This is a genomic window from Streptomyces sp. NPDC037288 (assembly GCF_055603265.1).
Window position 1 is genome coordinate 1 of sequence record NZ_JBVJVY010000021.1, and the last position, 112215, is coordinate 112215.

The 112215-nt window shown below is 71.3% G+C and carries 99 protein-coding genes and 7 pseudogenes (1 of these 106 only partly in view); 47 read left to right on the forward strand and 59 right to left on the reverse strand.

The genetic code is table 11. The features are described from left to right. Positions 1-1853: hypothetical protein (locus tag ACZ7GZ_RS22975; protein WP_471026936.1), on the reverse strand; the 1853-nt coding region annotated here is incomplete at its 3' end. Positions 1854-2064: 211 nt separating this feature from the next. On the opposite strand from ACZ7GZ_RS22975, the gene ACZ7GZ_RS22980 reads away from it, so the two are divergent. From ACZ7GZ_RS22980 to ACZ7GZ_RS22990, 3 genes are all read left to right on the forward strand, one after another. Then, positions 2065-2331, forward strand: a complete 267-nt coding sequence (locus ACZ7GZ_RS22980; protein WP_471026938.1) for a hypothetical protein — start codon at positions 2065-2067, stop codon at positions 2329-2331. 244 nt (positions 2332-2575) lie between these two features. Next, complete coding sequence (locus tag ACZ7GZ_RS22985) at positions 2576-3007, forward strand: type II toxin-antitoxin system Phd/YefM family antitoxin (RefSeq protein WP_471026940.1); 432 nt, start codon at positions 2576-2578, stop codon at positions 3005-3007. A 477-nt stretch (positions 3008-3484) separates the two neighbouring features. Beyond that, positions 3485-3817, forward strand: a complete 333-nt coding sequence (locus tag ACZ7GZ_RS22990; protein WP_471026941.1) for a helix-turn-helix domain-containing protein — start codon at positions 3485-3487, stop codon at positions 3815-3817. A 64-nt stretch (positions 3818-3881) separates the two neighbouring features. On the opposite strand, the gene ACZ7GZ_RS22995 is transcribed toward ACZ7GZ_RS22990, so the two are convergent. Beyond that, positions 3882-4748, reverse strand: coding sequence for a hypothetical protein (locus ACZ7GZ_RS22995; protein WP_471026944.1), 867 nt, complete (start codon positions 4746-4748; stop codon positions 3882-3884). Positions 4749-5609: 861 nt separating this feature from the next. Then, positions 5610-6038 (reverse strand): hypothetical protein, encoded by a 429-nt coding sequence (locus ACZ7GZ_RS23000; RefSeq protein ID WP_471026947.1) that lies wholly within the window; start codon positions 6036-6038, stop codon positions 5610-5612. Positions 6039-6255: 217 nt separating this feature from the next. On the opposite strand from ACZ7GZ_RS23000, the pseudogene ACZ7GZ_RS23005 reads away from it, so the two are divergent. The 3 genes and pseudogenes from ACZ7GZ_RS23005 to ACZ7GZ_RS23015 all read left to right on the forward strand — a co-directional run. Then, a pseudogene (locus ACZ7GZ_RS23005) lies at positions 6256-6546 on the forward strand (class I SAM-dependent DNA methyltransferase); the annotation flags it as partial. 633 nt (positions 6547-7179) lie between these two features. Next, complete coding sequence (locus tag ACZ7GZ_RS23010; RefSeq protein ID WP_471026950.1) at positions 7180-8010, forward strand: DUF8017 domain-containing protein; 831 nt, start codon at positions 7180-7182, stop codon at positions 8008-8010. A 282-nt stretch (positions 8011-8292) separates the two neighbouring features. Continuing rightward, entirely contained in the window at positions 8293-8586 is a 294-nt protein-coding gene (locus ACZ7GZ_RS23015; RefSeq protein ID WP_471026951.1) for a hypothetical protein, read from the forward strand. A 190-nt stretch (positions 8587-8776) separates the two neighbouring features. On the opposite strand, the gene ACZ7GZ_RS23020 is transcribed toward ACZ7GZ_RS23015, so the two are convergent. Next, positions 8777-9487 carry a hypothetical protein gene (locus ACZ7GZ_RS23020; protein ID WP_471026953.1) on the reverse strand — a complete coding sequence of 237 codons (711 nt, stop codon included), beginning with the start codon at positions 9485-9487 and terminating at the stop codon, positions 8777-8779. A 178-nt stretch (positions 9488-9665) separates the two neighbouring features. On the opposite strand from ACZ7GZ_RS23020, the gene ACZ7GZ_RS23025 reads away from it, so the two are divergent. The 3 genes from ACZ7GZ_RS23025 (at position 9666) to ACZ7GZ_RS23035 (ending at position 12528) form a co-directional block, all read left to right on the forward strand. Next, on the forward strand, positions 9666-10418 hold the full coding sequence (locus tag ACZ7GZ_RS23025; protein ID WP_471026954.1) for a serine hydrolase: 753 nt from the start codon (positions 9666-9668) through the stop codon (positions 10416-10418). Between the two features lie 26 nt (positions 10419-10444). Continuing rightward, the gene (locus ACZ7GZ_RS23030) at positions 10445-11431 is read left to right on the forward strand and encodes a hypothetical protein (RefSeq protein WP_471026956.1); all 987 of its coding nucleotides are present in this window, start codon (positions 10445-10447) and stop codon (positions 11429-11431) included. A 131-nt stretch (positions 11432-11562) separates the two neighbouring features. Next, positions 11563-12528, forward strand: a complete 966-nt coding sequence (locus ACZ7GZ_RS23035; protein ID WP_471026958.1) for a LysR family transcriptional regulator — start codon at positions 11563-11565, stop codon at positions 12526-12528. A gap of 25 nt (positions 12529-12553) precedes the next feature. Here ACZ7GZ_RS23035 and ACZ7GZ_RS23040 read toward each other — a convergent pair whose 3' ends face one another. From ACZ7GZ_RS23040 to ACZ7GZ_RS23070, 7 genes are read right to left on the reverse strand one after another with little or no spacing between them, the layout of a single operon-like run. Then, positions 12554-13750 (reverse strand): M6 family metalloprotease domain-containing protein, encoded by a 1197-nt coding sequence (locus tag ACZ7GZ_RS23040; protein WP_471026959.1) that lies wholly within the window; start codon positions 13748-13750, stop codon positions 12554-12556. A gap of 38 nt (positions 13751-13788) precedes the next feature. Then, entirely contained in the window at positions 13789-15069 is a 1281-nt protein-coding gene (locus ACZ7GZ_RS23045) for an alpha/beta fold hydrolase (RefSeq protein ID WP_471026962.1), read from the reverse strand. Beyond that, entirely contained in the window at positions 15066-16076 is a 1011-nt protein-coding gene (locus tag ACZ7GZ_RS23050; protein WP_471026964.1) for an ABC transporter ATP-binding protein, read from the reverse strand. The genes ACZ7GZ_RS23045 and ACZ7GZ_RS23050 overlap by 4 nt, the downstream gene beginning before the upstream one ends. Beyond that, entirely contained in the window at positions 16073-16894 is an 822-nt protein-coding gene (locus ACZ7GZ_RS23055) for an ABC transporter ATP-binding protein (RefSeq protein ID WP_471026965.1), read from the reverse strand. Before ACZ7GZ_RS23055 ends, ACZ7GZ_RS23050 begins: the two co-directional genes overlap by 4 nt. Further along, positions 16891-17883, reverse strand: a complete 993-nt coding sequence (locus tag ACZ7GZ_RS23060) for an ABC transporter permease (protein WP_471026967.1) — start codon at positions 17881-17883, stop codon at positions 16891-16893. The genes ACZ7GZ_RS23055 and ACZ7GZ_RS23060 overlap by 4 nt, the downstream gene beginning before the upstream one ends. Next, positions 17880-18824 carry an ABC transporter permease gene (locus ACZ7GZ_RS23065; protein ID WP_471026969.1) on the reverse strand — a complete coding sequence of 315 codons (945 nt, stop codon included), beginning with the start codon at positions 18822-18824 and terminating at the stop codon, positions 17880-17882. The genes ACZ7GZ_RS23060 and ACZ7GZ_RS23065 overlap by 4 nt, the downstream gene beginning before the upstream one ends. Beyond that, positions 18821-20500, reverse strand: a complete 1680-nt coding sequence (locus ACZ7GZ_RS23070; protein ID WP_471026970.1) for an ABC transporter substrate-binding protein — start codon at positions 20498-20500, stop codon at positions 18821-18823. The genes ACZ7GZ_RS23065 and ACZ7GZ_RS23070 overlap by 4 nt, the downstream gene beginning before the upstream one ends. A gap of 303 nt (positions 20501-20803) precedes the next feature. On the opposite strand from ACZ7GZ_RS23070, the gene ACZ7GZ_RS23075 reads away from it, so the two are divergent. Further along, the gene (locus tag ACZ7GZ_RS23075; protein ID WP_471026972.1) at positions 20804-21805 is read left to right on the forward strand and encodes a hypothetical protein; all 1002 of its coding nucleotides are present in this window, start codon (positions 20804-20806) and stop codon (positions 21803-21805) included. A gap of 147 nt (positions 21806-21952) precedes the next feature. Here ACZ7GZ_RS23075 and ACZ7GZ_RS23080 read toward each other — a convergent pair whose 3' ends face one another. Then, complete coding sequence (locus ACZ7GZ_RS23080) at positions 21953-23176, reverse strand: saccharopine dehydrogenase family protein (RefSeq protein WP_471026974.1); 1224 nt, start codon at positions 23174-23176, stop codon at positions 21953-21955. Positions 23177-23329: 153 nt separating this feature from the next. Between ACZ7GZ_RS23080 and ACZ7GZ_RS23085 the strand changes: the two genes are divergently transcribed. Further along, positions 23330-24034: a TetR/AcrR family transcriptional regulator gene (locus ACZ7GZ_RS23085; protein WP_471026977.1), complete on the forward strand. Its 705-nt coding sequence runs from the start codon at positions 23330-23332 to the stop codon at positions 24032-24034. 65 nt (positions 24035-24099) lie between these two features. Here the strand turns inward: ACZ7GZ_RS23085 and ACZ7GZ_RS23090 are convergent, their stop codons facing one another. Together ACZ7GZ_RS23090 and ACZ7GZ_RS23095 are read right to left on the reverse strand one after the other, a co-directional pair. Further along, a complete protein-coding gene (locus ACZ7GZ_RS23090) occupies positions 24100-24837 on the reverse strand; it encodes a flavodoxin family protein (protein WP_471026980.1) in 738 nt (245 codons plus the stop codon). 178 nt (positions 24838-25015) lie between these two features. Next, a complete protein-coding gene (locus tag ACZ7GZ_RS23095; RefSeq protein WP_471026982.1) occupies positions 25016-25477 on the reverse strand; it encodes an AAA family ATPase in 462 nt (153 codons plus the stop codon). 175 nt (positions 25478-25652) lie between these two features. On the opposite strand from ACZ7GZ_RS23095, the gene ACZ7GZ_RS23100 reads away from it, so the two are divergent. Together ACZ7GZ_RS23100 and ACZ7GZ_RS23105 are read left to right on the forward strand one after the other, a co-directional pair. Further along, positions 25653-26825, forward strand: a complete 1173-nt coding sequence (locus ACZ7GZ_RS23100; protein WP_471026985.1) for a polysaccharide pyruvyl transferase family protein — start codon at positions 25653-25655, stop codon at positions 26823-26825. Between the two features lie 33 nt (positions 26826-26858). Then, positions 26859-28268 (forward strand): FAD-dependent oxidoreductase, encoded by a 1410-nt coding sequence (locus ACZ7GZ_RS23105; protein WP_471026987.1) that lies wholly within the window; start codon positions 26859-26861, stop codon positions 28266-28268. 154 nt (positions 28269-28422) lie between these two features. On the opposite strand, the gene ACZ7GZ_RS23110 is transcribed toward ACZ7GZ_RS23105, so the two are convergent. Continuing rightward, positions 28423-29652 carry a cytochrome P450 family protein gene (locus tag ACZ7GZ_RS23110; RefSeq protein WP_471026988.1) on the reverse strand — a complete coding sequence of 410 codons (1230 nt, stop codon included), beginning with the start codon at positions 29650-29652 and terminating at the stop codon, positions 28423-28425. Between the two features lie 149 nt (positions 29653-29801). Here ACZ7GZ_RS23110 and ACZ7GZ_RS23115 point away from each other — a divergent pair, with 149 nt between their 5' ends. Both ACZ7GZ_RS23115 and ACZ7GZ_RS23120 read left to right on the forward strand, forming a co-directional pair. Beyond that, entirely contained in the window at positions 29802-30404 is a 603-nt protein-coding gene (locus tag ACZ7GZ_RS23115; protein ID WP_471026991.1) for an O-methyltransferase, read from the forward strand. A gap of 254 nt (positions 30405-30658) precedes the next feature. Further along, positions 30659-31705 carry an urea transporter gene (locus tag ACZ7GZ_RS23120; RefSeq protein WP_471026993.1) on the forward strand — a complete coding sequence of 349 codons (1047 nt, stop codon included), beginning with the start codon at positions 30659-30661 and terminating at the stop codon, positions 31703-31705. Between the two features lie 930 nt (positions 31706-32635). Here the strand turns inward: ACZ7GZ_RS23120 and ACZ7GZ_RS23125 are convergent. Next, entirely contained in the window at positions 32636-33964 is a 1329-nt protein-coding gene (locus ACZ7GZ_RS23125) for a phosphatase PAP2 family protein (protein ID WP_471026995.1), read from the reverse strand. Between the two features lie 608 nt (positions 33965-34572). On the opposite strand from ACZ7GZ_RS23125, the gene ACZ7GZ_RS23130 reads away from it, so the two are divergent. After that, complete coding sequence (locus tag ACZ7GZ_RS23130) at positions 34573-35817, forward strand: alpha/beta hydrolase family protein (RefSeq protein WP_471026997.1); 1245 nt, start codon at positions 34573-34575, stop codon at positions 35815-35817. Between the two features lie 442 nt (positions 35818-36259). Here ACZ7GZ_RS23130 and ACZ7GZ_RS23135 read toward each other — a convergent pair whose 3' ends face one another. After that, positions 36260-36418 (reverse strand): hypothetical protein, encoded by a 159-nt coding sequence (locus tag ACZ7GZ_RS23135; RefSeq protein ID WP_471026999.1) that lies wholly within the window; start codon positions 36416-36418, stop codon positions 36260-36262. A 422-nt stretch (positions 36419-36840) separates the two neighbouring features. Between ACZ7GZ_RS23135 and ACZ7GZ_RS23140 the strand changes: the two genes are divergently transcribed. The 3 genes from ACZ7GZ_RS23140 (at position 36841) to ACZ7GZ_RS23150 (ending at position 39951) form a co-directional block, all read left to right on the forward strand. Beyond that, entirely contained in the window at positions 36841-38745 is a 1905-nt protein-coding gene (locus ACZ7GZ_RS23140) for an ArnT family glycosyltransferase (RefSeq protein WP_471027002.1), read from the forward strand. Between the two features lie 214 nt (positions 38746-38959). Further along, a complete protein-coding gene (locus tag ACZ7GZ_RS23145) occupies positions 38960-39427 on the forward strand; it encodes an SRPBCC family protein (protein WP_471027005.1) in 468 nt (155 codons plus the stop codon). Between the two features lie 347 nt (positions 39428-39774). Further along, a complete protein-coding gene (locus ACZ7GZ_RS23150) occupies positions 39775-39951 on the forward strand; it encodes a cold-shock protein (protein WP_363219403.1) in 177 nt (58 codons plus the stop codon). Between the two features lie 229 nt (positions 39952-40180). Here the strand turns inward: ACZ7GZ_RS23150 and ACZ7GZ_RS23155 are convergent, their stop codons facing one another. Together ACZ7GZ_RS23155 and ACZ7GZ_RS23160 are read right to left on the reverse strand one after the other, a co-directional pair. Beyond that, positions 40181-40396 carry a hypothetical protein gene (locus tag ACZ7GZ_RS23155; RefSeq protein WP_471027007.1) on the reverse strand — a complete coding sequence of 72 codons (216 nt, stop codon included), beginning with the start codon at positions 40394-40396 and terminating at the stop codon, positions 40181-40183. Between the two features lie 260 nt (positions 40397-40656). Beyond that, positions 40657-42297, reverse strand: a complete 1641-nt coding sequence (locus ACZ7GZ_RS23160; RefSeq protein WP_471027010.1) for a sigma-70 family RNA polymerase sigma factor — start codon at positions 42295-42297, stop codon at positions 40657-40659. Positions 42298-42644: 347 nt separating this feature from the next. On the opposite strand from ACZ7GZ_RS23160, the gene ACZ7GZ_RS23165 reads away from it, so the two are divergent. The 4 genes from ACZ7GZ_RS23165 (at position 42645) to ACZ7GZ_RS23180 (ending at position 46854) form a co-directional block, all read left to right on the forward strand. After that, a complete protein-coding gene (locus tag ACZ7GZ_RS23165; RefSeq protein ID WP_471027011.1) occupies positions 42645-43082 on the forward strand; it encodes a hypothetical protein in 438 nt (145 codons plus the stop codon). 215 nt (positions 43083-43297) lie between these two features. Continuing rightward, the gene (locus ACZ7GZ_RS23170) at positions 43298-44449 is read left to right on the forward strand and encodes a PP2C family protein-serine/threonine phosphatase (protein WP_471027014.1); all 1152 of its coding nucleotides are present in this window, start codon (positions 43298-43300) and stop codon (positions 44447-44449) included. Between the two features lie 27 nt (positions 44450-44476). Then, positions 44477-45151 (forward strand): phosphate signaling complex protein PhoU, encoded by a 675-nt coding sequence (gene phoU / locus ACZ7GZ_RS23175; RefSeq protein ID WP_471027017.1) that lies wholly within the window; start codon positions 44477-44479, stop codon positions 45149-45151. Positions 45152-45456: 305 nt separating this feature from the next. Next, positions 45457-46854, forward strand: coding sequence for an FAD-binding oxidoreductase (locus ACZ7GZ_RS23180; RefSeq protein WP_471027019.1), 1398 nt, complete (start codon positions 45457-45459; stop codon positions 46852-46854). 17 nt (positions 46855-46871) lie between these two features. Here the strand turns inward: ACZ7GZ_RS23180 and ACZ7GZ_RS23185 are convergent, their stop codons facing one another. After that, complete coding sequence (locus ACZ7GZ_RS23185; RefSeq protein WP_471027020.1) at positions 46872-47096, reverse strand: hypothetical protein; 225 nt, start codon at positions 47094-47096, stop codon at positions 46872-46874. Between the two features lie 123 nt (positions 47097-47219). Here ACZ7GZ_RS23185 and ACZ7GZ_RS23190 point away from each other — a divergent pair, with 123 nt between their 5' ends. Then, positions 47220-49031 carry a DUF885 domain-containing protein gene (locus tag ACZ7GZ_RS23190; protein ID WP_471027022.1) on the forward strand — a complete coding sequence of 604 codons (1812 nt, stop codon included), beginning with the start codon at positions 47220-47222 and terminating at the stop codon, positions 49029-49031. Here the strand turns inward: ACZ7GZ_RS23190 and ACZ7GZ_RS23195 are convergent. Next, entirely contained in the window at positions 48976-50181 is a 1206-nt protein-coding gene (locus ACZ7GZ_RS23195; protein WP_471027023.1) for a winged helix DNA-binding domain-containing protein, read from the reverse strand. The genes ACZ7GZ_RS23190 and ACZ7GZ_RS23195 overlap by 56 nt on opposite strands. 97 nt (positions 50182-50278) lie before the next feature. After that, a complete protein-coding gene (locus ACZ7GZ_RS23200; RefSeq protein ID WP_471027025.1) occupies positions 50279-50998 on the reverse strand; it encodes an NADPH-dependent F420 reductase in 720 nt (239 codons plus the stop codon). Positions 50999-51093: 95 nt separating this feature from the next. On the opposite strand from ACZ7GZ_RS23200, the gene ACZ7GZ_RS23205 reads away from it, so the two are divergent. Next, a complete protein-coding gene (locus ACZ7GZ_RS23205) occupies positions 51094-52056 on the forward strand; it encodes a helix-turn-helix transcriptional regulator (RefSeq protein WP_471027026.1) in 963 nt (320 codons plus the stop codon). A gap of 20 nt (positions 52057-52076) precedes the next feature. Here ACZ7GZ_RS23205 and ACZ7GZ_RS23210 read toward each other — a convergent pair whose 3' ends face one another. Then, positions 52077-52238, reverse strand: a complete 162-nt coding sequence (locus ACZ7GZ_RS23210) for a hypothetical protein (RefSeq protein ID WP_471027027.1) — start codon at positions 52236-52238, stop codon at positions 52077-52079. A gap of 9 nt (positions 52239-52247) precedes the next feature. Between ACZ7GZ_RS23210 and ACZ7GZ_RS23215 the strand changes: the two genes are divergently transcribed. The 5 genes from ACZ7GZ_RS23215 to ACZ7GZ_RS23235 all read left to right on the forward strand — a co-directional run bounded on the left by ACZ7GZ_RS23215 (position 52248) and on the right by ACZ7GZ_RS23235 (position 56312). Next, positions 52248-52643 carry a HAMP domain-containing protein gene (locus tag ACZ7GZ_RS23215; RefSeq protein ID WP_471027028.1) on the forward strand — a complete coding sequence of 132 codons (396 nt, stop codon included), beginning with the start codon at positions 52248-52250 and terminating at the stop codon, positions 52641-52643. Between the two features lie 299 nt (positions 52644-52942). Further along, entirely contained in the window at positions 52943-53611 is a 669-nt protein-coding gene (locus ACZ7GZ_RS23220) for a DedA family protein (RefSeq protein WP_471027030.1), read from the forward strand. Then, entirely contained in the window at positions 53608-54213 is a 606-nt protein-coding gene (locus ACZ7GZ_RS23225) for a phosphatase PAP2 family protein (protein WP_471027031.1), read from the forward strand. Before ACZ7GZ_RS23220 ends, ACZ7GZ_RS23225 begins: the two co-directional genes overlap by 4 nt. A gap of 57 nt (positions 54214-54270) precedes the next feature. Then, positions 54271-54933: a response regulator transcription factor gene (locus tag ACZ7GZ_RS23230; RefSeq protein ID WP_471027032.1), complete on the forward strand. Its 663-nt coding sequence runs from the start codon at positions 54271-54273 to the stop codon at positions 54931-54933. Next, a complete protein-coding gene (locus ACZ7GZ_RS23235) occupies positions 54930-56312 on the forward strand; it encodes a sensor histidine kinase (protein ID WP_471027034.1) in 1383 nt (460 codons plus the stop codon). Before ACZ7GZ_RS23230 ends, ACZ7GZ_RS23235 begins: the two co-directional genes overlap by 4 nt. Here the strand turns inward: ACZ7GZ_RS23235 and ACZ7GZ_RS23240 are convergent. From ACZ7GZ_RS23240 to ACZ7GZ_RS23285, 10 genes are all read right to left on the reverse strand, one after another. Then, the gene (locus ACZ7GZ_RS23240; protein ID WP_471027035.1) at positions 56293-57123 is read right to left on the reverse strand and encodes a COG4705 family protein; all 831 of its coding nucleotides are present in this window, start codon (positions 57121-57123) and stop codon (positions 56293-56295) included. The genes ACZ7GZ_RS23235 and ACZ7GZ_RS23240 overlap by 20 nt on opposite strands. 121 nt (positions 57124-57244) lie before the next feature. Continuing rightward, the gene (locus tag ACZ7GZ_RS23245; protein WP_471027036.1) at positions 57245-57913 is read right to left on the reverse strand and encodes a response regulator; all 669 of its coding nucleotides are present in this window, start codon (positions 57911-57913) and stop codon (positions 57245-57247) included. Further along, a complete protein-coding gene (locus ACZ7GZ_RS23250; RefSeq protein WP_471027037.1) occupies positions 57910-59202 on the reverse strand; it encodes a sensor histidine kinase in 1293 nt (430 codons plus the stop codon). The genes ACZ7GZ_RS23245 and ACZ7GZ_RS23250 overlap by 4 nt, the downstream gene beginning before the upstream one ends. 52 nt (positions 59203-59254) lie before the next feature. Further along, positions 59255-60106 carry an ABC transporter permease gene (locus ACZ7GZ_RS23255; protein ID WP_471027039.1) on the reverse strand — a complete coding sequence of 284 codons (852 nt, stop codon included), beginning with the start codon at positions 60104-60106 and terminating at the stop codon, positions 59255-59257. Beyond that, positions 60103-61041: an ABC transporter ATP-binding protein gene (locus ACZ7GZ_RS23260; RefSeq protein WP_471027040.1), complete on the reverse strand. Its 939-nt coding sequence runs from the start codon at positions 61039-61041 to the stop codon at positions 60103-60105. Before ACZ7GZ_RS23260 ends, ACZ7GZ_RS23255 begins: the two co-directional genes overlap by 4 nt. Positions 61042-61344: 303 nt before the next feature. Next, a complete protein-coding gene (locus tag ACZ7GZ_RS23265; protein WP_471027136.1) occupies positions 61345-61764 on the reverse strand; it encodes a hypothetical protein in 420 nt (139 codons plus the stop codon). 505 nt (positions 61765-62269) lie between these two features. Next, entirely contained in the window at positions 62270-62974 is a 705-nt protein-coding gene (locus ACZ7GZ_RS23270) for a hypothetical protein (protein WP_471027041.1), read from the reverse strand. Positions 62975-63254: 280 nt separating this feature from the next. After that, the gene (locus ACZ7GZ_RS23275) at positions 63255-65135 is read right to left on the reverse strand and encodes a GMC family oxidoreductase (RefSeq protein WP_471027042.1); all 1881 of its coding nucleotides are present in this window, start codon (positions 65133-65135) and stop codon (positions 63255-63257) included. Then, entirely contained in the window at positions 65132-66526 is a 1395-nt protein-coding gene (locus ACZ7GZ_RS23280; protein WP_471027043.1) for a hypothetical protein, read from the reverse strand. Before ACZ7GZ_RS23280 ends, ACZ7GZ_RS23275 begins: the two co-directional genes overlap by 4 nt. Further along, positions 66523-67239 carry a FadR/GntR family transcriptional regulator gene (locus ACZ7GZ_RS23285; protein WP_471027044.1) on the reverse strand — a complete coding sequence of 239 codons (717 nt, stop codon included), beginning with the start codon at positions 67237-67239 and terminating at the stop codon, positions 66523-66525. The genes ACZ7GZ_RS23280 and ACZ7GZ_RS23285 overlap by 4 nt, the downstream gene beginning before the upstream one ends. A gap of 310 nt (positions 67240-67549) precedes the next feature. Between ACZ7GZ_RS23285 and amaB the strand changes: the two genes are divergently transcribed. Both amaB and pyrF read left to right on the forward strand, forming a co-directional pair. Further along, positions 67550-69085, forward strand: coding sequence for an L-piperidine-6-carboxylate dehydrogenase (amaB, locus tag ACZ7GZ_RS23290; RefSeq protein WP_471027045.1), 1536 nt, complete (start codon positions 67550-67552; stop codon positions 69083-69085). 70 nt (positions 69086-69155) lie between these two features. Then, complete coding sequence (pyrF, locus tag ACZ7GZ_RS23295) at positions 69156-69785, forward strand: orotidine-5'-phosphate decarboxylase (protein ID WP_471027137.1); 630 nt, start codon at positions 69156-69158, stop codon at positions 69783-69785. A 30-nt stretch (positions 69786-69815) separates the two neighbouring features. Here the strand turns inward: pyrF and ACZ7GZ_RS23300 are convergent. Then, positions 69816-70428: pseudogene (locus ACZ7GZ_RS23300) on the reverse strand (aldo/keto reductase); the annotation flags it as partial. Between ACZ7GZ_RS23300 and ACZ7GZ_RS23305 the strand changes: the two are divergent. Continuing rightward, a pseudogene (locus tag ACZ7GZ_RS23305) lies at positions 70403-70681 on the forward strand (TetR-like C-terminal domain-containing protein); the annotation flags it as partial. The pseudogenes ACZ7GZ_RS23300 and ACZ7GZ_RS23305 overlap by 26 nt on opposite strands. Positions 70682-70780: 99 nt before the next feature. Here the strand turns inward: ACZ7GZ_RS23305 and ACZ7GZ_RS23310 are convergent. Continuing rightward, the gene (locus ACZ7GZ_RS23310) at positions 70781-71065 is read right to left on the reverse strand and encodes a hypothetical protein (RefSeq protein WP_471027046.1); all 285 of its coding nucleotides are present in this window, start codon (positions 71063-71065) and stop codon (positions 70781-70783) included. Positions 71066-71162: 97 nt separating this feature from the next. Then, entirely contained in the window at positions 71163-72299 is a 1137-nt protein-coding gene (locus ACZ7GZ_RS23315) for a CapA family protein (RefSeq protein WP_471027048.1), read from the reverse strand. A 169-nt stretch (positions 72300-72468) separates the two neighbouring features. Between ACZ7GZ_RS23315 and ACZ7GZ_RS23320 the strand changes: the two genes are divergently transcribed. Both ACZ7GZ_RS23320 and ACZ7GZ_RS23325 read left to right on the forward strand, forming a co-directional pair. Further along, complete coding sequence (locus ACZ7GZ_RS23320) at positions 72469-73284, forward strand: SAM-dependent methyltransferase (RefSeq protein WP_471027049.1); 816 nt, start codon at positions 72469-72471, stop codon at positions 73282-73284. A gap of 131 nt (positions 73285-73415) precedes the next feature. After that, positions 73416-73982: a GNAT family N-acetyltransferase gene (locus ACZ7GZ_RS23325; RefSeq protein ID WP_471027050.1), complete on the forward strand. Its 567-nt coding sequence runs from the start codon at positions 73416-73418 to the stop codon at positions 73980-73982. A gap of 237 nt (positions 73983-74219) precedes the next feature. Here ACZ7GZ_RS23325 and ACZ7GZ_RS23330 read toward each other — a convergent pair. Next, positions 74220-74693 (reverse strand): annotated as a pseudogene (locus ACZ7GZ_RS23330) (recombinase family protein); the annotation flags it as partial. Between ACZ7GZ_RS23330 and ACZ7GZ_RS23335 the strand changes: the two are divergent. The 3 genes from ACZ7GZ_RS23335 (at position 74613) to ACZ7GZ_RS23345 (ending at position 77149) form a co-directional block, all read left to right on the forward strand. Then, positions 74613-75152 carry an ArsR/SmtB family transcription factor gene (locus tag ACZ7GZ_RS23335; protein WP_471027051.1) on the forward strand — a complete coding sequence of 180 codons (540 nt, stop codon included), beginning with the start codon at positions 74613-74615 and terminating at the stop codon, positions 75150-75152. The pseudogene ACZ7GZ_RS23330 and the gene ACZ7GZ_RS23335 sit on opposite strands and share 81 nt — an antisense overlap. Next, positions 75149-76435 carry an MFS transporter gene (locus tag ACZ7GZ_RS23340; protein WP_471027052.1) on the forward strand — a complete coding sequence of 429 codons (1287 nt, stop codon included), beginning with the start codon at positions 75149-75151 and terminating at the stop codon, positions 76433-76435. The genes ACZ7GZ_RS23335 and ACZ7GZ_RS23340 overlap by 4 nt, the downstream gene beginning before the upstream one ends. Positions 76436-76690: 255 nt before the next feature. Next, a complete protein-coding gene (locus ACZ7GZ_RS23345) occupies positions 76691-77149 on the forward strand; it encodes a Crp/Fnr family transcriptional regulator (protein ID WP_471027054.1) in 459 nt (152 codons plus the stop codon). Between the two features lie 155 nt (positions 77150-77304). Here the strand turns inward: ACZ7GZ_RS23345 and ACZ7GZ_RS23350 are convergent, their stop codons facing one another. The 3 genes from ACZ7GZ_RS23350 to ACZ7GZ_RS23360 all read right to left on the reverse strand — a co-directional run bounded on the left by ACZ7GZ_RS23350 (position 77305) and on the right by ACZ7GZ_RS23360 (position 81101). Further along, entirely contained in the window at positions 77305-78006 is a 702-nt protein-coding gene (locus ACZ7GZ_RS23350; protein WP_471027139.1) for a CBS domain-containing protein, read from the reverse strand. A 127-nt stretch (positions 78007-78133) separates the two neighbouring features. Further along, positions 78134-79852, reverse strand: coding sequence for a sensor histidine kinase (locus tag ACZ7GZ_RS23355; RefSeq protein ID WP_471027055.1), 1719 nt, complete (start codon positions 79850-79852; stop codon positions 78134-78136). Positions 79853-80033: 181 nt separating this feature from the next. Beyond that, on the reverse strand, positions 80034-81101 hold the full coding sequence (locus tag ACZ7GZ_RS23360; RefSeq protein WP_471027057.1) for a zinc-dependent alcohol dehydrogenase family protein: 1068 nt from the start codon (positions 81099-81101) through the stop codon (positions 80034-80036). A gap of 252 nt (positions 81102-81353) precedes the next feature. Here ACZ7GZ_RS23360 and ACZ7GZ_RS23365 point away from each other — a divergent pair, with 252 nt between their 5' ends. Beyond that, positions 81354-81749: an STAS domain-containing protein gene (locus ACZ7GZ_RS23365; RefSeq protein WP_471027058.1), complete on the forward strand. Its 396-nt coding sequence runs from the start codon at positions 81354-81356 to the stop codon at positions 81747-81749. Positions 81750-81891: 142 nt separating this feature from the next. Here the strand turns inward: ACZ7GZ_RS23365 and ACZ7GZ_RS23370 are convergent, their stop codons facing one another. Both ACZ7GZ_RS23370 and ACZ7GZ_RS23375 read right to left on the reverse strand, forming a co-directional pair. Next, positions 81892-82791 carry a universal stress protein gene (locus tag ACZ7GZ_RS23370; protein ID WP_471027059.1) on the reverse strand — a complete coding sequence of 300 codons (900 nt, stop codon included), beginning with the start codon at positions 82789-82791 and terminating at the stop codon, positions 81892-81894. A 16-nt stretch (positions 82792-82807) separates the two neighbouring features. Then, a complete protein-coding gene (locus tag ACZ7GZ_RS23375) occupies positions 82808-83713 on the reverse strand; it encodes a universal stress protein (RefSeq protein ID WP_471027061.1) in 906 nt (301 codons plus the stop codon). Positions 83714-83909: 196 nt separating this feature from the next. Between ACZ7GZ_RS23375 and ACZ7GZ_RS23380 the strand changes: the two genes are divergently transcribed. Together ACZ7GZ_RS23380 and ACZ7GZ_RS23385 are read left to right on the forward strand one after the other, a co-directional pair. Next, positions 83910-84584 carry a CBS domain-containing protein gene (locus ACZ7GZ_RS23380; RefSeq protein ID WP_471027063.1) on the forward strand — a complete coding sequence of 225 codons (675 nt, stop codon included), beginning with the start codon at positions 83910-83912 and terminating at the stop codon, positions 84582-84584. A gap of 79 nt (positions 84585-84663) precedes the next feature. After that, positions 84664-85365 (forward strand): response regulator, encoded by a 702-nt coding sequence (locus ACZ7GZ_RS23385; protein WP_471027065.1) that lies wholly within the window; start codon positions 84664-84666, stop codon positions 85363-85365. A 447-nt stretch (positions 85366-85812) separates the two neighbouring features. Here ACZ7GZ_RS23385 and ACZ7GZ_RS23390 read toward each other — a convergent pair whose 3' ends face one another. From ACZ7GZ_RS23390 to ACZ7GZ_RS23420, 7 genes are all read right to left on the reverse strand, one after another. After that, positions 85813-86688, reverse strand: coding sequence for a universal stress protein (locus tag ACZ7GZ_RS23390; RefSeq protein ID WP_471027067.1), 876 nt, complete (start codon positions 86686-86688; stop codon positions 85813-85815). 174 nt (positions 86689-86862) lie between these two features. After that, positions 86863-87732, reverse strand: coding sequence for a winged helix-turn-helix transcriptional regulator (locus tag ACZ7GZ_RS23395; RefSeq protein ID WP_471027068.1), 870 nt, complete (start codon positions 87730-87732; stop codon positions 86863-86865). A 107-nt stretch (positions 87733-87839) separates the two neighbouring features. Next, the gene (locus tag ACZ7GZ_RS23400) at positions 87840-90584 is read right to left on the reverse strand and encodes an alkaline phosphatase family protein (protein WP_471027069.1); all 2745 of its coding nucleotides are present in this window, start codon (positions 90582-90584) and stop codon (positions 87840-87842) included. A gap of 4 nt (positions 90585-90588) precedes the next feature. Next, complete coding sequence (locus tag ACZ7GZ_RS23405) at positions 90589-91950, reverse strand: ABC transporter permease (protein ID WP_471027070.1); 1362 nt, start codon at positions 91948-91950, stop codon at positions 90589-90591. Further along, a complete protein-coding gene (locus tag ACZ7GZ_RS23410) occupies positions 91947-92933 on the reverse strand; it encodes an ABC transporter ATP-binding protein (protein WP_471027071.1) in 987 nt (328 codons plus the stop codon). Before ACZ7GZ_RS23410 ends, ACZ7GZ_RS23405 begins: the two co-directional genes overlap by 4 nt. Before the next feature lie 194 nt (positions 92934-93127). Next, positions 93128-94102 (reverse strand): asparaginase, encoded by a 975-nt coding sequence (locus ACZ7GZ_RS23415; RefSeq protein ID WP_471027073.1) that lies wholly within the window; start codon positions 94100-94102, stop codon positions 93128-93130. Between the two features lie 248 nt (positions 94103-94350). Next, positions 94351-95760, reverse strand: a complete 1410-nt coding sequence (locus ACZ7GZ_RS23420; RefSeq protein WP_471027075.1) for a hypothetical protein — start codon at positions 95758-95760, stop codon at positions 94351-94353. Between the two features lie 280 nt (positions 95761-96040). On the opposite strand from ACZ7GZ_RS23420, the gene ACZ7GZ_RS23425 reads away from it, so the two are divergent. Further along, positions 96041-96949, forward strand: a complete 909-nt coding sequence (locus ACZ7GZ_RS23425) for a TolB-like translocation protein (RefSeq protein ID WP_471027077.1) — start codon at positions 96041-96043, stop codon at positions 96947-96949. A 48-nt stretch (positions 96950-96997) separates the two neighbouring features. Here the strand turns inward: ACZ7GZ_RS23425 and ACZ7GZ_RS23430 are convergent, their stop codons facing one another. The 5 genes from ACZ7GZ_RS23430 to ACZ7GZ_RS23450 form a co-directional block, all read right to left on the reverse strand. Beyond that, complete coding sequence (locus tag ACZ7GZ_RS23430; RefSeq protein ID WP_471027078.1) at positions 96998-97561, reverse strand: hypothetical protein; 564 nt, start codon at positions 97559-97561, stop codon at positions 96998-97000. Positions 97562-97776: 215 nt separating this feature from the next. Then, a complete protein-coding gene (locus ACZ7GZ_RS23435; protein WP_471027080.1) occupies positions 97777-100380 on the reverse strand; it encodes an FUSC family protein in 2604 nt (867 codons plus the stop codon). Positions 100381-100473: 93 nt separating this feature from the next. Then, entirely contained in the window at positions 100474-101331 is an 858-nt protein-coding gene (locus tag ACZ7GZ_RS23440) for a 5-oxoprolinase subunit C family protein (protein WP_471027082.1), read from the reverse strand. Continuing rightward, a complete protein-coding gene (locus tag ACZ7GZ_RS23445; RefSeq protein ID WP_471027084.1) occupies positions 101328-102035 on the reverse strand; it encodes a 5-oxoprolinase subunit B family protein in 708 nt (235 codons plus the stop codon). Before ACZ7GZ_RS23445 ends, ACZ7GZ_RS23440 begins: the two co-directional genes overlap by 4 nt. Continuing rightward, the gene (locus tag ACZ7GZ_RS23450) at positions 102032-102784 is read right to left on the reverse strand and encodes a LamB/YcsF family protein (protein ID WP_471027086.1); all 753 of its coding nucleotides are present in this window, start codon (positions 102782-102784) and stop codon (positions 102032-102034) included. The genes ACZ7GZ_RS23445 and ACZ7GZ_RS23450 overlap by 4 nt, the downstream gene beginning before the upstream one ends. 167 nt (positions 102785-102951) lie before the next feature. Between ACZ7GZ_RS23450 and ACZ7GZ_RS23455 the strand changes: the two genes are divergently transcribed. Genes ACZ7GZ_RS23455 through pcp form a run of 3 tightly spaced genes read left to right on the forward strand, consistent with a single transcriptional unit; the run spans position 102952 to position 105324 of the window. Further along, complete coding sequence (locus ACZ7GZ_RS23455) at positions 102952-103653, forward strand: DUF969 domain-containing protein (RefSeq protein WP_471027088.1); 702 nt, start codon at positions 102952-102954, stop codon at positions 103651-103653. Next, on the forward strand, positions 103650-104624 hold the full coding sequence (locus ACZ7GZ_RS23460) for a DUF979 domain-containing protein (protein WP_471027089.1): 975 nt from the start codon (positions 103650-103652) through the stop codon (positions 104622-104624). The genes ACZ7GZ_RS23455 and ACZ7GZ_RS23460 overlap by 4 nt, the downstream gene beginning before the upstream one ends. Positions 104625-104673: 49 nt before the next feature. Next, complete coding sequence (gene pcp / locus ACZ7GZ_RS23465) at positions 104674-105324, forward strand: pyroglutamyl-peptidase I (RefSeq protein ID WP_471027091.1); 651 nt, start codon at positions 104674-104676, stop codon at positions 105322-105324. A 978-nt stretch (positions 105325-106302) separates the two neighbouring features. Here the strand turns inward: pcp and ACZ7GZ_RS23470 are convergent. The 4 genes and pseudogenes from ACZ7GZ_RS23470 to ACZ7GZ_RS23485 form a co-directional block, all read right to left on the reverse strand. Then, positions 106303-107721, reverse strand: coding sequence for an MFS transporter (locus ACZ7GZ_RS23470; protein WP_471027092.1), 1419 nt, complete (start codon positions 107719-107721; stop codon positions 106303-106305). 330 nt (positions 107722-108051) lie between these two features. Next, positions 108052-108324, reverse strand: a pseudogene (locus tag ACZ7GZ_RS23475) (pirin family protein); the annotation flags it as partial. Positions 108325-108399: 75 nt separating this feature from the next. Further along, positions 108400-109242 (reverse strand): annotated as a pseudogene (locus ACZ7GZ_RS23480) (zinc-binding dehydrogenase); the annotation flags it as partial. 148 nt (positions 109243-109390) lie between these two features. After that, on the reverse strand, positions 109391-110278 hold the full coding sequence (locus tag ACZ7GZ_RS23485) for an MBL fold metallo-hydrolase (RefSeq protein WP_471027093.1): 888 nt from the start codon (positions 110276-110278) through the stop codon (positions 109391-109393). Positions 110279-110495: 217 nt separating this feature from the next. Between ACZ7GZ_RS23485 and ACZ7GZ_RS23490 the strand changes: the two are divergent. Continuing rightward, a pseudogene (locus ACZ7GZ_RS23490) lies at positions 110496-111095 on the forward strand (5-methyltetrahydropteroyltriglutamate--homocysteine S-methyltransferase); the annotation flags it as partial. 125 nt (positions 111096-111220) lie between these two features. Beyond that, positions 111221-111607, forward strand: coding sequence for a DUF2267 domain-containing protein (locus ACZ7GZ_RS23495; RefSeq protein WP_471027095.1), 387 nt, complete (start codon positions 111221-111223; stop codon positions 111605-111607). 60 nt (positions 111608-111667) lie between these two features. Here the strand turns inward: ACZ7GZ_RS23495 and ACZ7GZ_RS23500 are convergent, their stop codons facing one another. After that, positions 111668-112215 carry the 3' portion of a dienelactone hydrolase family protein gene (locus ACZ7GZ_RS23500; RefSeq protein WP_471027096.1) on the reverse strand. The gene runs 142 nt beyond the window's last position, so only the last 548 of its 690 coding nucleotides appear in the window; its start codon lies off the right edge, out of view — the gene reads right to left on this strand; its stop codon occupies positions 111668-111670.

The following is a 112215-nucleotide window of genomic DNA, read 5'->3' on the forward strand; positions in this document are numbered from 1 at the left end:
TGGAAGTGATGAGTCGCATCGATACGTCGAAAGGCCTCAAACTGGCACAGCGACAGAACTCTCATACCGGCATGAGGCATACCTGAACGCCCACTGAGGAAGCGTTTGACCGCCTCCGGGGGGAGTTTGCGCAGTTCCTCGCGGGCGGTCCGGGTCACCTTGCCCGGTGAGCCCAGCTGGGCGTAGAACTCGATGCCGACCGGCGCCAGCCGCTTGTCCCGCAGGAGCAGCTCAAGCAGTTCATCGGCCGCCCCTGGGGACTCCCGGGGCACCAGCTGCCCTGCCACGGCTGCCAGGACCAGGTCGTCCGGGTGCTTCAGCATCCGTTCGATCAGCTCACGGCCTCGATGTGCGGTCCGCAGATAGTCGGCGACCATGTACTCGAAGAACGTCTGGTGGAAGAAGCGGACCGAGGACGTCTCGGGGATGGCCGCGACCAAGCCACGACGCCGGAGTTCGTCCAGGTCGATGTCGATGTCGTCCCATGACTTGTCCGGGAGCAGCTCCTCCAGGTGGTGCCCTTCCCTGCGGACATCCACTTCCAGGGTGTTGGCTGCGAGCATGTACCGGGCCAGCGCTCTTGCCGTGTCCAGCACACTCCGGTCTGCGTACCGGCCTGCGGTGTGGTCCCCTTCCCCGGCCCTTGAGTCGTGGTGCACGCGCCGCCGTCGAAGCTCGTCGAAGAGGGAAGCGACGTCGATTTCCTTGATGGGCGGGTCTGGTGCGTAGATGTCGAACAGCAGCCGCAGGTACAGAGGGTTGTCGCACACTTCCCGCAGCGGAAGGTCCCGGTAGACGGCATCTGTGAGGTCCTCTTCCAGACGCTCTGCGGCGCCCGCCCCGTACAGACGGTCCGGGCAGAACACCCGGCTGTGCCGCCCGATGGCGTCGCTGCGCTCACTGGGGCTGTACCAGCCCAGCATCAGCTGGGGCCGCAGGTAGGCATCTCTGCGCTGGGCCGGCGTCACGCTCGGCTGCGGCGTGGGCGCCTCTGCCGCCTCGGCTGCGGTCTCGTCGCCGTCGAGCGTCTCGAACGGCAACTGCATGGCCTCACCCGGCCGGCAGGAGACCACCACCGAGATCCCGGCCCGCCTTGTTGCCTCCAGCAGTTTCGCCACGAGCTTCTGCCCATCGCTGCTGTGCATCAGCAGGTCGAGCGTGTCAACGAGCAGGACAGGCGTCACATGCGTCGCTTCGCAGAACCGAACCGCTTCGATGATCTCGTCGACGGTCAGCGCCGTGGGCACGCCAGCCGCATCCGTCCGCAGACCGTCGAGAAGATAGGTCGCCTTGATGAACAGCGCTTCCAGGCCGGGCTGTCGGGACAAGGTGCGCTGCAGGCTCCACAGCACGGTGGTCTTGCCGGATCCGGGCTCGCCGGCCACGAGTTGGGCGCAGCGCTCGGGAATGGCGGCGAGAACGATGTCTTCCACGCCTCTGACCACGTGGAGCTCCTCAAGCCGGATTCCCTGCCGGAACCTGGGACCGGGCTCCATCACGATCGCCAGGTCACGCATCGCCTGCTCCGTCAGTCGGCGAAGCCGGCTGAGGGAATCCGCTCCAGGAGCATGCGCCGCCACGCGCAGGCCTTCCAGGTACTGCGGCGTGAGCCTGCGGTACCTGGCCGTCTCCTCTGGCGTCCAGCCCTTGTCCAGCCCTTTGTCCACGATCCTGCGCCGCAGGGCGACAACGACCTTCTCCAGCGCCTCGGCCTTCAGCGGGACGCTCTTGCCTTGGAACCAGTCACCGACGGTGGAGTGTCCCACGCCCGTCTCCTGGCTGATCGCCCGGTACGTGGGCCGGTTCGCCAGCTCAAGCAGGGACGTCAGCGCGGTGACGAAGTCTTCCTGCACGGTACGGAAACCCCCTTTTCTCTTGGCCACCTCTTCCTACCGCACCGCCGCCCCCGTCCGCTCCGGATCCGGCCGGAAAATCCGGGCTCCGCTGTGACCTGCGGATTCGGCTCCCGATACGGGGCGTCCGGCGCCGGACGCCCCCGGAAACGGCCGGATGGGTGTCAGACGCCGCCCGGCGTCCGACACCCGTCATGGAAGGAGCGCCACCGTGCTCGACTTCGCCGTCGCCGCTGCGCCGTCGGCCACCTGCCGCGCGTCACAGCCCATGGATCGGCTTCTGGCCGTGCTGCCGTGGATCGCGATCGTGATCCTGATCAGCGTCGTCACCGGCCTGGCCGTTGCCTGGATGAGCCGCAAGGCCGGCGACAACCGATGGGAGGCAGCGCGGCACGGGCTGACAGCCGCCCTCGCGTCGGTCGGACCACTGCTGGCCGTGGTCACGCTTGTGAGCACCTTGCTGACGACATGCCGCTGAACGCGGTCGATCCGCATGCCAGGAGATCCGTAGCCCTGGGTCGGTCATCGGGTGCTCCCGGGTGACCACCTTGCCACTTCGTGAAACCCGTTGGCGTTCCTGCTCATTGCGAGGAGAACACGGCGTCTGATCACCGACGGCGATGTGGGCGAGCGCACGCTCCACGACCACCGGCCCCGCCGTGCTGCGGCCCGACGCCCAAGGCGCGGTCACGCACTGCCGGATGCGGGTAACGTCGGCGGCTATGGACGTGGAACTGATAGACGGCGAACCCGAGTTCGGGCGCCTGGTCGCCGAGGTCGAGGAGACCGGCGAGCGCGTGCGCCTCAACGCGGACGGTGAGCCGGCGCGAGTGCTGCTGCCGGCGGTCGAGCTGGCCGCACTGGAGTACTGGGCCGCACGTCACAACAAGGGCGCGCGACCGAAGGACGAACCGGCACACGAGTACCCGCCGGGGCCGACGGTGTACGGGCCCTATATCGGCTACCGCCATCCGCACGGGGCGATGACGCTCGTCCGGGGCCGGGTGGTCGTCGCCGAGCTGCGCGACGCCGAAACGGTGGCGTGGCTGGAACAACAGGCGATGTACGGACGTCAGGGATACATGGGCCCAAAGCAGTCGGCGGCGTTCGCCGAGTTCCTCGCCCGTCAGACGCCGGTAGGCGACGAGCACTGAACGGCGAACCGGTCAGGCGACACTTGCCGGGTGAGCGGTAACCGCCGCACCCTCCGCAGCTGCCGCAGGCGCCCACACGGGCGCCTGCGGGACCGACGCGACCGACGCGACCGACTGAGCATCCTCATCCCGAAGGCCCCGCCTTCATCCCCGCCTACTACGGACCGTCAAACAGCCGCTGACCGCCGGAGGCTCATCCATTCCCGGTGACCTCTATACGTCGGCGTCGCCGATCCGCGATCCGCGATCCGCGATCCGCGATCCGCGATCCGCGATCCGCGATCCGGGCGAAACGCCCGTTGACCCGACAGGGTGACTTTGCGTTAGTTCGCGCAAGCGTTGCTGCAGGTCAGAGGCCCGTATGGGGAGCACGGGGAGTACATTTTCCACCAGCCGTGTTTTTAGTCATAGCTAAAGGTGGCATCCTCATGGGGTGGCAACGAGCGTTGCCGCTCATTGAGTTGGGGGTGCTGCACCATGGGCATTTTCGCCCGTGACGAGAGCCGGACGAACTTAGCGGCTTCCCGGATAGCGAGGGAGGCCACGGCCTCCCTGGCCGGCCTGCTGACGGGGCTGGGAAAGACCCGCTCCGACCTGGCGGCAGCGATGGGCGTCAGTCCGGGCCGCGTCAGCCAGATCATGTCCGCTGACGCGAACCTGACGGTCCGGACACTGGCCGCGGTAGCGGAGGCACTGGATGCCGACGTGCAGATCACCTTCCGTCCCCGACCTCAGTCAGCGGACGCCAGTGCCTGCGACAGCACCGACACACAGCCCTACAGAAGCAGCGGGCTGCCCGCCCACCGCTGAGCGTGTGAGCCGACGCCCGGGTCCCAGGCCCAACCCTCCGTGGCGGATCACGGGTGCTGCCTCTTCAGCGGGTCAGCCAGCGGTCGAACCAGCGGCGCTGCGGTGGCAGCGCCGGATGGTGGAAGGCGTCGTTGGACGTCGCTTTCGCCCGCAGGGCCCGGAGCTCTTCGTTCTCGCTCCGTCGGCCGTGCACGTATGCGAAGCGCAGCAGGTGTCCGCACTGCGCGAGAGCGGTGCCGAACGCCTGTCGGCGGGCGATGAGTTCATCATCCGTCGGCTCACGCCCGGCCTGACGGCATGCCTCGTCGAGACGGGTCTGCACGTCCAGCGCCGCATCGAGCGCCTTCTCGACGTCCGCGTAGATGGCGTTGACCGTCTTGGTCTCAGCGGCGAGCGGATGCCGTTCCAGCAGGTACAGCTTGAGATCGTGGACGAACACCCGGAGCTGCGCCGAGGTCTCCACACCGTGAAGGAAGCGGTCCGACCAGGTACAGGCGTCGAGGTGGACACGCTGCACCAGCCGCTCCCGGGCCAAAGCGATACCCAGCGTCATGAACTTGACGTACGGCTGAGCGGTCTCGTCCTGTCTGCGTCGGGGCAGCGCGGTGGCCCCCGTCGCAGCACCCGCGATCACAGGAGGAATCGACGCCGCGTGCGGCAGCAGCACCACCGCGCCGGCCGCCACCGCACCCATCAACGCCAGCACGAGCAGCATCAGACCAGAGGACGCCCAACTGCCCAGCAGCCGTCCTTTGCCCGAGAACTCACGCGCCAGCCCGACCCACGCGATGACCACGCTCACGGCGGCCGGTAACGCGTAATCAGCCAGCCAGGCATGATGCCAACTCATCGACGGCGCCCCCAGGACATTGCACGGACAGGCCGGACCGTCATCAGCGTGCGCAAGCCAAGCAGAGCTCCTTCCCGGCACGTCACACCAGCGCACAGTCCTCTCGCCGCACACCAGACGTCGAGAGCTGCCGCGAGTAGAGCTGATGATGTCAGTCGGCGCGAGACCGCGCCGTTACTTTCAGCAACAATCGGCCAGCGTGTCCGAGCATCGGACCGCGTCAGCCCGGTCGACGGACGGCCGGGCTCCGGCTCCGGATCTTTGCCGAGGACGTCTGTCTGTTGTTACTCGGTCGGGAACTGTCACGGTGAGCCGAGCGTCTGACATGTCGTAGTGGGGACATTGCGCTGTCATAGCCAGTGACTGGTGCCCCTCCCGCCGACCCCGGGCGGTGGCGCTCTGCCATGAGCGCCAACTTGGTCTCTCCCAGAGATGGGAGGGGCTTAGTGAGCGGATGAATAGATGATCAACGACCTTTGTCACGTCCTGCAGTCGGTCCCATGGGACTCGCTGGCTCAGGTGATGGCTCCGATTCTCACGGCATGGCTGCAACGCAAGAATCACTCTGGCGTTCAGATCGTTGAGGTCAGGTGCTCCTCAAAGGACGAGGAGGGTGAGGGCCCATGCCCTCACTGCCGCCGGCACCGATGACACACAGAGTCCCGGGTTCGCCCCCGGGACTCTCTCTTTGTCATCCGCTGCCGGGTGTTCAACCGACAGGTGCGGCGAAGGTGCGGCTGGCATCGCGGGCCGGACACCGAGTTGTACGCCGACGCGGTTCGGCTCTCGTTGAAATGATCTCTTCTGACTTGCAGGTCGTCTTCAAGGTGTGCCAGTTGGTGACCTCGATCACGGGCTGCACATGAAAAGGTGGGCCCCCGGGCGGGGCCCACCTTCGTGGTGCATGACGGTGCCCGCCGTGGCGGTCGGCGCCCCAGCCGCTCAGAGAACGGCGACGGTCGCCTCGCGGGCGTAGCTGAACCCGTCGTTGTCGAAATAGAAGACGGTGACCTTGACCTTGTCTCCCTTGACGAAGTACGAGCCCTGGGCCGGGCGCATGGTCACCTGGGCGATGTGGTCGCCGGCGTCGCAGACCAGCTTGTCCTTCTTGATCGTGCCGGCGGCGTTGCCTTCACGATGGGTGCCCGTGCCGAGCGTCCTGGCGTTGGCGACGAGTTCATGGTCCATGCCCGGATCGCAGGAGTAGGTGACCTTCACCTGTACGTTCGGCTTGTGGAACGACACCTTGTCGATGGTCAGCAGGTTGGCCTTCGCCGCTGCCGAGGGGGCAGCCGCGAGGACACCCGCACCCACCATCAGGGCAGTGGCCGCGGTCCCGGCAAGGCGTCGCCGGATACTGGTCGACTTCATCGATTCTCTTCCTTCCCCCCTGCACGATCACCCTTGGTCTGAAGCGTGGAGAAATCTCCAACTTGGCGGATGACTGCAACAGTTGATCGATTCTGGACCTGAATCCTACGTGATCTTCCGGCACAGTGCAGGTCGTGGCCTGACCGTCGGCGCCGCACGGTCGTGCACCGCGTCTGGCCAGGGTTTCGGCGGATCATGTGACTACTAGGCTGCGACGATGGAACACATAACCGACGTACCCGAGAGCTCCCGGTCTGCCGATCCGGTCCCGGCGAATGACTACGACAGATTCGCCGAGGCTTACTCGGCGGAGAACGAGGACAACCTCGTGAACGCGTACTACGCCCGGCCCGCGATGCTGGCCCTCGCCGGAGAGGTGGCCGGCCGTCGGATCCTGGACGCCGGCTGTGGCTCAGGCCCCCTGTCCGCCGCACTGCGCGACCGCGGTGCGGTCGTCACCGGCATCGACGCCAGCGGCGGGATGCTGGCGCTGGCCAGGCGGCGGCTCGTGTTCTTCGTCGTCGAGGTACCGCCGTCGCCTGCGGGCGCGGGCGACTAGGGGCTGTCCGTCGGCTCCGCGGCGCCGGTCACAGCCGCGGCCATACCGCCCTTGACGATCTTGGACTTGAAGCTCATGAGACCTTTCCCGCCTGCGAGTTGAGGAGCCCCCCAACCTCTCGCCTGTCACGAGATTCGCGCAAAATGATCACGGGATCAACACGCGTAGCTGATTGAGAGATGAACAACCTATACCGGGTCCCAGGCGGCGAGGCGGTTGAGGCTTGCAGTAGCAGAGGCCGGCAACCAGGACGAAGGTCCAAGCATTTGCGGGGACTTCGTTCGCGGCGGTTGGGGACTGAGGCGACAGTAGCCGGGCAGCTTCGACATGGTGCGCTCGACGGCGGCCCAGCGGCACCACCCTCATCGTGCGCCTCCGGGTCTCTCGCCGGAAGCGGCTGCCGTATCGTTACGGCTCATGTGGCCAGGAGAGCAGTCGCCGAGGGACGGACAGAACCCGCAGCAGCCCCCGGTGGGAAGTCAGTCGAACCCGTACCAGCAGCCTGGCCCACCGAACCCTTACCAGCAGCCCGGTCCCGGCCCGTACCAGCCGAACTCCTACCAGCAGCCCCATCCCTGGCAGATGCCCACGCAGCCGGCCGCCGGCGCACCCGTGCCCCCACCGACGGGTGGCGGCCGCAACCGGACCGGACTCGTGGCCGTCATCGCCGCGGCAGCCGTCGTACTTGCCGCCGGCGTCACCGGATTCCTGGTCCTCGGCGGCCACAGGCACGACGAGCCCGGCCCGAAGCCGACCAACGCGACATCACCGTCACAGAGTTCCGCCAACCCACGAGGGCCGGGCACCACAACCGCCACGGTCAAGGGCTGGCAGGTAGTGACGAACCCGACCCAGCACATCGCATTCGATGTCCCGCCCCAATGGGAGATCCAGTCCCCCGGCTGGGTCACCTACGTCTCCAAGGACGGGGACCCGGATGACAAGCCGCTCATTGCGATACGCAATGTCGCGATGCTGCAGAAGAAGTGGTGTTCCTCGGACGACAACCGGGACGGCACACTGGAGAACACCCCACTGGCCCAGGTGGGCACGAGGGGCAACAACGGGTACGGAAGCACGCAGGAGATCGCCGGCTCCGACTCGCAGACCTGGGTGTTCGGAGCGTATGCCCAACCGGACAAGAAGAAGGTGAAGACCGGCACCGTCGAGTCGTTCACCACGAACTCCGGCCTCAAGGGCACTCTGGGCACCGCCTGGTCCGTAGGCACGAAGAAGTCCGAGAAGTGCGCCACGGACGGGAAGGCATGGGTCTTCGGCTTCAAGAACACTGCAGGGGATCTGGTGTCCTGGTCGTTCTTCGGCGCAAAGAACGTGAGCGCCGAGGTACCGGACGCGACCATTCGGAAAATCGCCGCCACGGTACGGCTTTACGACGGCCCGTCGGGCTCCTGATCCCACACAGACCCCGGCGAAGGCGGACCGGTCAGCCCCGCCCAGACGTACGCGCGGACTTCGCTCCTGCATGCGGCCTCCCTGTCGGGCAGACGCCGGTCCGGCCGTACGCTCCGGTCCGATCAGGTGATGCACACGGTGTGCGACACCAGGTCGCTTGCGATGCATGATCACGAAACTCGGCGCGCCGAGGGATGATTTCGGAGATTTCTCACTAATCTCCGTTTGCTGTAAGGAGTCGATGCTTCACTCATCGATCCACCTCGCCTCACCGGAGATGACATGTACAAGCTTCGCAAGGCCGCCGTCCTGGTCGCCGCCCTCAGCAGCGTCGGAGTGCTGACCGCCGGCACCACCCACGCCGCCGGCTGGGGTCGGGGCGACGGCCACGGGGGCAACCGATACAGCGTCCAGCAGAGCACCCAATGCAAGTCCCATGACCTGAACATCGACGTCCTCGGCGCGGTCGGGCTGATCAACGGCCTGCTGGGCAACGGGCTCAACGGCGAGGGCGACGCGGGCAGCCAGAGCACCCACCTCGGCTCGACGATGGGCTGCAACAACAGCGCCTTCTAGACGGGCCTCTGCCGCCACCAGAGGTCGCAGGCGGTCAGCGAACGGCTGACCGCCTGGCCGGACGCACGGGGACGGCAACCTGGCCACCGTCGACTACAACGGCGACTCCCTGACGGGCACCCGTCCGGTGGCTCCGTCCTCGGGCGGTCGCAGAGAATGTCAGGTCGTGCAGGCTGATGATGTCAAGGGGTCAGTTCTGGTTCACCGGCCAGACTGCCGCCGGATCGCAGTGGTCCGGACAAGCCAGCAGGTAGACCTCGTTGCCGAGAAACAGCCAGTAGGTATCGGCGCTGATGCTGTAGGGCTGCTCTGGCCGGCCGGGCCGGATGGCGAACCGCATGTGCTCAGGCACCTGGCAGATGTAGACCAAGTCGGCGCCGCACGAGCACCGGTAGTACTCGGGATCCTGAGCCCAGGACGGCCTACCGCCCACCTTGAACATCGGGGCTCCCAGTCCTCGCGCGTCAGGGGTGTCGGCGAAGGGGTGCAGGGTCAGCGGCAGGGCGCACACGGACGGTTCGAGCTCCGCCGCCGGCGTCGTCGCACTGCGCTGGAGCAGCACGCGCCAGAACGGACGTGGGTAGGGCGGCTGCGCAGCGTCCCAGTACCGTGGGACCAGCCGGCCGTCGGCGGTCTCGGGCTCGGATGCGTCGTTGTGCATGCTGCAGTGGAAGACCAGGAGGTGGTCTCCGCCGAAAGGCTCCAGGTCCGAAGGCAGGTCGAGCTGGAAGAACAAGGCCATTCGAATGCCGCAAAAGCACTCCGGCCACTCCTGGGCGTCGTCGAAGAAGGGCCAGCCGCCCACCGAGTTCCGCATCGGCTGCTCCAGCGGATCGGTTCCGATCTCGATCGCGTAGGCAGGCAGCACCGCCTGGGTCTTCCTCACATCAGGTTCGAGCATCCACTCACCCTAAGGGTGCCCTTCCGCGGGTTGGTGACCGTCCTGCGGCGTGCACCAAGTCGTCACGACGGCAGCCGGCCACCGGCGACGGCCATCCCTGTCACCGCGTATGGACGCTCCAAAAGCCTGCCGTTAACCTGCAATCAGTCATGTCGGGGGCATGCGGGGGGCTGGCTGTATGGACATTGATGGCCGCATCGACTCGTTCATCGGCCACGACCCTTCACGAGCCGTGGTGCTGTCGTCCCTGCGCGGAAGAGATCTCCGCGTTCACCGCAACGCCCACCGGGTGTTCCCTGCCGCCAGCCTGATGAAGGTACCCCTGGCCCTCACCGTGCTGGAGCGCGCGGACGCCTCGCGCGTGGTCAAACGGTCCGACTTGGAGCGCACGGCCTACCCGTCCCTGCTTGAGGTGTTCGATCCTCAGCACGAGTTCACGCTGGCCGAACTGTGTGGTCTGATGCTGGCCACGAGCGACAACCCCGTCGGCGCCTTCCTGACCGAACTGGTCGGCATGGACGCGGTAACGGACACAGCCACACGAGCCGGAGCACAACACACGTACATGCGAGTGGGGTTTACCGACGCCGAGTTGGGACCGAAGGCCAGAGACAGCACCACGACAGCCCATGACATGGCCGCCATCCTGCGCTACGCAACCACTCAACCCCGACTGCACGACATGATCAAGGCCATGCGCAACAGCATGCGCAACTTCCGTCTGCCGCTACGCCTCCCTGACGACCTGCACGTCGCTCACAAGACCGGAAGCCTGCGTGGCCTCGCCCACGACGCCGGCATCCTCTACGGACGCGACAGTGACGTGATCGCCGTGTTCCTCACCGACGACCAGCAGGACACCGCCACCGTGGGCATCCAGATCGGCGACTGCATCGCCGATGTGTGGCATCAGCTCGGCGAAACCGCGTAACCGGGCTCGCGGACGGGAGTCCCCAGATGACCGACCAGCGCAATGTCATCGCAGAAGTCCGGCGCACGGTGCGCATCTACAACCTTCTGATACTCGTCGTGGGAGCGATTGCTCTCGTCATCTCGGTGAACCGCGCCCACGACGACGTGATCGTCAAGTGCCTGGAGGTGATCGGCAGCACCCTCGTCTCGGCAGCCGTGGTCAGCATCATCTTCGGCCAGATCACGATCCGCGACACAACGCTGCAGGTTGATCAGGCCATCGACCACGCTCTGCGTGAAGTCCTCGAACCCATACGGGAAAACCTCTTCGCCGGAGCCCTCGCCCGCTACCGGTGGGACTGTCACCTGGACGGCCTCGCAGTCGACGGATACGCCGTCCAGGCCATGCGCATCTCCTACCAGGTCTCGACCCTGCCCACAGAACTCCGCTTCGTATGTGTCTCGTCACTGTCGGACGAACCCTTCAGCACCCTGGCTGGCGACAACAGATATGTGTTCCGCTGGCAGATCGACGAGGGGCTCGCGCTGACGGACCGAAACTGCTTCCGCGTCGATCACGTCCGCGTCAACGGCCAGGAACTCCCCCAAGAGCCACCGCGCCAGACCGTCCTGCATGGATCTCCCGCGATCGAATACCGATTCCCGCTGTCGGAGCAGCGCCGGCATCACGGTCTCCACTACGTTGAATTCCACGTCGTTGCCCGCAAGTACCTCGGATCCGACCGTGAAATCCGGGTCCAGGCCACCACCTTCAAGCCCATCCTGGATGCGGAGTACCGCCTCACTGTGGGCGAGACCATCGGCTCTCAGATCCTGAACACACAGGTGTCCGGACTGAGCCGACTCGGTGCGAGCGGACTGACCCAGCACGGCCGAACCTACCCCGAGGCGTTCGGTCAGGTCGCCGCCCACGCCATCTTCACCACGCCGCTGCAGACGGGAAGCACCGTCGTGTTCACCGTCGACCGCGGCAACCCGCGCCGGACGAGCCCGAGCGGCGGAGCGACCTGAGTCAGCGAAGTGCGGTCCGGGGATTCGTGGCACTGCACCCATAGCATTTCAGTGGCGTGTGACATTGCATATGGGACTGACCGGTCCCGACCCCCTGCCGGAAGCTCCCCGGGCTCCCTACCATCCGCGCCATGGATCTAGAGGTACGGCACTTGCGAGTGATCTGCGCGATCGCGGAGGCCGGAAGCCTGACCCGTGCCGCCGCGTCGCTGTGCATGACCCAACCGGGGCTCAGCGCCCAGCTGCGGCGTATCGAGGCCATGCTGGGCGGACCGATCTTCGCCCGGGGGCAGGCCGGTGCCGTGCCCACCGCGCTGGGTGAGCTGGTGCTGCCCCGGGCGCGGGCGATCCTGCCGGGCATCGACGGCCTGCTCTCCGACACCGCCCGTGCCGCTCACTGCGGGACGGCCCCCGGCCGTGTCCGCCTCGGATCGGTGGGCGCCCCGTTGCTGGCCGATCTCGTCCTGGCCACAAGGGAGTTGGTTCCCGGATCGGCCGTGACGACCCGATGTCAGTACTCCCCGTCGCCGCTGGTGGACGACCTCTCGGCGGGGCGTCTGGAGGCGGCGGTCCTCGGGGACAGCCCCGGGCATGAGCTCGCGCCGCGCGAGGGAGTCGTGCTGCGCCCGGTGGTCACCGAGCCCGTCTTCGCACTGCTGCCGTCCGCCCATACCCTGGCCGGCCGCGAAGAGGTGGGTCTGGAGGAGCTCATCGCGGAGGACTGGGCCATGCCGCATCCGGACAGTGACCGTACCCGGGAGTACTGGGCGTCCGTCTTCTCCCGGACGGGCCGTCAGCCGCACGCCCCCTACGAGGCGGAAGGCCGGCAGCTGATCGACATCGTCCGGGCGGGCCTGGCCGTCAGTCTCTGTCAGGCCACCTTCATCGAGGTGCCGGGCGTCGCCGTGCGCCCGCTCACCGGTGATCCTCTCTGGTACCGCCACGTGCTCGGCCTGCGCCACGACGGACCGCTGGCCGCACACGGTGACGAGGTCGTGCGCAGGGTGGCCGCGGGGTATCTCGCCACCGGTGCCGCCGCACCGGCCTACGCGCGTTGGCGCCGGCGCCGCCCCGAGACGCTGTGCCTGCCCGGGTGAGCCACCACGCGGTGAAGACCGGCTCTCACTGCAGGGCGACGGAGATCTCGTCGTGCAGGGGGGCGCTGCTGTCGACATCGATCCGGACTCCCGTGGCGGGATCGGTGAAGGTCTGACCGGGGTGGAGTGCCGCCATGTCCAGTGCCCGGCAGCCCGAGGGGGGCGTGGCGCCCGGGTTGCCGTTCACCACCTGGACGGGGCCGTAGCCGGTCTGGGTCGAGGTGTCCACCTTGTAGACGAGCACGCCGGTGGAACAGGCGTGACGGTCCGCGCCGACGGCCCTGCGGGACTCGGCGACGTAGGCGGTGGTCTCGCCGGTAGGGATCACCGCGATCTTCGTCCCGCCGGGGCTTTCGACCGCATTCAGGCGGACGGTGCGGCGTCCGGCCGAGGGGAGGCAGGTGACCTGGCGGTCGTCGATCCAGCCGAGCTTCCATCGCTCCCAGCCGAGGTGCTGCGGGGCGGCCCCGGCGATGTCGCCCATGAGGTCCCAGCCGCCGGCGAAACGGTGGTAGTCCGTGCCGGCGAACGCGTAGAGGTCGGGCAGGCCGAAGGTGTGGCCGGTCTCGTGGTCGGCGACCTTGAAGCCCCAGTGCCACATGTCCTGCCCGAACGTCACCGCCCACTTGAGGCGCTTGCCGTCGGCGGTGACGCCCGCGGTGGTGGGGTCGTACAGGTACGTCGGCGAGAAGCTGATCGCGGCGGCGGACCTGGCCGGGACGAGGTAGACCATGTCGTACCGGGAGAAGTCGGCGTACGGGTCCGCGGCCGCCACCGCCTGCCGGACGTACGCCTCGTGCTGCTCGAAGGTGATCCCGCGCTGGAAGCCGTAGCTGGTGGAGTCCTGCGGCATCCGTATCCACCGGTCCAGCGGGGTGATGCCGAGCGAGGTCCGGCCGTAGGAGTCGTGCTTCATCCAGTCGGCGGCCGGGGCGAGTTGCCGGTAGTAGTCGGAGGTGGGACCGGAGGCCTGGGCGTCGGGGAAGTCGACGAACAGCATGAGCACGTGTTTGGTGCCGAGGGGCCGCTGGAACCGGGTGTAGTCGGTGGCGTGGCCCTCGTCCGTCCAGCCGGTCCTGCCGGGCAGCGCGCAGTCGGCGGCCGGGGCGGTGCTCCGCGCCGGCGCTGCGGTCGCGGCCGGGACGGTGGCTCCGAGCGTCAGGAACGCCGTCGCCGCCGCACCCGCGGCCAGGGCTCTGAGTCTCTGGGGTGATCCGGACATGTCTCCTCGTGTCTGTCGTGGGGACGGGTGCGGGGACGTCAGACCCGTCCGGCGGCCAGGTCCATCAGGCGGGACAGCACGCCTTCGCCGGAGGCGGCCACCCCGTCGTGCTCCCACTCGTTGGTGACCCAGGCGCGCAGCGCGCCGACCGAGCGCGCGGTCGGCAGGGACAGTTCCGTGGGGACGTACATGTCGTCGTGGTAGACCGCTGCGGCCACCGGCACCTGGTTGGCCGCCAGCCGCGACGGCGCGTACAGGGCGGGCCAGTCGGCAGGCTCGGCCAGCATCTGGGCGGCGGCACGGAACGGCCGCAGCCCGGCGATCTCCTCGTACATCCAGGGATAGAACATCTCGCCGGTGAACAGCAGCGGGTCGGCGTCCTCGGCGAACTCGGGGCGGCCGGCGATCGCGCGGGCGGCGGCCCAGTCGGTGGGCTTGCCCCCTTGCGCGAAGCAGGCTTCCTGGAGCACGGCGAAGAGCGGGTTGTCGACGAGTCCGGTCAGGTGCGTCACCTGCTGCAGGAAGGTCGCCGAGAGGTCGCCGTCGGCGCCGACGGCCTCGTCCAGCAGCCAGTGCAGGCGCTCGGCTCCGTCGCCCATCCCGAGCATCAGGCCGAGCGTGCGCAGCCGCCGGACGGTGAGCCGGTCGCCGTCCGGCAGGTGGACCCTTCGGCGGTCGAGCAGGTCGGCGACCCGCCGGACCAGGTCGCGGTCGCCGGGGTAACGGGCGTAGAACGCGGTCACCTTCTCCCTGACCCGGGGATACGTGGCCGCGTAGACGTCGTCGGCGGTGGCGTCCAGGCCGGGCAGACCGCCGGTGATGTAGCAGGCGCGCAGGCCCTCGGGGGCCTGGGAGAGATAGGTGAGGGTGATGAAGCCGCCGTAGCTCTGGCCGAGCGTCTCCCAGGGCTTGTCGCCGCACAGTTGATGCCGGATCAGCTCCGCGTCGGCGACGATCGAGTCCGCGCGGAAGAGGGCGAGGTGGTTGGCCAGCTCACGGGGGTCGGAGAACCGTGCGGCCGACCGGGCCGTGATCGGGGTGCTGCGGCCGGTGCCGCGTTGGTCCAGCAGCAGCACCCGGTGGGTCCTGAGGGCGCGGGCGAGCCACCCGGAGGTGGCGTTCAGCGGCCGGGGCGACTTGCCTCCGGGGCCGCCCTGCAGGAACAGCAGCCAGGGCAGTCGCTCGCCGGCCCGGAGCGGGTCGGAGACTTCCCGGGCGAACACCTGGATCGAGACTCCCGCAGGATCGGTGTGATCGAGCGGTACGGTGAAGTCGTGGTCCGTCACGGCGAGTCCGGGCAGGCGGTAGGCGCGGCTCATGCGGTCCTCTCCTCGGCAGACGGCTCGGAGACCGGCTGGGTCAGCGGTTCCGGGTAGTGGCAGGCGACCTCGTGCCCCGAGGCGATCGGGTGGAGTACGGGCCGCTCGGCGGCGCAGCGGTCGGCCGCCCTCGGGCAACGGGTGCGGAACGGGCAGCCGCTGGGCGGATCGAGCGGACTGGGCAGGTCGCCGCTCAGCACGATCCGCTCACGGGACCGTTCGGCGTCCGGGTCGGGCAGCGGTACGGCGGACAGCAGGGCGTGGGTGTAGGGGTGCGCGGCCTGTCCGTAGAGCGTGTCCCGGTCGGCCGTCTCCACCACCGTGCCCAGGTACATCACGGCGACGCGGGTGCTGATCTGGCGGACCGCGCCGAGGTCGTGTGCGATGAACACATAGGCGAGCCCGTAGTCCTGCCGCAGGTCCTTGAGCAGGTTGAGGATCTGGGCCTGGACCGACACGTCGAGCGCCGAGACCGGCTCGTCGCACACCACCAGTTTCGGCCGCAGCGCCAGTGCCCGGGCGATCCCGACGCGCTGCGCCTGGCCGCCGGAGAACTCGTGCGGATAGCGCGCGGCGTGCTCCGGCCGCAGGCCCACCCGCTCCAGCAGCTGCTCCACGGGTTCGTCGGGGGTCAGCCCCTGGTAGCGGTAGGGGGCCGTCAGGATCTGCCGGACGGTCAGGCGGGGGTTGAGCGAGGAGAACGGATCCTGGAAGATCATCTGCAGGTCGCGCCGTACCGGCCGTATCAACTGCTCGTCCAGCGTGGTCAGGTCCCGTCCGGCCACGGAGACCGTGCCCGAGGTGGGCTCGATGAGCCGGGTCAGCAGCCGGGCGACCGTGGACTTGCCGCAGCCGGACTCGCCGACCAGGCCCAGCGTCTCCCCCGCGTCCACCCGCAGCGACACCCCGTCGACCGCCCTGACGTGTCCGGCGAGCCGCCGGGTCAGGCCGTGCCGTACGGGGAACCGCTTGACGAGGTCGCGCGCTTCGAGCAGGGGCGCGTTCACGCGGTCACCTCCGGTGCCGACAGGGTGGGCAGGCGATCGGGCAACGGCCCGTCGACCCGGGGTACACAGGCGAGCAGGCCCTTGGTGTAGGTGTCGCGCGGCCGGTAGAACACCTCGCGTACCGTGCCCCGCTCGACCGCGCGGCCGCCGTACATCACGACGACCTGGTCGGCCAGTCCCGCGACCACGCCCATGTCGTGGGTGATGAGCATGATGGCGGTGCCGGACCGTTCCCTCAGCTCCCGCAGCAGGTCCAGGATCTGGGCCTGCACGGTCACGTCGAGCGCGGTGGTCGGTTCGTCGGCGATGAGCAGGTCGGGTTCCAGACACAGGGCCATCGCGATCATCACGCGCTGGCGCATGCCGCCGGAGAACTCGTGCGGGTACGCGCGGGCGCGCCGCTCGGGCTCGGGGATGCCGACGCGCTCCAGCATCCGCACGGCGACCCGGCGGCCCTCGCGACGCCCCGCCCGGCGGTGTGCCCGGTAGGCCTCGGCGATCTGGAAGCCCACCGGGTAGTAGGGGTTCAGGCAGGATAGCGGATCCTGGAAGATCATCGCGATCCGGTCTCCGCGCAGCCGGCGCAGCGCCCGCCGGTCCAGACCGGTCAACGGCTCCCCGTCGAAGCGGACTTCGCCCGTGATCCGGGCATCCGGCACCAGGCCCATGATGGCCAGGCTCGTCACGGACTTGCCGCTGCCCGACTCGCCCACCACACCGAGCACCGCCCCGGCGGCCAGGTCCAGGTCGAGTCCGTCCACGGCGCGTACGCCACCCGGGAAGTCCACGGTCAGCTCGCGTACGGTCAGCAGGGTCATCCCACGGCCCTCACTCTCGGGTCCAGGAGCGCGTAGACCAGGTCCACTGCGACGTTGGCGATCACCACGAACCCCGCGGCGAAGAGCGTCACCCCGAGGATCACCGGCTGGTCGGCGCTGTTGATCGCGTCGGCCGCGAGCTTCCCGACGCCGGGCAGACCGAAGACCGACTCGGTGATGAGGGCGCCGCCCAGGAGGGCGCCGAGGTCCATGCCGAAGATCGTCACGATGGGCATCAGCGCCGGTCGCAGCGCGTGCCGGCGCAGTACGGTCGGCTCGGGCAGGCCCTTGGCGCGGGCGGTGCGGACATAGTTCTGGCCGAGGCTGTCGAGCATCTCGCCGCGGGTGATCCGGGCGTAGATACCGGCGTAGAGCATCGCCAGCGTGATCCACGGCATGACCATGGACTGAGCCCAGCCGACCGGGTCCGCGGTGAGCGGGATCGCCTGCGGATAGGGCAGCAGACCGAGCTTGACGACGAGCAGGTACTGCAGCATCAGGGCGGTGAAGTAGACCGGCAGGGAGACGCCGCCGAGCGCGGCCGTCATCGCCGCCCGGTCCCACAGGCTGCCGCGGCGCAGCGCGGAGATCACCCCGGCCGTGACGCCGACGATCAGCCACAGGACCGCCGCGCCGACGGCGATGGAGATGCTGACCGGCAGCCGGTCCGTGAGCATCCGCCACACCGGCTGATCGGTCTGGAAGCTGAATCCCAGGCACGGAGCGGGGCAGTGGACGGCCTGCGCGCCCGTGCCGTAGCCGCGGCCGGCCACGATGCCGACCAGATAGTCACGGAACTGCACGAACACCGAGTGGTTCAGGCCGAGCGTGGTGCGGATCTCGGCGATCCGCTCCGGGCTGCACGCCTTGCCGCAGGCGCCCTGAGCCGGGTCAGCGGGCATCAGATAGAAGATCGAGAAGGTGGCGGCGCAGATCACCAGCAGGATCGCCGCCGTCGCGGCCAGTCTGCGCAGGACATAGACGATCATCGTCGGCGGCTCCGGGGATCGAGCGCGTCCCGTACCGCGTCGCCGAGCACGTTGAAGGCGAGCACCGTGACGAACAGGAAGGCGCCTGGGACGAGGAAGTAGACGGGGTCGGCGGCGTACCAGGGCACCGCGGAGGCGATCATCTGGCCCCATGAGGGGGTCGGCGGGCGCACTCCGATGCCGAGGAAGGACAGGCCCGCCTCGGTGGCGATGTAGCCGGGGATCGACATGGTCGCCACCACGAGGATCGGCCCGCTGAGGTTGGGCAGCACCTCCCGGACCAGCAGTGCGCGCCGGGAGGCGCCCAGCACCCGGGCCGCGGCCACGAACTCGCAGCGGGCCAGCACCATCGCCTGCCCGCGCACGATCCGCCCAACGTAGGGCCACCCGAAGAAGCCGAGGACGACGACCAGCAGCAGCTGCCGGTTCACCCCCGGTGCGGCGGAGATCAGCGCGATCATGAAGATGAGGGCGGGAAAGGACATCAACAGGTCCATCAGCCTGCCGACGACCGTGTCGGTCCAGCCGCCGAAGAACCCGGCGGCCAGCCCGAGCGTCGTGCCGAGCACCACCGACAACGCCGTGGCGAGCAGGGCGATCAGCAGCGAGACCCGGGCCCCGTAGACGACCCGGGCGAGGATGTCCCGGCCGCTGCCGGGCTCGACACCCAGCCAGTGCGCGGCGCTGATCCCGCCGCCGGTGCCACGCGGCAGTCCGCCGAGCGCCGGGTCCACCGCTTCGGAGTGGAACTCGGTCGGGGACGTGCCGGCGGCCCAGGTGATGAGCGGAGCCGCGAGAGCGAGCAGCACCAGGAGAACGACCACCGACAGCGCGACCGTCGCGGCGCGCTGGGCCAGCAGGCGGCGCAGCAGGGACGTCTCGTGCGGTACGACGCGAGGCGGTGCGTCGGCCGGCACCGGGGCCGGGAGCGTGGCGGTCACTTGCGCAGCCCCAGGGAGACCAGATCCAGTCGTCCCACGTAGGCGATGTGCCCGTAGGCACCGGTGACACGAGAACCGATCAGAACGGCCGCCTTGTCCCACAGGAACGGCACGACCGGCGCGTCCCGCATGATTTGCCCGGCCAGTTGGCCATAGGCGGTCGCGGCGGCGGCCGGGTCCTTCATCCTGGCGATCTGGTCGATACGGGCGTCGGCCTTGGCCGAGGTGTACTGGGCGTGGTTGTTGTTGCCCTCGGGGGTGATCAGCCGGCCGTCGAACACGAGAGGCAGGTAGGTGGAGGCACCGGGCCAGTCGGGTGTCCAGCCGTCGATCACCAGGTCGTGTTCCTGGGAGGTGTTGCCCACCGTGCTGTAGAACGCGGACGAGCTGATCGCGTTGATGGTCACCTTGATTCCGGCCTTGGCCAGGGAAGCCTGTACGGCCTCGCCCTGCGCCTGGCCGCCCGCGGTGGCCGGGGTGTCGAGCGTGAGGGCCAGGCCGGAGGCATGGCCCGCCTGAGCGAGCAGCGCCTTGGCCTTGGCCGGATCGCCCTTGCCGCCCGGGCTCGGGAAGGGATCGTCGGAAACGGCGCCGGGCAGTGACGGCGGCAGCAACGTGGTGGCCAGTCGACCGGCGATCGGGCCGCCGCGAGCGGTGCGCAGGGCGTCCTTGTCCAGCGCGTAGGCGATCGCCTGCCGCACCCGGACGTCGTCGAGCGGCTTGTGCCGGGTGTTGATGCTCAGGTAACGCGTGTTGATCGACTCGCCGGTGACCAGTCGCCTGCGCACCGCGGGACTGGCCATCACCGGTCCGACCGATGCGGGGCCGACCGGCTCGAAGGCGACCGCGTCCGCGTCCTGCCCCTGGGCGGCGATGAGCCGCTGGTCGACGACGGCCGGGTCGAGGTTGAGATCGAGCACGATCTTGTCCGGCAGGCCCTTGCGCACCGTGTCGGTGGCCGGACTCCAGTGGGTGTTGCGGACCAGCGTGAGCTGCTTCTTGGGCTCGAAGGTCCCGATCTTGTACGGACCGGAGGAGAAGGGCCTGCTGTCGTAGCGGACACCGGTGTCCTTGTCCTGCGGAACCGGGGCGAAGGCCGGCAGCGAGACCGCGGAACCGAAGTCGGCCACCGGGCGGTTGAGCTTGAAGACGATGGTCCGGTCGTCCGGGGTCCCGATCGAGGTGAGCCCGTGCCTGTCCTTGTAGGGGCCCTTGTAACTCCGGCCTCCTGCAAGCCACATCCGTGCGTACGGCGGCCCTTCGGGGAGTTCGGCGGCGAACGTCCGCTCGACCCCGTACTTGACGTCCCGGCTGGTGACGGGCCGGCCGTCCTCGAACTTCACCCCTGCCTTGAGCGTGAAGGTCCAGGTCCGGGCGCCGTTGCTCGGGCGACCGGTGTCCGTCGCCAGATCCGGCACGATCTTGCCTCCGGCCGGCCCGGGTGCCGCCGCGTACGTCGTCAGCGTCCGGTAGACGAGGCGGCCCACGTCCTCGGAGGAGGTGACGTAGTTGCGGGCCGGGTCGAGGTGCTCCAGGTCGAGGCTGGAGAGCACGTGGAGTGTGCCTCCCTTGCCCGCGGCCCCGCCCCGCCCGTCGTCGCCGGCTCCCCCGCAGCCGGCGACGGTGACGAGTCCGAGGGCGGCAGCCATGACCATCCCGGAACGTCGTGCTCTCACGATGGCTCCCTATGCGATGTGACATTTCACTGGCTGGGTCAAGGTTGTGGGCGACCGGCCCTCGCAGCCAGCTCTCAGTTGCCCAGAACATCGGGTTATGGACGCTGGTCTTGGCGCTGTGGAGCGGACTGTCGGCGGGAGAGGCCTACGAGCGCCCGGCACCGCATCGCGTCTGTGTGACCGCGACGTACGGAACGTGTCACAGGCCCCCTACCGCCAACTGCCGCCGCTTCCCCGGAGCCCCGCCGGGTGGGATGTTTACCGGCCGGAGCGGTCCGCAGCGGGCCGCAGGGAGGGATCAGGGTGGACACCTTGAAGCGCCAACAACACCGCACGGGCAGCGGCAGATCCGCCGGAACGGATCGGAGAACCGGCAGGACCGGCGGAAACGGCGCAACGCGGCGCCGCCGGGCGGCGGTGGCCGCCACGGCGCTCGCCGTGGCCGTACCACTCGCCGTCGGCGCCGCAGGAGACGCGGGGGCGGCGGGTGACCGTCCGATCGTCTTCGCCCGCTACACGGCGGCAGCGCCCACCGAGGACCTGTACGCGGTCTCCCCCGGTGGCGGCACGCCCGTCGGACTCACCCACACCTCCACCGTCAGCGATGTGATGCCCACCTGGTCCCCGGACGGCAAGCGGGTGGCCTTCGTCCGCTACGGATCCGGCGGTGCCGTCGACGGCGTCTGGACGATGAAGACGACGGGCGGCGACCTGAAGGCCGTCCCCGGCACCAAGGGCGCCTCCGACCCGGCCTGGTCCCCGGACGGCAAGCGGATCGCCTACTCCAGACCGGTCGGCACCCAGCGCGAGATCTACGTGTCCGACATCGACGGCACTCCCGCCACCCGACTCACCCACGCCGCGGCGGACGACCTCCATCCGACGTGGTCCCCGGACGGCAGATACCTGGCCTTCAACCGCGCGGACACGGGCGGACACAGCAGGGTGATGCGGATCCGGCTGTCCACCCTGACCCAGACGGCGGTCACCGGGGTCAGCTCCCACGACTGGACGCCCGACTGGTCGCACAGCGACCGTATCGCCTTCAGCCGCGTGGACTCCTCGGGCTTCGCCCACCTCTACGTCGTCCGCCCCGACGGCACGGGACTGCACCGCATCACCGCGGCCCGCCTCAACGACAAGAGCCCGTCATGGTCCCCGGACGGCAGCCGCCTGGTCTTCACCCGGGGCGGTGCTGACGACGCGGACCCCGAACACCTCTACCTGGTACGGGCCGACGGCACCGGACTGACGCAGCTCACCAAGACCGACTCCCATGACCTGGAGGCGGACTGGCGCCCGTAAGGGCCCGTCAGCGGACGGTACCCGCGCCCGGGTCCGGCGAACGCGTCCTGCGGCCAGGCCGCGTTCGTCGCGGGCCAGGTGCCGGCGCTCTGCCGACGACCCGGGGAAGCCGCACCGCCGTTCCTCGCCGACGTACCGACCGGCGGATCACCTCTCGTCGCGCCGTCCCCAGGGAGCACCGTACTCGGTGAGCAGGTCCAGGAAGGGGCGCGGGGGCAGGGCCTCCGGGCCGAGAACGCCCTTGCCGGACCAGTCACCGGTGGACAGCAGTTCCAGCGCGACGACCGGGTTGACGGCCGTCTGCCAGACGACGGCCTGCGCGCCGTACTCGCGCATCGACCACTGGTTGTCGACCACGTGGTACAGGTACACCTCGCGCGGCGCCCCGTCCTTGGTGCCCTTCACCCATGTGCCGGCGCAGGTCTTGCCCGTCATCCGGTCTCCCAGGCCGGCCGGGTCGGGCAGGCACGCGGCGACGACGTCCCGCGGCGAGACCCTGACGGGTCCGTCGTCCCCGGGCACCGTCACACCGGCCGTCGCGTCCAGGCCCAGCTCGTGGAGGGTCTTCAGCTTGGCGATGAAGTCGTCGCCGAGCCCGTACTTGAAGGTGACACGGCGCGCATCCACCCAGCGGGGTATCAGCAGCACCTCCTCGTGTTCGACGTTGACGCACTCCACCGGGCCGATGCCCTCGGGGAAGTCGAAGACCTCGGGCTCGCTGAAGGGGGTGGTGGTGAACCAGCCGCGGTCCTTTTCGTAGACCACCGGAGGGTTGAGACACTCCTCGATGGTCGTCCAGATACTGAAGGAGGGCGCGAAGTCGTAGCCGTCGACCGTCAGACTGGCGCCGTCCCGCACCCCGATCTCCTCGATGTCGTCGAAGAGCTCGTCGGCCGCGTACCGGGCGAAGACGTCGGACAGGCCCGGCTCGACGCCCATGCCGACCAGCGCCAGCCGTCCGGCCTCCTCCCACCGCCCGGCCAGGGCGAACTGTTCGTCGCCGAGCTTGACACCGCACTGCTCGTACGGGCGCGAGCCATGCGGAACGGACAGCGACATCGCCATGTCCAGGTAGTGCACACCGGCCTCCAGAGCCGCTGTGAAGAGCGGCATCACGAACCTGGGGTCGGTGGCGTTGAGCAGCACGTCGCATCGCTCGTCCACGAGGATCCGGAGGACAGCGTCCTGGTCGGAGGCGTCCAGCCGCTGGGCGCTGAAGCGGGTTGCCCGGTCCCCGAGGGCCGCGACCGCGGCCTCGGCACGGGTGAGGTCGTAGTCGGCGACGACCATGTGGGTGAGGAACGCACGGCGAGCGGCGATCCGGGTGACGGCCGTCCCCACACCACCCGCGCCCACGAGAAGTACGCGCATGTCACAGGCCTTTCTTTCCGGCAAGGCGAGGCGCGCTGCGGAGCGCCTCTGGGACGGGGTCGATGCAACGCGACGGCCGGATGTAAGGTCAACCCTGTTGGCGTAAGCCCTCGGACCAGGGGGCCGTGGCCGGCGACGGAGGAGACGACCGACATGGCGAAGCACGTGGTGCCGGAGGCGGCACGTCGGCGGCGGCGGCCCACGCGCGGCGGCACCGTGCTGTCCGAGGAGATCATCGTGCGGACCGCCCTGCGTGTGCTGCGCGAGCACGGCAGCACCGGGCTGACGGCACGCCGCCTGGGCGCGGCGCTCGGCGCCGATCCGAGCACTCTCTACCGCTACTTCGCGGGAATGGACGATCTGGCCCGGGCCATCGGGGACGAGCTGATGGGGCGGGCCCTCGACAGCTGGACGGCCACGGGGGACTGGCGTACGGACCTGCGTGCTCTGGGCCGGGCCATCCACGCCTCCTACCTCGCCCACCCCCAGGCTGCCGTCCTCACCGCCAGCCGGGTCACGGGCAGACCGCGCGAGATCGCGGTGGACGAGACCATCCTCGGCATCCTGCGCGGTGCCGGGCTGCCCGATCCGGTGGCGGTCCGCGTCTACCACGCGTTCATCGACCAGAGCCTCGCCTTCGCCGCGCTCGACGCCGGATCCCTCGCGCTCGCGGACGAGGCCCGTGCGGGAGACGAAGACGTGTGGCAGTCCACTTATGCGCGCCTGCCCGCCGCGTCACACCCCAACATCGCCGCTACGGCCCGGCTGCTCGCCCGGCGTATGCCGCACAGTGCCTATCCGGCCGCACTGGAGATGCTGCTGGAACACACCGCCGCTCAGCTGTCAGGGCCGACGTAGTGACGCTTGCGGCCAGGGCGATGGGCCCCTCCGAAGGGCCACCCCCGACCGGGCCGTGAGACCCGCTACCGGTGCTCGGGGTTCTCGTAGTCGCGGCGGCAGCCGGCGTCCCAGGCGGTGCGCTGGTTGCCGTAGGCGGGGATGCCGCCGAGGTCCTTCAGCGCCCGGGCCAGGTGCAGGAGGTTCCAGGTCATGAAGGTGGTGTTGCGGTTGGTGAAGTCGTTCTCCGGGCCGCCCGAGCCGGGGTCGAGATACGAAGGCCCTGGGCCCGCCTCACCGATCCATCCGGCATCCGCCTGGGGCGGGATCGTGTAGCCCAGGTGCTGCAGGCTGTAGAGGACGTTCATGGCGCAGTGTTTGACGCCGTCCTCGTTGCCGGTGATCAGGCAGCCGCCGACGCGGCCGTAGTAGGCGTACTGGCCGGCGTCGTTGAGGAGGCTGGAGCAGGCGTAGAGGCGTTCGATGATCTGCTTCATCACGGAGCTGTTGTCACCGAGCCAGATGGGTCCGGCCAGCACCAGGATGTCAGCCGACTGAACCTGCTGGTAGAGGTCCGGCCAGGCGTCTGTCTCCCAGCCGTGCTCCCTCATGTCGGGCCACACGCCGGTGGCGATGTCGTGGTCCACGGCACGTACGACGTCGACATGCACTCCCTGTGCGTCCATGATGGCGGTGCTCCGGTCGATCAGGCCCTGGGTGTTGCTCGTCTCGGGCGAGCGTTTCAGGGTGCAGTTGATCACCAGTGCGCGCAGGTCGTCGTACCGGGCCGGCGGCGCGTCGGCGGCAGGCGGCGAAGCGGTCAAAGGGGCCTCCCAGAGTGCTGCAGCCGCGCGGTGCAAAGCGGCGCAGCCGTATCCACATCCACACCCAGCGTGCGCACCGACTGTCGCGGGCGCCATCGCAACGCTTCCGAATGGCCCTCGGGTGTCCACCCAGGGCAGGCACGACCGCTTCAGCCATCCGTCTCACAGGTCTCGTAGCTCACCCACGCACCTCGAAGCCACCGCGGCCGTCGAACCGCACCTCGCGTACCTCGTCGAAGCCGTCCGCCCGGGACGGCTTGCGCAGCCGTTTCAGTGTGGCCAGGACGCCGACGTCCGGGACGCGCTCACCTCCCTCGCGGCCGGCGTTGCGGCGCAGCGAGCCGGCCACGTCCGGAGGGAACCAGTAGGCCGTCACCGTCGCGCCATGGGTGTGGGCCACCTCCAGCAGCGGGGCCCACTCCTGCGGCGACGGATTGGTGTTGTCCACCGCCACCGCCCGCTCGGCCGCCAGGTGCTCCGCCAGCAGCCGCAGCTGCCGCAGCTGCTTGTTCCTGGCACCTCGCGGAAACAGGTCCTTGCTGACCAGCGTGTACCGGTCGGACAGACACTGCGCGTAGAACGTGGACTTCCCGGAAGCCTGCAGCCCGACCAGCACGGCAACATCCACCCCAGTCACCATGGACGCCACGATGTCACGCGACCGGCGGGTCTCCCACGGCGGCCAGGCGCCCGTGACCGCAGAGAGGAACAGTGCTCTGGTACGGAAGCACCGAAATGGGGCACATAGCAGACGGCCTGCCTTCCGGTTCCCGCATCGCGGGAGCACTTCTGGTGAACGTCGTGAGGGAGCGGTCATGGACGGCACAGGCAGCGTCACCGTGGGCGTACTGGGCTCCTACGGGGGCCGGAACGTGGGTGACGAGGCGATCCTCACCGCCCTGCTGGACCGCGTGCGGGCCGGGCGGCCGCAGACGCGCTTCGTGGTCTTCTCCCGCGATCCCGTGCACACCCGCCGCGTCCATCCGGATGTCGAGGTCGTCGGCTGGGAGGGCGTGTGCAGGGAAGGCATCTCCGCGTATCTGGGCCGGCTGAATGTGCTGGTGCTCGGTGGCGGAGGGATCCTTTACGACACCGAGGCGCGTCGATACCTGCGGCTGGCCCGCACGGCCCAGGATCTCGGCGTACCCGTGTTCACCTACGCCGTGGGGGCCGGTCCGCTCACGGACGAGGCGGACTGCGCGTGGGTCCGTCAGGTGCTCTCCGACGCGGTGGAGGTCACCGTGCGGGACGAGGAGTCGAGACTCGTACTCGAAGAGGCCGGACTGGCCCGGCCCGTCTCCGTCACCGCCGACCCGGCGCTGCTGCTCGTCCCCGGCGATCACGGCGGGGAGCTCTTGCGGGCGGAAGCCGTGCCGGACCGGGTGCGCCTGGTGGGGATGAGCGTGCGAGAACCCGGGCGCGCGGCCGAGCATCTCGACGAGGACGGATACCACCAGCTCCTCGCCAGTGTGGGCGATTTCCTCGCCCACCGGCTCGACGCTCACATCGTCTTCGTCTCCATGGAACGCGGCGACATCCGGCACGCGCACGCGGTGGTGTCCCGCATGGCCTCTGCGGACCGCTGTACGGTGCTGCGCGGCGAGTACGCACCGCAGCAGGTCCTCGACATCGTCACACAGCTGGACCTGGCCGTCGGCATGAGGCTGCACTTTCTGATCTTCGCCGCTCTCTCCGGCATTCCCGTGCTGCCCCTCCCCTACGCGGGCAAGGTCTTCGACTTCGCCCAGCAGATCGGCGCGCCGGCCCTGCGCGGTGTGATCAGGGAGACGACAGGGCTGCTGCTGGCGGAAGTCGATCGCCTGTGGGACGAGCGGCCCGCCCGCGCAGCGGACACGGCAGCGCGTACGGCGGCGCTGCGGCTGCGGGCGGCGCAGACCGCCGACCGGCTCCTTGCCTATCTGGACGAGACCGCTTCACACCATGTCATCCGAGACGGCACGCCGGTGCCCGCCTCCACAGCGGGCTGAACCCGACGGCCACCGGTTTCCGAGGGAGTGACCGTGTCCTACCTGATGCCGCCCCGCGTACCCAGGAAGGTGGAGCTTCCGCCGCGTCAGGCCCTGCACGCGGGGTCCACCCAGGTGCTGGTGATCGGCGGCGGGCCGGCCGGCATCGGCGCCGCCCTCGGCGCCGCGAACGCGGGCGCCGAGGTGGTCCTCGTCGAGCGCTACGGGTTCCTCGGCGGCAACGCCACCGCGGCACTGGTGATGCCGCTGATGAGTTTCCACAACGAGGTCAAGCAGGCCGTGGCGGGCGACACGACGCGCCTGCTGCCGCCCGACCACGGCGAGGGCGAGCCGGTCGTCGGCGGTGTGCTGTGGGTACTGCTCGACCAGCTCGTGCGGGCGGGCGCGGCGGTCCGGCCTTCCCTGGAGACCGGTTACACCGTGCCCTTCGATGCGGAGCTGTTCAAGCTGGTGGCCTACGAGCTGCTGGAGAACCATGAGGTCCGTACGCTCCTCCACGCCTTCGCCTCCGACGTCCTCAGCCTGCCCGAGCGCGCCCGTGCGGTGTTCGAGACCAAGTCGGGTCCCCTCGTCATGGACGCCGACGTGATCGTCGACTGCACCGGGGACGGGGACATCGCCGCGGCGGCGGGGGCGGCGTACGAGATCGGCCGGCCCGAGGACGGCTGGACGCAGCCCATGACACTGATGTTCCGCATGGTCCGCTTCGACCACGAGGAGTTCACCGCCTACACCCGCGCCCACCCTGACCAGTGGAGGGGCGTGCACGGGCTGTGGGACCTGGTCCGCGCCGCCACCGACGCCGGGGAACTGGACCTGCATCGTGAGGACATCCTCTTCTTCGCCACCCCGAACGCCGGGGAGGTGGCGGTCAACTCCACCCGCGTCACCGAAGTGCTCGGCACGAGCGTCTGGGACCTCACCCGCGCGGAGTTCACCGCGCACCGGCAGATGGCGCAGATCGCCCGTTTCCTGCGCGACCGTGTACCGGGCTTCGCCGACTCCTACGTCGTCCAGAGCGGTGTCCAGGTGGGCGTCCGTGAAACCCGCCGGATCCTGGGCGAGTATCAGCTGACGGGCGAGGACGTGCTCACGGCCCGCAAGTTCGACGACGCCGTCGCGCGCGGCGCCTACCCGGTGGACATCCACAACCCGAGCGGCCGCGGCACCATGCTCAAGCGGCTGCCGCGCGGCGAGTCCTACGACATCCCCCTGCGCTGCCTCCTCCCCCGCGGCCTGGACCGGATTCTGGTCGCGGGCCGCTGCATCTCCGGCGACCACGTGGCGCACTCCTCCTACCGCGTGATGCCGATCTCCATGGCCACGGGACAGGCGGCGGGCGTCTGCGCGGCCCTGGCGGCAACCCGGGGCCGACCGCCCCGGGACGTCCCGGTCAGCGCCGTCCAGCGCGAACTCCGCTCACAGGGCGCAAGCCTCCGCTGACGCCCGGCCGCCCAGCCGTCCCCTGCCTTCGGCTCGCCTCCGGCCGGCGTGTTCCCCGCGAACGCCGGCCGCGACGGGCCGTCGTCCGGAGCGCCCCTGTCATCTCATCGCGACAGAGCCGAAGTACTCACCCCGGGACACAGGGCCGCACGCTTCAGCCTGCCCAGCCGCCGGGGGTGACGGTGACCGGAAGCCGCACCGGGCCGCGGAGTCCGCCGGGCCGCCAGCTCAGCTCGGCCGGCGGCACGGCCGCGGTCAGGTCCGGAAGGCGCCGCAGTACCGTCCCGATGGCGATCTGGCCCTCCAGCCGGGCCAGTGGCGCACCCAGGCAGTAGTGGATGCCGTGCCCGAAAGCCAGGTGGCCGTTGTCATGCCGGGTGATGTCCAGCCGGTCGGGGTCAGGGAACCGCGCCGGATCACGGTCGGCGATCGCCGAGGCGACCAGCACTGTCGCCCCGCGCGGGACGGTCACGCCCGCGATCTCGACCTCTTCGCGTGCGAACCGGGCGATGCCCGGACTGACCGGGCCGTCGTAGCGGAGGAACTCCTCGATCGCGTCGGGCAGCAGTTCCGGTCGATCCCGCAGCAGGGTCAGCTGGGTGGGGTGGGCGAGAAGCGCGGCGATGCCGCCGCCGATCAGGTTGACCGTGGTGACGTATCCGGCCACCAGCAGCAGGAAGGTCATGGCGATCAGCTCGTCATGGCTCAGCCGCTGTTCCTCGTCGTGGGCGCTGATCAGCTCGCTGAGGAGGTCGTCGCCCGGCCGGGCGCGCTTGGACTCGAGGTGCTTCGTCACGTACGCGCGCATCTGTTGCCACGCCTCGTTGACGACGCCCGGGTCGGGCATCGTCTCCCCGCGCACGAGCATCGCGTCGGTCCACCGCTGGAAGTCGTGCCGGTCGTCCACCGGCACGCCGAGCAGCTCGCTGATGACGGTGACCGGCAGCGGCAGCGCGAAGTCCGCCACGAGTTCGGCCCGGCCGGCCGGGACCACGGCGTCGAGCAGCCCGTCGGTGATCTCCTGGATACGGGGTCGCAGTTCGGCGACCCGGCGTGCGGTGAACGCCTTCGAGACGAGGCGGCGCAGCCGGGTGTGGTCGGGCGGGTCGCAGCGCAACATGTTGCTCGTCATCGATTCGCGCTCGAACTCCGGCAGCTGCTCGATGAGGCGGGGGTCCGAGGCGTCGCGGACATCGCTGCTCAGTCTCGGGTCGGACAGCGCGGCGAGACCGTCCTCATAGCGTGTGACCAGCCAGACCTCCAGGCCGCCTGCGATGACCGCACGCCGGACCGGGCCGTCCTCGCGCAGCCGCCGGTAGAGCGGAAAGGGATCCGCCACGAAGGCCGGGTCGCCATAAGGGAGAAGCACCGGCTGCTGGCTCATCACGCCTCCCGGACACACACCGACCACATGCACGCCTTTACTAACATTTAGGGCCGCATATCCCTATTGTCCGATACCACAGCGGTCATCGCCCTCTTCGGCGACCGCACGCACGCCCGCCGGCCCGCCGGAGAGCGCACACTTCCTCCATGTCACTGCGGGGAACCGACGCCTACCAAGACGACGACAGACTGCCCACGCTGGTCCAGCGGGCCGTGGAGGCGGCACGCGGACACGGATTCGCGTTCTCGTGCAGGCCCGAGCAGGGCCGCTTGCTCCAGGTGCTGGCCGCCGGAGCACCCCACAGCATCGCCGAGACCGGAACAGGCTGCGGCGTCGGCCTTGCCTGGCTGGCCTCCGGCGCACCTGAAGGCACCCGTCTGGTCAGCGCCGAGCGGGACGCGGTACGAGCCCGCATCGCCGCGGAAGTCTTCCGGGACTGCGACCACGTCGAGGTCCTCCACGGCGACTGGCGACGCATCGAAGAGTACGGCCCCCACGACCTGCTCGTACTCGACGGCGGAGGCCAAGCCAAGGGTGACGGCACCGCAGATCCCGCACGCCTGCTCGCCGCGGGCGGCACGGTCGTGATCGACGACTTCACCCCGGCCACGACCTGGCCACCCCTCTTCAACGGCGTGCCCGACCATCCCCGACTGCACTGGCTCGAACACCCCGAACTCCGTGCCGCCGAGCTCCGCCTCGCAGCAGACCTGAGCGTGATCGTCGGCACCCGTCTGCCGAACAGCTGAGACCAGCCGTCACGACCGAACGCGACGGCATTCGACCGAGCCTCTTCCAGCGCGCAGAAATGTCGCATGGCGGAAATACAATGCCGCCTAGCGGAAGAAACGGTTGGGGGTTGGGTATGCGGCGCCACGTGCGGGTGAACGTGCTTGGTCGCGGAGACGCGTCCGGGGAGGGGTGGAGCGGCCGACCGCCGACACGCCCCCGCCGGTGGTCTCCATGGCGCACTGTCGAGTTCGGGGCGTTCGCGCTGCGCGGCGTGGCCCAGGTCGTGTTCCTCGACAGCGCTTGGGCAGGCGCTGTCTTCGGCCTGGCGCTGTGGACGGCGGACTGGCGGTACGGCGCCTACGGTGTGGGTGGCGCGGCCCTTGGCACCGGCGCCGCGCAGTTGTTGGGCGTGGCCCGTGACCGGGTGCGGACGGGGCTGGAAGGCTTCAACTCCTGTCTGACCGCGCTCTGCTTCGCCGTGTTCTTCGATGCGGACAGGCTGTCCACGGTGCTGCTCGCCGCCGCGGCCTGCCTCGTGGTCACCGTCGTCGTGGCGGCCGTGGTCCGGCTGCTGCACGTGTGGGATCTGCCGGCGCTGACCATCCCTTACTGCCTGCTGGCGGGCGCGATCACCCTTGCCGCGCCCGCCTTCCGGCGGGTCTGGCCGCATGGCGAGAGCGTCGCGGCGCTGCCCCGCGCCGCCTCCGGACCCACCGTGCTGCGGCTGAACGACGTCGGGCCGGCGTTCTTCCACAACGTGGCCCAGGTCTTCTTCCTGGATCAGTGGTACGCGGGGGCCCTGCTGCTCGCCGGCCTCTTCCTGGCGAGTCGGGTGGCGGGGTGGGTGGCCTGTTCCGGCAGTGCGGCAGGCATCCTGACGGCCTGGGCGCTCGGGGCGCCGGCCGCACGGATCACCGACGGCACGATGGGCTACAACGCGGTGCTCGTCGCCCTGGCGCTGTGCGGGGTGTTCCTGCCCGCCACCCCGGCGACCCTGTCGTACGCGCTGCTCGGCGCCGCGACCGCCACCACCCTCACACCGGCCCTCGCCCATCTGCTCGCCCCGTCCGGCGGCCACCCGCTCACCTGGCCGTTCGTGCTGACGACCCTCGCCTTCCTGTTGGCCACCCGCTCCTTTCCCCACCTGACCAGCCACCAAGCACCTGCCGCACACCGGACCGAACCGCCGCCCCCATCCGCAGCGGCCGGGCAACGGCCCGCCACCGTCCCCGTGCCGAGGCCGCGCCCTCGCCGGGGACTTCTCCCGTCCTGGGGAACGGACCGCGGAGGCCGTCCGGAGGGATGCTCTCCTCAGTGAGACGGTCGATACGTCCCTCCAGAGGGCCGCAGAGGTACGCGACGGCAAGCCGGACGCCGCCTTCGCACGGCCGCCCCCCTGTCCCGGTGACCACCGAGAGGCCGCCGTCTTCCGCCCAGGGCAGCCGGGGGACGGGGTCCGCCCCCGGTTGAAGTCGCCGACGGGCTGGCTGACAGTGGGAGACATGAGCCGTCACCGGCGCCCTTCCAGGAGGGCCCCGTGGATCGCGGCCGGTGCTGCTGTGCTCGTGCTCGGCGGCCTCGGCGTATGGCTGGCGATGCCGAACGGCGGAACGCCCAGGCCACACCCGACAGCCTCGGGAAACCTGTCCCTGCCGACGCCCAAACCGCCTCAGTCCCAACCGCCCGCACCGGAAACATCCAGCACCGCAGGGCCGACACCGACACCTACACCGACGCGGACACCGACGGCAACGAACCAGCCCCCGGGGACACCGACCAACCAGCCGACGCACCACCCGACGACGGCTCCCCCGTCAGCAGCACCGACGCCGACCGCCCGGACCCCGCAGGCGACACCAGGACCCACCCGGTCCAGCGCGCTCCCGCCCCCGGCACGACCCTCGCGGACCGCCACGTCCCCGGCGCCCACACCCTCGAGGCCCTCGACCCTCACGCCGTCCCCCACCGCCACCCCGACGGCCGGTGGCACTGGCGCGCCGACCACGACGTGGTACACCTCCGCCCCGGCGGTCGCCGCCGCTCAGCGCATGGCCGCCGCCGGGGCGGTCGGGGACCTCGCGTGCTCGTTGGCCGCCGTGGGCCGGCCCGACCCGGGTCTCGTCCCGCAAGGCATCCGCATCGGAATCGGGAATCACGGCAGCTATTGGTGCCTGATCTGGTAGGACCCCGAGGTTGCCGACTGCCCACTGCGGCGGATCGACAGGGGCCCGTAATAAGGCACCATGCCTCAGGCCAGTGCGGGTTGCGGTTCCGGTTGCTGGGCTGTGGGAGCGTTCGTTTCCCACCGTCTGGTGGTCCGCACATAGCCGTAGACCACCGAGGTCATCGCCAGAAGGAGAAGTGGCCCGAACACCCACGGATATCTGGCCATCTCCACCGGAAGGCAGCGGTATGACACCAGGAGCGTGGCGAAGACCGTCGCGCCGTAGCCGACCAGCTGGATCCCCGACCGGTCCCAGCCACGGTCGAACGAACGCAGCGCTGCCTCGACAGTGAACGCGAACACCAGACCGGCGACGAGGTCCACGCCGTAGTGGTAACCGAATCCCAGCGTCGCGGTGAGCGTGGCGACCAGCCAGAAGGTGCCCGCGCAGCGCAGGATCCGCGGGCCCTTGCGGGAGTGGATGAAGATCGTGGTAGCCCACGCCGTGTGCAGGCTGGGCATGCAGTTGCGGGGGGTGATCCCGTCGTACGGGATCGGGTGCGGGGGGTTGACCGGCGGCGGCGTGTGCGGCCACAGGTCGGCCACCGCCCAGTGCAGGCCGCCGGTGCCGAAGGCCCCGGGGCCGTAGGCGAAGACGGGTCCGACCACCGGGAAGAGCATGTAGATGCCGGGCCCGAGGAGGCCGATCAGCAGGAAGGTGCGCACCAGATGATGGCGCGGGAAGCGGCGTTCGACCGCCACGTTGCGCAGCTGGTACAGCGCGACGACGACGGCGGCCACCGCGAGTTGCGCGTAGACCACGTGGAGAAGAGGGGGGCCGACCGGGGCGGTGGCCGTGATGATCCGGCCCATCAGCCATGACGGGCTGCCCAGCGCGTGATCGGCTGTCGCCACGTACTGGTCGAGCACCGACGGACGGGTCTTCGACGTGATGAGCAGCCAGGTGTCGCCCGTCTTGCGGCCGGTCACCAGCAGCAGGCCCAGCCCGACGCCCTTCAGCAGCAGGGCGCGTTCGGCGCCGGTGCGGCGCGTGACGGCGATGACCGCACAGCCCAGCATCACCCACAGCGCACCGTTGCCGAAAGGGTGACCCTCGGTCGCCCTGACACCGACCACCCACCGCACAAGCCAGAAGGCGACGTCGATGCCGATCGCGGCACCGGCCGCGATGAACCGTTGCCGCCAGGTGAGCACGACCATCATCAACGCCATACCGGCGTACAGCAGCGGCCCCGACTTCGGAGCGAAGATCACCTCTTGAGCCTGGGTGGTGATCGGCCCCGGCAGGCCGTAGCGACGCGCGGCGATCTCCAGCGCGACGAGGAACCCGAGGGCTGCCACAGCCGCCGCAGCCCACAGGATCGCCCGCGGTCGGCACCACGCGGCGAACATAATTCTGTAGTTTTGTCGCGAGAACACCCGCGATGCTTTGGATATCAATTTTTCAGCCGATTTGTCAGTTTTCGAGGCGATCGTTCATGAGTTCGATCATGCTATCGGAACGGAGTGGGCGGGTTTCACCGGTCAAGGGTGGCGCGCAGGCCGGTCCACGCGCTCCACACTCCTAGCACGTTGAACGACGGCTCGTGGGGCATCGCGCTTGTGACGCCCGATCGGGACGAGCCGCGGCACGTTCGATGTCCGCGCCGCGTGGACGAGTCATTGCGGAACCGGCCGGCGTCCGAGGCGCGAGCGAAAGCGGACGGTCCGATTGCTGCCGGTCGTCACATACAGGGGACCGGCGAGCCCGTGTCCCGCGGCAGTGATCGGGAACACGTGCGGGAGCAAGCGCCGGAGCTGACGCCGGTGTTGACGCCGCTCAGGCGTTGCACCGGTCCGGAATGAGCGGCGGTACGGTGTGCCGCAGACAATCACCGGGCCGACGCCCTATGATCAACCAGGGGAGTTCCATGCCACACCGCCGTCCGCGCCACCGCCACAGACTCATAGCCCGTGCGGTCGGGACCGCGGGTGCTCTGGCCGTCGCGGTAAGTGCCGGAATGACCCCGGCGACAGCCGCCGAGAAGGCACCCCACAAGCCCACGGCCACCGCGCCCTCACCCGATCAGGCCGCGCCCTGGGCGCCCGAGAACGACAGCGTCCCACCGCAGAAGGCCGTCCACCCGGCCGTCAAGCCCGGCATCGGGCGCAGTCCCGCCCTCCATCTGACGCTTCCCGCGCCCAGCGGGCGCTACCCGGTCGGCACGTTCAGCCAGCACCTCGTCGACAAGTCCCGCAACGACCCGTACGTCTCCGGCAACAGGGCGCGCGAGTTGATGGTGACGTACTGGTATCCGGCGGCCTCCACGTCCGGGCACCCTCAGTCACCGTGGATGCCCTCGATCTCGGGTGATCACTTCCTCTACTCGCGCGGCCTGTCGCCGCAGCAGGTCACGCTGCCGCAGACCGCCGGACACGCCCTCGCCCCGGTCGACACCCAGCTCGGCAAGCTGCCCGTTCTGCTGTACTCGACCGGGCTGCACTCGGACCGCGCGATGGGCACCGCGCTCGCTCAGGACCTCGCCGGCCGCGGCTACCTCGTCGTCACCGTCGATCACACCCACGACGCCAACGAGGTCGAGTTCCCGGGCGGGCGGCTCGAGGTCAACAGGATGCCGTCCGGCGCACACTCGTCCGACACCCTCAACGTGCGCGCTGCCGACATCCGCTTCGTCATCGACCAGCTCGGCACCATCGCCAAGGGCGGCAACCCGGACTTCGACCACGCCAAGCTCCCCTCCGGTCTGTCGCACGCCGTGGACACGACCCGTATCGGGATGTTCGGCTGGTCGCTGGGCGGCGCGGCGGTCGACACCGCCATGCAGCTCGACCGCCGTATCGGCGCCGGCGTCAACCTGGACGGCCAGTTCTTCGGTTCGGCGCCCAGCAAGGACCTGAGCCGGCCCTTCATGCTCTTCAGCTCCGGCACCCACAACCGGAACAACGACTCGTCGTGGCGCAAACTGTGGCCCCATCTCAAGGGATACCGGGTCGACATCCAGCTCCACGGCTCGAGGCACCGGTCGTTCAGCGACAACGAAGCCATGGTGCCGCAGGAGGCGGGCCTGCTCGGGCTCTCCCCGGACCAGCTGAAGCAGCAGTTCGGCACGATCGATCCCAACCGGGCGATCGAGATCCAGCGCGTCTACCTCGCCGCCTTCTTCGACCAGGAGCTGCGTCACAAGCACAGCACCCTGCTGGACGGACCTGCCAAGAGCTACCCGGAGATCTCCTTCGTCCGCTGACCGGACGTCCCGACCACGCCGAACGGTCCGCTCGGAGGCATGCCGCAGGGACGCAAAGGTGACGGTTGCCTGATCCCGTGCGGCTAAAGTGTGCGCCTGTCGAACATTCGAGCGCTCGTCGCCGGTTGAGAGAGGATCCACTGCCCTGCCCACCGCTTCCCGGGCACCGCGCCGACACCGCACCCTCCGCCCCACCGACATGCCGCTGATCAGCGGGGGTACGCCCGCCGATCGCCCCGCTCGTCGTACTGCCGCCGCCGTTGGCCGCTCTCACCGTGGCGGGCTCCGGCAGCGGCAACTCCCAGCGTGTTCCGCGAGCCTTGCGGACCGGAGAGCAACAACTCCCCGCGGAAATCCCGCTGCCACAGGCCATCACGAGCGACGCCCGGACGACCGTGGGACGCCGCACGGCCGACGCTGGTACGACGCCCCGCACATCTCCTCACGCGGCCCCGCGCAACACGCCGATCTCCGCCGGGAAGGTGACCGTACTCGGCAGTGCGCTGCTCGCACCGGGCACCGGCGCTCCGCTGCCGTGCCGCCGTGCGTCGGTGTCGCTGATCGCCTCGAACGTCGCTGCTGTGGCGTCCGGCCGCGGCATGGTGCAACCGCGCCCGGTGGCCTCGGGCGGAGGACGCCGCGCGCCGCACTCCGCGAACGTCACGCTGTCCGCGCACAGCGTGTACCAGCAGCAGCCCCCCGCTCGGACAGCGCGCCAGGGCAGCTCGCCGCCTCGGAGAGGCCGGCCCCGGTTGCAACCAGGACAACTGGCACACCGTCTACTTGCTCGAAGCCTACGGCGACGTCGCCGACCGCGGCCGACGAGCAGCGCGTCGTGTCCATGGGCCCCAACGACCGGAGCCGCCACCGCTTCTCCTGCAGCCGCTCTGCCGCCAGCGGCCCGGCCACGCACGATCTGCCGGGTCGCGTACCGCTGGAAGCCACCGACCATGCCTGCGATCTCCGAGCCGCCCGCCGCGTGACCCGCCGCACCGCCTGACCACTGATCCGAGGACCCACCCCATGGCCACCATCCCCACCGCCCAGCCCACCGGCTCCCCCGGCCGCCGCCGGGCATCGCGCCGCAACGACGGTTCGCCGGAAGCTCCCTTGCGCTGGGAGCGCCCGGCGCTCGCCACGGTCCTGGTCGTCGCCACGGTCCTGTACGCCTGGGGCATGGGTCACGCTGCGATTCACCCCTACTACAGCGCGGCGATACGCTCGATGGCCGCCGGCTGGCGCGCCTTCCTCTTCGGCGGTCTGGACCCCAGCGGTTCGATCACCCTCGACAAACTGCCCGGCGCCTTTTGGCCCGAGGCCGCCTCCGTCTGGCTCTTCGGCCCGCACACGTGGGCGGCCGCGTTGCCGCAGGTCATCGAGGGTGTGCTCACGGTCTGGCTGCTCCACCGGATCGTACGGGCCTGGGCCGGGCCGTTCGCCGCGCTGATGGCCGCGCTGACGCTCACCTTCACCCCGGTCACCGTGGTACTCAACCGGGCCACCATTCCGGACACCGCACTGACCCTGCTGCTGGTGGCAGCCGCCGGAGCCCTGCAGAAGGCAGTGCGGACCGAGCGGCTGCTACCGCTGATCACCTGTGGCGTCTGGGTCGGGCTCGCCTTCCAGGCGAAGATGCTGCAGGCCTGGCTGGTGCTGCCGGTCTTCGCCGTCGTCTACCAACTCGCCGCGCCCGGAACGCCGTTGAAACGAGCCCTGCGCTCCCTGCTGGCCGGAGTGGTCGCGCTGGCCGTCTCCTGCTCGTGGGTGCTGCTCGCCTGGGTGACGCCCGCCGCGGACCGCCCCTACATCGACGGCACCTCCAACAACAATCCGTTCAGCCTGGTCTTCGGCTACAACGGCATGAGCCGCTTCAGCGACGATCCGACCGCGTTCGGCGCCGTTGCGGGCACGGCCGCCAGCCGGACCGACGGAAACACCGGCTGGGGAATGCTGGTCAACCACACGATCGGCCCGCAGATCGCCTGGTTCCTGCCGCTCGCCGTGCTCGCCGCCGTACTGGGCCTCGTCTGGCGCGCCCGGGAACCGCGAACCGACCTGCTGCGTACCGGTTTTCTCCTCTGGGGCGGCTGGCTGGCCGTGCACGCCGTGGTGTTCAGCGTCTCCAATGGCAATCACCCTTACTACACGGCCGTCATCGCCCCGGCGCTCGCCGCGCTGGCCGGCGGGGGGCTCGCCCTCTTCCGGGCCGAGCACGAGGCGGGCGGTCGACGGCGCGTGGCGCTGCCGTCGGCCATCGTGCTGACGGTGGTCTGGGCGCTGGTGCTCGACTGGCCGACCGGATTCGTCTCCTGGCTGCTGGCGCTCGCCGTGGTCCTCGCGGTGTGCGGCGCGCTGGGCCTGTGGATCCGTGGGTCGCGCGCCTCCCTCCGGCTGGTGCAAGGCTCCCTGGCCGCCGGAGTCGTGGCCACCCTGCTCGTGCCCCTCGGCTGGGCCGCCTCCTGCCTCGATCCGCTCTACGCGGGCGCCTCCACCTCGCCGACGGCTGGTCCGGTCGGCAAGGTCTACCGCAACGCCCTCGACCACCGGTCCGCCCTCCGCCGGGTGGGACTCGACGAGCCCAGCCGCCGCGACACCGCCTTGCTCGACTACCTCACCACGCAGCGCCACGGCGAGAAGTACCTCCTGGCCACCCAGGCCGCCTACCCCGCGGAACGCCTTCTGCGCGCCGAGTCCCGGCCCACGCTCGTCATGGGCGGCTTCACCGGCAAGACCCCCTTCCCCACCGCCCAGCAGCTCGGCACCCTCGTCACCACTCACCAACTGCGCTATGTGCTGCTCACTCCCCGGCGGCCCGCGACTCCCGCCACAACCTGGGTGAAGTCCCACTGCACGCGCCTGCGCTCCAAGACCTACGGGTGGCGCACCAGGGGCAGCTTCGCCCTCTACGACTGCGGCCGACGGGACTGAAGCGGGGACGGGCTTCGTCAGGCTGCCACCTGGTTCCGACCACCCGGGCAGCCTCGGCGGTGGTGGCGACGGCGGGGTCGCGGCCTACTACCAGTCGGTAGCGCCGGTTGCGCAGACGGTGACGGGGAGGGCGCGGGCTTGAGGCCGGGGGTGGTGGTCGGAGCTTCATGGGTACTCGGCTCCAACAGCAGACCGACGCAACGGAGGCACACTGATGAGCACGGTCAGGGAAACGGTAGAAGTCGACGTGCCGGTCCACACCGCCTACAACCAGTGGACGCAATTCGAGACGTTCCCGGACTTCATGGAAGGCGTGGAGGAGGTCAGGCAACTGGACGATCGTCACAACCACTGGACCACCAAGATCGGTGGGGTCCGGCGGGAGTTCGACACCGAGATCGTCGACCAGCTCGCCGACGAACGCATCACATGGCGCACCACCACAGGCGACACGGCCCAGAAGGGCACGGTCCGCTTCCAGCGCATGGACGACATGCACACCAGGGTGGAACTCGTCATGGATGTCGAACCCAGCGGAGCCGCGGAGAAGGTCGCGGACATGATCGGAACGCTCGACCGGCGCGTCAAGGGCGACATGAAGCGCTTCAAGCAGTACATCGAACAGCGCGGAGAAGAGTCCGGGGCGTGGCGCGGACGCATCCGGCCCGGGGAGCAGGGGTAACTCCCTGAAGCCACGGCCCGCCCGCCAGCGCCTCGGGCATTGAGGTGGGCGGGTCCCATCGGGCCAGTCCACCCGAATTCGCCGTCGGCGAGAATGCCCATGCACTTCCCTCCGGTCAACCGCCGGTCTCAGCTGGGATGTTGAGCCGTATGCAGTTCCCGGTCGGTGCGCAGGCGTACGTGACCGCCCGCACCGTGTCCGTGGTGCTGCGCCCGCCGACCGGACGGCTGACTTCTGGTCAATAACTGGCCGACGCGCCGAGGTCTCCTTCCCCCCGTCGCTCACGGCGGGTGATGCTCTGCTCACCGGGGGAGATCAGTAGCCGCCAACCCACGGAGGGAAAGACGATGCCTCTCGGAACAATCGCCGTGTACAACAGGGCGGACGGCGTGGGCGTCATCACCGACGAGGACGGCGAGAGGCGCCCGTTCTCCGGCATGGAAACGCAAACCACCCGCGAGGGTCAGCGCGTGGTCTTCGACGTCGTCGGCCACAAGGCCACGAACGTGATCGCCGTTCGGTGATCGACCGCTCACCAGCGCCCCGCCCCGGCAGAATCGGGAGCGGGGCGTGCTGCTGTCCGGACGAGTGACACGTCCGCGCCCCACGATCGGCCCATGCGCGCCGGGACCGCGCGGTGGCTACGACCGCCAGCCGGGGACCGGGCAGCCTGGGCCAGGCGGTGTTTCGCGGTACGGGCCAGGGCCGCAGTCCCCGTGCCTGGCAGGACGATCCGCAAGGTGGGGACGGGGTTCAGCCGAGCATCTCCGCCAGGACCGCGGCCACGACCGTGAGCACGGCGACCGGCAGTATGACCATGCGCAGTTGAACCAGTCGGCCGGTGAGGTCGCGGCCCGCGCGGGCCGACGCGTGCCGCTGGTCGCCATGTCCGAACAGAGCCCGGCACCAGCGGCAATCCCCTCCCCTGTCGTCCGGACGAGAGGCATCGGTCAGCTGAGCGAAGGCCATACTTTCTCCGTCCTCCATCGCAGCGCTCATGCCGGATCAACGACGCACACCGGCCCCGGGCCACCGTCAGGGGTCGGCTCGTGATCCCTCCGCCGCAGGATCGTGACCGACGGACGGAGGCCCCAGCGGACGGCGGGAGCACCCGGATGCGGCGTAGGTGGTCCATGCGTCGGAAGCGGAGCCCGTTTCTGGCGGCACGCCGACCGGCCGTAGACGCGGGGGCAGCGTCACCCGCCCACCAGGACCGCATCCGAGGTACGTCACTGCTTGGCGCCGAAGTCCTGCGTCCACCAGGGGCCGCCCGTGCCGTTGTGGACGCCCACGCCGATGTCCTTGAAGGAGCAGTTGAGGATGTTCGCTCGGTGGCCCGGACTGTTCATCCAGGACTCCATGACCGCGTCAGCGGTCTGCTGCCCCTGGGCGATGTTCTCGCCGTAGGTGGACCAGCGGTAGCCGGCGGCTGTGATCCGCTGTCCGGGGTTGGCACCGTCCGGGTTGGTGTGGTCGAAGAAATGGCGGGCTGCCATGTCGTCGGACTGGCCCTGGGCGGCCTTCTGCAGTTGCGGATCCTCAGCGAGCGGACCACAGCCGGCGGCGGCCCGCTCCTTGTTCACCAGAGCAACCACCTGGCCGACCGTGTCGGTGGGGTGCGAAGAACTCCGCGTCGTGTTCGCCGGGGCCGGAGCCGGTCGAGTGGACTGCCGGGCAGTGGGTTTGCTCTTCCTGGCGGGGCTCGCTGTCTTGGCGGGGCGCGGCTTCGGCCTCTTCGTCGCGGACGGAGACGGAGAGGGCGACGCCGACGGAGACTTGACGTCGGCAGTGGACGTGGAGAGGTCCGGGACGGGTACGGCTGCTCTTTGCTCGGCGTTCGTCCGGTCGGGGCCGCTACCGGCGTCCGTACCGAAGTACCACAGGCCGCCTCCCGCGACGCAGGCCGCGACGACGGCGCCGCCGAGGGCGCGGCGCCGCATGCGGCGGCGTCGGCGGGACTGGCTGCGCGAGCCGGCGCCCGTGCCCCGTGCCCCGCGTTGTCCTGTGCCGGGCCGCGATCGGGTGCCGCCACCGACGCCGTCGAGGGGTGCGGCAGAACCAGCCGGGACAAGCGTCCCGGAAGCGGAGAACTGCTTGGCCAGCAGCGTGGACGACACCGCGACCAGCGCCAGACCGGCCAGCAGCCCTTCCGCGGGCATCAGTCCGCTCCACAGTCCGCTGCAGCGGGTGCAACCGCGCGCGTGCCGGGCTATTCGTTTGCGCCACAGTGCCGAGGGGCGGCCGTCCCAGGAGGCCAGCACGATGCGGAGTTCCTCGCACAGCGGCCGTGCGCCGAGCGCTCGTACCACCACGCGGGCCGCTTCGAGCTGTGCCTTCATCCGTTGCACCCGGACCGCTGTGTGCTGGGGCGACAGGTCCAGGGCCGCGGCAACCTCGGCCCGGGTGAGTTCGCCGGCGCACTCCAGCCACCACAGGGACAGCAGTCCCCGGTCGTCGGGCTCCAGCCAGCGCGTCGCCTGCGCGGTCTCCTGGCGTTGTCCTGCGAGCTGGAGCTGCACCACGGTCAGATCGACGAAGTCAGCACCGGGATCGGCCAGGTCCTCGGCCTCGTCCACCGCGCCCGGGGCGAAGCGCCGATGCTCCCAGTGCGCCCGGACCTGGTTCATCGCGATCGCCACCAGCCAGGACCGGAAGCGCTCCGGCGTCCGCAGTCCGTCCAGCCCGTCCAGGGCGCGCAACATGGTCTCCTGCACCACGTCGTCGACATCCACCGAGCCGTTCAGCGCCCGGCCGACGATGTTGTAGACCAGCGGCAGGTACGCGTTGACCAGAGCGTCCTGAGCCTGCGTATCGCCCTCTCGGGCGGCTGTGACCAGTACCGCCGTCTCCACCGCGTCCTGCGTACTCATAAAAGTGCTTCCCATCGTCGAGGCCGAACGATTGTGTCCGATACCTGGGAGACCGCTCGGTGCGCCCCGGATAACACTTCTTCGGGACCGACTTACGGCCGGCATGTCTTCGGCTGCCGGCCCCCTTCCGGCTGCGGTACACCGACGGTCCCGCCGTCCCGGCGCAACCCCGCCGCCTGCGGTGTCCCAGCAGGTCAAGGGGGTGGAAATCCCGCGTGCGCCTCATGTGCCCGAGAACGCTGGGGCGGGCCGGGGCGGCCGGGCACGGTGGTGTCGTGCCGACGGACCACGCAAGGGACCCGACGGGGGGACCGTCCGCCGGCCGACGGAAAGGATGATCGACCGTGATGTCCCGCAAGCGCATCGCCCTCGCAGCCGCCGGACTGGCCCTGGCGGGTGGCCTCGCCGCCGCCCCGGCCGCGACCGCCGCGCCGTCCGCCCTGTCCGCCCCGGCCGCTTCGTCGGCCGGGAACATGGAGGCCGCGGCCAACCACTGCTCCGGCTGGAAGGAGATCCACATCACCGGCGGCGCCGCCAAGTACATGGAGTGCACGAAGAAGGTCAACGGCAAGTCGTATGCCTCCGGCGCCTTTTACCTGTGGGACACCAAGCACGACGGCAAGGCGGTCCAGGCCTACGCGGAGACGGACTACAACCACTGGTACGGCGACGACGTGACCTGGCAGCACTTCTACAGCTGGGCCGACGACACCCACCACAGCCCGGAGATCGTCACCGGCTGGCACCCGGGCAACGACTTCGGCCTGGTGATCGAACTCAAGTAACGGCCGTCTCACCGCACGTCCGCAGTGCCGCGGCTGCAACCGGCCGGGTCCGTCGCCACGAGCAGACGACGGGCCCGGCCGCCGATCCGTTCTGGTCAGCGACCCGTGCGCCGGCCCGGCCCTCCTCGCGGACGGCCGCCGCACGGGGCTCGTCAGCCGTGTCCCGATGGTGCACTGTGGAAGACGTGGATGTCCGGCGAGACGTTGCTGCCGGTGTGCGACAGCCATGGCAGTCGAGTCATGCGCTGCTGGCGATCCCCATCGTGCTCATCGTCGTCATCACGGTGGTGGACCAGCTGGTCCCGGCAGACATCCATCTCGGGCCGCTGCTGGTCATCGCCCCCGCGATCACCGCGTCGTTCGCCGGCCCCTGGCTGACCGGGTTGATCGGGTTCCTGGCCGTGGATGCGCAGGCGTACATCGGCTGGCACTTCGGCGTGCTGTTCTCGCGCAACGTGCTGGTGCAGATCCTCGCACTGGCCGTGCTGTCGGCTCTGACCGTGTTCTACTGCGTGATGCGCGAGCGGCGCACGCGCCAGCTGGCGCAGGTGCGCATGGTCGCCGAGGCCGCGCAGCACGTCCTGCTGTGGCCGCTGCCGGAGCAGATCGGCTCGATGAAGATCGCTTGTCTCTACCTGGCCGCAGAGGCCGAGGCGCAGATCGGCGGTGACCTGTACGCCGCGACGCCCACCGACAGTGGCGTACGGATCATGATCGGCGACGTGCGCGGCAAGGGCCTGTCCGCCATCGGCGAGGCCGCGCTCCTCATCGGAGCCTTCCGCGAAGCCGCCCACCACCACACCTCGCTGCCCACGCTGGCCGCCGCCCTGGAGCGCAGTGTGGCCCGCAACCTGCCCGATCTCGAACCGGGTGAAGAACTGGGCGAGCGGTTCGCCACCGTGATGCTGGTGGAGATCTCCGACGAGGGCCACGTCACCCGGATACTCAGCTGCGGCCACCCCCCGCCCCTGCTGCTCAGTCCCGGGAGCGCTGTGACGGTCCCCGTGCATCCGGCCCCTCCGCTCGGGGTCCACGGGACCGCACCCGGGGACTACACCGTCGACGTGTTCTCCTTCGAGCCCGGCGACACCCTGCTGCTCTACACCGACGGCGTCATCGAGGCCCGGGATGCCGACGGCGCCTTCTACCCGCTCCCGGAACGGGCCGCCCAGTGGGCCGGGAATAGCCCGGAGAAGCTTGTGCACCACATCCGCCGCGATCTGCTCGATCATGTCGAGGGACGCCTCGACGACGACGCCGCGCTCATCGCGCTGTGCCGCGCGCCCCGCACCCATCGGGCCCATCGGCACGGGCCGGGCCTCCATGTCGGTGGGTTCGGTCAGGGCACCAGATCGGTGCCCAGCTGAGGCGCCCCATGCTGCGGAGGGAACACGATGCGAAAGGCGTACCACGAGGAACTGGCGTCGCTGAGTGACGGGCTGGTGGAGATGGCCCGGCTGGTGGGCTCCGCGATCGGCCGCGCCACCACCGCTCTGCTCGACGCCGACCTGCAGACCGCCGAGGGCGTCATCTCGGCCGACGTGAAGGTCGACGACCTCCAGAGGGATCTGGAGGACCGGGCGATCGCCCTGCTGGCCCGGCAGCAGCCCGTCGCCACCGACCTGCGCACGGTGGTGACCTCCCTGCGGATGAGCGCGGACCTGGAACGGTGCGGGGACCTGGCCCGGCACGTGGCCCAGCTGGCCCGGCTGCGGTTCCCCGGACGCGCCGTACCGGACGACCTGCACCGGACGGTTCTGGAGATGGGCCAGCTCGCGCAGCGCCTGATGGCGCAGGCCGCCGAGGTGCTGCTCACCAGGGACGTCGACGCGGCGCTGCAGCTGGAGCAGGACGACGACCGCATGGACGAGCTGCACCGCATGATCTTCCGGCACCTGATGGACGACCGGTGGCAGCACGGCGTGGAAACCGCCGTCGACGTCACGCTGGTCGGCCGCTACTACGAACGCTTCGCCGACCATGCCGTGTCGGTCGCCCGCCGCATGGTCTTCCTGGTCACCGGCGAACGCGCGGACGAGTACACCACCGACACGCCCGTCACGACGTAGTGGACGTCGACCGGTTCACCTCGACGGTCGTGAACCCGACGCGCCCGAGCCCCGCCGTGCCCAGCCTGGCCCGCCGATGCTGAGGAAGGCCGTCGTGCAGGACAAGAGTTACGAGGTGCGACAGGCGGCGGCCGGACGGACAATGACGGCACGGCGGGGTGCCGCACGCTGCCGATGACAGGGTGCCCCATCCTGCCGGTCCTTTCACAGGCGCGTACGGATCCGCGTCTACGCCCCCGCAGGCCGCCCGGACGTCGCGCTCGCGTCCGTCCGCGCGTCATGCGCGTGAGCAGGGGTGTTCAACTATGGGCCGTATCAACGAACCAGCTCTTGACAGTCTGCGAGAGGCCCTGCGGGGACCCGTCCGCGCTCCGGGCGACCCCGGCTACGACGAGGCCCGCAGCATCTACAACGCCATGATCGACCGGCGGCCGGCCGCGATCGCCGGGTGCGTCGACGTGGCGGACGTACGGACCGTGCTCTCCTTCGCCCGGGACACCGGGATGGAGCTGGCGGTGCGCGGTGGGGGCCACAGCGGTCCGGGGCTGTGCCTGGTCGACGGCGCGCTGACGCTCGACCTGTCGCCGATGCGCTGGGTGGACGTCGACCCGGAGGCAGGGACCGCGCGGGTGGGCGGCGGAAGCGAGCAGGGCGACCTCGATCACGCGGCGCACACCTTCGGTCTCGCCACGCCGGCCGGGTTCGTGTCGACCACCGGGGTCGGCGGACTCACCCTCGGCGGCGGGCACGGGTACCTGACCCGCAGGTACGGCCTGACCGTCGACAACCTGCTGGCCGCCGACGTCGTCCTCGCCGACGGCACGTTCGTCACCGCGTCCGAGAACGACCACCCGGACCTGTTCTGGGCGCTGCGGGGCGGCGGCGGCAACTTCGGCGTGGTCACCTCGTTCACGTTCCGGCTGCACCCTGTGGACGCCGTCGGTGTCGCGGTGACCGTCTGGCCCGTGGACCGCACCCACGAAGTGCTCCAGTGGTACCGGGAGTTCATACCCGCCGCACCCGAGGACCTCAACGGCTTCTTCGCCCTGCTGACCATTCCGCCCGCGCCGCCCTTCCCCGAGCCGATCCACGGGCAGAAGATGTGCGGGATCGTCTGGTGCTACACCGGTGACCTGGCAGGGGACCGCCTGGAGAAGGTGCTGACCGTGGTGAACGCGCCGGGGCCACCCGCCTTCCACTTCACCACGCCCATGCCCTACCCCGCCCTGCAGACGATGTTCGACGGACTGCTCCCGAAGGGACTGCAGTGGTACTGGCGCGGCGACTTCTTCGACGCCATCTCCGACGACGCGATCGCGGTGCACGAGAAGTACGGGCGGAATCTCCCCACCGGCCTGTCCACGATGCACCTGTACCCGGTCGACGGGGCGACCCGCCGTACCGGCGCTGACGAAACGGCCTGGGCCTACCGGCACGCCGTATGGTCGGGGGTCATCGCCGGCATCGACCCCGCGCCCGCCAACGCCGGTCTGATCCGGCAGTGGTGCGTCGACTACTGGACCGAACTGCACCCCCATTCCATGGGCGGCGCCTACATCAACTTCCTGGGCGAACAGGAGAGCACCGACCGCGTCCGGGGCACGTACCGAGACCACTACGACCGACTGGCCGCGATCAAGCACACCTACGACCCCGACAACTTCTTCCACGCCAACCAGAACATCCCGCCCGCCACGGCATGAGCGGGACACCGCCGGCTTCACGTGCCGTCGTTGCGGCCGCTGGGACCGTCCTGACCGCGACCAGTGAAGATCAGCTGTGGTGAACTGCCGACCAGCGCCACGGATCCCAAGCCGAGTGCGATACGCCCGAGTGCCTTGGCACCGTGCCAGTCGTGCGGGGACCCGAAGACCACCCACGTACCCAAGGTGATGCCCGCGACCATGACCGCCAGTCCACAGATGCGACGTAAGCCGTGACTCATGGGATCATCCTTGCCCCTGACGGACCGGCGCTCAACTGCCTAAACCGGTTGCTCAGGCATGTGTGGCCAAGCGGCCGAAAGCCGACGGCACGCGGCTGACACCGTCGGCGACGGCACGTCAGCATGAGCGACATGCCCGAGGAGTCGAGCACGCCGCGCCGGATCGCCGACGACCACGTCGTGCAGGTCGCCGCCCTCGACCCCATGACCTCGGCCCGGCTCGGCCTGCGTCCCGAGGACGACCGGCAGCCGGATCTGTCTCCGCAAGGCTTCGAGGCGCTCGCCGAACCGGCCCGGCGAACGCTCGCCGCGCTCGACGCCACCGAGCGGAACGCGGAAGAGGACGGCGTGGTGTTCGAGGACGTCGAGCGGAACTGCGCCCGGCTGCTGCGGGAACGGCTGACCGCGGAGCTCGCCCTGCACGAGGCGGGTGACCACTTCCGCCAGCTCAGCAACGGCAACTCACCGCTGCACAAGGTCCGCAGCATCTTCACGCTGATGCCCACCGGCACCGAGGAGGACTGGGCGACGGTGGCCGGGCGGCTGCAGAACCTGCCCGGCGCGCTGGACGGCTACCGGTCGACCCTCACCGAGGGCATCGCCCGCGGGCTGCTCTGCGCGCCCCGCCAGGCCCGGGCCGTCATCGGGCAGCTCGCCGCGTGGACCGGCCAGGACGTCGGCGGCGCGAGCTGGTTCACCACGTTCGTGGCCGGTGGGCCGGACCGGCTCGGGCCCGAACTGGACGCCGCCGCAGACCGGGCGACGGCCGCGGTGGCCGGCTTCCGCGACTGGCTGCGCGAGACCTACCTGCCCGCCGCGGACGGACCCCCGGACGCCGTCGGCGGTGAGCGCTACCTGCGCTCGGCCCGCTGGGCCAACGGCGCCGAGGTGAACCCCGCGGAGGCGTACGCCTGGGCCTGGGGGGAGTTCCACCGGACGGTCGCCGAGATGCAGGCCGAGGCCGGCCGGGTCCTTCCGGGCGCGGGTGCCCGGGAGACCATGGACCACCTGAACCGGCACGGCCACGCCATCGTGGGCGAGGAGAACATCCGCGCCTGGCTCCAGGAGATCACGGACGAGGCGATCGACGCCCTCGACGGCACCCACTTCGACATCTCCGGTCCCCTGCGCCGGGTGGAGACGAGGATCGCTCCCGCCGGCAGTGCCGGCGCTCCGTACTACAACGGTCCCAGCCTGGACTTCAGCCGCCCCGGCCGTACGTACCTGCCCACTTTGGGCCAACAGACCTTCCCCACCTGGCAGATCGTCAGCACCTGGTACCACGAGGGCGTGCCCGGGCACCACTTGCAGACCGCCCGATGGACCGCCGCCGCAGACCGCCTCAGCCCCTACCAGATCACCCTGGGCGCGGTCAGCGCCAACAAGGAAGGCTGGGCCCTGTACGCCGAGCGTCTGATGGACGAACTGGGCTTCCTCACCGACCCCGCCCGCCGCCTCGGCTATCTCGACAAGCAGATGCTCCGTATCATCCGCGTGATCATCGACATCGGCATGCACCTGGAACTGGTGATCCCCGACGACTCCGGCTTCCACCCCGGCGAACGCTGGACACCTGACCTCGCCACGGCGTTCGTGGCCGCACACCACGGCAGCGACACCGCCCGGCGTACCAGCGAGATCGACCGATACCTCGGCCGGCCCGGCCAGGCCATCGGCTACAAGCTGGGAGAGCGCGCGTGGCTGGAGGGCCGTGAGGCCTCCCGCCGCCGCCTCGGCACCGGTTTCGACCTGAAGACCTGGCACATGAACGCGCTCACCCAGGGTTCACTCGGCCTCACCGAACCTGGCCGACAACCTCGCGTCGCTGCAAGCGGACATGTGAGGGACGCGGGTTCTTCGTGCCTCTGGCCTCTCGGGCCTACCGGCCGGCGCCGGCGAGGCGGCGTTCGAGGGGGGTCCGGTAGCAGGGGGTGACGCGGGTGCCGTCGAGGAAGGTGAGGGTGCGGTGGATTTCGGCTTCGATGGCGGTGCGGGCCTCGCCGCCGGGATCGGCCAGGAGGTGGTGGTTGATGTGTCCGTCCGCGTGCTGGGCCCAGCTGCCGACGATGCGGCCGTTCCACCAGATGGTCGGGCCGATGTTGCCGTTGCGGTCGAAGAGGGCCTTGGTGTGGTCGGGGTCGAGATACCAGTGGCGGTGGCGCCAGCCCATGGGGGTGGGGTCCAGGCCGGGCAGCAGGGCTGCCGCGGGCTCAGGATCCTCTGCGGCTTTCACGGCTTCGAGGCGTTCAAGGTCTTCGGGCAGGAGGTAGCCGGTGCCTTCGTCGAGTTCGACGGCTTGAGCGCCGGTGGCGGCGAGGGCTTTGCGGGTGTCGGCCACGGTCCAGCCCGTCCACCACCTCAGGTCCTCGACCGTGACCGGGCCGAACGCGGCGACGTAGTGGCGGGCAAGCGTTCCCTTCGCCTCCGCTGCGGGGACACGCGGCAGGGGGCGGGCGGGGACCCAGCGGAACTGGGCGGAGGTCCAGGAGCCGGCCGGCCGGGTCCGGCGGATGTGCCCCTCCGCCGCCAGCAGACCCAGGATGGGTGCACCGGCGCGCTGCCGGGACTCGTACGGCTTGCCGGGGAAGGTGACGAACTGCTCACGCAAGTCCGTTATGTCGCGGGCCAGTTCGACGGCCGTTGCCCCACCGCGCACGGCCAGGGCCTCCAGGACAGCCTGCTCCACGGCGGCGCAACGGTGCTCCTCCCAGCCGAGGCCCTCGCGCAACCGGGCTGTGGCGTGGGCACGGTGCCGGTGGGCGTCGTCGGCGGTGGTGGCGGACCGGATCGCCGGGGCCAGGTGGGCGGGGACGACGAACATGGTGCGGCGCATACAGCGGATGCGCTCCAGTCCCGGAACGCCGTCGGGGGCGTGATAGAGGGAGTGGTCGACGGCGGCCGCGGTCGGGGCACGCATGCGGGCCGCGGCGGCGAGGTAGACGGTGGCGGGGTCGGTGGCGTGCAGACCTACCAGCGACTCGGCGACTCCCTCCGCCGTGTCCTTGCGTGCGCAAGGTGCCAGGAGGTGGCGGAGGACGAGGCGGGCGCGGCGCTGCGCGGCGGTGATACGAGGCAGGGAAGTCATTCCATCAGGGCCGGGGTCGGTGGGTCGGGTGGACGCAGAAGGGGGGCCGGCGGGAGGGATCCGGGAGGATGTGGAGGGCAGCTCGCGCTGCTGGAGGTCAGCGGACGACCTTGATGCCGAAGTGGCCGCCGAACTGCTGGCCCAGGCCGAAGCCGACGGCGGAGTGCATGTGCGCGTACATCTCCATGCCGCGCGCGGCGACGAGGGGGCCGAGATCGAGGATGTCGGTCCAGCCGTAGGACGTGAGGAGATCGACGGCCTGCTGCTTGGCGTCGGCGTCCTCACCGGCGACGAACATGGTGTGCTCCCCGCCGCCGACGCTCGCCGGGTCGACGACGGTGCTCTGCTCCTGGGTGACGAAGGACTTCACGACCTTCGTCCGGGGCAGGGCGCGCTGGATCTGCTCACCGAGGCTGTCGGTGTCCACCGGCTCCAGCTTCGGCATGATCCCCCACGGGGTCGGCCAGGGGTGTTCCGGTTCGTGCTGGTAGACGAACGGCACGGCGTAGTCGATCAGAGCCTTGCCGGCGAGCTGGTCGGCGATGGCGGACAGCGCACGGACGGCGTTGTGGCCGTCGATGCCGCTGATGACGAGGCCGTCCGAGTCGGCCGCCGCGTCTCCGAAGGTCTGCAGTTCGATGCGCGGGTGCTCGGCGAGGAACCGCCGGAAGGGCGGGGTGCCCATCATGTCGGGCTCGGTGCGGGCCAGCGTGGCCTCCGGGTCGCGGGTGCCGACCACCACGTCGTGGCCGAGTTCGAGCAGCTTGGCGATGTGGCAGCGGGCACCGCCACCCGTACCGAGAACAGCGATCTTCATGGGGGAAACCTCCCGATTTGCTCCGTGCGGACTGAGTCCACCGTAGAGCCCTTTCAGGACAGAGCGTGTCCTTTGACCGCGGCATCATGGAGGTCATGACGAGCGACATGACCGCCCGGATGCTGCGGCTGCTGTCCCTGCTGCAAACCCGCCGGGAGTGGTCCGGCGCCGACCTCGCCGAGCGCCTCCAGGTGACCGTCCGCACCGTCCGCCGCGACATCGACCGGCTGCGCGAACTGGGCTACCCCGTCGACAGCGCCCGCGGACACGCCGGCGGCTACCGCCTCACCTCGGGCAGCGACCTGCCGCCCCTCCTCCTCGACGACGAGGAAGCCGTCGCCATCGCCGTCGCCCTGCGGACCGCCGCCGGCGGTCTGGCCGGGATCGAGGAGAGCGCTCTGCGGGCCCTGGCCAAGCTCGAGCAGGTCCTCCCCCAGCGGCTGCGCGGGCGGGTCGCGGCCCTCCAGACCTCCCTGGCCGGCATCGCGTGGGAGGAGCGGGGGCCGCGCGTCGACCCGGCGTTGCTGGCCACGCTCGCCGTCGCCTGCCGGGACCACGAGATCGTCACCTTCGACTACACCACCCGCCACGGCACCGGCACCCCTCGCCGGGCCGAACCCTGCCACCTGGTCGGCTCCGGCGGCCTGTGGTACCTGCTGGCGTACGACACCGGCAAAGAGGACTGGCGCCTCTTCCGCCTGGACCGCATCAGCGACGTCCTGCCCACCGGCCGGCGTGTCCCGCCCCGTCACGTGCCCGGCGACGACCCCGCCGCCTTCGTCGCCGCCCGGCTCTCCGCCGCCCCCACCCGCTACCGCGCCATCGCCACCGTCCACGCCCCCGCCGACCAGGTCCGCGCCCGCACCCGCGGCCTGGCCACCCGGCTGGAGCCCATCGACGACCAGACCTGCCGCGTCAACGCGTCCGACGACCACCTGCCGCGCATCGCCCAGACGCTGGCCGGCCTCGACACCGACTACACCCTCGACGCCGACCCGGACGTCCTCACCCACCTCCGTACCACCGCCCACCGCACCCTGCAGGCGATGCGCTCGTGACCCCCGGCAGGCCGCCTCTGTCAGACGCCGCTCGTCACCGCCGCGCCGGCTATGAGGAGCACAACACCGGTGACGATGCTCAGCGGCCGGCGCACCGTCGGCCTGGACACCAGCGCGCGGCCCCTGCCGACGGCCCAGGTGAAGAGCAGGTACCAGCAGGCGTTGACCAGCGCCCACATCATCCCCAGGCGATGCGGTCCTGTTCGCGCCCGTGCGCAGGCAGGTCCAGCGACACCGTCCCCTGCGTCGTACGGACCCTCTATCCGCTCGCGCCACTCACCGGGCAGGTCCGTGCCACCTGGGTCGCACTCGCCGTCGCAGGCCTGTGCGTACTGGCGACGGTCACGCTGATCGGATCCGCGCTCACCCGCCGGATCACCCGTCCCCTGCGGGCCCTGGAACGGGCCACCGCGCAACTCGCCGACGGCCGCCTGACCGACCCTCCGGCCATCGATCGCGGGCCGCCCGAACAACGCCGGGTGACTGCCTCGTTCACTCGCACGGCCAACCGGCTGCAGCACCTCTCCACGCCCAGCAGGCCTGTCTCGCTGAACGCGGGCCCGGCGGCGGTCTGCACACCGTCGTGAGTCTCCGGCCCGTGCAGACCGTCCGGGTCCGGGTCCCTGCGGGCGTGGGAAACCTCACGCCAAGACGTCGTTGAGGCCCCGGGTGCGCGCCGACGCCTCTTCGGAGACGGATCGGATCAGCGCCGCCTCGCGGCCGGAGAACCCCTTCAGCAGCGACGTCGTCGGCGCCGGTCGTGTGCTGGGCGATCCACGCCCGGCCGGAGCGCTGACCGCCCGCGGAACGCACCTGGCTCGTCATTCGTCTACAGTTCATGGATCGTCTACGCGCTTGTAGTCACTCCTAGGAAGGCCCGGGGCCTATGACCACACCGCTGCACCTCGCCTCGCAGCTGGCCGTCAACGTATGGGACGCCCGGTCGTTGCTGGCCGCCTTCGGTGTCCTGGGCGTGGGCGTGGTGATGTTCGCCGAGACGGGGCTGCTGGTGGGGTTCTTCCTCCCCGGGGACTCACTGCTGTTCACGGCGGGTCTGCTGTGCACGGGGCCGGCCGACCAGACCGTGCACCTCTCGCTGGGGCCGTTGCTGGTCGCGGCGGCCTGCGGAGCGCTGGCCGGTGCGCAGTGCGGATATGCGCTCGGCCGGAAGGCGGGCGGGGCGCTGCTGGCCCGCAGCCGCTCGACGCGGCTGCATGAGGGGGCGCGGCGCGCCGGGGAACTGCTGGAGCGGTACGGATACGCGAAGGCCGTCGTCCTGGCCCGCTTCGTGCCGGTGGTGCGGACGGTGCTCAATCCGATGGCGGGCGCGCTCGGCGTACCGGTCCGCACGTTCACGGTGTGGCAGGTGACCGGCGGGCTGGTGTGGAGTCTCGGCCTGACTCTCGCGGGCTACGCACTCGGTTCCTCGATCCCGAACGTCGACCGCTACCTGCTGCCGCTGGTCGGGTTGATCGTCCTCGTGTCGCTGCTCCCCCTGCTGACCGAGGTCCTTCGCTCCCGCCGGACCGACAGGGCACGGGAGGAACGCGGATGACCTTGGCCTTCGACGGGTCCTCGATCGACGGATCCGGTTACCTGGACGTGGTGCGCCTGGCCCGGCACGCGCCGGGCTGGCTGGACGACCTGGTGTTGTTCTGGTCGACGTACGGACTCGCGCTCTTCGCTGTCCTCGCGGCCGTCGGCTGGTGGCGCGCCCGGCGGAGGGGGCCCACGGCCGCGGTGGGGGCGCTGGCGGTACCGGTGGTCGTCATCGCCGCGTACGGCGCCGACTCCGTGCTGAAGCTGGTGGTGCGCGAGGACCGCCCGTGCCAGAGCCTGCACATGAAGGTGCTGGAGGCGTGCCCGGCACCCGGCGACTGGTCCTTCCCCAGCAACCACGCGGCGATCGCGGCCGCCGCCGCGATGGCGCTGTTGTTCGTGTCACGTCGGCTGGGTGCCCTCGGGATCGCGGCCGCACTGGCGATGGCCGTCTCCCGCGTCTGGGTCGGCGCACACTATCCGCACGACATCGTCGCCGGGATCGCCGTCGGCGCGCTCGCCGGGCTGGCGCTGATGGCCGTGGTGCGCAGACAGTCGGAAACGCTGGCCCGGTGGATCACGTCCGGGCGACTGCGTCCCCTGCTCGTCGCCCCGTAACCCACTCGCCCGTCGCCGGCACGACCCGCCGCGTGGCCTAGGAGTCACTGGAAGATCATGCGTCACAAAGTCCTGGTCGTCGAGGACGATCACGCTCTGCGCGACGTGCTGCGTCGTGGCCTGACCGAGGAGGGGTTCGACCCCGTCCTCGCCCCCGACGGCTCGACCGCCCTGCGGCTGGCCACCGCCGACATCGCGGCGGCCGTCCTGGACATCGGGCTGCCCGACGCGGACGGACGGGACGTGTGCCAGGCACTGCGCGCCAACGGCTTCCCCGCTCCCGTGATCTTCCTGACCGCCCGGCACGGGCTCACCGACCGGCTGTCCGGCTTCTCCGCCGGCGGTGACGACTACCTGCCCAAGCCCTTCCACCTCGCCGAGCTCGCCGCACGGCTGAGAGCCGCCGTCAGACGAGCGGCGCCGACTTCGACGGCCACGGCCGGGGACCTCGTCCTGGACGCGGTCGGGCACTGCGCCACCGTGCACGGCGTCCGTGTCGCGCTGACCCCGACCGAGTTCCGGCTGCTCGCGCCGCTCGTCGCCGCGGCAGGATCCACCGTCAGCCGTCGGGAGCTGATCAGGGCGGCCTGGCCCGAAGGTGCGCAGGTCAGCGACAACACCCTGGACCAGTACCTGACGCGGCTGCGGCGCAAGCTGCGCGAGGCGGGCAGCACGCTGGCGATCGGTACGGCACGCGGGATCGGACACCACCTGTCATGACCCTCGACCGTGTCCTGCGCCGCCTGGCGCCCCGTACCCTGCGCGGCCGGCTCTCGCTCGTGGCGCTGACCACCGCCGCCCTGCTGATGACCGTCCTGACCGTGGTGTTCAACGTCGTGACGGACCGGCATCTGCAGCATCAGGCGGACGACGAACTGCGCAACCGGGCCGCCGCCGTGGCCACGACCGTCGACACCAGCGGCCGCCGGGTGCGCGTCCTGGAGACCTCGAACGACGGTCTCCTCGACGCGAACGCCTGGATCTATGCCGGCACACGACTGCTCGAGAGGCCACCGTCGACGACGGCCGGCAGTCCGCTCGCCCGGACCGTCGACCGGCTGGCCGCCCGGCGCGCGCCGGGGTGCACGACCGTCCACGCCCCCGACCACCAGCCCGTCCGCCTGTGCTCCCGGCCGCTGACCGGCCGTCATGCCGACGCAACGGTCGTCACGGCCTTGGACCTCGGTCCCTACCGCAGTTCGGCCAACACCCTGCTGCTGGGATCCCTGGTCCTGGACGCGATCATGCTCGCCTGCACCTACGTGCTCACGCGTCTCGCCGTCGGCCGGGCACTGCGCCCGGTGCGGACGATGACCGACCAGGCCACCCAGTGGAGTGCCGTCGGCTCCGACGACCGTTTCGGCGCCGACGAGCACCCGGCCGAACTGGCCCGTCTGGGCGCCTCCCTGGACGCGTTCCTGGACCGGATCCGCACCGTGCTGCGCCACGAACAGCAACTGACCGGCGAACTGTCCCACGAACTGCGGACCCCGCTCACCCGGATCGTCATCGAACTCGACTGGTGGCGGGCCCGCCACCGCTCGGAAGCCGAGACCCGCGCCAGCCACGAAGTGATCGGCGAGGCCGCGCAGTCGATGCGCACGATCTGCGACACGCTCCTGAGCGACGCGCGCGACAACGCGCTGCACCCGCCCATGGCGCCCGGAACGACCGACGTCGTCCCCGTCCTGGACCGCATGGTCCAGGGCCTCGACACACCGGATGACGTGAAGGCCACCGTCGCGCCCGCAGCCCAGGATCTTCGGACGGGGGTCGCCTCCGCTCTCCTCGAACGGATCGTCAGTCCGTTGCTGGCCAACGCGGTGCGCTACGCCCGCTCCGGCGTGACCGTCGCCGCGCGGCGCGTACCCGGTGCCGTGCGGATCGACGTGGTCGACGACGGCCCGGGCGTGCCGGAGGCGTTCGTCGGCGAGCTGTTCCAGCCCGGCAGGCGGGCCGACCCCGGCGACGGACACGACGGCGCCGGCCTCGGGCTGCCGCTCGCGCGCCGGCTGGCCCGCGCCGTCGGAGGTGAGGTGTCCTACGACTCCGAGCACACCCCCGGGACCAGGTTCACGGTCAGTCTGCCTGCTGCATGACCGGTTCGGAGACGTCCCTGCGGGTCGCGGACAGGTAGCCGACCAGCCCGAGGATGACCGCCAGGAACAGGGCGCTGGTCACGACGGTGCCCAGGCCGACGCCGCCGTCACCGGTGGGCTGGGAGAGGTAGTCACCGATGGAGGCGCCGAGGGGGCGGGTGAGGATGTAGGCGATCCAGAAGCTCCAGACAGCGTCCAGGCCCAGTGCGAAGTGCGCGATGGCCACCGCGGCGATGGCTGCGGCGAACAGGACGGCGGACAGCCAGTAACCGAGGTCCATGCGCTCGGAGAGCAGGTCGCCGGCGGCGGTGCCCAGGGCGAACGTGAACAGTACCGCCAGCCAGTAGAAGGACTCGCGGCTGGTGGTGTCGATGTGGTGGATGGACAGGGTCCGCTCGCGCCGGTACCAGACCACGAACACGACGGCGAGGACGATCGCGAAGACCGTCGTACTGGTCTCCAGCGGCACACCCATGTTGTCGGTCAGGTTGTCGCTGATCAGGGTGCCGACGACGCTGATCAGCGCCACGGCGAGCCAGTACACGCCCGCGCGGTAGGCACGGGTGCGGAACTGGACCACCAGGACGACGGCCAGCAGGCCACTCATCAGCACGGACACACCGGTCAGCCCCAGACCGGCCTTCTCATTCAGCAGGTCGGCCGCGGTCTCGCCGACCGTCGTGCACAGCACCTTGATGACCCAGAAGTAGACGGTGACTTCGGGCACCTTGTTCCACTGCGGCCGGTGCCGGGAGGGGGCTGCCTGGCCGGCCTCCGCAACCACCGGGCTCTCAGACGTTTCGTATGTCATGCTGCCCGACCGTGCCACCCGGCACCTGAACACATCCTGACTGCCGCCGCGCATCACCCGCCCGGGTAAGGACGATCGAAGCGCCGGCCGCACGGGAGGGGCGAGAGCCGACCCGGCCCGCTCAGCCCGGGTGGGGCCGGGCCAGGCCGTGGTCGTAGGCGAAGATCACCGCCTGGATGCGGTCACGGGCGCCGATCTTGGACAGGACACGGCCGACATGCGTCTTCACCGTGGACTCCGACAGGACGAAACTCGTGGCGATCTCGCCGTTGGTCCAGCCCTTGCCGATGGCGACGAGGATCTCGCGTTCGCGGTAGGTGAGGGAGGCCAGCCGCGGGTCCTCGGCGGAGCCGTCGGCACGGGACGGCACCAGTCGGGCGAACTCGTGCAGCAGGCGGCGGGTGAGTGCGGGGGCGATCACGGCGTCCCCGATGGCGACGGCGCGGATGCCTGCGAGCAGTTCCTCCGGGCGGGCGTCCTTGAGGAGGAAGCCGCTGGCTCCGGCGCGCAGGGCCGCGTAGACGTACTCGTCGAGGTCGAAGGTGGTCAGCACCAGGACGCGGGAGCGGTCGCCGGCCGCGACGATGCGGCGCGTGGCCTCGATGCCGTCCATGCCCGGCATACGTACGTCCATGAGGACGACGTCCGGACGGAGCTCGGCGGCCTTGCGTACCGCTTCGCCTCCGTGCGCGGCCTCGCCGATCACCTCGGTCTCGGGCACGGAGTCGAGGAGCATGCGGAAGCCGTACCGCTGGAGCGGCTGGTCGTCCACGACGAGCACGGTGGTCATCGGGCACCCTCCTGGGGAGCGAGGTCGAGCTCGGCACGCACCGTCCACCCCGTGCCGACGGGACCCGCGCTGACGTGCCCGCCGTAGAGGGCTGCTCGTTCTCGCATGCCCACCAGGCCGTGTCCTTCCTCGTTCGCGGTACCGGGAACCCCGGCCGGGGCGAGTGGGCCGGAGTCCTGGACGGTGATGGTCAGCCGCGTGTCCTCCACGACGACCGCCAGGTTCGCACGGGCGCCCGCGCCGGCGTGCTTCAGGGTGTTCGTCAGGGCCTCCTGCACGATGCGGTAGACCGTGAGCTGCACCCCGCTGTCGAGGGCTTCGACGTCACCGGCGGTACGGTAGACGACCTCCAGGCCGGCGGCGCGCACCCCCTCGCACAGCGCGTCGATGTCCGCGAGCCCGGGCTGCGGGCTCAGTTCCGGCTCGCCCCGCGGACCGTCCGCCTCGCGCAGCACGCCGAGCACCCGGCGCAGTTCGCTCAGGGCCTGACGGCCGGTGCCGCCGATGAGGTGCAGGGCTTCCGCTCCCCGGTCCGGGGCGACGGCCGTGGCGTAGGCGCCCGCGTCGGCGAGCGTGATGATGACGGACAGGTTGTGGCCGACGATGTCGTGCATCTCGCGGGCCACCCGCGCCCTTTCTGCCGCGACGGCGAGCCTGCCCCGCTGGTCGCGTTCGATCTCCAGCCGCGCCGCACGGTCCCGCAGCCCGGCCAGCTGGGCCCGCCGGATACGGATCATCAGGCCGAGCGCGAGGGCCGCGGTGGCCGTGCTGAGCAGGAAGAAGAGCGCGTCCCAGACCGGCACCGCCGCCGCGACCCGCGCCGCGACCAGGCCCAGCGCAGCCGCCATGGCCGCGCAGGCCCAGGGCAGCTGCCGCAGCCGCCCGTGCAGGGCCAGGCTGTACAGGGCGACGAAGAGGGCGACGTCCGCACGGAGTGCGGCACCGAAGGCCCACTGGAGCACGAACACGGCCGTGACGGCGCCGAAGGCCACCGCGGGCGCCCGCCGTCGCCACAGCAACGGCAGCACCAGCCCGGCCTGCAGGGCCAGCATGCCGGCCGTGGGCAGCCGGGTGAACGCCAGGCGAAAGCGGCGCGGGCCGTCGCCGTCCCCGCCGACCGCGCCGACCGCGTGCAGCAGGTCCGGCAGGCAGAACAGCAGGAAGACCAGGACCACCACCGCGGTGTCCAGCACCCACGGATGGGCCCGGTCGGCGAGCCGGAGCCGCTGGCCGGCCCGGCCGATCCGGGCGACCAGCGGCCCCATCCCGCCGAGGTCATCGATGGTCACGGAATTCACCAGCCCATGATGCGGGTCCAGCCCATGATGCGGGCGCAGGGGCTCAGGCGTCGCTGCGCAGCAGCCGGTACGCCGCCCCCGCCAACGCGAGTGCCGTCCAGCCGAGGAAGACCAGGAGCCCGGCGGCGGGCGACAGGGTGGTGGAGTCGTGGGTCAGCGCGAAGATCGACTCGCCCGCATGGCTCGGCAGATAGGGGGCTATGTCGCCCTGCCACGAGGTGGGCAGCAGGGAGATCAGTCCGGGGACCAGCATCAGGGCCGCCACCAGGACCGAGATGCCACCCGCCACGGACCGCAGCAGCGCGCCCAGGGCGGTGCCGATCACACCGACCAGGCCGAGGTAGAGTCCGGCACCCAACAGGCTGCGTACGACCCCGGCGTGGCCGAGTCCCATGGCCGCGGGCGTGCTGGAGACGATCTGGCTGCCGACGAGGAAGGCGACGAACGCGCCGACGGTGGCGATCACCAGCGCGACCAGCCCGTACACCACCGCCTTGGACCACAGCACGGGCAGCCGGCGCGGCACCGCGGCCAGCGTCGAGCGGATCATGCCGGTGGAGTACTCGCCCGCCGTGACCAGCACGCCGAGCACACCGAGGGCCAGCTGGGCGAAGTTCGTGCCGAAGAGGGACAGGCTCACGGCCGTCGCGGAGGCGAAGTCGCGGTCCAGGCGCCGGCCGGAGTCGAGATTGGACTTGTAGTGGCTCGCGGCGATGACGCCGAAGGCGACGAGGAACAGCAGGCCCAGAGCGAGGGTGATCCAGGTGGAGCGCAGGGACCAGAGCTTGGCCCACTCGGAGGACAGCACACGCCGTCCGGTCACCCGGTAGACGGGGCGGACCGGAGCGCTCCGGGCGGTCTCAGGGGTCTCGGGTGTCGCCGTGAGGGTGCTCATGCCGCGCTCCCGGAGGTGTTGGTGCCGGTCGTGGAGCCGTGGTACTCCACCGCGTCTTTGGTCAGTTCCATGAATGCCTCCTCCAGCGACACCGCCTTCGTGGTCAGCTCGAACAGGGGGATCCCGTGCTCGGCCGCCTTCAGCCCGATCTCGCGGGCGGGCACCCCGGTCACCTGCAGTTCCTCGGAGCCGACGCGGCCGGTGATCTCCACGCCCGGCCCGGCCAGCACGTCCCGCAGCCGCGCGGGGTCGTCCGTGGCGACCTTCACGACGTCGCCGCCCGCCTCGCGGACCAGGTCGTGCACCGTCGTGTCGGCCAGCAGCCGGCCGCGCCCGACGACGATCAGGTGATCCGCGACCAAGGCCACCTCGCTCATCAGGTGCGACGAGACGAACACCGTCCGCCCCTCGGCCGCGAGCGACGTCAGCAGATTGCGGATCCAGAGCACGCCCTCGGGGTCCAGTCCGTTCACGGGCTCGTCCAGCATCACCGTCTGCGGATCGCCCAGCAGGGCGGCAGCTATGCCCAGGCGCTGTCCCATGCCGAGGGAGAAGGCCCCGGCCCGCTTCTTCGCGACGCTTGCGAGACCGGCGAGCTCGACGACCTCGTCGACTCGGCGGCGTGGAATGCCGTGGGTCAGCGCGAGCGCACGGAGGTGCTGGTAGGCGGAGCGGCCCGGGTGTATCGACTTCGCCTCCAGGAGCGCCCCGACTTCCTGGAGCGGTGCCCGGTGGCGGGCATAGCGGTGGCCGTTCACCGTGACGGAGCCGCTCGTCGGCGTGTCGAGCCCGACGATCATGCGCATCGTCGTGGACTTGCCCGCCCCGTTGGGCCCGAGGAAGCCGGTCACCGTGCCCGGCCGCACGGCGAAGTCGAGACCGTCGACGGCTGTCTTCTCCCCGTACCTCTTGGTGAGCTGCTGTGCGTCGATCATTCGTGTTCTCTCTCTCGGACTGCGGCGTCCGGCACACCTGACGCCTCCTCCGCCACGCTAAGTCCGTGAACTCCCGGATCCGGTGGTACCGGGGGCTGAACAGTGCCGCGCACGTGGTACCGGGGTACTACGGTCCGGCGCGCAAGAGGTGAGGCGGCGCTCGACAAAGCCGCTGTGGGGGTCCGGCGGAGGTGTACAGAAGCTCGACCTGACGCTCGCGCTCGAACGGTTCTGCCCGCCACCGGCGCGGGCAGAACCGCCCGCGCCGATGGCGGCGTGCCGGAGTCGCGGTGCCGGTGCGGCTCAGCGGACCGTCACGTTGAAGACCGGTGAGGCCGTGTTGCCGCTGACGATGCGCAGGTCGTTCTCGCCCTTCAGACCGAGCTTGACGCCCAGCGAGTAGGAGCCGTTGCGCGCGACGGGGGCGGATGCGGGGAGGCTGACCCACTTGCCGTGCTGCTTCTGCTGCAGGGTCACCGTGCTGCCCGCCTTGAGGCCGGTCGTCCTGCCCGTGACCCGGAACAGCTGCCAGGCGCGGACGGAGGACACCGACGGCGTGGCAGTGATGCCGGCCTTGGGCGCCTGGGCCTTGTGCGCGACGGCGACGGGAGACACGGTGTGCGTGGCCGGGGTGGCGGCCATCGCGGTGCCGGCGAGAGCGAGGGAGGCCGCGCCGAGGGCACCGACGACGGCTATACGCAGGGAACGCCGCTTCGAGACCATCACAGATTTGTCCCTTTCCATGACTTGAACAGCATTTGGCTGAAATGTGCACTACATGCTGATTGGTGTAGGCACTAGGAGTGACGTCACTGGAAACGCAGGCGTTCACCGGCGTCATGTCGCTGTCTTGTAACAGCACCGCGCAGAGGCGTGCGCAGGGGACAAATGCTTTGACCACGGTTGGCTGCCGTCGACACCATCCGGCACCTGTACGACGGCGACTTCGTCCCGTGGGCCGGGGGTGTGCTGGTCACCGACGGTGCGGCAGGCGATCCGGCCTTCGAAGCAGCGGTCACCGCAGCCATCTGGGACATGTACGGCCCCTGCGCCCACGCACACACCGCGGAACTCACCCGGCTCTTCACACAGGAGCTCGGCTACGCGCCCGCCGCCCTTACTGCTTCGCCACAACGCCGTGTTCGACGCGCAGGTGTCCTGATTCCGGCCCTCGGCCGAGAGGGGGAGGAACCGCACCAACGGCGAGGCGGACCGCCACGCGGCAGCGTCAGCGTGGTAGCCCCAGCTCGTCGAGGGAAGTGCCGGTCGCCCAGCGCCGCAGTCCGCGGCCGTTCAGGAGGTGGACGTCGCCTTGGCGGGAGGCCCACAGCATGTCCGCGCGGCTGAAGCGGCCACGGTGGACAACGACCTGGATCGGGCGGCCGGCGCCCGGGCGGCCCGTCTCGACGACGGTCGCGCGCCAGTCCTGGCCTTCCTCGGCCGTCGTCTCGGAGCGGAACGCTACGTCCAGTTGGCGCCCCTGGCGGTCCCGGGCGTGCAGACGCCGCCTCCCTTTCTGCAGGGTCAGGTCGACCACGCGCCAGCCGTCACGCTGCAGGATGCGCGCCGCCGCCTCCGCCAACCCGCGCTCGTCGAGCAGGGTGAGCTCCGCCGCGGTGTAGCGGCCGCCGCGCCGGCGGACGACCGCCCGGCGCACGCGCAGGGCCACCACGGCGCTGGAAGCCAGCAGGATGACGCCGAGCGCAAGCCCGACGACGCCCGATGTGCTCTGAAGCCAGACGAGCAGGCACACGGGGACGAGCACGGTCAGGCCGAGGCCCGCGAACGCGGGGAGGACCTCCCGGAGTTCGGGGCCGTACAGCCCCTGGGCCCGGAGTTCGGACACCGCCTGCGTCCGCTGCGCCCGGCGCGAACCGGGAACCTGCCGGCGCTGCCCCCGTACCGGCATGTGCGACTGCTGCCACCTCGTCACCAGAGTCCACTCCCCACGGTCTTGCCGTCCCCCTCGCGGTAGGGGTATCCGGTCACCACCGATCCGCGGCACGGGACAGCCGTGGGCCACGATGTCATGTCCGGCCGGTGACACGGTAGCCAGGTGCCGGGGAGTGCTCGGACGAACCGCCGCCGGCATCGCCCGGCGCTGCGGCTCGAGCGCCTGACCCGACCGGCCCGCACGCTCAGAGGCTGGTGAGCAGGCCGTCGACCCGGGCCCAGAACGCGCGTACACCGAGTCGGCCCACCTGGGCCCCGGCTCAGGACCGCGTGGCGAAACGCCGGGTGACGGCCAGGGCCGCGGCCATGATGCTCAGTTGCGGGTTCACCTCCGGGCAGCTCGGCAGTACGGAGCCGTCGGCGATCAGTACGCCGTGTACGCCCCGCAGGCGTCCCTCCGGGTCGGCCGGTGACCGCTCGGGGTCGGTGCCGGCCGCCGCGGTGCCCGTGGGGTGGAACGCGGACACGTGGAGGTGGCGCGCGCTCACCGTGTCGAGCAGTGCCTCCAGCTGGGCCGGGGTTCGGGCGCGCGGAGCGTGCGGGACGCCCGTGAGCACCTCCTCCGCGCCCGCCGCGAACAGCAGGCGCCCCATGGCCCGTTGGGCCCGCAGCAGCCGCCCGGCGTCGCGCTCCGCCAGGTCGTAGCGCAGCAGCGTACGGTCGCTCCCCAGGACGCGGCCCGAGGGCCGGTCGGCGATCATGGCGCCGAGGGTGGCCAGTCGCTCCGTGTCCTCGAGTTCGCGTCGCAGTTCGCGACCGACGCCCGGCAGGACGAAGGAGCTCATGCCGGGTGGCGCCGCGGTGGCCTCGATGAGGATGCCCTCGCCGCGCAGGTGCTCCACTCCCACGCTCTGCAGGACGCCCTTCCCGCCGGCGACGGGGTGGCCGAAGCGGCCCGCGACGCTGAGGGCGGGGTGGACGCTGAGACGGTGACCGAGCCGCGGGTGCGCGCCCAGGCCGGAGCGGCGCAGCAGCGGCGGCGTGTGCAGAGCCCCCGCGGCGACCACGACCAACGGACTGAGGATCTCCAGTTCGCTGCCGTCCGGGCGGCGGGCCAGCACCCCGGCGGCCCGTGGTCCGCCCGGCCCGTCGCGGTCGGTGAGGACACGCCGTACGCGGGCGCCGGTCAGGATGCGGGCGCCCGACGCGCAGGCCTCGGGAAGCACGGACAGCTGGACGCTCTGTTTGGCGCCGGTGGGGCAGCCCACGACGCACTGGCACGAACCCCGGCAGCCCGGGGCGTTGCGCCGCAGGGGCGCGGCGGCCCAGCCGAGTTGTCCGGCCCCGGCGAGTGCGAGCAGTCCGTTGTCGCCGAGGACGTCCCGCGGCTGGCGTGCCACCCGCAGGGTGCGTTCGACCTCGTCGAGGTGGCGGTCGAAGCCCTCGACGGCCGCGAATCCGTGCCGGCTCAGCCAGCGGGCGACGACATGGTCGGGCGTGCGGTAGCACGTACCGGAGTTGACGACGGTCGTACCGCCGACCGCGCGGCCCACCGGCAGGACCAGCGGAGGGCTGCCGACGGCGATCGTCGCGCCGCCGTCCCGGTACAGGTCGACGAAGCGGTCCAGCGGAGCCCGTCGGGCGAACGACGCGGTGGTGTGGTGGTCCCCCTCCTCGACCACGACGACGCTCATACCGGCCGCCGCGAGCGTCCGCGCGGCCATCGCCCCGCCGGCGCCTGATCCGACGACGACCGCGTCGGCGGTGGACCGCGTGGGCCAGTGGCCGGAGGGCGTGCAGTCGAGCGGTGGATCATCGGGGGCGGACACCGGGGGCGCCGCGTCGTGGTGCAGTGTCCGCTCGGTGCCGGCGGCCAGCATCACCGGCACCTTGACCGCGTCCAGCAGCGGCAGCAGTGCCCGGCGTGAGGCGAGCGACGCCATGACGTGCTGCCGCCCTGCCGCATCGAGCGCGGACAGTCGCCTGCCGGTGCGGGCGACGGCGTAGGCATCGATGGCCGCGGTCGCGCCGCGTACCGCGAGCCGTGCCGGGGCGGGCATGGCGTCGAGCAGTGCCGCGACGCGCCGGGGTACGGCCCCGGTCCACGCGGTCGTGCCGTCGTCGGCGAGGAGGGCGGCGACAAGTCCGTTGAGGGCAAGGGACGTTGGGGAGTCCGGGGAGGAGGGCAGCGGAGACCTCATCGCTCGCCGACCTCCGCATGGGCGGTACCCGACAGCCGCCATACGGCCTCCGGCCGCCACCCGCCCCGCCAGCGCTCCAGGTGTACCACCGTGTCCGCCCTCTCGCTGTTGCGGCACACCGCGGCGGAACCGTCCGGATCGGTGTAGTCCAGTGCGAGTGTCCGCTCCGGCGGCTGGGTCACCGTCACCCGGATCCGCCGCAGGCCGGCGCGGCCCTCGATCCGCCACCGCGGCAGGCCGATGTCCGCGCGGAACCGGCCCATGCCCGCCCAGCCCACGGCGGACCGCTCCACCCGCCGCGGCCAGGTCCGCCCGTTTCGGTACAGGCGCAGGAACACCAGTGGGGGCAGCCTGTCCAGTCCTCGCCGCATCGACACCGCGGCGACGGCCTCCAGGATGTCACCGCCGCCCAGGTCAGCGTGGAGCCAGGCCCAGCGGCGGGCGTTGCCGTGGCCGTAGACGCGGGCGCTCGCTCCGGGCGCGTCCGCGAGCCGTAACTCGCCGGTGCCGTGGCGGACGGTGCCGCTGTAGCGGGCGCGCGCTGCGGGCAGCATGTGCGAGGCGGGCAGCCACGGGTGTCGCCAGGACCAGCGGGGAAAGGTGTACAGCGGCGGTCCCTGCGGCTGCTCCGAGAGCGCCCAGCTGAACGGGCCGGCCGAGCCGGTGAGACGGCCCGGGACGGCACGGATGCCCTCGGCGCTGAATCCGTGGGGTTGCCGCTCCCAGGGGGTGGGGCCGAAGCGGGCGTGCTCCACCGGGCCGCCCTTGGGGAACACGGCGGCCCAGCCGTGCGCGTAGGCGGGTGAGCCGTCGCTGGGCGCGACGATCTCGTGGTGCAGCCAGACGCCCGTGCCCGTCGCCGGATCGGTCAGGGTGGTGTACCAGACCTCCGTCCGCCCCGGGGTACCGTCCCAGCGCGGCGCCGGATTCCGGCCGGTGGCGGGTTCGGCGGCCCGGGGGAACCGGAAGCCGGCGAGGAAGGGCAGCAGGCCTGTGGCGAGGGGGAAGCGCAGGGTGCCCGCACCGGCCGGTTCACCGTCCTCGTACAGGGTGTACGGCAGTACGGTCAGGGAGGTCAGGGGACGCCGGAACGACACCGACTTCCAGCCGTCCAGCAGCAGGCGCCGGCCCTCCAGGTCGAAGCCGACCCGGTAGCGAATCCTGCGGCGCGCCAGCGGTGAGATCTCCAACTCGCCCACGAGGCCGGTGTCGTCGGCCCGTCCGGCAATCCGGATCCGTCCCGTCAGCCGAGCCTGCGTCGTCCGGTGGGGCAGCAGCACCCGGTCGGCGCGAGCCACGAGGTCGAGCCGCACGGGGCGGTCGGTCTCCTCGCCGACGAGGCGTACCCGGCCCAGCATGGTTTCCCGGAACGCTGTTCCGCGTGAGCTCACCGGGCGTCCTCCCCGCGTGCTGCGGACCGTGCCAGGCCTTCGAGCATGATGCGCTCCGTCGCCGACAGGTAGTCGCCGGCGGCGGTGCGTGCCGCGTCCGGGTCGCCGGCCGCCACGGCTTCCACCACGGGCGCCAGGCGGTCGTGAGCGGCGCGGGCGTCCTCGAAGGGCCCGACCAGGGCGGCGCGCACCGGCATGTACGCGTTGAAGAGTGTGTTGGTCAGCAGGACGTACACGCGGTTGCCCGTGGCACGGGCCAGTGCCCGGTGGACCTCGGCGTCCGCCAGCTGTGCCGGGTCGCCGCCGTCCGCCTCCCCGACGGCCGCCAGCAGCCGGCGCAGTTCGACGATCTGGTCCGCCGTGGCGCGGGCCGCGGCCCGTTCCGCGATCAACGCGCCTATGCTGCGGCGCACTTCGAAGATCTCGCCGATCCAGTCGGGGCTGTGGCGCACCAGCATCGGCAGCAGGTCCGCCCCGCCCAGGCGCAGGAAGTCCCGTACCCGGGTGCCCACTCCGTGGCGTGTCTCCACCAGGCCGGCGTGCGCCAGCCGGCCGAAGGCGTGCTTGAGAGTGGTGCGGGTGACCCCGAACCCGTCGGCGAGTTCGCGTTCGGGCGGCAGATAGCTCCCGGCCGGATGGCGCCCGGCGAGGATGTCCTCGCGCAGCTTCCTTTCCAGCACGTCGACGATCGTCTCGCGTGGCAGTGCTTCCACCCCGGGCCTCCAGCGACGCATTGGTTCAGTGGCTGAGCCACTCAACCAATGAAGGTTCCTGGAGTCAATGGCCTTGGCAGCCGATCGGCATCACTCTGTTACTGACAGCCCGTCCTTGGAAAGGAACCCGGGTGGCCTCTGGAAGGGAGTGGCCCGTTGTCCTCCTCCGGCTTCCGTACCGTTCCGGACTCCGCCGATGTGGTGATCACCGGGGGTGGGCCCTCCACGAGCGGCAGCAGACCCGGTCCGTCGCCCGCGAGCTCGGCCTCCCACCCCCCTCGGCTGACCCCTCACACCTCCAAGGACCGCCATGACCAGTACCGCACTGCCCACCACGGACGACCTGCGCGCCCGTGCCCGTGCCGCCCTGGAGCGCATCGGCGTCGACGTGCCCGAGGGCGGGGACCTGCACGCCCGTACGCCCCTCACCGGCGAGCACCTCTTCGGGCTGACGGCGGCCACGGCCACCGACACCGAAGAGGCCGTCGCCGCCGCCCGTACGGCCTTCCTCACCTGGCGCGTCACGCCCGCACCACGCCGCGGGGAACTCGTGCGCCGGCTGGGCGGGTTGCTGCGCGACCACCAGGGCGACCTGGCCGACCTGGTCACCGTCGAGGCGGGCAAGATCCGCTCCGAAGCGCTCGGCGAGATCCAGGAGATGATCGACGTCTGCGACTTCGCCGTAGGTCTGTCCCGACAGCTGTACGGCCGCACGATCGCCTCCGAACGTCCTGGTCACCGGCTGGCCGAGACCTGGCATCCGCTCGGCGTGGTGGGCGTCGTCTCCGCCTTCAACTTCCCCGCCGCCGTGTGGTCCTGGAACACCGCCCTCGCTCTCGTCTGCGGCGACACCGTGGTCTGGAAGCCTTCGGAACTCACACCGCTGACCTCCCTGGCCTGCGACCACCTGCTCGCCCGCGCCGCCGACGAGTTCGGCGCGCCACGGGACGTGCACCGCCTGCTGCTCGGTGACCGAGCGGTCGGCGAGAGGCTCGTCGACGACCCCCGTGTCGCCCTGGTCAGCGCCACCGGCTCCACCCGCATGGGCCGCGAGGTCGGCTCCCGCGTGGCCGCCCGCCTCGGCCGCAGCCTGCTGGAACTCGGCGGCAACAACGCCGCGATCGTCGCCCCTTCCGCCGACCTGGGCCTCGCCGTCCCGGCCATCGTCTTCGCCGCGGCCGGCACCGCGGGCCAGCGCTGTACGACGCTGCGGCGCCTGATCGTCCACCGTGACGTCGCCGACACCGTCGTCGAGCGGCTGACCGCCGCCTACGCCAGGCTGCCCATCGGCAACCCGTTCGACGAGACCACGCTGGTCGGCCCGCTCATCTCCACCAAGGCGCTGGACGCCATGCACGACGCGCTCTCCCGCGTCCAGGCCCAGGGCGGCAAGGTCCTGGCCGGCGGAAACCGGCGCCTGGCCGAGGCCGCGCCGGCGGCGGCCTACGCCGAACCGGTCCTCGTCCGCGTCGGCGAACAGACCGACGTCGTACGGGAGGAGACCTTCGCGCCCATCCTCTATGTCCTCACCTATGACACCCTCGACGAGGCGATCGCCCTGCACAACGACGTTCCCCAGGGCCTGTCGTCCAGCATCTTCACCCGCGACCAGCAGGAAGCCGAGGTCTTCCTGTCCGCCGCCGGCTCCGACTGCGGCATCGCCAACGTCAACATCGGTACCTCCGGCGCGGAGATCGGCGGTGCCTTCGGCGGCGAGAAGGACACCGGAGGCGGCCGGGAGTCCGGCTCCGACGCCTGGAAGTCCTACATGCGCTCGGCCACCAACACCATCAACTACTCCAGCGAACTCCCCCTCGCCCAGGGCGTCAGCTTCCGAGCACAATGACGTCGTGGATCACGAAAACCCCGTCATCGTCGCCTTGGACTGCGACAACCGCGCCACCGCCGAGGAGGTGGTGGACCGGCTGGGCGACGAGTGCCGTTTCTACAAGGTCGGTCTGGAGCTCCTGACCGCGGCCGGTCCCGACTTCGTCAAGCACCTTGTCGCACAGGGCAAGGACGTCTTCCTGGACCTCAAGCTCTTCGAGATCCCCCACTCGGTCGCCGGTGCGGTCCGCGCCGCGGGGACGCTGGGCGTGTCCATGGTGACGGTGCACAGCATGGGTGGTACGGGAATCCTGGCTGCCGCCGTCGATGCCGCCCGTGCCTTCCCCGGCCTGCGGATCCTTGCCTTGACCGTGGTCACCAGCATGACCGGCGAGGACCTTGCCGACATCGGGGTCCGCGACTCGGTCGAGGAGCAGGTGCTCAGGCTTGCCCGCCTGGCGCGCAAGGCCGGGTGTCAGGGTGTGATCGCCTCGCCTCAGGACGTGGCGGCCCTGCGCGGCGCGCTCGGTCCCGCTGCCCTGATCGTCACTCCCGGAGTCACCCTGCCCGGGGACGCTCCAGCCGACCATGCCCGCCCCGGCACACCGCGTGCCGCCCTCGCCGCCGGCGCCTCCCACGTCGTCGTGGGGCGAGCGGTGACACGCGCCGCGGACCCGGCGGCCGCGTTCCGCCTCGTCCGCACCGGCCTCGACCGGTGAGCGGCGCATGCCTCGCCCGGACCGCCGTGAACGGCAGGCTTCCGCGCGAGGTTTCGCCATCTGCTCGGGAGTCAGGCTCCAGCCGACGGCACCGAGGTTCTGGCGCGGCTGCCGCTCGTCGCGGGCGCCGATGATGACCGAGGACACGGTCGGCCGCTGGAGCAGCCAGTTCAGGGCGATCTGCGGCACCGCCTTGCCCGTCTTCTCCGCGATCTCCTCCAGGGCGTCCACCACGCCGTAGAGGTGCTCGTCGCTGACGGGCGGGCCGCAGTCGGCGGTGCGGTGCAGTCGGCTGCCGGCGGGCAGCGGTACGCCGCGGCGGATCTTGCCGGTGCGGCGCCCCCAGCCGAGCGGGCTCCACACGATCGCGCCGAGGCCTTGGTCCTGGGCGAGCGGCATCAGCTCCCACTCGTAGTCGCGGCCGACGAGGGAGTCGTACACCTGGTGGGACACATAGCGCGGGTGACCGTACTTCTCAGCGGTGGCGAGGGGCTTCATAGCGCACCTTTCCCGCCTGCACGAGGGTGTCGAGGGCGGCCAGCACCTCTTCCACCGGTGTCCCGGCGTCGAAGGCGTGGAGCTGGAACAGGTCGAGACAGTCGGTACCCAGCCGGCGCAGGGCGTCCTCGCAGGCGGTGATCAGCGAAGCTCAGGACCCTCGGCAGGGGGCGCTGTTCACGGCGCTGATCGCCGCGGCCACCGGCGACGCGAAGACCGCCACCGCCCTGCACCGCTTCTACGAGGTACCCGAAGGCACCGACGCCCAGGAGGTGGTCCGCGCGGTCTCCGCGCCGCTCTACTACCACCTGCTCATCAGCGGCGGCCCACTCGACGAGACCGCCGCCGACCGGGCCGCCGAGGCCACCGCGATCACGGCACGCGCGGGGGCGTACATACGAGACGAAAAGAAGCCCGGGTGGCCGACGGACCGAGGATCTGGCCGACGGAGCATCCCTCCCGTGTTCAGGTCCGCGCCCCCGGTCCTGCCGGCCCCGTCATGCCGCCGAGTGTGGTGTGTCCTGCGCCCTGCGTGTCCAGGGAGCGCGAGGGCGCCGGTGGCGACTGCGGCGGGCGGCGCTCGTGGCCGTCATCGCCAGACCCAGACAGAAGAGGAGCGCCAGCGCGAGGCCGGAGCTGAACACGGCCAGGCCGTTCATGGTGGCGATGTCGTGGCCGAGGACGGAAACGGTGTACGCCGGCCCGCCGGACATGTTGCCGACGATCGCCAGGGCGGTGAAGGCGCCCGTGCCCGCGAGCAGGAGCAGTCCGAGGAACAGCATCCGAGTCATCTCCTCAGGAAACGTCTGCCGACCGACGGGTACCCGCGCCTCTCCGGCCCTACCACCACCGCAGCGCGTGACGTTTCCCCAGCTGAGCTCAGCGGTGGGGCCCCGGTCCGGAGGCGGCGGCGCCGGGTGCGAGGCTGAGCATCCCGTCGGCCTCCACACCGATCCGTACGCCGTGGCTGATCCGGGCGAGGGTGGCGCGCAGCCATGCGCGGTCCTGGTCCGCCGCGTGCTCCAGCCGCATCCGCCGCGCCCGCAGGGCGAACATCCGCGTGCCGGTCGTACAGCCGGTGTCCGCGTCCACCGAGACGAGGTAGCCGAGCCGGAGGTCGTCGCGGTACTCCTCGTAGCCCGAGATGCCCTCGTAGTCGTCGATGAAGTCACCGCAGCCGTAGAGGATCAACCGGCCCCGGTACACCTCGACGGGACGGGGGTGGTGCGAGGAGTGCCCGTGGACGATGTCGACGCCTGCGTCGACCAGGGCGCGCGCGAAGCGCCTCTGGTCCCGGGGGACGAGGTAGCCCCAGTTGGAACCCCAGTGCACCGACACGACCACGATGTCACCCGGCCGCTTCGACCGCCGCACGCGCTGGACGGCCGCCTCGGCAGCCGACGACGACAGCTCACGGACGTAGGCGACGCCGGACCGGTCCGTCGTCGCGGCCCAGTCGGGCGGGATGCCGCTGGACAGCGCTCCGAGGGCGAGGACCAGGATGCGGCGGCCGGGCCCGACGGGGACCGCCACGGGCGCGTAGGCCTCGTCGGCGCCGCGTCCCGCGCCCGCCGTCCGCAGCCCGGCACCAGCGAGCGAGTCCAGTGTTTCCTCCAGGCCCGGCCGGCCGAAGTCCAGCACATGGTTGTTGGCCAGTACGCACACGTCGGGCCGGGCCACCGTCAGAGCGGGCAGGTTGGCCGGATGCATCCGGTAGTGGACCGCCTTGCCCTGCGCGAATTCCGTACTCGCCGTGACAGCCGTCTCCAGATTCACGATCCGGGCGTCCGGGACGGATCGGTCGAGCAACGGCAGCGCCTCGCCCCACGGCCAGGCAGGGTCGACGGGCGCGGGGATCGGGCCGCTGACCGCTTCGGCCAGTTCCACGTACGACCGGGCATCCGTCATGTACCCCTCGCGCAGCACCGGACTTCCGGGGTGCGGAAGGATCTGGTCGACGCCGCGCCCGAGCATCACGTCCCCGCACAGGAACAACGTCACCACACCGCCGCCCATATCCCCACACTAAGCTCGATCTTTCCCTCCCGCACCGTCAGACCGCTGGTCACGGTCCGACAGCGGGGAACGCCAACCGGTGGGCGGAAAGCGGGTGTTCCGACGTAGGTTGTGCCTTGGATGATCCACGCCACGACGGACAACACGACGGAAAAGACGGACACGACTGATGACCGACCCCGCGACGACGCCCGAAGCAGCGGCCCGCCAGAAGATCGACACTTCGGTGCCGCACTCCGCCCGTATCTGGAACTACTGGCTCGGCGGCAAGGACAACTACCCCGTCGACGAGGAGGCCGGCGACGCGTACACCGCGGTCTTCCCCGGCATCGTCACGATCGCCCGCAGCAGCCGGGCCTTCCTGCGCCGCACCATCTCGTATCTGGTCGGTGAGGCGGGCATCCGGCAGTTCCTGGACGTCGGCACCGGCCTGCCGACCGCCGAGAACACGCATGAGGTCGCCCAGCGGCTCGCCCCCGAGGCACGGATCGTCTACGTCGACAACGACCCGATGGTCCTCGCGCACGCCCGCGCCCTGCTCTACTCCTCCCCCGAGGGTGCGACCGCCTACATCGACGCCGATGTGACCGACCCGGACCGCATCCTCGCGGCCGCCGCCGGGACACTCGACTTCGGCCGCCCCACGGCGCTGGTCCTGAGCAACATCCTCGGACACGTCGCCGACCACGATCAGGCCCGCTCTATCGCCGCCCGTCTGATGGACGCCCTGCCGTCGGGAAGTTACCTCTCCGTCAACGACGGTTCCCGCGGCATCGACCCGGTCTTCGAGCACGCCCAGGACGCCTACAACAACAGCGGCGCAGTCCCGTACAACCTGCGGACCGTCGACGAGATCACCGCGTACTTCGACGGCTTGGAGCTCATCGAGCCGGGCGTCGTGTCCGTCACGCAGTGGCGCCCGGAGCCGGGCTCGCCCGCCCCGGAGGTCGTCGCCGAGCACGGCGGACTCGCCCGCAAGCCGTAACGGGCAACCGGCCCGGCGCCGTTCACCGGCTGAGTCCGTTCCCCCGGATGAGCCCGGTGAACGGCGCTCCCGGCATGCTCCGAGGGTGGCGAAAGCCCTGGACGTCGCTCCTTTCACCATGATCCGATGGCGTGAGGACATCGTTCTGGAGGGGCAAGCGGATACGCCTGCGCGGAATCGAACCCGACGACTGGGCCGCCTTCATGCGGTTCGTCGAGGACGAGGAGCAGTTGGGAGACCTGCTGAACCCGCCGCGCTCCGCAGAGGGCTTCCGCACCTGGGCCAAGGAGCAGGCCATCGCCACACCCGACGGTGACTGCTTCCAACTCGCCATCGAGCCCGTCGACTCGGGGGAACTGGTCGGCGCTGTCGGCTCGTACCACGCCGACCCCCGCGCGGGCTGGTTCGAGTACGGCATCACGATCGGCGCGGAACACCGGCGCAAGGGCTATGCGGCACAGGCCGCGGTACTGCTGCTGCGCTTCATGTTCGCCGAGCGGCGTTTTCACCGGTGTGAAGCACGGATCTTCGCGCACAACGAGGCATCGCTCGCGCTGCACCGGCGACTGGGTTTCGTCGAGGAGGGCCGGCTGCGTGATCGCGTGTTCCTCTCTGGCCGGCACCGCGACCTCGTCGTGATGGGCCTGCTCTCGGAGGAGTTCACCCAACGGCACCCGGCACTCGAGGCACGGGTGTGAGTAGTTGAGGTACAGAGAGTGCCGCCGAGATTGATCTCGGGTCGGGCAGGAGGTCGCGGGCGGCACGGATGATCTCCTCGGTGGCGGCGGTGGGGCGTCCGCCGAACCGGCCGCGGGCGCGAGCGGCGGCCAGGCCCTCGCGGGTGCCCTGGACGATGAGCTCGCGGATGAACTCCGCGAGGCGGCGAAGACGTGGAAGACGAGCCGGCCGCCGGGGGTGGTGGTGTCCAGGTTCTCGTGCAGCGAGGTGAAATCGATCCCGCGCGTGCGGAGTTCAGCGACCATGTTGATGAGGTCTTGCAGGCTGCGGCCGCAGCGGTCGAGCGAGGGGACCACGAGGGTGTCTCCGGCGTCGAGGAAGGCGTGACACGTCTTCAGCTCCGGCGCAGGTCGGCCCTCCCGGACTTCTTGTCGGAGAAGATCTCGCGGCACCCGGCGGCGGGAAGGGCGTCGAGCTGCCGTTCGAGCTTCTGCCCACCATGTCAGAAAACGGTGGTCCGGAGTTCTTGAAGCACCCAGGTTTTTGAAGGGTCTTCTGAAGGGTCCGCGGGGCCACCCGGCCCCCTGCCCGGCAATCTTCCGCGCGCAATGCCCTTGCGCAATGGTCAAGAATCGTTGACCATTGCTCGCATGCCTACCGACGATCTTCCCGAGACGTTTCACGTCACCACTGACGAGCAGCTGCGCGCCGTTTCCAGTCTCACGCGTCACCGGATCATGGCCGTGCTCCGCTTCGAGCCCGCGACGATTACGCAGATCGCCGAGCGAGTGGGTCTTGCGAAGGGGAGTTCCAGCTACCACGTACGGCTGCTCGAACGGGCCGGCCTGGTGAAGGTGGTGCGGACGCGGAAGGTCCGGGGTGTCACCGAGCGGTACTACGCGATGGCCGCGCGGGCGATCGTGCTGCCGGATCCGGGCGAGGGAGGCCCGGATGTGCTGATGCGCCATGCGGTGGCGGACCTGGAGGCAGCGCCGGTGGATCGCGAGCGGCACGTGCGGATGGCGCATCTGCGGCTCACCGAGGAGCAGTTCGCGGAGCTGGGTGCGCGGCTACAGGCACTGGCGGACGAGTACCGGGAGCTGTCCGATCCGTCGCTGCCGGACGCGTCACTCGTCTTCGCGCTGTTCCACCCGGCATCGCGCGAGCAGGCCGAAGGGGACGCCAAGTGACCTCAGACGTTCGGAAGCTGCCGACCGGGTTCGGACGGCTGTGGACCGCACAGACGGTGTCCTCGCTCGGTGACGGGGTGACGCATGCCGCGCTGCCGCTGCTCGCGTTGACGTTGACGCGGCAGCCGATGGCGCTCGCCGTCGTCACGGCCGCCGGCACGCTGCCGTGGCTGCTCTTCGGGGTGCTCGGCGGTGCGCTGGTGGACCGCTGGGACCGCCGGCGCACGATGTGGGTCACGGACGCGGCGCGTGCGGTGCTGCTCGCGGCACCGGCGGCAGCGGCCGCGCTCGACGTGCTGAGCATTCCACTGCTCGCGGCCGTCGCCTTCCTCCTCGGCCTCGGCGGACTCTTCTTCGACACGGCCGCCACGGCCTATCTACCGGATCTGCTCGGCCGCGACCCCGCACTCCTGGAGCGCGCCAACTCCCGCCTGCGCGGCACCCAGACCGCCGCGTCCGGCTTCGCCGGGCCGCCCGCGGGCAGTGCCCTGCTCGCGCTCGGGCGGGCGGTTCCGCTGCTCGCCGACGCGGTCTCGTTCGCGCTCTCCGCACTCCTCGTACGGTCGCTGCCCGCCGCACCCCGGCCCGCACCGCAGGCCCGTGAGTCGCTGCTGCGGCAGGCGCGGGCCGGCGCCTCGTACGTGTTGCGGGACCGGTTGCTGCTCGGGCTCGCGCTGCGTCCGGCGGTCGGGAACATCGCCTTCCTCGCCGTGGAGACCGTACTCGCCCTCTTCGCGCACGATCGTCTCGGCATCGACACCTTCGGCTTCGGCCTGCTCCTCACGGCGGAGGCCACCGGCGGTCTGCTCGGCGCGGGCATCGCCTCCTTCCTCGGCCGACGACTCGGCACCGGCACCGCGCTGACCTGCACGGCCGCAGTCGAGGGACTCGCCATCCTGGGCCTTGCCGCCGCCCCGAACCCGTACGTCGCCGGCCTCGCCCTCGCCGTCTGCGGCGCGGGCATGGGCGCCACGATGGTGCTCGGCCCGTCCCTCCGACAGGCGATCGTCCCCGCCCACCTGATGGGACGGGTCGCCTCCACCTCCCGCATGCTCGCCATGTGCGCCGCCCCGTTCGGCGCCTTCCTCGGCGGCTGGCTGGCCACCACCTACGACGTACGCACCCCGCTCTACACCGCCGCCGGCCTCCTCCTCACCATGACCGCCGTCACGTCGACCATGACCGGCAACCGCCGGGTTGAGGCGGCGCTGCGTGCCGCCGCCCCGGCTGGTGATCCAGAGCGCCCGGAATCCTGGGTTCCCGTTGAGGAGGGTGCCTTGTAGGGCGGGCCCGGAGCGTGGGGCGCCTGGCTTCCGCGGGATGCAACGAGTGGCCCGGCGGGCCGGGTGCGCCGCCGTCCATCCTCGTCGTCCTCGACAGCCTCCAGGCCCCGGAAGGGGCGCAGGCCCTGACCGGGTCCGCTGGCCCTGATGTTGAAGGGGCCGAAGGACCCCCGGTTCGGGCCCTGGCGGCCCGTGGTGCGGCGGGCCGGACGGGCCCAGGCTGGAAGCACAGACCCCAGGAAGGGAGCCGGTGCGATGACCTCGTCCACCACCATGACCACGGCTCTTGAGCCCGTGCACCGCGAACGGCTGATGCGCCTCGCCCGCGAGGTCGCCTTCGAGGCCGGGACCCGCCTGTTCGAGGAGGGCCGGCGTGCCGACCGGTTCTGGATCGTACGCACCGGCACCGTCGCCCTCGACCTGCATGTGCCCGGCCGTCGGCCCGCCGTGATCGAGACCCTGGGGCACGGCGAACTCGTCGGCTGGTCCTGGCACTTCGCGCCGTACATCTGGCATCTGGGCGCCGAGGCGATGAGCCCGGTGCGGGCCTGGGAGTTCGACGCCGAGGCGGTCCGGGCCATGTGCGCCGGGGACGCCGAGTTCGGCCGGGCGACAGCGGTCTGGGTCGGACGGGTGGTCGCCCAGCGGCTGCACGCCTCCCGGATCCGCCTGCTCGATCTGTACGCCCCCTACGGCAGCGGCGGCCTGACCTGACCACTCGTCGCGCCGATGAACACGCCGTGGCCGTCACCGTGCACACCGACGCCACACTTCCCCACGTCTGACGGCCGCGCGATTCGGCCTCTCTCTGCTGATTTCAGCGGGAAGCCGCAGCCGGCGGAGCCTGCCGCCATCACGCCCGCGCGCACTCACACCGTGCGGGCCCGGCCGGCGTCCGGGAAGTCGGGGTCGAGGTCCGGGTGGCGGGGCCGTCCGGCCAGCGCGCAGTGGACGTCGACCACGCCCGGCACGGCCCGGGCGAGCCGGGCGGCCAGCGGGATCAGGCGGGTCTCACGGACCCGCCCGGCGAGCGTGACGACACCGTCGTGCACCTCGACCAGGATGGCTTCGGTGTGCGGGCCGAAGAGCCGTACGACGACTTCTCGCCGCACCTCCCCGGCGATGTCCGCGTCGTCCCGCAGGAACACCTTCAGCAGGTCCGAGCGGCTGACGATGCCCTTCAGGGTGCCGTCACGGCCGACGACCGGCAGCCGCTTGACCCGGGTGCGGGCCATGATGCGGGCGGCGTGGGCGAGCGGGGCGCCGGGCGCCACGGTGACGGCCGGGGCGGTCATCAGCTCGCCCGCGGTCACCGCGTCCGCCTTGCCCGCGTCGGCGTGGTGGCCCGCCGGCCCGTATCGCCCGATGTCCCCGCCGCCGTACTCCTCCTTGCGCAGCAGATCGGCCTCCGACACGACGCCGACGACCACGCCGACGTCGTTCAGCACCGGGAGGGCGCTGACCCGCCACTCACGCATGACCTTCACGATGTCCTTGAAGGCCGCGCCGGTGCGCAGGGCCACAACGCGGTGTGCCATCACGTCGCTCACGACGGTCGGAGTGCCGTTCATGGCGTCCTCCACGGGCTCGGCTGCCGTCATCGGACACCTTCAGGCTGAGGCTTCGAGCCGTCCGGGTCATGGGCCGAGTGGGCCCGAGACACTACCCCCGCCGGCCCCTCACCCCGTGCGCCACCGCCTACCCCACGGGCAGCGGGGCGTGCCACTCCAGCGCGGTCCCACCGTGGTCACGGGTGGCCAGCTCCAGACGCCCGCCGAGTTGTTCCGCCCGCTCGGCCATGTTCCGCAGCCCGCTGCGCCGACCGTCGGGCGGGATGCCCACCCCGTCGTCCGAGACCTTCAGGCGGACCTCGCGGCCGTCGGTGGTCAGTGCCACGTCGGCCCGGTCGGCGCCGGCGTGCCGGGCGATGTTGGTCAGGGCCTCGGAGAGCACCGCCACCACATGGTCGGCGATGTCGCGCGGCACATCGGTGTCGAGCAGGCCTTCCATGCGCACGCTGGGTGCGAAGCCCAGGACCGCCGCGGCCTCACCGGCCACGTGGACGACCCTGGCCCGCAGCCCGGTGCCGCTGCCGTCGTCGCGGGCGCGCAGCCCGAAGATCGCCGACCTGATGATCTTGATGGTCTCGTCCAGGTCGTCCACGGCCCGCAGCACCCGCTCGGACGCCTCCGGGTGCTCGATGAAGCGGCCCGCGCTCTGCAGGGTCATCCCGGTGGCGAAGAGCCGCTGGATGGCCAGGTCGTGCAGGTCCCTGGCGATCCGGTCGCGGTCCTGGAGCACCGCGATCCGCTGGGCGTCCTGCCGGCGTTCGGCCAGTTCCATCACGATCGCGGCCTGCGCGGCGAACCCCAGCAACGTCTCCGTCTCCTTGGGGGTGTACACCGGCCGGCCGATCTCCCGGGCCAGCAGCACCACGCCTCGCACGCCGCCCTCGCCGGTGCCGATGGGGACGGCCACGGCGGGACCGAGCCCCTCGAAGCGCGGGGGTTCGGGAGAGATCCGCTGGTCGTGGCCGACGTGGTCGCTGGCGACCGGGGCGGCGGTGGAGAACGCCAGTCCCATCAGGGTGTCGTGCAGGGGCAGCGCCAGTCCCCGGTGCGCCTCCGCGTCCACTCCGACAGCGATCTCCACGCTGAGTGAACCGCTGCCCTCCAGGGGCATCGCGACCGCGGCCAGAGCCGAGCCGGAGATCTCCCGGGCGCGTTCGGCGATCAGGCCGAGCGCGTCGTCGGGATCACTGCCGGACATCAGGCGGTGGGCGATCTCCGCGTTCGCCCGCAGCCAGCGCTCGCGCAGCCGGGACTCCTCGTACAGGCGGGCGTTGTCGATGGCGACGCCGGCCGCCACGGCCAGCGTGGACAGGACCGACTCGTCCTCCTCGTCGAACTGCGCCCCGCCCCGCTTCTCGGTCAGGTACAGGTTGCCGAAGATCTGGTCGCGGACCCGGATCGGCACGCCCAGGAAGCTGTTCATCGGCGGGTGGTGGGCCGGGAAGCCGTACGAGGCGGAGTGCTGGGAGATCTTCTCCAGGCGCAGGGGTGCCGGATGGCGGATGAGCTCACCGAGGATGCCGTGTCCCTCCGGGAAGGGGCCGATTTCGGCGATCTGATGGTCGGTGACGCCGACGGTGTGGAACGCCGACAAGGTATTGCCGTCGGGTCCGATGACGCCGAGGGCCGCGTATTCGGCGTCCACCAGCGCCGCGGCCGCCTCGACGATGGAGTGCAGGGCCTGTTCCAGGTCCAGTTCGCGGCCGACGGAGAGCACCGCGCCCAGCAGGCTGTGCACACGGTCGCGGGTACCGCGGGCGGCGTCGATCCTGGCCTGCAGTTCCTCCAGCAGTTCATCGAGCTTCAGCTGCGGCAGCAGTACGCGGAGTTCCTCCGGGGTTCCCACCGTGCTCCTCCCGGTCCCTCGGCGCACGGACCCGACGCCGATGGGACGCCCCCACTGTATCCCTCCGCCATGGACACGGTCAGCCGGAGAGGCAGCCGGCCACCGTGCGCGGCTGCGTGGCCGCCGTGGGTTTCGTCCGCTGTTCGGTCATGGTCCTCTCGATCAGGTCGGACCCGCTGGATCAGGCCGTGGGAACGGCCACGTCGTGCCGCTCCCCGCCCAGCACGACCTTGAGCGCGCCCGTCTCGGCGGCCTTGGCGAAGACCTCGTAGGCCTCCTCCATATGGTCCAGCGGGAAGGTGTGCGTGACCAGTTGCCGGGTGGGCAGCCGGCCGGCGGCGGCCATCCGCAGCAGCGTCGGGGTGGAGTAGGTGTCCACCAGGCCCGTCGTGATGGTCACGTTCTTGATCCACAGGTCTTCCAGGTGCAGGGTGGCCGGTCTGCCGTGCACGCCGACGTTGGCCACGTGGCCCCCGGGTCGCACCATGCGCGTGCACAGCTCGAAGCTCTCGGGGACGCCGACCGCCTCGATGACCACGTCCGCGCCGAGGCCGTCGGTCAGGTCGGCGACCAGCTGGCCGGGAGCCTCGTGGACGTCCGCGACCGCGTCGGCGCCGAGCCGGTGGGCGGCCTCCAGCCGGGCCGGGGCCAGGTCCACGGCGATGATCCGCTCGGGTGCGAAGAGGCGTGCCGTGGTGATGGCCGCCAGTCCGACGGGGCCGGCGCCGACGATGGCCACGGTGTCGCCGGGCCGTACCCGTCCGTTGAGGACTCCCACCTCGTAGGACGTCGGGAAGATGTCCGCGAGCAGGACGGCGTCCTCGCTGCGTACGGCGCCGGGCAGCGGATGGACGGAGAGGTCCGCGTGGGGGACGCGGACGTACTCGGCCTGCGTGCCGTCGATCAGATGGCCGAGGATCCAGCCACCGCCGCCCCGGCACTGGCCGTAGCTGCGCTCCCGGCAGAAGCGGCACCGGCCGCAGGAGGTGATGCAGGACATCAGTACCCGGTCACCGGGCCGCACGCTGCGCACGTCGCCGCCGGCCTCGACGATCTCCCCGACCGCCTCGTGGCCGAGTACCGTGCCGGGTCGCACCTCAGGCACGTCGCCCTTGAGGATGTGCAGGTCCGTCCCGCAGATCGTCACGACGCCGACCTTCACGATCGCGTCGGTCGGCTCCTCGATGCCGGGATCCGGGACGTCCTGCCAGGACGCCTGTCCGGGACCCTGGAAGACAAAGCCTTTCATGGCGTTCCTCACGTCTTCGGTCGGTCCATCGCGGGATCGGCGGTTTCCGGCACGGGCCGGAGGCGGGCCCGCCCGTCCAGCTTCGTCAAAGAGCGACGGGTTCCGCTTGGGCCGTACGGCCCTCGCGCCCGGCCGGACGGCGCCCACCGCGGGCCCGTGGTCCACTCCGACGGCGCGGGTGGCCCGGACGGACCGACGGCCGGGGCCGGATGGCCCTTCCGCCCGGTCCGGCGGCGCGGGTTCGCTCTTCCCATGTCCGAGAACGACACCGCTCGCCTGCCGGACCATCCCACCGCACGGGAGGTGGTCGTGGCCCACGGTGTGGCGGGCGGGACGACCTTCGTGTCCCTGCGGGGCGAGATAGACGTGCTGACCGCGTCCGCGCTGGCGGAACGACTGGACGCGTTCACGGCCGGTTCACGCCCCGATCTGGTGCTGGACCTGCGGTTGGTCACCTTCATCGACTGCACCGGGCTCGGTGTCCTGTGCCGCGCGCGCAACCGGACGCTCGCCCGGCGGGGGCGGCTGCGCCTGGTCACGGAAAGCACGGGCTTCCGGCGGATGCTGGGGGCCACGGGACTCGGGGGTGTCTTCGAGGTGCACACCCGGCTCCCGCTGCCTCTGCCGGGGGTCAGTGGCTCCTTGTGACGGCGACGCGGGGCTCGCACCCGCGGATGGTGCCGGCTGTCCGGATCGTCCCGGTGGCCGGCGGCCCCGTCGCCGCGGACCCGGTCAGCGCCATGGACCGTCGACCGGAGTGCGTGCCGTGCGGGACTTCCGGTCCGGTGTGTCAGGAGAATTCCGGTACGACGGCCACCGGGCACGCGGCGTGGTGCAGCACTCCTTGGGTGACGGAGCCCAGGTGGAGTACGTGGTGACCGTGCCGGCGCCGGGCGCCGACGACGAGCAGGTCGGCCTCGTAGGACGCGGCGACCAGCACGTCGCGGGGGTGGCCCTCGACGGTGCGGCGCTCCACTTCGAGGCCGGCCGGTACGTCGCGCAGCGCTTCCTCCATCACGTCGGCGGCTTCCCGCTGGTCGAGACGTACCGGCTCGCCGACCAGCTGGGGGCGCCCCCGGAGGGAGTCCGGGGGAACGTGACCGGTGGTCGCGTGCGCGGGGCGATGCCAAGCCCGTACGGTCTCCAGGGCCACGCCACGCAGCCGGGCCTCCTCGGTCGCGAACCGTACGGCCGCCGAGCCCGCGGGTTTCTCTCCGACGCCGAGGACGATGCGGCCGTGGATCCCGGCGCGGGCCTGGTTGTCGTGGCTGCCGCGCAGCACGATCACCGGGCAGTGGGCGTGCCCCGCGACCGTCAGGCTGACCGAGCCGACGAGCGCCTCGGTGATCCGTCCGCGTCCCCGGGACCCCAGGACCACGGCGAGGGCGGTGCGGCTCTCCCGTACGAGTCCGTGCTCCGCCTCCTCGGGCAGCACGTCGGTGGTGATCTCCAGGCCCGGTTGGCGGAGCTCTGCACGGTGGCGGGCGACGCCGACGACGTCCAGGGCCATGACCTCCTCCACCGGCTTGTCCAGTTCCTGGGCGAGCAGGGCGCCTTCGTAGCGTTCCCAGAGCGAGGCGTAGACCAGCCGGAGTGACACCCCGCGCAGGGCGGCCTCGTCGGCCGCCCAGTCCAGGGCCCGCAGACTCGGCTCGGACCCGTCCACGCCGACGACGATCGATGGGTTCATCGGGCTCTCCTGTGCGTCAGTCATGCGCGACCACGGCCACGGGCGCGACGACGTGGTGCAGAACGGCGTGGGTGACGTGGCCGATGTGCGCACCGAGAGGGCTGACGCGGATGCGCCGGCCGACGACGACCAGCGAAGCGTCGCGGGAGGCGTCGACGAGGACCTGTGCGGCGCTGCCGCAGTGGCTCGCCTCGGTCACCTCGACGTGGGGGAACTTCTGTCGCCAGGATCGCAGTGCCTCGGTCAGTCCGGTGGCCTGCCGGCGCGCGAGCGAGGCGTGGAGTTCCGCGTCGCCGTAGAAGCGGTAGAAGGTGGTGGGCGGCTCGCTCCAGCCGTGCACGACCCTGAGGGACGCGCCCCGGCGCGCGGCGGCGTCGAAGGCGAACTCGAGGAGCATCTCGGCCGGGTCCACGGTGTCGAGGCCGACGACGACGGGCCGGAAGGGAGTCGCGGCCGACGGCACACCCGCGGGGTCCGTCCTGTGTTCGTCGGCGGCCTGCTCTCCGGCCCGGACCAGCACCACCGGGTGCGCGGCGTGGGCGATGACGGACAGGCTGACCGAGCCGACCACGAACCCGCCCATCCCGCCGAAACCACGCGAGCCGAGCACCAGGAGCTCTGCGGCGTCCGCCGCCTCGGCCAGCACCTCCGCCGGGTTGCCGGTGACGCGGTCGGTGATCACCTCTACCCCGGGGTGGCGCAGCCGGATGCCCGCCGCAGCCTCGACCGGAATCGTCGCGGACCAGTCCTGGTCGGTTTCGGCGCCGAGCAGGGGTGCCTGGGCCACGGGCACGGGAACGGGCTCGAAGACGTGCAGGATCTTCAACGGCAGGGCGCGCAGCCGCGCTTCACGGGCCGCCCATTCGGCGGCGGCCCGGCTCTCGGGCGAGTCGTCTAGACCTACGGTGATGGTTCGGGTCATGGTGCCCACCTTCCAGGACGAGTGATCCGATACCAGCGTGCTGACGCCGCCGTCGCGGGGTCAGGGGCCGCAGGTCCCTGTGCCGGGCCGACCGGCCCCGGTGCCCGGGATCGTGGGCCAGGTGGCCCCTGGCCACGGCTTCCGCACCGGCACAGGCTGGTCATGGCAGGCCCGACGCAGACCTCACGGAGTCATCATGTACGGCACCCCGCACATCGTCAGCGACGTCATGACCCAGACGGTCGCCGCGGTCGGCCGGCGGGCTCCCTTCAAGGAGATCGTGCAGCTGATGCAGGACTGGCGGGTCAGCGCCCTGCCCGTGATCGAGGGCGAGGGCCGGGTGGTCGGCGTGGTCTCAGAGGCCGACCTGCTGCCCAAGGAGGAACTCCGGGACGACCCGGGCACGGGCCACCTCCGGCTGCGTCAGCCGGCCGGCGCGGCGAAGGTCGGCGCGCTCACCGCGGGAGAGCTCATGTCCTCCCCCGCGGTCACGGTCCGGGCCGGTGCGACCCTCGCCGAGGCCGCGCGCGCCATGGCGCACGCGCGGGTCAAGAGGCTGCCGGTGGTGGACGAGGCGGGTCTGCTGGCGGGCGTCGTCAGCCGCGCCGACCTGCTCAAGGTCTTCCTGCGCGACGACGAGGACATCGCCGAGGAGGTCCGGCGCGAGATCGTGTCGTACCTCTTCCCGCCGCCGGCCTCGGCCGTCCAGGTGGAGGTCCACGACGGCGTCGCCACGCTGACGGGCCGCCTCCGCGACACCTCTCTGGTCCCGGTGGCCGCGCGCCTGGTGCTGGCCGTCGAGGGAGTGGTGGACGTGCGGTTCGACCTGGCGCACGGCGACCGTGGAGTGACTGGGGCCGGTCGGCCCTAGTGTGTACGCGGCTGGCACGTGATGATCGGCCGCATGGACAGTCCGCAGTCTGTCCGCCCCCGGGGAACGAGAGGTCCTGATGAGCGAGCCACGCACCTTCAGCGAACAGGACCCCATCCGCGTGTTCCTGCTGGATGATCACGAGGTCGTGCGACGCGGGCTGACCGACCTGCTCGACGCCGAACCGGACATCCGCGTCGTCGGCGACGCCGACACCGCCGAGCACGCGCTCACCCGGGGCCCCGCGCTGCGCCCGCACGTCGCCGTGCTCGACGTCCGCCTGCCCGACGGTGACGGCATCACGGTCTGCCGTGAACTGCGCGACAGCATGCCGGAACTGGCGTGCCTGATGCTGACCTCGTTCGACGACGAGGAAGCCCTGCTGGACGCGATCATGGCCGGAGCCTCCGGATACGTCCTGAAGCAGATCAAGGGTTCCGATCTGGTCTCGGCGGTCCGCACCGTCGCCTCGGGACAGTCGATGCTGGACCCCGCGACCACGGCGCGCCTCATGCGGTCCCTGCGGGCCGACCCGGCCGGGGCTCCCTCACTGCCGCCGGAGCTGGCCGGCCTGTCGCCCCGCGAACGGGACATCCTCACTTTGATCGGTGACGGTCTGACCAACCGCGAGATCGGCAAGAGGCTGTACCTGTCGGAGAAGACCGTCAAGAACCACATCTCGCGGCTGCTGTCCAAGCTGGGCGTCCAGCGCCGGGTCCAGGCGGCGGTCCTGGCGTCCCACCTGGAGCCCCAGGGCTCAGCGGGGCACTCGGAGCACTGAGCCGGACCCGGGCGGCGGTGAGCAGGTCCTCCACGCCTGGCGTCCGTGAGCAGGCTTGCGGTGGTGCCGTTCGATTCCACTCGGCCGGGTACCCGGCCGAGTGATGCCGGAAGGTGTCACCCGGCGGTCTCCGTGTCGAGGAGGGACAATGGCGGGGCGATGAACAGGCGGAACAGGAACAAGCGAAGCCACGTCGACCCCGGTGCCGGACGCGGTCGCTGCGGTGCCCGGCTGCCGTCGGGCACGAAGGCGCGGCGATCGGCCGCACGGCCGGTCGCCGGCTCCGGCCGCGTCAGGGCCCGCGGTGCGGACGGTGATCGTCTGCTGCTGCCCGACGGCACGTGGCGGCGCGTCGAAACCCTCCGGGTGCGGAGTCTGTTCGGCTGAGAGAGGGACATACCGACCGAGCCGGTCACAGGGGCCGAACGGCTCACCCCGGACGTGAACTCACTGCCGCTGCGGCACGACCGCGACCGGGCACCGGGCGTGGTGCAGGAGTGCATGGCTCACCCGGCCGATCTGGAGCCCGAAGCGACCCGCTCTGCGCCGTACCCCGACGATCACGAGATCCGCTGCCGCCGACCGGTCCACGAGGATCTTGCCGGCCGGTCCCTCAAGCGTCGTCCGGCGCGTCCGGACACGCGGATGCTCGGCGATGGCGGCCTTGAACTGAGCATCGACGACGGCGAAGGCGCCCTCCTCGTAGGCGTCTGCCGGTTCGTCGGCCTGTATCCGGCCACCGCTTCTGTCGTAGGCGGCCCTGCGCCAGGCGCGCACCACGTCCAGGACGCAGCCGCGCACCTCGGCCTCCCGGAAGGCGAAGCGGACGGCCTCCGCGCTCGTGTCGGCTTCGCCCAGGCCGAGCAGGATCCGCTCATGCGTACCCGCCAGGCCCGCCCGATCGCCCCGCACCACCACCACCGGGCAGTGCGCCCGAGCCGACACGGCGAGACCGACCGACCTCAGAAGCAGTCCCTTGAGCCGGCCACGGCCATGCGAACCCGTCACCAGGGCGAAGGCACCGTTGCCCGCGTGCACGAGAGCGTCCACGGCGTCCTCCGGAACGATGTCGGTGGTGACCTTCACAGCCGGGCTGCGGCGCTCGGCGCGGTCGGCCGCGGACGCCACGATGTGCTCCGCCAGCGCCTGCTCGGAGGGGCGCCCTGTGGCCACGGCGGGAAGGCCGCCCTCGTAGCGCTCCCACAGCGAGCCGTACACCAGCCTGAGCGGCACACCGTGGCGTACGGCTTCGTCCACGCCCCAGTCGACCGCGGGCAGACACGCGTCGGAACCGTCGACGCCCACCACCAGGGGGTGTGTCATGTTCCCCACCACCTTCCTGGGGCCGCGACATCCAGCGGCACATAGGGGTGAACCTCAGCGTCGCACCTCCGGGGCAGCAGGCGCGAGGGCGCTTCGTCCCGCGGCGCAGGACCTTCGGCCCCCAAGAGTCCCCTTGAGCCGACCCCGGTACGACCCCGGTGCGACCCGGGGGGGTCATGTCGCAGGCCGGGCGCAGTCCGCGGCCAGGCGCAGGGTCTGTGTCACCGCCTGGGGGATGTCGACGACCGGGAAAAGCACGTGCCGGACGGTGCGTTCGGCGTCGACGACGAGGATCAGTCGTTTGTGCCGCAGTCGTCCCGCGCCGCGGAACGTCGGCAGCCGCAAAGCGGCGGCCAGCTGGTGCCGGGCGTCGGAGAGGAGGTCGTACGGCAGCCCCTCGGCTCGGGCGAACTCTTCCTGTTCGTAGGGGAGTTGGGTACTGATGCCGCGCACCTGCACGCCCGACCGCCGGAACTTCGGCCAGGCGTCCCGGAAGAGCCGGTTCTCCAGTGTGCAGCCGGCGGCGCCGGGGATCGGCTCGGGCCACTCGACTCCGGTGCCGGGGTAGGTGAAGAGCACGGTCGCGGCTGCGTCGGGGGCGACCAGGGGCAGGACGGCGCCCCGCGTGCCCGGCAGCCGGAGGCCCTCGGGCATGCGGGTGCCGGGCAGGGCGTGCACTCGGGCGTGTTCGGCGCTGTCCTCCGCGGTCGTCCCGGTGACGCTGCCGTCACCCAGCACCCAGCGGTCGCCCCAGTCCTGCATGGCGACGAGCAGCGGCAGCAGCGCGACTCCCGCGTCCGTGAGCAGGTACTCGTAACGCTCCGGCCGGCGTTGGTAGATGCTCCGGCGCAGGACACCCTGGGCGACGAGCCGGCCGAGCCGCTCGGTGAGGACCTTGCGGGACAGGCCGATCTCTGCGGCGAGCGCGTCGAAACGGACGTGCCCGCGTGCGACTTCCCGCAGCACCAGCACGTTCCACCAGTCCCCCAGGACCAGGGCGGCCTGGGCGATGCCACAGGTCTCGTCAGCGTCTCGCATCCTCATGCACCCATAGTAGGTTCCCTTTCGGGACCCACCAGGGGCCGGGCAGGCAGCAGGCCCCCTGGCAGGCGGTGTGGCCGGCCAGGGGGCCTGCGACGAGGCCGGCTGGATCAGCCGTCGGACTCCGACGACGGCAGGTAGGCACCCGGCACGTCGTTCGGTGCGTAGATCTTCTTCTCGCCGGGGTACGGCTTGGTCCAGTTGTGCGTCTGGTACCACGTCAGGTGGTTCATCTGCGCGGGGTTGGCGAAGTCGGGTATGGCGTGGGGGCCGGTCAGGCGCTGCTTCGACTTCCAGGCGTCCCACTCGGCCGCGAGGTCCCGCCTGTCCGCCGGCACCTTGGCCGACGGCACGGCCGCCGCGCTGGGATTCTGCGGCGCGGGGGTGTCCACGCCGCAGGGGGGCGGGGTCTTCAGGCCGTCGGTCAGCGAGGTCCGGTTGGGCAGGGCGGTGAACGGCGTGAAGTCCGGACGCCAGGTGAAGGCGCGGGTCATCGGGGTGGCCGCGCTGTCCTTCTGGTTCATCGGGTGGATCCCGAGGATCTGCTCGATGGTCCGGATGACCGTGATCTGGGAGTAGTAGTGGTTGTCGACGGTGCCGCGCTGGGCCCAGGGGCTGATGATCTGGATCGGGGCACGGTGGCCGTCGACGTGGTCGAGGCCGGCCTGGGAGTCGTCCTCGGCGACGAAGATCGCCGAGTCCTTCCAGTACGGGCTGTGGGAGATCTCGTCGACCATCCTGCCGACCGCGAGGTCGTTGTCCGCCACCTGGGCCGCCGGGCTCGCCGGACCACCGGTGTGGTCGTTGGAGAGCCAGAACATGTTCAGGTTCGCCGGCCCGTTTTTCTCGAAGTCCTGCTTCCAGATCTCGTACTTGTAGATGTCCGGGACGTCGAGGTCGAACATCGGGAAACCGGGCGCGGAGACGGCGTTGAGCGAGGGGATCGCCGAGCCCGTCTGAATGGGGTAGTCGGTGGGCCGGCCGGTCGCGTCCATGTCCTTGGCGTCGCAGTACAGGTTCTGCCAGGTGGCACCGGACGGCTTGCTCTCGACCGACTGGAACTCGCCGAAGTCCCGTACCGACTTCCCGGCCGCCTGCGCACCCGTCCAGATGAAGCCGGACTTCTGGTGGCCGAGGGCGTCGTTCTCGGTGTCGTAGCTGCGCGCGTACTCACCGGCCGAGGACTCGGTGTACTCCGGGTCGTCGGCCTGCATCAGCCAGTTGTGGCCCTCGGCGGAGTTCGTGCCGATGTCGTACGTGTTGTCGTACAGGCCGAACTGCCGGGCCAGCGCGTGCTGGTTCGGCGTCACGTTCTCGCCGAACTGCGTCACCGACGGGTCGCCGTTGCCCTCGGGCATGTCACCGTAGACCTGGTCGTAGGTCCGGTTCTCCTTGACGATCAGGAAGACGTGCTTGATCGTCGAGGGTTCGCCGAGCCGTGCCGGGACCGGTATCGGGCGGGCGTGGCCGCCCTTGGCCACCTTGACCGAGCCGGGCGTCCAGCCGTTCTGCCGGAAGACCTTGAACGTCTCGGACCTGATGACACTGTCGTCCGGCAGCGTGAACCGCTGCACGCTCGACGTCGTGTCGTGGGTGCCGTGCCCGGCGGGGTTGTTCGGGCGGCGGGCGTCGACACCACGGGTGTTGGAGACCAGCACCTGGTCTCCGACGGTCGTGATCTCCGCGGGGAAGTAGTCCGTCGGGAGCAGGCCGACGAAACTCACCGGCTCCAGCGGGCTCTTGTACCGGTAGACGGCGACCGCGTTGGCGCGGCCGAGCGTCACCAGCAGACGACCGTCGTCGGTGAGCGTCACCGCGTTGGGCTCGTAGCCCACCGACGCCTCGGGCCACGGCTGGGTCGAGATGGTCTGGACGACCTTGTCCCGGGCGGTGTCGATGACCGACACGTCGTTGCTGGCCGTGTTGGTGACGAACAGGGCCCCGCCCTTGGCGTACAGGGCGGTCGGGTGCAGACCGACGTCGATGCTCGCGGGTGTCGCGGTCGGGTTCGCCAGGTCGATGACGCTGACCGTGCCGGTGGTGGTGGCACCGGTCTTCGGGTCGGCCGGCACCTGGGTTCCGTACGAGTTCATCGTCGTGTCGTCGGAACGGGCCGGGCGTCCGCCCTCGTTGCTGACGTAGAGTTTGCCGCCGGCCAGGACCATGTCGCGCGGGGCGTTGCCCACGGGCCAGCTCTGCTTGATGGCGCCGGTCGCCGCGTCGATGGCGACCACCCGGTTCTGGCCGTTGACCGCGGAGTACACGGTGGAGCCGTCGGACGAGAACACGGCCTGACCGACCAGTGCGTGCTTGGATCCGTCCGCCGGGATCCTGACCGGCGTCGGGTTGGCGACCGTGCCGTCCGGGTTGACCGTGAACCTGGTGTAGCCGTCGGTCTGGCCCAGCCACAGCTGGGTGCCGTCGGGTGAGTACGTCGGGCCTTCCTGGCCCACGGAGTTGCTGCTGAGGCGCGGGGTCGACGACGCGGCGGTGCCGACGACCTGCTGCACCTTCCAGTTCTGCACGTCGACGATGGCCAGTGCGCTGCCGCCGTCGGTGACCGCGGCGGCGAGGTGGGTGCCGTCCGGGCTGGCCGAGGACGACATGATCTTGCCGTTGTCGAGGACGAGGCGGTCGCCGTACGGGGCGATGTACTGGTCGCTGGAGATGACCTGCCCCCGGTCGGTCACCTGGCCGACCTGGTCGGTGCCGAACTGCCGCGTCTGGGCGTAGCCGATGCCGGCGGTGACGGCGAGGACGACCGCGGTGGCGCCGGCCGTGAGGGTGCTCCGACGGCCGATCCGTCTACCGGGAACCGCCTTCCCGGCCGGGCGGCGGTTGCGGGTTACCTGCATGAAGTCATCCCTTCGAGGTGCGAAGAAGTCCGACGTTGCCGTCGAACTGCCAAAGCGGGTTCGGTGCGTCCCCGACGGGGGTCCGCACCAGGAAGTAGCCGTTCACTTCCTTCGGTCCGTCGCCGTCGGCCACGAACCGCCCGTCCGAGGTGACGTCGAGCTGGTAGACGGCCGTCCCGGTGGCCTCGACGCCGGGGAGATGCCAGGAGACGACGCAGCGCCAGTCGTTGCCGGGCCCCTCGGCGGCGACCCTGACGCTGCCCTTGTCGCACGCGGCCGTGGCCTTCAGCTGTGCTTCGGTGACGCCAGGGCGGTTGAGCTGCTCGGTCTGCATGCGATAGAGGTGGGCGAACTCCGTGGCGAGCGAGCGCTGCACCTTGTCCCGCGAGATCCCGGAGCCCGTGGCCCCGGTCGCCGCCACCACGGCGACCGTCGCGGCGACCAGCCCGGCGAGCGGCAGAAGTCCGGCGGTGACCGCGCGGCGCCCCGAGCCGTCGTCGGTCGGGTGGGTGAAGTCGCGCCGCAGGAAGAGGAGATACGCCAGCACGGTGGCGGTCACGGCCCACACCAGGCTGACCACCACGCCGGTCAGGAGCGGTGCGAGCTGTACGGGGCTGGTGAACAGACCGTTCCAGGCGATGAACGCCCAGCTGGGAAGGGCGAGTCGTACGGCGACGGGCAGTGGCAGCATCTGGGCGAGCTGCATCACGAGCGCGACGACCGCCGGCAGCAGCAGCCCCATCGGAGACCGTCCCAGTACGACGGACCCGAGGAGCCCGATCCCGGCGAGGGCCAGGGTGGGGGCGAGGACACAGGCCCAGGCGAGCAGGACCCTGCCGGCGGCGCCCCCCGGGGTCAGCAGGTGGCCGTCGAGGCCGACCAGTGGCCGGTTGCCGACCGCCACGAGCCCGCCGACCGTACTGGAAGCGGCCAGTCCGAGCACGAGCAGCAGGATCACGGTGAGGCTCGCCAGTGCCTTCGCGGCGAAGATCCGGCGCGGCGAGCGGACCGCCACCAACAGGTGACGCCAGGTGCCCAGCCGGTCTTCGGAGGCGAACACGTCACCGGCGACCACGGAGGTCAGCAGCGGGAGCGCCCAGGTGCCCGAGAAGCCGAGGATCACCAGGGGCCCGGCCCACCCCGTGGCGAGCATCCAGCGGCCGAAGAGCGTGTCGGAGGGGAGCGTGCTCTGCTGACTCACTCCGGCGACGAAGAGCGCCGGTGCGATCCAGCAGGCGAGCACCAGCAGCCGGATCCGCCATTGCGAGACGAGCTTGACCAGTTCGAAGCGGTAGCCGCGGGCCACCGAGACACGGCCGGCGGCGGGGCGGGGGGCTACGGCGGTGGGGGTTTCGGTCGCGGTCATCGGCCGGCCTCCCGTGGCTGGCTGCCGGTCTCCTGCGGCTGGGTCCTGGCGTCCTGTCGCTCGGTCAGGGCCAGGAACGCGGCCTCGAGCGGGGAGACCACGGGGGCGAGTTCACGCAGGGCGACGCCCGACTGCACGAGCCGTGCAACCAGTTCGTCGAGGACGGGCACCAGCGCGCGCACGACGAGCGCGTCGCCCCCCTGGCGCCTTCCCGCGCCGTCGGCCACATGGATCCCGGGCGTCTCGGCGGCCAGCCGGCGGGCTGCCTGCGGATCGGAGGTGACCAGGCGGTAGTCGAGTTCACGGTTCTCGGCGGCCAGCTTGCTCAGCGGGCCCGAGAAGACGACCCGTCCGGTGGCGAGGATGGTGACCTCGGAGCACAGCGCCTCGAGGTCGTCCATGCGGTGACTCGACAGCACGACACCGGTGCCCTCCGCCGCGAGCCGGCTCAGCACGCCGTGTACGTGCTTCTTGCCGGCCGGGTCGAGGCCGTTGGAAGGCTCGTCGAGCACCAGGAGCCGCGGCCCGGAGAGCAACGCGGCACCGAGGCCCAGCCGTTGGCGCATGCCCAGGGAGAAGCCGCGGACCCGGTCGTCGGCGACATCCGTCAGCCCGACCTGGTCGAGCACGTCGTCGATGCCCGCCGTCCGCGCGTCCTGGCCGCGGAGAGCGGCCAGCGCGGCGAGATTCTGCCTGGCGGTGAGCGAAGGGTACGGGCCCGGCCCGTCCACGAACCCGGCGACACCGTCGGGAGCGGCGAATGTCCGGCCCACCGGCGCTCCGAGGATCTCCAGGTGACCGGTGTCGGCCACGGCCAGGCCGAGCAGGAGCCCGAGGAGCGTCGTCTTGCCGGCACCGTTCGGTCCGACCAGGCCGTGGATCTGCCCCTGCGCCACATCCAGATCGATGCCGTCGAGTGCGACGACATCACCGAAACACTTGGTGATCCCGCGAGCCCGGACCGCGAGGAGTGAGTCGTTCATGAACCCCTTCTTTCCGCAACCTCAAGGAGGCTAGGGAGAGCACACAACACTCACAGGGATTCCCAGTTGAACGGTCAGGGAACGGCAGACAACAGCCGTTCGCCATGCCAATAGACGATAAATTCCCCAGTTCAGTAAGGAAGTTGACGACACATCAGCTATCGGAATCGGGCGAAAGCCGCATAGCCGCGTTCTCAGAACGCCGCCCGTACCCCTCCCACCTCGCGTCCCCCGCCCAGCACCGGCGTACGGCCGACGCGGTCCACGACCGGTTCCGTCACGCCCATGAGACGCAACGCGCGGGCGAGGACCGGGCCGAGGGCCCGGACGCCGCCGTCATCGATCTTGAGGGCCAGCGAGCGGCCGTCGGGCAGTGCGAGAGCCTGGACGGCTTCCGCGCCCACCTTGGACAGAACGCCGGGTATCTCCGCCATGAGCCAGGTGTCGTGGCGGCGGGTGCCGGCGACGTACTCGGGGTGGGCGCGCATGGCGTCGGCGACCCGCCGTTCGGGCGTTCCGGGCGCGGCGAGGACGTACGAGCGGAAGGCGCGGGCGAGCCCGGTCAGGCTGATCGCCATCAGTGGCGCCCCGCAGCCGTCCACACCGACAGCGGCCACCGGCTCGCCGGCCGCCTCTTCCACAACCGTGCGGATGAGCAGTTGCAGCGGATGGTCCGGGTCACGGTAGGACTCCAGCGGCCAGCCCCGGAGCGCTGCGGCGGCCAGCATCGCCGTGTGTTTCCCGGAGCAGTTCATGGCCACGCGGTCGGGCCGGCCGCCCGCTGCCAGGTGGGCCTCCTGCTCCACCTGGTCCAGCGGGAGGGCGGGCGGGCACTGCAGGTGCTCCGGGGTCAGTCCCTGCTCGTTGAGCATCGCTCGCACCAGGTCACGGTGGAAGGGCTCGCCGGAGTGGCTCGCGGCCGCCAGGGCCAGCCGCTCTCCCGCGAGGTCGAGACCGGCCCGCAGCACGCCCGCCGCCTGCATCGGCTTGTTGGAGGACCGCGGGAAGACAGGGGACGTCACGTCACCGACGGCCAACTCCACCGACCCGTCAGCGGCGAGCAGCACGACACTCCCCCGGTGCCGCCCTTCGACGAATCCGGAGCGGACGACCTCGGCGAGGACCGGGTTGCGGTCGCCTGAGGGGGTGGCCGCGGCGGGCTGAGGCATCGTCAGGTCACCTTCCGGTGGGACATCGGCTCGCGTCACGGTACCCACGGGCCGGCCACGGCGCCGCGGGGCAACCCAGCCGTTCGTGCGCGGCTTTCCGTGCCCCCGCCGCAGGACGTCGACCGGGCCGTCGACCTGTCGACGTGTGGACCGGGCGGGCGTCGAGGAACTCGGGGACCGCCGGTACGGCGAAGGGGGTCGCCCGAGCCGGGCGGCCCCGTCCGTGTTCGCGCCGCGGCCGTCGCGGCTCAGTTCAGCGTGAGGGCCGCGGAGTCGTCGCGCCCGTTCGGGTCGAACGCCGGCCGGTGGGAGTGGGACGGATCCGGGCCCCAGACCACCTGGACGCTTCCCTTGGCATGGGCGACCACTTTGTCGACCCGCAGGGTCAGGGTGAAGTCGGTGATCTTCCCCTTGGGCAGGACCAAGCCCGACGGGGCGCAGACGTACGGGCCGTGAGCCTCGGCCGTCGGATTGTTCACCTGCCATGGACCGCAGTGGGCCGAGTGGCCGACCGCGGTGGTACCGGTCGGGAGCGTCACCCAGACGGTGGGCACTCCTTCACCGCCGCTGCGGTCGTACAGCGTCGCCGGACCGTTCGCGGACAGGCGGAAGGCGAAGGTCGCGTTCTTGCCCTGCCCGGCTTGTGCGGTCGCGCCGGTGACACCGAAGTCGGCGGTGTTGCGGGCCTTGAGGGAGGCGATCCGGTAGTCGGTGACCTCGCCCGTCTGCGGCAGGGAGACGGAGCCCGCCGGAGCCGAGGACCGCCGGCCGGCCTTGATCACCTTGAGTTTGAGCGTGGCACCGTTGCCCCAGGCCCACTTGATGCCCTGCCCGTCCGGCCAGCCCGGCTGGCCGAGGGGCGCGGTGCGGGTGTCGAGGTAGGTGTACAGCGCCGCCGAGTTCACGCGCAGCCGCACCGGTGCGGCCAGTGCCGCCGTCTCTGCGATGCCGATCGCGCCCTTGGGATAGCACTCCGCGAAGTGGATGGTGCCGTTGGATCCGTACCTGCAGTTGGCGTAGTGGTCGGCGAAGTCGAGGCCGGGTGAGGCGGCCAGGACCGTCTGGACGCCCTTGGCGGGCCGGTTGCCCACGTTGCTGAACCGGACCGGTTCGGACACCGTGCTGCCGACCCTCAGGTCGGTGTGGTCGGTGAGTTCGCCGAGGCCGAAGGAGGGGCCGCCCACCTCGACCTTGCCGGTGCCGCCCACGATCTGCGCGTGCGCGGACCGCCCGGTGACCTTGTACGTGCCCGCCGCACCGAGCGCGGCGCCCTTGAGCGGGGTCAGGGTCAGCCCGGTCGTCGCGCCCATGTGCGTGGTGGGAGAGGAGTCGGACGCGAACCACTCCGAGCAGGTGGCCACCAGACCCTTGACCGTGCAGTTGTCCGAGAACGTCACCTTGGCGATCTTCGACAGGCCCCCGGCGTCCACGGTCAGGATGGCGTCGTCCGCCTGGAGGTTCTTCGCCTTGGTCCGGAAGTCGAAGTGCACGTCCGCGGTGGCGGGCGCAGCCGGCAGGGCGACCGGCGCCGGGGCCTCCAGGGTGATCACCGGCTGGCCGGTGACGGCACCGGCCGGGGCGGCGCCCAGCAGGGCCGCGGCCAGGCCCGCGGCGGACATGAACACCGTGGCCGTACCGGTGAGGGATCTTCGTCTCATCAAAGTCCTTTGGTCAGAAGGAGGTTCACGCGCATGGACTGCGCGATCAGGGGGACCCTAGCCCCTGGACACTCCGCGCTCACCACCGGTAGCGCTCCGCACCGTGTTACGCCCCTGTGACGCTGAACGGACGATTCGAGAATCATGGCCTGTCAGGCTCGTCTTCGAACAGAGCGGCAGGCGGTCGCGTGGCCTTCAGCGACCAGGACGACGCCGGAGCGGCTCTGGCGCAGCTGCACCCAACGACCTGACCTGTCGACGTTCCTGGGGGAATCCCGCCATGACCACCCGTACCCGCACCATGGCCGCCGCCATCGCCGTGGCCGCTGCCGTCACCGGCTCGGTGCTGCTGGGCGCCTCGGGCGCCGCCTCGGCCGCCACCAGCGCCTCGCACGCCACCCTGACCATCAGCAACGGCACCAAGTACGTGCTGATCGGCGCGCACAAGGTGAACTTCGGAGTACCCGTCCGGGATCTCGCCTGGTCCCCGGACGGCGCCAAGGCCGCCTTCGTCGACGGCTCCGGCAACCTGGACATCGCCAACCCCGACGGCAGCGGTCGCGTCGTCGTCGCCAAGAACCCCGGAAACCAGAACTGGTCGCACCCGACGTGGCAGGTGACCGCGAAGGACACCCAGAACGGCATCCCCGCCAAGGACAACCTCATCTTCGCGGCGCGCGCGAACAACGTCTCCCGGCTGAAGGTCATCTCCGCCAAGGCCGTCCACGGGACGCCCAAGACGCTGTCCCTGTACGGCGAGCCCGGTCCGGACGGTGCCCTTCCGCAGACCGGCAACGTCTGGCCGAACGCGGCCGGCCACTACGGCACCGCGGTGTACGCCAACGACCACACCGGCGACGTCTACATCCGGGACGACTACCTCCGCCAGCAGGGCAGCAAGCTCACCAAGGGCTCCCAGCCGGACCTGTCCCCGAACGAGGAGGAGGTCGTCTTCGTGCGCTCGGTCGCCGGCCACGACCACGTGCTGGTCGAGGACTTCACGCACGGCAACCACATCAAGGACCTCACGCCGCACGCCACGACCGACTACACCGAGCCGGCCTGGTCGCCCGACGGCAGGACCCTCGCGGTGCGCACCCCGTCCGGCACCGTGACGCTGCCGGCCGACGGCACGGGCCACCCGACCAAGGTCACCTCGACGGTCGGCCTGGCGTCGTACCGCCCCTGACCCCGGCCTGCGGGACGGGCCGGGCGCGTCCGGGGCGCGAAGCGCGGGTCACTTCGCGATCCGGGCGAGCTCGGCCCGCAGTTCGTCCAGGTGCGCGTCGGACGTGTCGTGCGGCAGGAACTCGACGACGTCGAGGAACCGGAAGAGCACCCGGCCGGCGGTGACGGCGTACTCGTACTCGCCGAATCCCACCACCGCGCCCATGGCGCCCCGAACGGCGCCGCGGACCACATGGGAGGTCATGTCGTCCGGCTCCTCCGCGGACATGCCGCGGCGGGCGTTGGGGCGGGCCAGATAGGGGCAGACCATCGAGGCGTACAGCATGCACGCACGGTGCCCCGGTCCTTCGAGGGTCGGCGCAAGATTGCGGTAGGGCAGCCCGGCGGCCAGCGCCTCCCCGATCGCCGAGCTCTCGGCTGCGCCCACCACACGCCACACCGGCCCCTGCGGCATGCCCTGGTTGCACACCGAGCACAGACGCTTCCTCGCGCACACGGCGCTGCGCTCGTAGTCGGTCAGCGCGAACTGGGGTTCCTCGCCTTCCCAGGGAGTGATCGCCGGCACCGGATACCCACGAGCGTCACGGGGTCGTGCCTCGACCGCCGCCGGCATGGGAACACTCTCGAATCGCACAGGCCATGCCTACCAGGCCCGACGGCCTGCGGCCAAGGCCACGGGAGACGACCGCCGGGGACGGACGGCTGGCGAGGATCAGTCCGTGAACGCCTGTTTTCCCACGGTTGGCTACGCCGTATGAACCTCGCGGATGACATGCGTTCGCCGGAAGCCGGCCCTGACTCCGGGGGGTGCGGGGGTGCCGCCCCGGTTCACCGGTGGCGGCACGGTTCCGGCCCCTCGGGGCCCCGCCCCGTCTCCGGGCCGCCCCGTGGGATCCGTCTCAGGTCGGTCATCAGCGAGTCCAGCCACGACACCGTCGCGTAGTACAGGCGCGGCGCGCCGGGCGGCTCGGTGCCGGGCTCCTCGAGAGCCGGATCGACCAGCGGGATCTGCGCGGTGGGAGTGTCCGCTCCGGGATCCAGGGCCGCCGACACCAGCAGCATCCGCCCGGCCACCCGCTCCCCCAGCCCGCTGACGGACCCGGCCGCCGCGGGGCCCAGTCCGGTCAGCGGCGGTGTCAGCAGCCGGTCGGACCCCCACAGGGTGTGGTGACCGGCCATCAGCGCGGCCTGCCAGTCCACGGTGCGCAGCCCGGCCCGGCGCGCCCTGCCGCCGAAGGGCGTCGGCTCGCTCTGGAACTGCGCGTACGCGGACTCGGCGAGGATGATCGCGCGCTGCAGCGACCGGTGACCGGGTACGCCCGAGGAGGCGGCCACCGCACCGCCGCCCGCCACCGAGGCGCCGGTCGCCACCACGATCTCGGCGGCCCGGCGCAGGAGTTCCGCCGCAGCATGGCGCAGCTCGTCATGGGCGCCGCGCGGCCAGGCCAGCAGTCCGAAGACGGCGCCGATCGCGCTGCCGACCAGCACGTCCAGCATCCTGACCTCCGCCAGTCGCCAGGTCGGTGGGGCCAGCTGCGCGAAGACCAGCGCCACGAGCACCGTGAACAGGCCCTGCGCCCAGCCGACGCCCTTGACCGGACCGGCCGTGAAGGCGAACAGCATCCACACGGGGAGTACGACGGCGTAGACGGCGGTGTCGGTCCCGGCGAGGCTCAGTACGCCGGCCGTGACGAGGGCTCCCGCCAGGGTGCCTGCGAGTGCCAGACGGATGGTGTGCCAGGTCTCGTCCATGGTGGTGCGGGTGAGGGTGAGCGTGGCCAGCGTGGCCCAGAATCCATGGGGCAGTGTGTCCACCCCCGCGACGAGCCGGGCGGCGGTCAGGGCCAGGGCGATGCGGACCGCGTTCTGGAAGAACACCGATCCGCGCCCGGCATGGCCCCGCACCCGGTGCCACCACAGCATCGGCGCCCAGGTTCTGGCGTACCAGAAGCGGCCGCGCGGAGTCCCCACCGGGGCGCGTCTGCCGTGGACCGCCAGATCGGCCGCCGTCGCCATGGCGAGCGCGGCATCGGCGATCTCCAGGACGGCGGCGTGCCGACGCAGTACGGCGGGCGGGAATCCCGGCGCGCGAGCGGTTCCGGGCACGGAATTCCCGGCGGGAGGCGGGTCGGCGGACGCGGAACTCCCGGCGGGAGACGAGTCGGCGGACGCGGAACTCCCGGCATTCAGGCCGGCGGACGCCGGATCCCCGACGGGAACCGGGCCATCGGACGCGGAGTTCCCGGCAGGAGGCGGGTCGGCGGACGTGGAATTCCCGGCGGGAGGCGGGTCGGCGGACGCGGAACTCCCGGCAGGGTCCAGGCCGGCGGACGCCGGATCCCCGACGGGAACCGGGCCATCGGACGTGGGGGTCCCGGCGGGAGCCAGACCGGCGGGAGCGGAACCCCCGGCGAGATCCTGGCCCTCAGATGCCGGATCCCCGGCGGCGGCCGGGTCCGCGGACGCCGACCCCCCGGTGGAGGCCAGGCCTGCGGGCACGGGATCCCCGGCAGGGACCGGGCCGGCGGACACCGCCGACAAGTGCGCACGCGTCCTGACCAGGTCCTCGTACGGCGCCACCGGCGACGACCCGGCGTTCAGGCAGGTCGCGGTCGCCGTGGCCAGTCGTGCCACGGCCTGCAGCACGGCGGTCACCTCGGGGCCCGGGTGCCCGCCCGGCGCGGCGGGCAGTTGCACCAGGCGGCTCAGGAGGGTGCGCGTAGCGAGGCCGGTGTGGGCGAGGGCACGGTCGCGCACCCCTGGTCCGGCCGGGCGTTCCGCCTCCGGCACGGTCAGGGACCGCAGTGACCGGCTGGTCTCCCAGGCGGCCCGGATGTCCGGGTCGGTCAGGGCGTACGGCGGTGCCGCGAGGAAGGTCGCGCAGTGTGCGGCGGCGCGCGCGGCGTGGGTGGCCCGTGCCCGGTAGGACGGCGGACCGGGCTCGGGGAGGATCAGTGCCTCGGCGGCGATGAAGAGGGTCAGTCCGGTGGTCGTACCGATCAGGCGCTCGGCGAGCGTGCCGGGAGCGTACGGCGGGAAGGACGGGAGGATATAGAGGAGTTGCAGGCCCGGCGCCGCTCCTGCCGGGCGCGGGCCGCCCACGGCGGAGAAGGCCAGGGCGAATCCGACCACCAGCATGCCGACGACGGCGCTCCAGGTCCGCACCGACAGAAAGGTCCCGACCACGACCAGCAGCCAGCACACCGGGAGCAGCCGCAGCACGGTCGCGGCTCGCTGCCGGCCGGTGCCCGGGATCTTGGCGAGTCCGCCCAGGGCCACGGCGGCGAACAGGGCGTACGTGGCCGCCACGGGACGATCCAGGCCGTAGCGGAAGAGGTAGAAACCGGCCGCGGCGACCAGCGTCACGCGTACCGCCCGGCGGCCCGAGGCGGCGTAGTCCGCCGGAATCCGACGGGCTGGGACTCGACCCACCCCTCCAGAATCGCCCACCGCCGATCGCCCGGCACGCCGCCACCGGGCCCGCCGTCGGGAGGCGAACCCCGGCGGTCCCGTCCAGTCGGCGTGTCACCCCAGGGTGAAGCGGATCGGTGTGCCCGCCGCGGCCTGGGCGGCCGCCGGGAGGGCGGGCTCGGCGACCACGCCGATCACCGGGTAGCCGCCGGTCGTCGGGTGGTCGTGCAGGAACACCACCGGGCGCCCGTCCGGAGGCACCTGCACGGCGCCGAGGACCATGCCCTCGCTCGGCAGCTCGCCGGCCGACACCCGCTCCAGCGACGGTCCTTCGGTGCGCAGGCCGATGCGGTTGCTGTGCTGCGACACGCGATACGTCGCCGAGGTGAGGGTGCGCAGCGCGGCGGGTGTGAACCAGTCGGCGCGGGGGCCCAGGCGCAGCGGCAGGGTCAGTTCGTCGGGCGGCGCCGGCCAGGGAGCGCTGTCGGGCAGCGCCGGCTGCCGGGCGGGAGCGCCCAGCGGGAGGACGTCCCCGTCCCGCAGGGGTGCCGGGCCGAGTCCGGACAGCAGGTCCGTCGCACGGCTGCCGAGAACGGACTCGGCCGCGATGCCGCCGGCGACGGCCACGTAGGAGCGCACGCCCGCCGTCACGCCGCCCACGTTCAGGACGGCGCCCGCGGGCACCCGTACGGGCAGCCCCCAGACCGCCGGCCGGCCGTCGACCGTCACCGGGCAGGGCGCGCCGCCGACCACGACGGTCAGGCCGTGGTCGGGGCGCAGGGCGCAGCCGGTCAGGGTGGTCTCCAGGACGGCGGCGTCGGGGGCGTTGCCGAGGAGCCGGTTGGCCAGGCTCATGGCGGGGGCGTCCAGCGCGCCGGAGCGGGGCACGCCCAGGTGGGCATGGCCGCGCCGGCCGCGGTCCTGGACGGTGGTGAGGGCGCCGGAGCGTACGACGGCGAGCTTGACGGTCATGGCGTGCCGTCCTCGGCCACGAACCGCACCCGCGTTCCCGGCGTGAGGAGAGCCGGTTCCTCCCGGGTGAGGTCCCACAGCGGGGTCGGGTCCGGCATGGTCCCGATCAGCTGCCAGCCGCCGGGAGTGACGCGCGGGTACACGGCGCTGTAGGTCCCGGCGAGCGCGACCGCGCCGGCCGGGACCCGGGTGCGGGGTGTGTCGCGGCGCGGCACGTGCAGCTCGGGGGGCAGGCCCGTGAGGTAGCCGAAGCCGGGGGCGAAGCCGCAGAAGGCGACGCGGTAGGTGTACGAGGAGTGGCGGGTGGCGACCTCGTCGGCGCGGACGCCCCACAGAGCGGCCACGCGGGCCAGGTCCGGGCCGTCGTAGCGCACGGGGATCTCCACCAGCGCCCCGTCGTCGGCCGCAGGGGCGGACAAGTCCCAGTCGGCGATCCGGCGGGCCAGTTCCTCCGGGTCGGTGACACCGTCCAGGAGCAGGGTCCGCGCGCCCGGCACGATCTCCTCGACCGGCGGCAGGGTTCCCGCGGCACGCCGACGCAGGAGTTCGGCGTGGAGGGCTCCGGTGCGCTCGGCGTCGGGCAGTTCGACGAGCAGGGCGTGCCGCCCGGCCGGACGCACCTCGACGGACCGGTTCTCGGTCACGCGCCCCTCGACGGACCGGTTCTCGGTCACGCGCCCCTCGACGGACCGGTTCTCGGTCATGCGAATGCCCTCACCTCGACGCCGGCCGTGTCGAGTGCCTCACGGACCCGCGCGGCGATCCGGGCGGCGCCCGGGGTGTCGCCGTGGACGCACAGCGAGCGGGCGGCCACCGGGACGGTCGTACCGTCCACGGCTTGTACGGCCCCGTCCACCGCGAACGCAAGCGCACGCCGGACCACCGCGTCCTCGTCGGTCACCACAGCGCCCGGTTCGCGGCGTGGCACGAGCGTGCCCGCAGGGGTGTAGGCGCGGTCCGCGAAGGCCTCCGGTACGGCGGTGAGGCCCGCCTCCTCGGCGGCGGCGAGCAGCCGTGACCCGGGCAGTCCGAGCACCGGCAGCGCTCCGCCCGCCAGGCGCACGCCGGCCACCACGGCCGCGGCCTGCTCGGTGTCGTGCACGGTGCGGTTGTAGAGCGCGCCGTGCGGCTTGACGTAGGCCACCTCGGCCCCGGCGGCCTCGGCGAAGACCCGCAGCGCCCCGATCTGGTAGGCGACCTCGGCCGCCAGTTCGTCGCCGGGCACGTCCATGGCGCGGCGGCCGAAGCCGGCCAGGTCGCGGTAGGAGACCTGGGCTCCGATCCGGACGCCGCGTTCGGCGGCGTGGTCGCAGACGCGGCGCATCACCGAGGGATCGCCGGCGTGGAAGCCGCAGGCGACGTTGGCGCTGGTCACGACGGAGAGCAGGGCGTCGTCGTCGGTGAGGGTCCAGCGGCCGAAGCCTTCACCGAGGTCTGCGTTGAGGTCGATCACCTCTTCAACGTAGGCGATTGTTGAACGATCCGACAAGGGATGGATTTTGCGACGACCTCTTGTTCGATCGTTGAACGATCCTCTAGGGTCCCGGGCATCCTCACGGATTCGGCCCCCCGGATCCGCGCCGCTCGGGCGTCCCGCCCGCTCACGCCTAAGGCAACCGCATGATCGTGGTGATCCTCGGATTCGTCACGCGCCGCAATCCCGTCCTCGTGGTGGGCGTCGCCGGTGTCTTCACCGGGCTGGTCGGCGGAATGAACCCGCTGGAGGTCCTCGCGGCCTTCGGCCGGTCCTTCGCCGACAGCCGCTCGGTCACCGTCTTCGCCGTCGTGCTCCCCGTGATCGGCCTGCTGGAACGCTACGGCCTGCGCGAACAGGCCCGCAGGCTCATAGGCCGGCTCGGCGGCCTCAGCGCCGGCCGGTTCCTCACCGTCTACCTCCTGATCCGCCAGGTCACCGCCGCGTTCGGCCTCAACAGCATCGGGGGTCCCGCCCAGACGGTGCGGCCACTGGTCGCGCCCATGGCCGAGGCCGCCGCCGAGCGCACGGCGGGCGCGGCGCTGCCGGAGCACGTGCGGGAGAAGGTGCGTTCCTACGCCGCGTCCTCGGACACCGTGGGCCTCTTCTTCGGCGAGGACTGCTTCATCGCGATCGGCTCGATCCTCCTGATCACCGGCTTCGTCAACTCGACGTACCACCAGAACCTCGAACCGACCCAGCTGGCCCTGTGGGCGATCCCGCTCGCCGTCTGCGCCTTCCTCGTCCACGGCGCCCGTCTGCTGCTCCTGGACCGGCAGTTGCAGCGGGAGATGGCGCTCGCCGCCGCCGAACACGACCTGCCGCTTCCGAAGGAGAACAGCAAGTGATCAAGGCCGAGTGGCTCTACTGGCTGGTGGGGCTCGTCTTCGTCGTCATGGCCGCGCAGATGGCCGCCGACCGCAGTAACCCCAAGCGGTGGACGTCCGCCGCGTTCTGGGGCCTGCTCGGGCTCACCTTCCCCTACGGCACCGGCGTCGCCAACGCCACCGCGAAGAACGGCGGCTGGACCCTGCCCGCCGAACCGCTCGGCGTCGCGGTCCTCGCCCTGATCGTGCTCGCCGGATTCAACTTCCTGGGCAGGGGCACCCCGGTCACCAGCACCACCGAGGAGCGCGAGGCCTCCGCGACCCGGCTCGGCAGCAGGATCTTCGTCCCCGCCCTGACGATCCCGCTCGTCGCCATCGTCTGCGCCTCGTTCCTCGACACGTCCGGCCTGTTCGAGACCGGCAAGGCCACCCTCCTCGGGCTCGGCGTCGGCTGTGTCGTCGCCCTCGTCGTCGGCATGCTGGTCACCGGCGAGCGGAAGCTGTCCGTACCGCTCCACTCCGGCCGCTCCATGCTGGAGGCGATGGGGTACGCCCTGCTGCTGCCCCAGCTCCTCGCCGTGCTCGGCTCGATCTTCGCGCTGGCCGGGGTCGGCACCCAGGTCGGCAAGATCGTGCACGAGGTCCTGCCGGACAACTCGAAGTACCTCGCCGTCCTCGCGTACTGCGTCGGCATGTTCCTGTTCACGCTGATCATGGGCAACGCGTTCGCCGCGTTCCCCGTGATGACCGCGGCGATCGGCTGGCCCGTTCTCATCGAGCAGATGCACGGCAACCCGCCGGCCGTCCTCGCGATCGGCATGCTGGCCGGATTCTCCGGCACGCTGTGTACGCCGATGGCCGCGAACTACAACATCGTCCCGGCCACCCTGCTCGAACTGAAGGACCAGTACGGCCCCATCAAGGCACAGATCCCGACGGCTCTCCCGCTCCTGGTCTGCTCCACCGTGATCATGGCGCTGTTCGCGTTCTGAGCGGAGCTATGCCCCTCGTCCAGAACGACGCCCTCGTGGAGGAAGTGCCATGACCCGCGTGCTCATCACCGGTTTCGCCCCGTTCGACGGCCAGCAGGTCAACCCGTCCTGGCGGGCCGCGTCCCTGGTGGCCGCCGAGCCTCCGGCCGGGCTCACGGTCACCGCCACCGAACTCCCCTGTGTCTTCGGCGAGTCCGTCGACACCCTGCGCGACGCCGTCCGCGCTTCGCGCCCCGACCTGATCCTGTGTCTGGGCCAGGCGGGCGGCCGCCCCGGCGTCACCGTCGAACGCGTCGCCATCAACGTCGACGACGCGCGCATCCCCGACAACGCCGGCAACCAGCCCATCGACGCGCCCGTGGTGCCGGGCGGCCCCGCCGCCTACTTCTCCACCCTCCCCATCAAGGCCTGCGTCGCCGCACTGCGGGCCGCCGGTGTGCCGGCCGCCGTCTCCCACACGGCCGGCACATTCGTCTGCAACCACGTCGCGTACGGCCTCGGCCACCTCATCGCCACCCAATTCCCGCACGCCCGGGGCGGTTTCGTGCACGTGCCCTGGGCGCCGGAACAGGTCACCGACGGCACCGCCCCGGCCCTGGAGCCCACCACGGTCGCCCGCGGACTGCGCGCCCTGCTGCTCGCCGCCGCCGGCACGCCCGCGGGCCACGACCTGAAGGCCACCGAGGGAGCCACCCACTGACACCGCTCACCGCGCACGCGCCCTGCATCCGGGCTTCCGCAGCGTCTGTCCACGGGCACGCGCCGGTCCACATGCACTGGCTGCCGACCGCCGCGGCGGAGCAGCCGCCCCCCACGCACGGCGCCGGTCATCGCCGTACTCGACAGACGCCGCGGGCGCCCGTCGGGCCGAGGCGCCGGCACCGACCGTCGCCGCCGTCGACACCCCGCTCACCGACTGGCTCGACCGGTTTTGCCCGCGCTGCGCTCGATGAACGCGAGGACTTCACGACCGGCCACCGGCTGGCCACCTTCGCCGCCTCGGCCCTCGACGCGGGACGTGGAGCAGCCCCGGTCGGTGTGTCCTGCTGACGCGTCCGCGTGTCGTGGGCCGTGCCCACCGCGCGTCGCTCAGCCGTTCAGGACTCTCTCCCAGGAGGTCCCGGGCCCGATCCGTCTTCGAGCGCACATCCCTGGCCGTCCTCAGCGTCAGGGTCAGGGTCAGTGTGCTTCGGCCTTGTCACGGGGCATCACCACCCACTTCTCGCCGTCGGGGCCGGAGGCACCCGCGACGTAGACCTTGCCGTCCGCGAAGGTCTCCTCGCTGTGCGAGATACCGCCCCCGGGGAAGTCGACGGCGAGGGATCCCCGGCCGCGGCCGTCGTCGAAGCCGCCGGTGATGTGAGCCGGTACACCCTTCCCTCGCCGGCGGCCTCGATCCGCTCGTGCAGACGGGCGGACGTCGTACCGGTCCTGGCGACGGCGGCGCGCACGGCGGCCCCCGGCGTGGGCACGGACGAACCGGTCTTCGGCTTCGCATCACCCGCCCCCTCACCGGTCGCGGCACAGCCCGCGCACGGCAATGCGGCCACGGCGGCCAACGGGACGGCACAACGCATCGGCTCTCCGGAGGGACTCAAAAGCGCTGCCGGTGGTCTGGCCGACGCGCCTCAGCGGGTGACTTTATAACGCTCTTGCTGGGGGGCCGCAGGCGATTGCCCTACGCCGCCTCGGGTTTGGCCGGGATGCACAGTGAGGCGAGGACGGCGGCCGTGAGGTAGGCGAGAGCGCCGGCGGCCATGCTGATCCGCAGGCCGGTGCCGTAGCTGTTCGCCGTGGCGAGGAGGCTGCCGCCGAGTGCCACGCCGGTCGCGCTGCCGATCTGGCGCGTGGTGTTGAACAGGGCTGAGGCGGTCCCTGAGTAGGCCGGGGGCGCGGCGCCCATCATGGTCGCGGTCGAGCCGGTGAGCGCGAAGGACGTACCGAATCCCGCGGCCATCATCGGTGCCACCAGCAGCGGGTAGGCGGGATCGGACCCGGCCGCGACCCAGCCGGCCAACCCCAGGGCGGCGAGCAGCATGCCGGAGATCACCAGCGGACGGTCGCCGGTACGGCGGGCCAGCCGGCCCGACAGGACGGAGGCGAACATGGTCATCGCCACCGCCGGGAACAGCGCCACGCCGGTGCCGAGGGCGCTGTAGCCGCGCTGGTGCTGGAACTCCAGGCTGGCGGTGAACACCATGCCGTAGAAGGCGAAGTTGAACAGCATGCCGATGACGGCGCCGCCGCTCATCGCACGCGAGCGCAGCAGGCCCAGCGGGAGAGCGGGGGCCACGGCCAGACGCTCGCGCAGGACGAACGCCGCGGTGGCGAGCACGGTCAGGCCCAGCCCGGCGAGCACCGCGGGATCGGACCAGCCGCGCCGTCCGGCCTCGTTGAGGGCGGCCGTCAGGAGCGCCACCGCCGACACGACCGCGCACTGCGCCGGCCAGTCCAGGGCCCGGCCGGCGCGCCGGGGCGAGCGCGCCACGTACCGCCGCGTCAGCACCAGGCAGGCGACGCCGACGGGAAGGTTGATGAGGAACACCCACCGCCAGCCCACCGTGGAGACCAGCAGCCCGCCGAGCAGCGGTCCGGCGGAAGCGGCGATGCCCGCCATGGAACCCCACAGCCCGAAGGCCCGCGACCGTGCGGTCGGCTCCGGGTAGGACTGCTGGAGCAGCGCCAGGGAGCCCGGCACGATGAGGGCCGCGCCGAGTCCCTCGACCAGCCGCGCCGTCACCAGGAAGGGGGCGTTCGGCGCGAGCGCGCACGCGGCGGAGGCCACCGTGAACACCCCCACGCCCGAGCAGAAGACCCGACGGTTTCCCAGCCGGTCGCCCAGCGCGCCGGCGCTGAGCAGGAACCCGGCGAAGACGAGGGTGTATCCGTCGGTGATCCACTGGATCCCGGTGAGCGAGGCGGACACCTCCCGGCCGATCACCGGTACGGCGACATTGATGATCGTCACATCGAGAATCACCATGAAGTACCCGGCGCAGACGGCCAGGAGCGGTGCGTAGGCCTTCCGCCCGGAGGCCGGGGGTGGCGGAGGCGAGAGTGGGGACTCACCGTCAGTGCGCGACTCTGCGAACGGCACGTCCCGTACTCCATCCCGTTGCGCGCCAGCCCCCGCACCGAACGCCACAGTAGGGGACAGACCGCCGGCACCACGGGAACCGGGCTGACGCGCTGCGCCGGCCGGGGGATGGCGCGGGCCCAGACGTTCGGTGAACACGAGTGCGCGGGCGGTACCTTCAGCGGGCGTTCCGTGTATTGACCGTGCCCTCGGCTTGCGCGCGTGGTGCCCCGAGCACAGCGGCTGAAGGTTGCTCATGTGACACCGACGAAGCCGGGTGAGCCGTCAGCCCGGTTCGGCGTCCAGCCACTGCAGGACTTCGGGGGTGGCGGCGTCGGTGACGTCTGATAACACCGTCTGCAGCCCGGTGTGCGGATGCGGGGCGACGTCCATGCCGCCCGTCGTCGAGACGTCGTCGGGGCCGTAGTGATCGGCGAAGCACCAGGCGCCGATCAGGGTCCGGGCGCGCTGCGGCAGTGTCCGCCGAACGGTCATCGCCCGGGGACCGCCGAGGGGGACGTCGCGCGGGGTCAGCACCTCGACCCGCGCCGTCCCGGCCGGTCGCCGGCCGTCCACCGCCGCACCGCACCGCACTTCCGCGGGTTTCGTTTCGGCGTTGCTCACCGTGGACCACCTCCCGGAAGCGTTGTTCTATATTCAACTATCATGCCATGATCGTAGACGGCCCGCGCGGGACCTTCATCCACCCGTGGCCGTGAGGTCCGTCCGCAGGACGGCGCGCCGCCCCCGCAGCTCGCCCCTCTCCATCCGGCCGTGGACGTCGGCTGCCGCGCTCAGCGGGAAGACCTCGATGCTCCGCGGGCACAGCGCACCCCGGCCGAACAGGTCGTTGACGTACGCGGCGGCTCCGGCGAGTTCGTCGGGTGTCGCGTGTGAGATCACGAACCCCACGACGGACCGGTCGTTCACGTACAGCGCCCTGGCGGGCAGCACGGGGCGGCTTCGGATGCCGGCCAGCAGTACCACGCGGCCCCTGCGGGCGAGCAGGTCGACCGTGGTCTCCAGGTCGTTGACGCCCGCCGTGTCCAGGCACAGGCCGAGCCCCGCCGGCGCCGCCCTGCGGATCCTCTCGGTCAGTTCCGGATCCCGGTAGTCGAACACCTCGGCCGCGCCCAGCTCCGCGCAGTACTCGGCGTCCCGCGCGCCGGCCGTGGCCAGGACACGGGCGCCGGCCCGTACCGCCATCGTGACCAGCGCACTGCCGACATTGCCCGCGGCGCCGACGACCAGCACGGTCTCGCCCACGCTGAGCCGCCCGTGGACGAACAGCGCCAGATACGCGGTCGCCGCCGGATGGACCACGGCCACCGCCGCGTACGGATCGACTCCCTCGGGCAGGTGGTACAGCCGATCGGCCGCCACCACCGCCTGCTCCGCCGCCGCGCCCTGCCGTCCTCCGTGCCCGAGGCTGTTGCACCACACCCGGTCCCCGGCACGGAAGCCCGTGACGCCCGGGCCCACCTCGGCCACCGTGCCGACCAGGTCACGGCCCACGACGTGCGTACATTGAGGAGCTGGGGTCCGCGGACGTCATCCGGTACGGCGAGATCGCCGCTCCCCGGCCGGGGCACGCATGGCACCGCATGCTTCCACCCGCGCCCCCGGAATCAGCTCAGGACGCAAGGGACACAGCGCCGGGCAACCCGCACGGGTCCGTCCGGCGGTCACGTCACCAGCGCACTGCGGTGAAATCGATGGGCTGTGGCCGCAGTTCCCGGGTACGGACCGCCAGCCCCCGCAGTCGCCGGGCCATCTCGTCGGCGGGGAGACGACGGCGGTCGCCGTGGCCCGGCAAGAGCCACTCGAAGCGCAGGCCGCCGGCCGTCCGGGCCAAGGAGGCGGCCAGCTCACCGATGGAGTACCAGGTGACACTCTGCGCCACCTCGATGTCCTGCGTGGTACGCGACCAGTAGAAGCTGTCTCCGCTGAAGCAGTACCGCTCGTCGGCGACGAAGAGCACGCTGCCGCGTGTGTGGCCGGGCAGGGGGTGGGCGATCACGCCCTCGGCGATCTCGGCCGGGTCGGTGCCCCGCAGGACACCGTCGGCGTCCGGGGCGGCGTCGAGGTCTCCCTCGTGGATCCAGAGCCGGGCACCGAAGTGGTCGGCGTATCGGCGCCCGTGCGCGGCGTGGTCGCGGTGGGTGAGCAGGACGTCGGTGACTGGGCCCAGCGCCTCGTAGCGCGCGGCCAGGGCGGTGCTCCAGCGCGGTGTGTCCACCATCATCGCGGTGCCGCCGGGGCGGCCTAACAGGTAGGAGTTGGCTCCCGCGGTCTGCCTGGAATTGTGGCCGCACAGGTACACGGTGTCGTCCAGAGCCATCGGGAAAGGGTCCAGCGCTGTGTCCAGCCGCCCGCCCGGAGGACGGATCGACCGCGTCTGGCAGGCATGGGCGGCGGCGTGCAGCTGCCGCACCTCCGTCCGGTCGCGCGGCTGGCGCAGCACCGCCGCGCGACCGTCGACCTCACCGATCAGGCCGGGAGCGAGCTGCCGTGCGACATCGCAGTTGGTGCACCGCTCGTCCACGTACCAGCCGTCCTCGAACCGTTCCTCGCTCATGGCCGATTCCTCCCTGCGTCGTGGCCGTCCGGCCCGGCTTCTCACCTTCCAGGGGTATCCGGGCCGCACGGAGAAAGGAAGAGGGCCCGGATCTTGTACTTGCGGCATGGTGCTGCTCTGACCGGCTGGCGCGTCGGCGTCGGAAAACCCCTCGTCAACGCTGAACCACCGCTTCGCAAAGTGACTGTCTGCCGTGCTTCCTCCACGACGAGATCCCTGGACGACGTACGCCCAGTCGCTCACGGACCGACCCGTCAAGGGCATGCTCGCCTGGTCCTTCGTCCGCGACGACCAGCCGCTCGCCGAGACCGCCCGGCAGGTCGCGCTCGCGCTGCGCGACGAGGTGGGCGACCTGGAGACTGCCGGGACTCCGGTGATCCAGGTCGAGCCCGCCCTGCGCGAGACCCTGCCGCTGCGCGCCGCCGACCGCCCCGCCTATCTGGCCTGGGCCACCGAGGCATTCCGGCTCACCACCGGTGGCGTACGCCCGGACACCCAGATCCACACCCACATGTGCTACGCCGAGTTCGGTGACATCGTCCAGGCCATCGACGATCTCGACGCCGACGTCATCAGTCTCGAAGCCGCCCACGGCTACCCCCGTGCCGCCGGACCCGGTGTGTACGACATCCACTCCCCGCGCGTACCCGGCGCCCGGGAAGCCGCCGAACTGCTCCGCACCGGCCTGCGGGCGATCCCCGCCGAACGGCTGTGGGTCAATCCCGACTGCGGCCTGAAGACGCGCGGCTGGCCGGAGACCCGCGCCTCCCTGGAGAACCTGGTGACCGCCGCCCGCGCGGTACGAGCGGAGCTGTAGCCACAGCGGTGCGGGCCGCTCCCTCTTGATCATCACGAGGTGACGCTGTCGGGGATGTCGGATTCCGGGCAGACTGGAAGGGAGCGGCTCGCCGTGATGGCGTGCGACGACATTGGGAGGCCGCCGTGCGATTGGAAGAGTTCCTGGCCCAGGTCCGTGACCGGGGGGAGTACCGCAGCCGGGAGGAGGCCGAGCAGGTCTGCGAGGCGGTGCTGTGGGTGCTCGCGACCCGGATCTCCCCGGAGGAGGCCGACGAACTGGCGGCACGGCTGCCCGCGCCCCTGGACGAGGCCTTGCATCTGGACCGGGGGCGTCCGGAGTCGTTCGACTGTGACGAGTTCCTCCGGCGTGTGTCCGTGCAGACCGGCGCCCGGCCGCGCACCGCGGAGTGGGACGCGGACGCCGTCCTGTCCACGGTCGCCGACGCGGTCCCGGACGGGCAGCTCGACCACCTCCTGTCGCAGCTGCCGACCCGCTACGCCGAGTACTTCGGCAGGCCGGACCCGAGCTGACGGGCGACGTCCCGGACGGTCTCGCCCGTGCGTCCTCGCCCGTGCGCCGGGGCCGGCCGGTCACTCGTCCTGCGTGGCCTCCCCGGGCTGCCCAGCCTCCCCAGAGGTGCGCAGCTGGTCGTCGCACCACTGCCTGGCGGCCTCGGCGACCTGTTCCAGGGCGCCGGGTTCGGAGAACAAGTGCGTCGCCCCCGGAACGACGGACAGGGAATGCGGGGCCCGCAACCGCCGGGCCGCTTCCTCGTTCAGCTCCTGCACCTGCTGGTCCTGGCCGCCGACGATCAGCAGGACCGGGGCCCGCACCTCTTCCAGGGCCTCGCCCGCCAGGTCGGGCCGGCCGCCCCGGGACACCACGGTCAGCACCCGGTCCGGCCGCTCCGCCGCGGCCACCAGCGCCGCCGCGGCACCCGTACTGGCGCCGAACAGGACGACCTGGAGGCCGCGGGTGTCGGGCTGCGTGTCCAGCCAGTCGATCGCGGCCACGAGGCGCCGGCCGAGGAGGGGGATGTCGAAGCGGTGCTCGCCGGTCAGCGCGTCGTGCCGCTCCTCCCGTTCGCTGAGCAGATCCATCAGCAGCGTGCCGAACCCGGCGGTGCGCAGCTCGGCGG

What these genes read in the sequence shown, in the direction of transcription:
- ACZ7GZ_RS22985 (WP_471026940.1), top strand. Translation starts at nt 2,576, where the DNA reads ATGGACGTGGAACTGATAGACGGCGAACCCGAGTTCGGGCGCCTGGTC.
- ACZ7GZ_RS22990 (WP_471026941.1), top strand. Translation starts at nt 3,485, where the DNA reads ATGGGCATTTTCGCCCGTGACGAGAGCCGGACGAACTTAGCGGCTTCC.
- ACZ7GZ_RS23000 (WP_471026947.1), bottom strand. Translation starts at nt 6,038, where the DNA reads ATGAAGTCGACCAGTATCCGGCGACGCCTTGCCGGGACCGCGGCCACT.
- ACZ7GZ_RS23010 (WP_471026950.1), top strand. Translation starts at nt 7,180, where the DNA reads ATGCCCACGCAGCCGGCCGCCGGCGCACCCGTGCCCCCACCGACGGGT.
- ACZ7GZ_RS23015 (WP_471026951.1), top strand. Translation starts at nt 8,293, where the DNA reads ATGTACAAGCTTCGCAAGGCCGCCGTCCTGGTCGCCGCCCTCAGCAGC.
- ACZ7GZ_RS23020 (WP_471026953.1), bottom strand. Translation starts at nt 9,487, where the DNA reads ATGCTCGAACCTGATGTGAGGAAGACCCAGGCGGTGCTGCCTGCCTAC.
- ACZ7GZ_RS23025 (WP_471026954.1), top strand. Translation starts at nt 9,666, where the DNA reads ATGGACATTGATGGCCGCATCGACTCGTTCATCGGCCACGACCCTTCA.
- ACZ7GZ_RS23030 (WP_471026956.1), top strand. Translation starts at nt 10,445, where the DNA reads ATGACCGACCAGCGCAATGTCATCGCAGAAGTCCGGCGCACGGTGCGC.
- ACZ7GZ_RS23035 (WP_471026958.1), top strand. Translation starts at nt 11,563, where the DNA reads ATGGATCTAGAGGTACGGCACTTGCGAGTGATCTGCGCGATCGCGGAG.
- ACZ7GZ_RS23040 (WP_471026959.1), bottom strand. Translation starts at nt 13,750, where the DNA reads ATGTCCGGATCACCCCAGAGACTCAGAGCCCTGGCCGCGGGTGCGGCG.
- ACZ7GZ_RS23045 (WP_471026962.1), bottom strand. Translation starts at nt 15,069, where the DNA reads ATGAGCCGCGCCTACCGCCTGCCCGGACTCGCCGTGACGGACCACGAC.
- ACZ7GZ_RS23055 (WP_471026965.1), bottom strand. Translation starts at nt 16,894, where the DNA reads ATGACCCTGCTGACCGTACGCGAGCTGACCGTGGACTTCCCGGGTGGC.
- ACZ7GZ_RS23060 (WP_471026967.1), bottom strand. Translation starts at nt 17,883, where the DNA reads ATGATCGTCTATGTCCTGCGCAGACTGGCCGCGACGGCGGCGATCCTG.
- ACZ7GZ_RS23080 (WP_471026974.1), bottom strand. Translation starts at nt 23,176, where the DNA reads ATGCGCGTACTTCTCGTGGGCGCGGGTGGTGTGGGGACGGCCGTCACC.
- ACZ7GZ_RS23085 (WP_471026977.1), top strand. Translation starts at nt 23,330, where the DNA reads ATGGCGAAGCACGTGGTGCCGGAGGCGGCACGTCGGCGGCGGCGGCCC.
- ACZ7GZ_RS23095 (WP_471026982.1), bottom strand. Translation starts at nt 25,477, where the DNA reads ATGGTGACTGGGGTGGATGTTGCCGTGCTGGTCGGGCTGCAGGCTTCC.
- ACZ7GZ_RS23100 (WP_471026985.1), top strand. Translation starts at nt 25,653, where the DNA reads ATGGACGGCACAGGCAGCGTCACCGTGGGCGTACTGGGCTCCTACGGG.
- ACZ7GZ_RS23110 (WP_471026988.1), bottom strand. Translation starts at nt 29,652, where the DNA reads ATGAGCCAGCAGCCGGTGCTTCTCCCTTATGGCGACCCGGCCTTCGTG.
- ACZ7GZ_RS23115 (WP_471026991.1), top strand. Translation starts at nt 29,802, where the DNA reads ATGTCACTGCGGGGAACCGACGCCTACCAAGACGACGACAGACTGCCC.
- ACZ7GZ_RS23125 (WP_471026995.1), bottom strand. Translation starts at nt 33,964, where the DNA reads ATGTTCGCCGCGTGGTGCCGACCGCGGGCGATCCTGTGGGCTGCGGCG.
- ACZ7GZ_RS23130 (WP_471026997.1), top strand. Translation starts at nt 34,573, where the DNA reads ATGACCCCGGCGACAGCCGCCGAGAAGGCACCCCACAAGCCCACGGCC.
- ACZ7GZ_RS23135 (WP_471026999.1), bottom strand. Translation starts at nt 36,418, where the DNA reads ATGCCGCGGCCGGACGCCACAGCAGCGACGTTCGAGGCGATCAGCGAC.
- ACZ7GZ_RS23140 (WP_471027002.1), top strand. Translation starts at nt 36,841, where the DNA reads ATGGCCACCATCCCCACCGCCCAGCCCACCGGCTCCCCCGGCCGCCGC.
- ACZ7GZ_RS23145 (WP_471027005.1), top strand. Translation starts at nt 38,960, where the DNA reads ATGAGCACGGTCAGGGAAACGGTAGAAGTCGACGTGCCGGTCCACACC.
- ACZ7GZ_RS23150 (WP_363219403.1), top strand. Translation starts at nt 39,775, where the DNA reads ATGCCTCTCGGAACAATCGCCGTGTACAACAGGGCGGACGGCGTGGGC.
- ACZ7GZ_RS23155 (WP_471027007.1), bottom strand. Translation starts at nt 40,396, where the DNA reads ATGGCCTTCGCTCAGCTGACCGATGCCTCTCGTCCGGACGACAGGGGA.
- ACZ7GZ_RS23160 (WP_471027010.1), bottom strand. Translation starts at nt 42,297, where the DNA reads ATGAGTACGCAGGACGCGGTGGAGACGGCGGTACTGGTCACAGCCGCC.
- ACZ7GZ_RS23165 (WP_471027011.1), top strand. Translation starts at nt 42,645, where the DNA reads ATGTCCCGCAAGCGCATCGCCCTCGCAGCCGCCGGACTGGCCCTGGCG.
- phoU (WP_471027017.1), top strand. Translation starts at nt 44,477, where the DNA reads ATGCGAAAGGCGTACCACGAGGAACTGGCGTCGCTGAGTGACGGGCTG.
- ACZ7GZ_RS23180 (WP_471027019.1), top strand. Translation starts at nt 45,457, where the DNA reads ATGGGCCGTATCAACGAACCAGCTCTTGACAGTCTGCGAGAGGCCCTG.
- ACZ7GZ_RS23185 (WP_471027020.1), bottom strand. Translation starts at nt 47,096, where the DNA reads ATGAGTCACGGCTTACGTCGCATCTGTGGACTGGCGGTCATGGTCGCG.
- ACZ7GZ_RS23190 (WP_471027022.1), top strand. Translation starts at nt 47,220, where the DNA reads ATGAGCGACATGCCCGAGGAGTCGAGCACGCCGCGCCGGATCGCCGAC.
- ACZ7GZ_RS23195 (WP_471027023.1), bottom strand. Translation starts at nt 50,181, where the DNA reads ATGACTTCCCTGCCTCGTATCACCGCCGCGCAGCGCCGCGCCCGCCTC.
- ACZ7GZ_RS23200 (WP_471027025.1), bottom strand. Translation starts at nt 50,998, where the DNA reads ATGAAGATCGCTGTTCTCGGTACGGGTGGCGGTGCCCGCTGCCACATC.
- ACZ7GZ_RS23205 (WP_471027026.1), top strand. Translation starts at nt 51,094, where the DNA reads ATGACGAGCGACATGACCGCCCGGATGCTGCGGCTGCTGTCCCTGCTG.
- ACZ7GZ_RS23210 (WP_471027027.1), bottom strand. Translation starts at nt 52,238, where the DNA reads ATGATGTGGGCGCTGGTCAACGCCTGCTGGTACCTGCTCTTCACCTGG.
- ACZ7GZ_RS23215 (WP_471027028.1), top strand. Translation starts at nt 52,248, where the DNA reads ATGCGGTCCTGTTCGCGCCCGTGCGCAGGCAGGTCCAGCGACACCGTC.
- ACZ7GZ_RS23220 (WP_471027030.1), top strand. Translation starts at nt 52,943, where the DNA reads ATGACCACACCGCTGCACCTCGCCTCGCAGCTGGCCGTCAACGTATGG.
- ACZ7GZ_RS23225 (WP_471027031.1), top strand. Translation starts at nt 53,608, where the DNA reads ATGACCTTGGCCTTCGACGGGTCCTCGATCGACGGATCCGGTTACCTG.
- ACZ7GZ_RS23230 (WP_471027032.1), top strand. Translation starts at nt 54,271, where the DNA reads ATGCGTCACAAAGTCCTGGTCGTCGAGGACGATCACGCTCTGCGCGAC.
- ACZ7GZ_RS23235 (WP_471027034.1), top strand. Translation starts at nt 54,930, where the DNA reads ATGACCCTCGACCGTGTCCTGCGCCGCCTGGCGCCCCGTACCCTGCGC.
- ACZ7GZ_RS23240 (WP_471027035.1), bottom strand. Translation starts at nt 57,123, where the DNA reads ATGACATACGAAACGTCTGAGAGCCCGGTGGTTGCGGAGGCCGGCCAG.
- ACZ7GZ_RS23245 (WP_471027036.1), bottom strand. Translation starts at nt 57,913, where the DNA reads ATGACCACCGTGCTCGTCGTGGACGACCAGCCGCTCCAGCGGTACGGC.
- ACZ7GZ_RS23255 (WP_471027039.1), bottom strand. Translation starts at nt 60,106, where the DNA reads ATGAGCACCCTCACGGCGACACCCGAGACCCCTGAGACCGCCCGGAGC.
- ACZ7GZ_RS23260 (WP_471027040.1), bottom strand. Translation starts at nt 61,041, where the DNA reads ATGATCGACGCACAGCAGCTCACCAAGAGGTACGGGGAGAAGACAGCC.
- ACZ7GZ_RS23265 (WP_471027136.1), bottom strand. Translation starts at nt 61,764, where the DNA reads ATGGTCTCGAAGCGGCGTTCCCTGCGTATAGCCGTCGTCGGTGCCCTC.
- ACZ7GZ_RS23275 (WP_471027042.1), bottom strand. Translation starts at nt 65,135, where the DNA reads ATGAGGTCTCCGCTGCCCTCCTCCCCGGACTCCCCAACGTCCCTTGCC.
- amaB (WP_471027045.1), top strand. Translation starts at nt 67,550, where the DNA reads ATGACCAGTACCGCACTGCCCACCACGGACGACCTGCGCGCCCGTGCC.
- ACZ7GZ_RS23310 (WP_471027046.1), bottom strand. Translation starts at nt 71,065, where the DNA reads ATGCTGTTCCTCGGACTGCTCCTGCTCGCGGGCACGGGCGCCTTCACC.
- ACZ7GZ_RS23315 (WP_471027048.1), bottom strand. Translation starts at nt 72,299, where the DNA reads ATGGGCGGCGGTGTGGTGACGTTGTTCCTGTGCGGGGACGTGATGCTC.
- ACZ7GZ_RS23320 (WP_471027049.1), top strand. Translation starts at nt 72,469, where the DNA reads ATGACCGACCCCGCGACGACGCCCGAAGCAGCGGCCCGCCAGAAGATC.
- ACZ7GZ_RS23335 (WP_471027051.1), top strand. Translation starts at nt 74,613, where the DNA reads ATGCCTACCGACGATCTTCCCGAGACGTTTCACGTCACCACTGACGAG.
- ACZ7GZ_RS23345 (WP_471027054.1), top strand. Translation starts at nt 76,691, where the DNA reads ATGACCTCGTCCACCACCATGACCACGGCTCTTGAGCCCGTGCACCGC.
- ACZ7GZ_RS23350 (WP_471027139.1), bottom strand. Translation starts at nt 78,006, where the DNA reads ATGAACGGCACTCCGACCGTCGTGAGCGACGTGATGGCACACCGCGTT.
- ACZ7GZ_RS23360 (WP_471027057.1), bottom strand. Translation starts at nt 81,101, where the DNA reads ATGAAAGGCTTTGTCTTCCAGGGTCCCGGACAGGCGTCCTGGCAGGAC.
- ACZ7GZ_RS23365 (WP_471027058.1), top strand. Translation starts at nt 81,354, where the DNA reads ATGTCCGAGAACGACACCGCTCGCCTGCCGGACCATCCCACCGCACGG.
- ACZ7GZ_RS23370 (WP_471027059.1), bottom strand. Translation starts at nt 82,791, where the DNA reads ATGAACCCATCGATCGTCGTCGGCGTGGACGGGTCCGAGCCGAGTCTG.
- ACZ7GZ_RS23375 (WP_471027061.1), bottom strand. Translation starts at nt 83,713, where the DNA reads ATGACCCGAACCATCACCGTAGGTCTAGACGACTCGCCCGAGAGCCGG.
- ACZ7GZ_RS23380 (WP_471027063.1), top strand. Translation starts at nt 83,910, where the DNA reads ATGTACGGCACCCCGCACATCGTCAGCGACGTCATGACCCAGACGGTC.
- ACZ7GZ_RS23385 (WP_471027065.1), top strand. Translation starts at nt 84,664, where the DNA reads ATGAGCGAGCCACGCACCTTCAGCGAACAGGACCCCATCCGCGTGTTC.
- ACZ7GZ_RS23390 (WP_471027067.1), bottom strand. Translation starts at nt 86,688, where the DNA reads ATGACACACCCCCTGGTGGTGGGCGTCGACGGTTCCGACGCGTGTCTG.
- ACZ7GZ_RS23395 (WP_471027068.1), bottom strand. Translation starts at nt 87,732, where the DNA reads ATGAGGATGCGAGACGCTGACGAGACCTGTGGCATCGCCCAGGCCGCC.
- ACZ7GZ_RS23400 (WP_471027069.1), bottom strand. Translation starts at nt 90,584, where the DNA reads ATGCAGGTAACCCGCAACCGCCGCCCGGCCGGGAAGGCGGTTCCCGGT.
- ACZ7GZ_RS23405 (WP_471027070.1), bottom strand. Translation starts at nt 91,950, where the DNA reads ATGACCGCGACCGAAACCCCCACCGCCGTAGCCCCCCGCCCCGCCGCC.
- ACZ7GZ_RS23410 (WP_471027071.1), bottom strand. Translation starts at nt 92,933, where the DNA reads ATGAACGACTCACTCCTCGCGGTCCGGGCTCGCGGGATCACCAAGTGT.
- ACZ7GZ_RS23415 (WP_471027073.1), bottom strand. Translation starts at nt 94,102, where the DNA reads ATGCCTCAGCCCGCCGCGGCCACCCCCTCAGGCGACCGCAACCCGGTC.
- ACZ7GZ_RS23420 (WP_471027075.1), bottom strand. Translation starts at nt 95,760, where the DNA reads ATGAGACGAAGATCCCTCACCGGTACGGCCACGGTGTTCATGTCCGCC.
- ACZ7GZ_RS23425 (WP_471027077.1), top strand. Translation starts at nt 96,041, where the DNA reads ATGACCACCCGTACCCGCACCATGGCCGCCGCCATCGCCGTGGCCGCT.
- ACZ7GZ_RS23430 (WP_471027078.1), bottom strand. Translation starts at nt 97,561, where the DNA reads ATGCCGGCGGCGGTCGAGGCACGACCCCGTGACGCTCGTGGGTATCCG.
- ACZ7GZ_RS23440 (WP_471027082.1), bottom strand. Translation starts at nt 101,331, where the DNA reads ATGACCGTCAAGCTCGCCGTCGTACGCTCCGGCGCCCTCACCACCGTC.
- ACZ7GZ_RS23445 (WP_471027084.1), bottom strand. Translation starts at nt 102,035, where the DNA reads ATGACCGAGAACCGGTCCGTCGAGGGGCGCGTGACCGAGAACCGGTCC.
- ACZ7GZ_RS23455 (WP_471027088.1), top strand. Translation starts at nt 102,952, where the DNA reads ATGATCGTGGTGATCCTCGGATTCGTCACGCGCCGCAATCCCGTCCTC.
- pcp (WP_471027091.1), top strand. Translation starts at nt 104,674, where the DNA reads ATGACCCGCGTGCTCATCACCGGTTTCGCCCCGTTCGACGGCCAGCAG.
- ACZ7GZ_RS23485 (WP_471027093.1), bottom strand. Translation starts at nt 110,278, where the DNA reads ATGAGCGAGGAACGGTTCGAGGACGGCTGGTACGTGGACGAGCGGTGC.